This window comes from Ramlibacter montanisoli, assembly GCF_013087525.1.
GTDB lineage: Bacteria > Pseudomonadota > Gammaproteobacteria > Burkholderiales > Burkholderiaceae_C > Ramlibacter > Ramlibacter montanisoli.
Window position 1 is genome coordinate 1,171,828 of record NZ_JABFCS010000001.1, and the last position, 115,343, is coordinate 1,287,170.

The 115,343-nt window shown below is 69.2% G+C and carries 89 protein-coding genes, 1 tRNA gene and 24 pseudogenes (2 of these 114 only partly in view); 68 read left to right on the forward strand and 46 right to left on the reverse strand.

Annotated elements, in window-relative coordinates:
- From HK415_RS23805 to HK415_RS06100, 10 genes and pseudogenes are all read left to right on the forward strand, one after another.
- Positions 1-1,088: the 3' portion of a cadherin-like domain-containing protein gene (locus HK415_RS23805; RefSeq protein ID WP_309246596.1), read on the forward strand. Its footprint begins 304 nt before the window's first position; 1,088 of the gene's 1,392 nt are visible here — the last part of the coding sequence; the start codon falls outside the window, past its left edge; the stop codon is at positions 1,086-1,088.
- Complete coding sequence (locus HK415_RS06060; protein WP_171556290.1) at positions 1,034-1,591, forward strand: hypothetical protein; 558 nt, start codon at positions 1,034-1,036, stop codon at positions 1,589-1,591. The genes HK415_RS23805 and HK415_RS06060 overlap by 55 nt, the downstream gene beginning before the upstream one ends.
- Positions 1,588-2,163, forward strand: coding sequence for a hypothetical protein (locus tag HK415_RS06065; RefSeq protein ID WP_171557340.1), 576 nt, complete (start codon positions 1,588-1,590; stop codon positions 2,161-2,163). Before HK415_RS06060 ends, HK415_RS06065 begins: the two co-directional genes overlap by 4 nt.
- Complete coding sequence (locus HK415_RS06070; protein ID WP_171557343.1) at positions 2,097-4,052, forward strand: ATP-binding protein; 1,956 nt, start codon at positions 2,097-2,099, stop codon at positions 4,050-4,052. The genes HK415_RS06065 and HK415_RS06070 overlap by 67 nt, the downstream gene beginning before the upstream one ends.
- A gap of 86 nt (positions 4,053-4,138) precedes the next feature.
- A complete protein-coding gene (locus tag HK415_RS06075) occupies positions 4,139-5,206 on the forward strand; it encodes a response regulator (RefSeq protein WP_171557351.1) in 1,068 nt (355 codons plus the stop codon).
- Complete coding sequence (locus HK415_RS06080; protein WP_171557354.1) at positions 5,182-5,997, forward strand: EAL domain-containing protein; 816 nt, start codon at positions 5,182-5,184, stop codon at positions 5,995-5,997. Before HK415_RS06075 ends, HK415_RS06080 begins: the two co-directional genes overlap by 25 nt.
- Positions 5,998-6,105: 108 nt before the next feature.
- A pseudogene (locus tag HK415_RS06085) lies at positions 6,106-7,936 on the forward strand (FAD-dependent oxidoreductase).
- A complete protein-coding gene (locus tag HK415_RS06090; protein ID WP_171557356.1) occupies positions 7,933-9,756 on the forward strand; it encodes a 2-oxoacid:acceptor oxidoreductase subunit alpha in 1,824 nt (607 codons plus the stop codon). The pseudogene HK415_RS06085 and the gene HK415_RS06090 overlap by 4 nt, the downstream one beginning before the upstream one ends.
- A 55-nt stretch (positions 9,757-9,811) precedes the next feature.
- Positions 9,812-10,867: a 2-oxoacid:ferredoxin oxidoreductase subunit beta gene (locus HK415_RS06095; RefSeq protein WP_171557358.1), complete on the forward strand. Its 1,056-nt coding sequence runs from the start codon at positions 9,812-9,814 to the stop codon at positions 10,865-10,867.
- 60 nt (positions 10,868-10,927) lie between these two features.
- Positions 10,928-11,368 (forward strand): CBS domain-containing protein, encoded by a 441-nt coding sequence (locus HK415_RS06100; RefSeq protein WP_171557361.1) that lies wholly within the window; start codon positions 10,928-10,930, stop codon positions 11,366-11,368.
- On the opposite strand, the gene rsxB is transcribed toward HK415_RS06100, so the two are convergent.
- From rsxB to HK415_RS06130, 6 genes are all read right to left on the reverse strand, one after another.
- Positions 11,365-12,021 carry an electron transport complex subunit RsxB gene (gene rsxB, locus HK415_RS06105; RefSeq protein WP_171557363.1) on the reverse strand — a complete coding sequence of 219 codons (657 nt, stop codon included), beginning with the start codon at positions 12,019-12,021 and terminating at the stop codon, positions 11,365-11,367. The genes HK415_RS06100 and rsxB overlap by 4 nt on opposite strands.
- Positions 12,018-13,391, reverse strand: a complete 1,374-nt coding sequence (locus tag HK415_RS06110; RefSeq protein ID WP_171557366.1) for a polyhydroxyalkanoate depolymerase — start codon at positions 13,389-13,391, stop codon at positions 12,018-12,020. The genes rsxB and HK415_RS06110 overlap by 4 nt, the downstream gene beginning before the upstream one ends.
- A 159-nt stretch (positions 13,392-13,550) precedes the next feature.
- Positions 13,551-15,269 (reverse strand): NAD(P)/FAD-dependent oxidoreductase, encoded by a 1,719-nt coding sequence (locus HK415_RS06115; RefSeq protein ID WP_171557368.1) that lies wholly within the window; start codon positions 15,267-15,269, stop codon positions 13,551-13,553.
- Positions 15,270-15,331: 62 nt separating this feature from the next.
- Positions 15,332-15,499, reverse strand: a complete 168-nt coding sequence (locus HK415_RS06120) for a hypothetical protein (RefSeq protein ID WP_171557371.1) — start codon at positions 15,497-15,499, stop codon at positions 15,332-15,334.
- A 45-nt stretch (positions 15,500-15,544) separates the two neighbouring features.
- The gene (locus HK415_RS06125) at positions 15,545-16,855 is read right to left on the reverse strand and encodes a BaiN/RdsA family NAD(P)/FAD-dependent oxidoreductase (protein WP_309246597.1); all 1,311 of its coding nucleotides are present in this window, start codon (positions 16,853-16,855) and stop codon (positions 15,545-15,547) included.
- A gap of 28 nt (positions 16,856-16,883) precedes the next feature.
- Positions 16,884-18,083 carry an amino acid aminotransferase gene (locus tag HK415_RS06130; RefSeq protein WP_171557375.1) on the reverse strand — a complete coding sequence of 400 codons (1,200 nt, stop codon included), beginning with the start codon at positions 18,081-18,083 and terminating at the stop codon, positions 16,884-16,886.
- 92 nt (positions 18,084-18,175) lie between these two features.
- Here HK415_RS06130 and uvrB point away from each other — a divergent pair.
- From uvrB to fdx, 9 genes and pseudogenes are all read left to right on the forward strand, one after another.
- Positions 18,176-20,285 (forward strand): annotated as a pseudogene (gene uvrB, locus HK415_RS06135) (excinuclease ABC subunit UvrB).
- 23 nt (positions 20,286-20,308) lie between these two features.
- Positions 20,309-20,764 (forward strand): annotated as a pseudogene (locus HK415_RS06140) (low molecular weight protein-tyrosine-phosphatase); the annotation flags it as partial.
- A 222-nt stretch (positions 20,765-20,986) separates the two neighbouring features.
- Positions 20,987-21,523: a Fe-S cluster assembly transcriptional regulator IscR gene (iscR, locus tag HK415_RS06145; protein ID WP_171557380.1), complete on the forward strand. Its 537-nt coding sequence runs from the start codon at positions 20,987-20,989 to the stop codon at positions 21,521-21,523.
- A gap of 25 nt (positions 21,524-21,548) precedes the next feature.
- Positions 21,549-22,767, forward strand: a pseudogene (locus tag HK415_RS06150) (IscS subfamily cysteine desulfurase).
- A 25-nt stretch (positions 22,768-22,792) separates the two neighbouring features.
- Positions 22,793-23,177: pseudogene (gene iscU / locus HK415_RS06155) on the forward strand (Fe-S cluster assembly scaffold IscU).
- A gap of 5 nt (positions 23,178-23,182) precedes the next feature.
- On the forward strand, positions 23,183-23,506 hold the full coding sequence (gene iscA, locus HK415_RS06160) for an iron-sulfur cluster assembly protein IscA (RefSeq protein ID WP_171557383.1): 324 nt from the start codon (positions 23,183-23,185) through the stop codon (positions 23,504-23,506).
- A gap of 2 nt (positions 23,507-23,508) precedes the next feature.
- Positions 23,509-24,027 carry a Fe-S protein assembly co-chaperone HscB gene (gene hscB / locus HK415_RS06165; protein WP_171557386.1) on the forward strand — a complete coding sequence of 173 codons (519 nt, stop codon included), beginning with the start codon at positions 23,509-23,511 and terminating at the stop codon, positions 24,025-24,027.
- Positions 24,028-24,046: 19 nt separating this feature from the next.
- The gene (hscA, locus tag HK415_RS06170) at positions 24,047-25,903 is read left to right on the forward strand and encodes a Fe-S protein assembly chaperone HscA (protein ID WP_171557389.1); all 1,857 of its coding nucleotides are present in this window, start codon (positions 24,047-24,049) and stop codon (positions 25,901-25,903) included.
- An 8-nt stretch (positions 25,904-25,911) separates the two neighbouring features.
- Entirely contained in the window at positions 25,912-26,250 is a 339-nt protein-coding gene (gene fdx / locus HK415_RS06175; protein ID WP_171557391.1) for an ISC system 2Fe-2S type ferredoxin, read from the forward strand.
- A gap of 116 nt (positions 26,251-26,366) precedes the next feature.
- Here the strand turns inward: fdx and HK415_RS06180 are convergent, their stop codons facing one another.
- The 13 genes and pseudogenes from HK415_RS06180 to HK415_RS06240 all read right to left on the reverse strand — a co-directional run bounded on the left by HK415_RS06180 (position 26,367) and on the right by HK415_RS06240 (position 39,052).
- Complete coding sequence (locus HK415_RS06180; protein WP_171557394.1) at positions 26,367-27,224, reverse strand: isocitrate lyase/PEP mutase family protein; 858 nt, start codon at positions 27,222-27,224, stop codon at positions 26,367-26,369.
- Positions 27,221-28,575 (reverse strand): annotated as a pseudogene (locus HK415_RS06185) (FAD-dependent oxidoreductase). The gene HK415_RS06180 and the pseudogene HK415_RS06185 overlap by 4 nt, the downstream one beginning before the upstream one ends.
- A gap of 48 nt (positions 28,576-28,623) precedes the next feature.
- Positions 28,624-30,054, reverse strand: a complete 1,431-nt coding sequence (locus tag HK415_RS26175; RefSeq protein ID WP_216369743.1) for a dihydroorotase — start codon at positions 30,052-30,054, stop codon at positions 28,624-28,626.
- Positions 30,051-30,550, reverse strand: a pseudogene (locus tag HK415_RS06195) (LeuD/DmdB family oxidoreductase small subunit). Before HK415_RS06195 ends, HK415_RS26175 begins: the two are co-directional and overlap by 4 nt.
- A pseudogene (locus tag HK415_RS06200) lies at positions 30,540-31,809 on the reverse strand (3-isopropylmalate dehydratase large subunit). The pseudogenes HK415_RS06195 and HK415_RS06200 overlap by 11 nt, the downstream one beginning before the upstream one ends.
- Positions 31,806-32,777 (reverse strand): tripartite tricarboxylate transporter substrate binding protein, encoded by a 972-nt coding sequence (locus HK415_RS06205; protein WP_171557396.1) that lies wholly within the window; start codon positions 32,775-32,777, stop codon positions 31,806-31,808. The pseudogene HK415_RS06200 and the gene HK415_RS06205 overlap by 4 nt, the downstream one beginning before the upstream one ends.
- Positions 32,778-32,780: 3 nt before the next feature.
- Complete coding sequence (locus HK415_RS06210) at positions 32,781-33,494, reverse strand: ABC transporter ATP-binding protein (RefSeq protein WP_171557398.1); 714 nt, start codon at positions 33,492-33,494, stop codon at positions 32,781-32,783.
- Positions 33,491-34,252 (reverse strand): ABC transporter ATP-binding protein, encoded by a 762-nt coding sequence (locus HK415_RS06215; protein WP_171557401.1) that lies wholly within the window; start codon positions 34,250-34,252, stop codon positions 33,491-33,493. Before HK415_RS06215 ends, HK415_RS06210 begins: the two co-directional genes overlap by 4 nt.
- Positions 34,245-35,259: pseudogene (locus tag HK415_RS06220) on the reverse strand (branched-chain amino acid ABC transporter permease). Before HK415_RS06220 ends, HK415_RS06215 begins: the two are co-directional and overlap by 8 nt.
- Positions 35,256-36,128: a branched-chain amino acid ABC transporter permease gene (locus HK415_RS06225; RefSeq protein ID WP_171557403.1), complete on the reverse strand. Its 873-nt coding sequence runs from the start codon at positions 36,126-36,128 to the stop codon at positions 35,256-35,258. The pseudogene HK415_RS06220 and the gene HK415_RS06225 overlap by 4 nt, the downstream one beginning before the upstream one ends.
- 22 nt (positions 36,129-36,150) lie before the next feature.
- The gene (locus tag HK415_RS06230) at positions 36,151-37,353 is read right to left on the reverse strand and encodes an ABC transporter substrate-binding protein (RefSeq protein ID WP_171563201.1); all 1,203 of its coding nucleotides are present in this window, start codon (positions 37,351-37,353) and stop codon (positions 36,151-36,153) included.
- Positions 37,354-37,386: 33 nt separating this feature from the next.
- Positions 37,387-38,190: a GntR family transcriptional regulator gene (locus HK415_RS06235; RefSeq protein ID WP_171563203.1), complete on the reverse strand. Its 804-nt coding sequence runs from the start codon at positions 38,188-38,190 to the stop codon at positions 37,387-37,389.
- Between the two features lie 106 nt (positions 38,191-38,296).
- Positions 38,297-39,052: an SDR family NAD(P)-dependent oxidoreductase gene (locus HK415_RS06240; RefSeq protein ID WP_171557406.1), complete on the reverse strand. Its 756-nt coding sequence runs from the start codon at positions 39,050-39,052 to the stop codon at positions 38,297-38,299.
- A gap of 22 nt (positions 39,053-39,074) precedes the next feature.
- Here HK415_RS06240 and dnaQ point away from each other — a divergent pair, with 22 nt between their 5' ends.
- Both dnaQ and HK415_RS06250 read left to right on the forward strand, forming a co-directional pair.
- Positions 39,075-39,791 carry a DNA polymerase III subunit epsilon gene (dnaQ, locus tag HK415_RS06245; RefSeq protein ID WP_171557409.1) on the forward strand — a complete coding sequence of 239 codons (717 nt, stop codon included), beginning with the start codon at positions 39,075-39,077 and terminating at the stop codon, positions 39,789-39,791.
- 23 nt (positions 39,792-39,814) lie between these two features.
- Positions 39,815-39,889, forward strand: a tRNA-Val gene (locus HK415_RS06250).
- A gap of 266 nt (positions 39,890-40,155) precedes the next feature.
- Here HK415_RS06250 and HK415_RS27515 read toward each other — a convergent pair.
- Positions 40,156-40,943 (reverse strand): annotated as a pseudogene (locus tag HK415_RS27515) (SGNH hydrolase domain-containing protein).
- Positions 40,856-42,130, reverse strand: a complete 1,275-nt coding sequence (locus HK415_RS06255) for an acyltransferase family protein (RefSeq protein WP_171557411.1) — start codon at positions 42,128-42,130, stop codon at positions 40,856-40,858. The pseudogene HK415_RS27515 and the gene HK415_RS06255 overlap by 88 nt, the downstream one beginning before the upstream one ends.
- Between HK415_RS06255 and HK415_RS06260 the strand changes: the two genes are divergently transcribed.
- Entirely contained in the window at positions 42,102-42,617 is a 516-nt protein-coding gene (locus HK415_RS06260; protein ID WP_253261787.1) for a deaminase, read from the forward strand. The two genes, HK415_RS06255 and HK415_RS06260, sit on opposite strands and share 29 nt — an antisense overlap.
- Positions 42,618-42,733: 116 nt before the next feature.
- On the opposite strand, the gene HK415_RS06265 is transcribed toward HK415_RS06260, so the two are convergent.
- The 3 genes from HK415_RS06265 to HK415_RS26885 form a co-directional block, all read right to left on the reverse strand.
- Positions 42,734-43,597, reverse strand: a complete 864-nt coding sequence (locus HK415_RS06265) for a lysozyme family protein (protein ID WP_171557414.1) — start codon at positions 43,595-43,597, stop codon at positions 42,734-42,736.
- Positions 43,598-43,756: 159 nt separating this feature from the next.
- Entirely contained in the window at positions 43,757-44,182 is a 426-nt protein-coding gene (locus HK415_RS06270; RefSeq protein ID WP_171557416.1) for a hypothetical protein, read from the reverse strand.
- Between the two features lie 99 nt (positions 44,183-44,281).
- On the reverse strand, positions 44,282-45,520 hold the full coding sequence (locus tag HK415_RS26885) for a D-alanyl-D-alanine carboxypeptidase family protein (RefSeq protein ID WP_171557418.1): 1,239 nt from the start codon (positions 45,518-45,520) through the stop codon (positions 44,282-44,284).
- Positions 45,521-45,848: 328 nt separating this feature from the next.
- Here HK415_RS26885 and HK415_RS06280 point away from each other — a divergent pair, with 328 nt between their 5' ends.
- From HK415_RS06280 to HK415_RS06295, 4 genes are all read left to right on the forward strand, one after another.
- Positions 45,849-47,021, forward strand: coding sequence for an MFS transporter (locus HK415_RS06280; protein ID WP_171557420.1), 1,173 nt, complete (start codon positions 45,849-45,851; stop codon positions 47,019-47,021).
- A 153-nt stretch (positions 47,022-47,174) separates the two neighbouring features.
- A complete protein-coding gene (locus HK415_RS06285) occupies positions 47,175-48,113 on the forward strand; it encodes a uroporphyrinogen decarboxylase family protein (RefSeq protein WP_216369745.1) in 939 nt (312 codons plus the stop codon).
- 39 nt (positions 48,114-48,152) lie between these two features.
- Entirely contained in the window at positions 48,153-49,004 is an 852-nt protein-coding gene (locus tag HK415_RS06290; protein ID WP_171557421.1) for an N-formylglutamate amidohydrolase, read from the forward strand.
- Positions 49,004-50,125 carry an NAD(P)/FAD-dependent oxidoreductase gene (locus HK415_RS06295; RefSeq protein WP_171557422.1) on the forward strand — a complete coding sequence of 374 codons (1,122 nt, stop codon included), beginning with the start codon at positions 49,004-49,006 and terminating at the stop codon, positions 50,123-50,125. The genes HK415_RS06290 and HK415_RS06295 overlap by 1 nt, the downstream gene beginning before the upstream one ends.
- Here HK415_RS06295 and HK415_RS06300 read toward each other — a convergent pair.
- Entirely contained in the window at positions 50,085-51,149 is a 1,065-nt protein-coding gene (locus tag HK415_RS06300) for a quinone-dependent dihydroorotate dehydrogenase (protein WP_171557423.1), read from the reverse strand. The two genes, HK415_RS06295 and HK415_RS06300, sit on opposite strands and share 41 nt — an antisense overlap.
- Before the next feature lie 41 nt (positions 51,150-51,190).
- On the opposite strand from HK415_RS06300, the gene rpiA reads away from it, so the two are divergent.
- The gene (gene rpiA / locus HK415_RS06305) at positions 51,191-51,862 is read left to right on the forward strand and encodes a ribose-5-phosphate isomerase RpiA (protein ID WP_171557425.1); all 672 of its coding nucleotides are present in this window, start codon (positions 51,191-51,193) and stop codon (positions 51,860-51,862) included.
- 4 nt (positions 51,863-51,866) lie between these two features.
- On the opposite strand, the gene HK415_RS06310 is transcribed toward rpiA, so the two are convergent.
- From HK415_RS06310 to HK415_RS06330, 5 genes and pseudogenes are all read right to left on the reverse strand, one after another.
- A complete protein-coding gene (locus HK415_RS06310) occupies positions 51,867-52,535 on the reverse strand; it encodes a glutaredoxin domain-containing protein (protein ID WP_171557427.1) in 669 nt (222 codons plus the stop codon).
- 36 nt (positions 52,536-52,571) lie between these two features.
- Positions 52,572-54,591 (reverse strand): annotated as a pseudogene (locus HK415_RS06315) (M3 family metallopeptidase).
- Between the two features lie 70 nt (positions 54,592-54,661).
- Positions 54,662-55,513 carry a bifunctional methylenetetrahydrofolate dehydrogenase/methenyltetrahydrofolate cyclohydrolase gene (locus HK415_RS06320; RefSeq protein ID WP_171557429.1) on the reverse strand — a complete coding sequence of 284 codons (852 nt, stop codon included), beginning with the start codon at positions 55,511-55,513 and terminating at the stop codon, positions 54,662-54,664.
- 58 nt (positions 55,514-55,571) lie between these two features.
- A complete protein-coding gene (locus HK415_RS06325; RefSeq protein WP_171557431.1) occupies positions 55,572-56,198 on the reverse strand; it encodes a response regulator transcription factor in 627 nt (208 codons plus the stop codon).
- Positions 56,195-58,723, reverse strand: coding sequence for a PAS domain-containing sensor histidine kinase (locus HK415_RS06330; RefSeq protein ID WP_309246809.1), 2,529 nt, complete (start codon positions 58,721-58,723; stop codon positions 56,195-56,197). Before HK415_RS06330 ends, HK415_RS06325 begins: the two co-directional genes overlap by 4 nt.
- 205 nt (positions 58,724-58,928) lie before the next feature.
- Here HK415_RS06330 and aceE point away from each other — a divergent pair, with 205 nt between their 5' ends.
- The 4 genes and pseudogenes from aceE (at position 58,929) to lpdA (HK415_RS06350) (ending at position 65,828) form a co-directional block, all read left to right on the forward strand.
- Positions 58,929-61,634 (forward strand): pyruvate dehydrogenase (acetyl-transferring), homodimeric type, encoded by a 2,706-nt coding sequence (gene aceE / locus HK415_RS06335; RefSeq protein WP_171557436.1) that lies wholly within the window; start codon positions 58,929-58,931, stop codon positions 61,632-61,634.
- Between the two features lie 62 nt (positions 61,635-61,696).
- Positions 61,697-63,382 carry a dihydrolipoyllysine-residue acetyltransferase gene (aceF, locus tag HK415_RS06340; protein ID WP_171557439.1) on the forward strand — a complete coding sequence of 562 codons (1,686 nt, stop codon included), beginning with the start codon at positions 61,697-61,699 and terminating at the stop codon, positions 63,380-63,382.
- Between the two features lie 12 nt (positions 63,383-63,394).
- Entirely contained in the window at positions 63,395-63,994 is a 600-nt protein-coding gene (locus HK415_RS06345) for an Ntn hydrolase family protein (RefSeq protein ID WP_171557441.1), read from the forward strand.
- A pseudogene (gene lpdA, locus HK415_RS06350) lies at positions 63,995-65,828 on the forward strand (dihydrolipoyl dehydrogenase).
- A 1-nt stretch (position 65,829) separates the two neighbouring features.
- On the opposite strand, the gene soxA reads toward lpdA (HK415_RS06350), so the two are convergent.
- The 8 genes from soxA to HK415_RS06385 all read right to left on the reverse strand — a co-directional run bounded on the left by soxA (position 65,830) and on the right by HK415_RS06385 (position 71,242).
- Entirely contained in the window at positions 65,830-66,600 is a 771-nt protein-coding gene (gene soxA / locus HK415_RS06355) for a sulfur oxidation c-type cytochrome SoxA (RefSeq protein WP_171563205.1), read from the reverse strand.
- Entirely contained in the window at positions 66,600-66,920 is a 321-nt protein-coding gene (soxZ, locus tag HK415_RS06360; protein WP_171557444.1) for a thiosulfate oxidation carrier complex protein SoxZ, read from the reverse strand. The genes soxA and soxZ overlap by 1 nt, the downstream gene beginning before the upstream one ends.
- Complete coding sequence (locus HK415_RS06365; RefSeq protein WP_171557446.1) at positions 66,920-67,387, reverse strand: SoxY-related AACIE arm protein; 468 nt, start codon at positions 67,385-67,387, stop codon at positions 66,920-66,922. The genes soxZ and HK415_RS06365 overlap by 1 nt, the downstream gene beginning before the upstream one ends.
- Positions 67,388-67,397: 10 nt before the next feature.
- The gene (gene soxX, locus HK415_RS06370) at positions 67,398-67,817 is read right to left on the reverse strand and encodes a sulfur oxidation c-type cytochrome SoxX (protein WP_309246598.1); all 420 of its coding nucleotides are present in this window, start codon (positions 67,815-67,817) and stop codon (positions 67,398-67,400) included.
- Positions 67,818-67,868: 51 nt separating this feature from the next.
- A complete protein-coding gene (locus tag HK415_RS24640) occupies positions 67,869-68,084 on the reverse strand; it encodes a hypothetical protein (protein WP_253261789.1) in 216 nt (71 codons plus the stop codon).
- A complete protein-coding gene (locus HK415_RS06375) occupies positions 68,042-70,057 on the reverse strand; it encodes a xanthine dehydrogenase family protein molybdopterin-binding subunit (RefSeq protein WP_253261790.1) in 2,016 nt (671 codons plus the stop codon). Before HK415_RS06375 ends, HK415_RS24640 begins: the two co-directional genes overlap by 43 nt.
- Positions 70,054-70,413: a (2Fe-2S)-binding protein gene (locus HK415_RS06380; protein WP_309246599.1), complete on the reverse strand. Its 360-nt coding sequence runs from the start codon at positions 70,411-70,413 to the stop codon at positions 70,054-70,056. The genes HK415_RS06375 and HK415_RS06380 overlap by 4 nt, the downstream gene beginning before the upstream one ends.
- A gap of 235 nt (positions 70,414-70,648) precedes the next feature.
- Complete coding sequence (locus HK415_RS06385) at positions 70,649-71,242, reverse strand: C40 family peptidase (protein WP_171557452.1); 594 nt, start codon at positions 71,240-71,242, stop codon at positions 70,649-70,651.
- Positions 71,243-71,380: 138 nt separating this feature from the next.
- On the opposite strand from HK415_RS06385, the pseudogene HK415_RS06390 reads away from it, so the two are divergent.
- Positions 71,381-72,522, forward strand: a pseudogene (locus tag HK415_RS06390) (PQQ-dependent sugar dehydrogenase).
- A gap of 3 nt (positions 72,523-72,525) precedes the next feature.
- On the opposite strand, the gene HK415_RS06395 reads toward HK415_RS06390, so the two are convergent.
- Genes HK415_RS06395 through HK415_RS06405 form a run of 3 tightly spaced genes read right to left on the reverse strand, consistent with a single transcriptional unit; the run spans position 72,526 to position 75,324 of the window.
- A complete protein-coding gene (locus tag HK415_RS06395; RefSeq protein ID WP_171557453.1) occupies positions 72,526-73,185 on the reverse strand; it encodes a response regulator in 660 nt (219 codons plus the stop codon).
- A gap of 20 nt (positions 73,186-73,205) precedes the next feature.
- Positions 73,206-74,300: a hybrid sensor histidine kinase/response regulator gene (locus HK415_RS06400; RefSeq protein WP_171557455.1), complete on the reverse strand. Its 1,095-nt coding sequence runs from the start codon at positions 74,298-74,300 to the stop codon at positions 73,206-73,208.
- A gap of 58 nt (positions 74,301-74,358) precedes the next feature.
- Positions 74,359-75,324, reverse strand: coding sequence for an ATP-grasp domain-containing protein (locus HK415_RS06405; protein WP_171557457.1), 966 nt, complete (start codon positions 75,322-75,324; stop codon positions 74,359-74,361).
- A 49-nt stretch (positions 75,325-75,373) separates the two neighbouring features.
- On the opposite strand from HK415_RS06405, the pseudogene HK415_RS06410 reads away from it, so the two are divergent.
- From HK415_RS06410 to HK415_RS06440, 7 genes and pseudogenes are all read left to right on the forward strand, one after another.
- Positions 75,374-75,978, forward strand: a pseudogene (locus tag HK415_RS06410) (isochorismatase family protein).
- An 80-nt stretch (positions 75,979-76,058) separates the two neighbouring features.
- Positions 76,059-77,945, forward strand: a complete 1,887-nt coding sequence (locus HK415_RS06415) for a propionate--CoA ligase (protein WP_171557466.1) — start codon at positions 76,059-76,061, stop codon at positions 77,943-77,945.
- Positions 77,946-78,194: 249 nt separating this feature from the next.
- On the forward strand, positions 78,195-81,065 hold the full coding sequence (locus tag HK415_RS06420; protein ID WP_171557468.1) for a 2-oxoglutarate dehydrogenase E1 component: 2,871 nt from the start codon (positions 78,195-78,197) through the stop codon (positions 81,063-81,065).
- A 106-nt stretch (positions 81,066-81,171) separates the two neighbouring features.
- A complete protein-coding gene (gene odhB, locus HK415_RS06425; protein ID WP_171557471.1) occupies positions 81,172-82,440 on the forward strand; it encodes a 2-oxoglutarate dehydrogenase complex dihydrolipoyllysine-residue succinyltransferase in 1,269 nt (422 codons plus the stop codon).
- Between the two features lie 9 nt (positions 82,441-82,449).
- Positions 82,450-83,877: a dihydrolipoyl dehydrogenase gene (gene lpdA, locus HK415_RS06430; protein WP_171557473.1), complete on the forward strand. Its 1,428-nt coding sequence runs from the start codon at positions 82,450-82,452 to the stop codon at positions 83,875-83,877.
- 3 nt (positions 83,878-83,880) lie between these two features.
- Complete coding sequence (gene zapE, locus HK415_RS06435) at positions 83,881-84,993, forward strand: cell division protein ZapE (protein ID WP_171557476.1); 1,113 nt, start codon at positions 83,881-83,883, stop codon at positions 84,991-84,993.
- Positions 84,990-85,634 (forward strand): hypothetical protein, encoded by a 645-nt coding sequence (locus HK415_RS06440; protein ID WP_171557478.1) that lies wholly within the window; start codon positions 84,990-84,992, stop codon positions 85,632-85,634. The genes zapE and HK415_RS06440 overlap by 4 nt, the downstream gene beginning before the upstream one ends.
- Before the next feature lie 16 nt (positions 85,635-85,650).
- Here the strand turns inward: HK415_RS06440 and HK415_RS06445 are convergent, their stop codons facing one another.
- Positions 85,651-86,421: a PP2C family protein-serine/threonine phosphatase gene (locus tag HK415_RS06445; protein WP_171557480.1), complete on the reverse strand. Its 771-nt coding sequence runs from the start codon at positions 86,419-86,421 to the stop codon at positions 85,651-85,653.
- 95 nt (positions 86,422-86,516) lie between these two features.
- Between HK415_RS06445 and HK415_RS06450 the strand changes: the two genes are divergently transcribed.
- Both HK415_RS06450 and yoaA read left to right on the forward strand, forming a co-directional pair.
- A complete protein-coding gene (locus HK415_RS06450; RefSeq protein ID WP_171563206.1) occupies positions 86,517-86,720 on the forward strand; it encodes a YdcH family protein in 204 nt (67 codons plus the stop codon).
- 77 nt (positions 86,721-86,797) lie between these two features.
- Positions 86,798-88,806 (forward strand): annotated as a pseudogene (yoaA, locus tag HK415_RS06455) (DNA repair helicase YoaA).
- 53 nt (positions 88,807-88,859) lie between these two features.
- Here the strand turns inward: yoaA and HK415_RS06460 are convergent.
- The gene (locus HK415_RS06460; RefSeq protein ID WP_171557483.1) at positions 88,860-89,666 is read right to left on the reverse strand and encodes an outer membrane protein assembly factor BamD; all 807 of its coding nucleotides are present in this window, start codon (positions 89,664-89,666) and stop codon (positions 88,860-88,862) included.
- Positions 89,667-89,732: 66 nt separating this feature from the next.
- Between HK415_RS06460 and HK415_RS06465 the strand changes: the two are divergent.
- The 24 genes and pseudogenes from HK415_RS06465 to HK415_RS06570 all read left to right on the forward strand — a co-directional run.
- A pseudogene (locus tag HK415_RS06465) lies at positions 89,733-90,686 on the forward strand (RluA family pseudouridine synthase); the annotation flags it as partial.
- A 167-nt stretch (positions 90,687-90,853) separates the two neighbouring features.
- Positions 90,854-91,549, forward strand: a complete 696-nt coding sequence (scpB, locus tag HK415_RS06470) for an SMC-Scp complex subunit ScpB (protein ID WP_171557488.1) — start codon at positions 90,854-90,856, stop codon at positions 91,547-91,549.
- Positions 91,550-91,831: 282 nt separating this feature from the next.
- Positions 91,832-92,899 carry a pseudouridine synthase gene (locus HK415_RS06475; RefSeq protein ID WP_373684533.1) on the forward strand — a complete coding sequence of 356 codons (1,068 nt, stop codon included), beginning with the start codon at positions 91,832-91,834 and terminating at the stop codon, positions 92,897-92,899.
- Positions 92,896-93,054, forward strand: a complete 159-nt coding sequence (locus HK415_RS26890; RefSeq protein ID WP_373684534.1) for a hypothetical protein — start codon at positions 92,896-92,898, stop codon at positions 93,052-93,054. The genes HK415_RS06475 and HK415_RS26890 overlap by 4 nt, the downstream gene beginning before the upstream one ends.
- Positions 93,055-93,160: 106 nt before the next feature.
- Positions 93,161-93,586 (forward strand): nucleoside-diphosphate kinase, encoded by a 426-nt coding sequence (gene ndk / locus HK415_RS06480; protein ID WP_171557491.1) that lies wholly within the window; start codon positions 93,161-93,163, stop codon positions 93,584-93,586.
- Between the two features lie 12 nt (positions 93,587-93,598).
- A pseudogene (gene rlmN, locus HK415_RS06485) lies at positions 93,599-94,743 on the forward strand (dual-specificity RNA methyltransferase RlmN).
- A 6-nt stretch (positions 94,744-94,749) separates the two neighbouring features.
- Positions 94,750-95,574: a type IV pilus biogenesis/stability protein PilW gene (gene pilW, locus HK415_RS06490; RefSeq protein WP_253261791.1), complete on the forward strand. Its 825-nt coding sequence runs from the start codon at positions 94,750-94,752 to the stop codon at positions 95,572-95,574.
- Positions 95,575-95,577: 3 nt separating this feature from the next.
- A complete protein-coding gene (locus tag HK415_RS06495) occupies positions 95,578-96,522 on the forward strand; it encodes a helix-turn-helix domain-containing protein (protein ID WP_309246600.1) in 945 nt (314 codons plus the stop codon).
- A complete protein-coding gene (locus HK415_RS27520) occupies positions 96,522-97,034 on the forward strand; it encodes a flavodoxin-dependent (E)-4-hydroxy-3-methylbut-2-enyl-diphosphate synthase (protein ID WP_507236457.1) in 513 nt (170 codons plus the stop codon). Before HK415_RS06495 ends, HK415_RS27520 begins: the two co-directional genes overlap by 1 nt.
- Positions 97,034-97,792: a flavodoxin-dependent (E)-4-hydroxy-3-methylbut-2-enyl-diphosphate synthase gene (locus tag HK415_RS27525; RefSeq protein ID WP_507236458.1), complete on the forward strand. Its 759-nt coding sequence runs from the start codon at positions 97,034-97,036 to the stop codon at positions 97,790-97,792. The genes HK415_RS27520 and HK415_RS27525 overlap by 1 nt, the downstream gene beginning before the upstream one ends.
- 5 nt (positions 97,793-97,797) lie before the next feature.
- Positions 97,798-99,158, forward strand: a pseudogene (gene hisS / locus HK415_RS06505) (histidine--tRNA ligase).
- Between the two features lie 12 nt (positions 99,159-99,170).
- Positions 99,171-99,845 carry a YfgM family protein gene (locus HK415_RS06510; RefSeq protein WP_171557493.1) on the forward strand — a complete coding sequence of 225 codons (675 nt, stop codon included), beginning with the start codon at positions 99,171-99,173 and terminating at the stop codon, positions 99,843-99,845.
- A pseudogene (bamB, locus tag HK415_RS06515) lies at positions 99,842-100,998 on the forward strand (outer membrane protein assembly factor BamB). The gene HK415_RS06510 and the pseudogene bamB overlap by 4 nt, the downstream one beginning before the upstream one ends.
- A gap of 11 nt (positions 100,999-101,009) precedes the next feature.
- Positions 101,010-102,346: pseudogene (der, locus tag HK415_RS06520) on the forward strand (ribosome biogenesis GTPase Der).
- 132 nt (positions 102,347-102,478) lie between these two features.
- Positions 102,479-102,727 (forward strand): RNA chaperone Hfq, encoded by a 249-nt coding sequence (gene hfq, locus HK415_RS06525; protein WP_417715653.1) that lies wholly within the window; start codon positions 102,479-102,481, stop codon positions 102,725-102,727.
- 64 nt (positions 102,728-102,791) lie between these two features.
- Positions 102,792-103,977: pseudogene (hflX, locus tag HK415_RS06530) on the forward strand (GTPase HflX).
- A gap of 56 nt (positions 103,978-104,033) precedes the next feature.
- Positions 104,034-105,376 (forward strand): annotated as a pseudogene (gene hflK, locus HK415_RS06535) (FtsH protease activity modulator HflK).
- A complete protein-coding gene (hflC, locus tag HK415_RS06540) occupies positions 105,376-106,302 on the forward strand; it encodes a protease modulator HflC (RefSeq protein WP_171557498.1) in 927 nt (308 codons plus the stop codon). The pseudogene hflK and the gene hflC overlap by 1 nt, the downstream one beginning before the upstream one ends.
- Positions 106,303-106,310: 8 nt before the next feature.
- The gene (locus HK415_RS06545) at positions 106,311-106,499 is read left to right on the forward strand and encodes a DUF2065 domain-containing protein (protein WP_171557500.1); all 189 of its coding nucleotides are present in this window, start codon (positions 106,311-106,313) and stop codon (positions 106,497-106,499) included.
- 144 nt (positions 106,500-106,643) lie between these two features.
- Positions 106,644-107,807 carry an ATP phosphoribosyltransferase regulatory subunit gene (locus tag HK415_RS06550; protein ID WP_171557503.1) on the forward strand — a complete coding sequence of 388 codons (1,164 nt, stop codon included), beginning with the start codon at positions 106,644-106,646 and terminating at the stop codon, positions 107,805-107,807.
- Between the two features lie 34 nt (positions 107,808-107,841).
- A pseudogene (locus HK415_RS06555) lies at positions 107,842-109,171 on the forward strand (adenylosuccinate synthase).
- Positions 109,172-109,189: 18 nt separating this feature from the next.
- Positions 109,190-109,714, forward strand: a complete 525-nt coding sequence (locus tag HK415_RS06560) for a phosphoribosyltransferase (protein ID WP_171557505.1) — start codon at positions 109,190-109,192, stop codon at positions 109,712-109,714.
- A 55-nt stretch (positions 109,715-109,769) separates the two neighbouring features.
- A complete protein-coding gene (locus HK415_RS06565; protein ID WP_171557507.1) occupies positions 109,770-110,978 on the forward strand; it encodes a PLP-dependent transferase in 1,209 nt (402 codons plus the stop codon).
- Positions 110,979-111,036: 58 nt separating this feature from the next.
- Positions 111,037-111,831 carry a DUF2189 domain-containing protein gene (locus HK415_RS06570; protein WP_171557509.1) on the forward strand — a complete coding sequence of 265 codons (795 nt, stop codon included), beginning with the start codon at positions 111,037-111,039 and terminating at the stop codon, positions 111,829-111,831.
- 77 nt (positions 111,832-111,908) lie between these two features.
- Here HK415_RS06570 and HK415_RS26180 read toward each other — a convergent pair whose 3' ends face one another.
- Genes HK415_RS26180 through HK415_RS06580 form a run of 3 tightly spaced genes read right to left on the reverse strand, consistent with a single transcriptional unit; the run spans position 111,909 to position 113,604 of the window.
- Positions 111,909-112,460, reverse strand: a complete 552-nt coding sequence (locus tag HK415_RS26180) for a hypothetical protein (protein ID WP_309246601.1) — start codon at positions 112,458-112,460, stop codon at positions 111,909-111,911.
- Entirely contained in the window at positions 112,409-112,966 is a 558-nt protein-coding gene (locus HK415_RS26185) for a rhodanese-like domain-containing protein (RefSeq protein WP_309246602.1), read from the reverse strand. Before HK415_RS26185 ends, HK415_RS26180 begins: the two co-directional genes overlap by 52 nt.
- Positions 112,963-113,604 (reverse strand): arylesterase, encoded by a 642-nt coding sequence (locus tag HK415_RS06580; protein WP_171557512.1) that lies wholly within the window; start codon positions 113,602-113,604, stop codon positions 112,963-112,965. The genes HK415_RS26185 and HK415_RS06580 overlap by 4 nt, the downstream gene beginning before the upstream one ends.
- Here HK415_RS06580 and HK415_RS06585 point away from each other — a divergent pair.
- The 3 genes and pseudogenes from HK415_RS06585 to HK415_RS06595 all read left to right on the forward strand — a co-directional run.
- Positions 113,603-114,273, forward strand: a pseudogene (locus tag HK415_RS06585) (ABC transporter ATP-binding protein). The gene HK415_RS06580 and the pseudogene HK415_RS06585 overlap by 2 nt on opposite strands.
- Positions 114,274-114,323: 50 nt before the next feature.
- Entirely contained in the window at positions 114,324-115,157 is an 834-nt protein-coding gene (locus tag HK415_RS06590; protein WP_171557514.1) for a TauD/TfdA dioxygenase family protein, read from the forward strand.
- A 22-nt stretch (positions 115,158-115,179) separates the two neighbouring features.
- On the forward strand, positions 115,180-115,343 hold the 5' portion of the coding sequence (locus tag HK415_RS06595) for a Bug family tripartite tricarboxylate transporter substrate binding protein (protein WP_171557516.1). The gene runs 817 nt beyond the window's last position; 164 of the gene's 981 nt are visible here — the first part of the coding sequence; it begins with the start codon at positions 115,180-115,182; the stop codon falls past the right edge of the window.

A 115,343-nucleotide genomic window follows, 5' to 3' on the forward strand; every position in this document is an offset into this window, starting at 1 on the left:
CCGTGCGCACGTCCGCCGCTCCTGCCGACATCGTCGTGGTGGAAGGCAGCCTGCCGTCCTCGCTGGGCCTGTCCGGCCTCGCCCATGGCGTGGGCGGTGGCAGCGACGAGGCTGCGCAGTCGCTCGCTTTCACCGTCACGGCGCTGCCCGACGCGATCGGCACCGTGGTCGTGAACGGCGCGGCGGTCAGCGTCGGCGGCAGCTACACGCTGGCCGAACTGGCGGCGATGCAGTTCGAGCCGTCCAAGCTCGTGAGCAGCGGCGCGGGCACGTTCGCCTTCTCCGTCCGGGACAGCGGCGGTGCCGCACTGGCCGGTGGGGAGACCGTGCGCATCGCGATCCAGAACCAGGCTCCGGCCCTGGCCGGCGCCAATGCCATGCCGGGCGTCGATGAAGACGAAACCACGCCGGCCGGCATGCTGGTCGCCGACCTGATCGCCGGCCAGGCGAGCGATCCGCTCGCCAGCTACGGCATCGCCGTGGTGGCGGCGGACGGCAGTGCAGGGCGCTGGGAATTCAGCCGCGACGGCGGCAGCACGTGGTCCGCGTTCGCGGGCGTGAGCGGCACGAGCGCCGAACTGCTCGCCGCCGATGCGCTGAACCGCGTCCGCTTCGTGCCGGCTCCCGACTGGAACGGCACCGCCGGCGGCCTGGAATTCCGCGCCTGGGACCTGAGCAGCGGCACGGCCGGCCTGCGCGCCGACACCACGGTCAACGGCGGAACGTCCGCCTTCAGCAGCGGCACGGCGAGCGCCAGTGTGGCCGTGGCAGCGATGGCCGAAGCGCCGCCGCCGTCGGTGCTGCCGCCCGCTCCGGTGCCCGCTCCTGCACCCGCACCGGCGCCGGCGCCCGCACCCGTGTCGGAGCTGCCCCCGAAGAGATGCCGGCCCCAGCGCCCGCGCCTGTGGTCGTTGCCCTGCCGCCGGCCGCCGGGCCGGCCCCGGCGCCGATCGTGCCGCAGCCTGCAGCGCCCGTGCCGGCAGCCGCCTCCGCGCCCACGCCGGGACGCTCCGCGGCCTCGGTCCTTCCGGCCATGGCGGATGTGCTGCTGGAAGCTCCGAACTTCTCGGCTCGCTTCGAGACGCTGACGGGATTCGCGCCGCAGAACCTGGAGGCCGTGCCCGCGACCACGCACAACTCCTTCATGGTTGCCGTGGAGCGCGAGCTGCGGCTGGCCGGCCTGACGCTGGCGGGCCATGGCGACTTCGTCGTCACCGGCTTCGCCGCCCTGGACAGCGGCCCCGGCCGGATCTCGGTGGAGCACTTCCAGCAGGCCTTGCGCTCGGGCGCCTTCATCGAGGAACTGAACCGCCTGCGCCGGCAGCTGCACGAGGACTTCGACCTCGATCGCAGCACCAGCATCACGGTCGCCGGGCTGTCGCTGGGCGTCTCCCTCGTCTACGTGCTCTGGCTGGTGCGCGGCGGCGTGCTGCTGGGAAGCTACCTGTCCGCGCTGCCCGCGTGGCGCCTGCTGGACCCGCTGCCGGTGCTGGCACGCGCAGGCGACGAGGAAGAGGACGGCGACGAGGACGACGAGACTTTCGATCCGGACCAGGCGAAGGGCGGCGACCCGCTGCGAGGTTTCACTTGAAGCTGTTCAACACCCGCACCTACATCGCGCTGGGCCTGGCCTCCATCGTCAGCACGGTGCTGCTGGCGGCTTCCTTCCTGGGACTCGTGCCGGACCGGCAGGGTGCGGTCCGCGCCGGCCGCCTCGCCCTGGCCGAGTCGGTCGCGGCGAGCAGCGCCGCCTTCCTGAGCAGCCCGGACCCGGCGCGGCTGCAGGACGTGCTGCGCTTCATCCAGAAGCGCAACGAGGGCCTGCACTCGATCGGCCTGCGCACGCGCGAAGGCCGCCTGGTCGTCGCGGTGGGCGAGCACGCTCGCAACTGGGTGTCCGTGAAGACGGGACGCGCGGTGGACGGCCAGGTGCAGGTGACGCTGTTCGCCGGCGACCAGCAGTGGGGGCAGCTGGAAATGCGCTTCGAGCCGGTGTCGCCCCCGGGCCTGGCCAGCGTGCTGCAGACCCCGCTGGTGCTGCTGCTGGCGTTCTGCGGAACGCTCTGCCTGTTCTTTTTTCCATCTACCTGCACCGCGTGCTGCGGCACCTGGACCCGGCCCAGGCGATCCCCTCGCGCGTGCGTTCCGCGCTGGACTCGCTGACCGAAGGCCTGCTGGTGATGGACCAGCACCACAACATCGTGCTGGCCAACGATGCCCTCACCCGGCTGCTCGGGAAGGACAACGCGCAGTTGATGGGAACGCCCGTCGGGGCCATCCGGTGGCTGGACGACATGGAGCGCAGCCTCGCGGGCACGCCGCCCTGGACCACGGCGCTGCGGACTGGCACGGTGCAGCGCGACCTGCAGCTCAAGTTGCGCGACGCGCAAGGCGACATCCGCAGCTTCGTCGTGAACTGCTCGCCGGTGCTGGCCACCGGCGGCAAGGCCACCGGCGTGCTGGTCAGCCTGGAAGACATCACGCTGCTGGAACAGAGCCGGGTGGAACTGCGCTCGGCCAGGGACGAGGCCGAGGCGGCCAACCGCGCCAAGAGCGAGTTCCTCGCCAACATGAGCCACGAGATCCGCACCCCGATGAACGCCATCCTCGGCTTCACGGAACTGCTGCGGCGGGGCTTCGGCAAGAGCGAGCGCGAGTCCTCCCGCTACCTGGACACCATCCACCAGAGCGGCAAGCACCTGCTTGGCCTGATCAACGACATCCTGGACCTGTCGAAGGTGGAGGCGGGCCAGCTGACGGTGGAGAAGATCGCCTGTGCGCCCCACGAGGTGATCCAGGGCGCGATGTCGGAACTCGCGATCAAGGCGCAGGAAAAGGGCATCCGCCTGTCCATGCGGCTGCTGACGCCGGTGCCGGAGCGGGCGCAGTCCGATCCCGCGCGGATCCGCCAGGTGGTGCTGAACCTCCTGAGCAACGCGGTGAAGTTCACCCAGGCCGGCGGCGTCGAGGTCGTCCTCGCGTGCAACGGCACGGCCTACACCATCGAGGTGAGCGACACCGGCATCGGCATGGACCCGGACAGGGTCGAGGAGATGTTCGATCCCTTCACCCAGGCGGACGTCTCCATCTCGCGCCGCTTCGGCGGCACCGGCCTGGGACTGGCGATCAGCCGGCGCCTGGCGCGCGCGCTGGGCGGCGAGCTCACCGCCACCAGCCAGCCCGGCGTCGGCACGACGATGATCTTCACCTTCGCCACCGGAGCGCTGGAGGGCGTGCGCCTGCTGGATGCGACCGACATCGCGGCGCCGCATGCCGGCGCCGCCGCCGCGCGCACGCGCTGGCGCATCCCCTCGGCGCGCGTGCTGGTGGTCGACGACGGCGCGGAGAACCGCGAGCTGCTGTCCCTGGTGCTCACCGAGCACGGCCTGTGGGTCGAGGAGGCGGAGAACGGGCAGGTGGCCGTGGACAAGGCGGCCGCCACGAACTTCGACCTGGTGCTGATGGACATGCAGATGCCGGTGCTCGATGGCTATGCCGCCACGCGCGAGCTGCGGCGGCGCGGCGTGCACGCGCCGATCGTGGCGCTGACCGCCCACGCGATGAAAGGCTACGAGGAGGAGGTGATGCAGGCGGGCTGCACGGCCTACCTGACCAAGCCGGTGGACATCGACGCCCTGCTGCGGCAGGTGGCGCAGCTCCTGGGCGGCACCGCCGAACAGTCCTCGGGGCAGCCGGAACCCTCCGTGTTCGGCGACCTCGCCGAGCTGCCGGAAGTCCACGCGCCGATCCGCTCTCGCTTCGCCGGCAACGCCAAGCTGGTGCCCATCGTGCGCAAGTTCGCCGGCCGCCTGCGCGAGCAGCTTGGCAATGCGCGCGAGGCATCCGACGCCGGCAACCTGGCGGAGGTGGAGCGCCTGGCCCACTGGCTGGCCGGCGCCGCCGGCACGGTGGGCTACGACGCCTTCACGGAACCGGCCCGCGAAATGGAAGCGGCCGCCAAGGCCGGCGACGCCGCCGCGGCTGACGGCGTTCTGCAACGCTTGTCACGGATGGCGGGCCAATTGGAGGTGCCGGACGTCGCCATCGGGTGATGCACGAGGCACAATGGACCAATGAATGAGAAGGACTCCGGCTCGGGCGGAGGCTATCGGGGAGCAGGGATTCGGAGCGGGACCACATGGCGACGCAGCCGACCGTGTTCGCGCCCGGCGAGGACAGGCTGACCGAAAAGGAACTGCGCGCGTTGTCGCCGCAGGACGTGCTGTGGCGCCACCGCTCGGTCGCCGGGCTCTCGGACGCGTTGATCATGATGGTCGACGACGAGATGCTCAACATCGAGATGACGCAGGCCTTCCTGGTGGAAGCCGGCTACCGGCATTTCGTGCAGACCGACCGGCCCGAGCAGGCCTTGGCCATGCTGCGCAAGCAGCTGCCCGGCGTGCTGCTGCTGGACCTGAGCATGCCCAGGGTGAGCGGCCTGGAGATCCTCTCCAGCATGCGCGACGACCCCGTGCTGCGCCACGTCCCGGTCATCGTGCTCACCAGCAGCACCGACCCCCAGACCAAGCTGAAGGCGCTGGCGATGGGGGCCATGGATTTCCTCTCCAAGCCGGTGGACCCCAGCGAGCTGGGGCTGCGCATCCGCAACACGCTGGCGGCCAGCGCCTACCGGGAGTACCTGGGCCAGCACGACTCGCTCACCGCACTGCCGAACAAGCAGCGCTATCGCAAGGAAGTGGCCGACGTGCTCGCCGCGGCGCAGAAGGACGGCTACGACGGCGCGCTGCTGCACGTGGGCGTGGATGCGCTGGGTCGCATCAACGACGCCCTGGGGCGCACCGTGGGCGACCAGCTGATGCAGCGCATCGCCAAGCGCCTGGCCAGCTGCGTGCAGACCGAGTCGGGAGGCGAACTGAGTTCCGAGCAGCACAACCCGATGCTGTACCGCTTCGACGGCGACGAGTTCGCCATCGTGGTGCCCTACATGGAAGGCGTCCACAGCGCCGCTGCCTTCATCAACAAGTTGCTGGAGGACGCGACCGTCAGCTTCCAGCGCTCCGGCGCGCCGGAGCTGTTCGTGACCTGCAGCGTGGGCGTGTCGGTGTTCCCCACCGACGGCATGGATCCGGACCTGCTGATCCGCAACGCGGGCTGGCCCTGCGCCATGCCAAGCAGGCGGGTCCGCACCGCTACGAGTTCTTCTCGCCGCGTTTCAACGAGATGGCGCAGAGCCGGCTGGACCTGAGCGCCGAACTGCGCCACGCCATCAGCCGCGACGAGATCGAGCTCCTGTACGAGCCGCGGGTGGAGCTGGCCACCGGCCGCGTGGTCGCGAGCCAGACCGTGATGCGCTGGAAGCACGCGTCCGGCCGCATCATCGAGGGCGACGAACTGATGGACCTGGCGGGCACGTCGGAGATGGATGTCGCCCTGACCGAGTGGCTGTTCGAGCAGATGCGCAAGCACGTCAAGAACTGGCGCGCGGCGGGCCTGCAGCCGGTGCCCATGGGCATCAAGGCCTCGCTGGCGAACATGCGGCCCAGCGACCTCACCCACCTGGTGAATGCCGCGATCGGCGGCGGCATGGACGCGAAGCACATCACGCTGGAACTGCAGCACGTCGGCGCGATCGACAACCTGCCTTCCCGGGAAGCGGCGGCGATGGCGACCCTGCGCAAGAAGGGCATGCGGCTGTCGCTGGACCGGTTCGGCAGCGTTGCTTCCGTGGCCCACCTGCGCAAGCTCATGTGCGACGAGATCAAGGTCGACGACTCCTTCGTGCGCGACCTGGAGAAGGACGCGGTGGTGCAGGCGATGCTGCTGGGAATGGGCGACCTGGCGCGCCGGCTGCGCCTCACCTGCGTGGCCTGCGGCGTGGACACGCCCGCGCAGCTCGCCTTCCTGAAGAAGAACGGCTGGGACCAGGGACAGGGCCGCCTTTTCGGCGAGCCGCAGTCGGGCCTGGCCTTCGCGGCCCGGTGGCTCACCCGCAGCGGCAAGCCGCAGCGCGTGCCCATGCCCGGCGAAAACATTTGAGCAGGGACAAGCTCCACGCCTAGTGGAATCCACCGGGATGCGGGCCGCGCGCGATTGGGCGTAGACTGGACCGTGGCCCACCAGGGCCATCCGAGTTCAGGAGGGCCCTTGCAGCCGACGAACATCGCCAACCCGGCGTATTTCCACAAGGTGGTGGATTGCCAGTGGGCTTGCCCCGCGCACACCCCGTCCCCGAGTACATCCGCATGATCGCGCAGGGCCGCTACGGCGACGCCTACATGGTCAACTGGGTGTCGAACGTCTTCCCCGGCATCCTTGGCCGCACCTGCGACCGGCCTTGCGAGCCTGCCTGCAGGCGCGGCCGCGTGGAGGAGAGCAACACGGGGGATCCGGAACCGGTGGCCATCTGCCGGCTCAAGCGCGTGGCCGCCGACAACAAGGACGACGTGCGCTCGCGGATGCCGCAGCGCGTGCCATCCAACGGCAGGCGCGTCGCCTGCGTGGGCGCCGGGCCCGCCTCGCTGACCGTGGCGCGCGACCTCGCACCGCTGGGCTACGAGGTGACGGTGTTCGACGGCGAGCAGCGCGCCGGCGGCTTCATCCGCACGCAGATCCCGCGCTTCCGCCTGCCGGAGGAGATCATCGACGAGGAGACCGGCTACGTGCTGGACCTCGGCGTGAAGTTCGTCGCCGGCCAGCGCATAGACTCCATGAAGGCGCTGATGGCGCAGGGCTACGACGCCATCTTCGTGGGCTGCGGCGCGCCGCGCGGCCGCGACCTGAGCTGCCGGGGCGGCGCGAGGCCGCGGCGAACATCCACATCGGCATCGACTGGCTCGCTTCGGTCTCCTTCGGCCACGTCACGCAGGTCGGCCGGCGCGTCATCGTGCTGGGCGGCGGCAACACCGCCATGGACTGCTGCCGCTCCGCGCGGCGCCTGGGCGGCGAGGAAGTGAAGGTGATCGTGCGCAGCGGCTTCGAGGAGATGAAGGCCTCGCCCTGGGAGAAGGAGGATGCCATGCACGAGGGCATCCCCATCATCAACTTCCATGTGCCCAAGGCCTTCGTGCATGAAGGCGGGAAGCTCACCGGCATGACCTTCGAGGTGGTGCGGGCCGAGTACGACGCGCAGGGCCGGCGCAACCTGGTGCCCACGGGTGAGCCGGATCCCTTCTTCCCCTGCGACGAGGTGCTGATCGCGGTGGGGCAGGAGAACGCCTTTCCCTGGATCGAGCGGGACAGCGGCATCGCCTTCGACCGCTGGGGCCTGCCCGAACTGCACAAGACGACCTTCCAGTCCACCGTGCCCAACGTCTTCTTCGGCGGCGACGCCGCGCTGGGCCCCAAGAACATCATCACGGCGGTGGCGCACGGCCACGAGGCGGCGATCTCCATCGACAAGCTGCTGCACGGCGAGGACGTGCGTGTGCGGCCCGCGCCCACCGCGAACCTGATGTCGCAGAAGATGGGCATCCACGAGTGGAGCTACCACAACGAGACCTCGCCCGACGAGCGCTATGCCGTGCCCTGGGCGGCGGCGGAAAAGGCGCTGGCCAGCATCCGGGTGGAGGTGGAACTGGGCTTCGACGCCGCGACCGCGTTCAAGGAAGCGCAGCGCTGCCTGAACTGCGACGTGCAGACCGTGTTCAACCAGACCGCCTGCATCGAGTGCGACGCCTGCATGGACATCTGCCCGATGGACTGCATCAGCTTCACCGCGGACGGCGAGGAGCCCGACCTGCGCCAGCGGCTGAAGGCGCCGGCCCTCAACCTCGCGCAGGACCTCTACGTCTCGGGCGAGCTCAAGACCGGCCGCGTGATGGTGAAGGACGAGGACGTCTGCCTGCACTGCGGCCTGTGCGCCGAGCGCTGCCCCACCGGCGCCTGGGACATGCAGAAGTTCCTGTTCAAGTCGGCGATGGCGGGGTCCGGCTGCCGCGACAAGGGTGCGCACAAGGCGCAGGAGGCGGTGGCATGAAGCGCATCACGGCAGTCAACGACTTCGTCGTCAAGTTCGCCAACGTCAATGGCTCGGGCTCGGCCTCGGCCAACGAGCTGTTCGCCAAGTCCATCCTGCGCATGGGCGTGCCGGTCAGCCCGCGCAACATCTTCCCGAGCAACATCCAGGGCCTGCCCACCTGGTACGAGGTGCGCGTCAGCGAGCAGGGCTGGCTGGGACGCCGCGGCGGGGTCGACATGATGGTGGCGATGAACCCGCAGACCTGGGAGGCCGACGTGGCGGAACTCTCGCCCGGCGGCTACCTCTTCTACGACAACACCCGGCCGCTGCCGCCGTCCGCCTTCCGCGACGACGTGCACGTGATCGGAATGCCGCTCACCGAGATCTGCAACGCGGTCTATTCGGACCCGCGGCAGCGCCAGCTGTTCAAGAACATCGTCTACGTCGGCGCCCTGTCGGTGCTGCTGGAGATCGACCCGGCGGAGATCGAGAAGCTGTTCGGCGAACAGTACAAGGGCAAGGAGAAGCTGCTGGCCTCCAACGTCCAGGCCCTGCAGCTCGGGCGCGAGTTCGCGCAGGAGCACCTGGACGCGCCGCTGGGCATCCGCGTCAAGCGCGCCGACCGCGTGGGCGACCGCATCTTCGTGGACGGCAACAGCGCCGCGGCGCTGGGCTGCGTGTACGGCGGCGCCACCGTCGCGGCCTGGTACCCGATCACGCCTTCGTCCTCGGTGGCCGAGGCCTTCCAGCGCTATTGCGGCAAGTTCCGGGTCGACCCGGACACCGGCCAGAACCGCTACGCGATCGTGCAGGCGGAAGACGAGATCGCCTCGATCGGCATGGTGGTGGGGGCAGGGTGGAACGGCGCGCGGGCCTTCACCGCAACCTCCGGCCCGGGCGTCTCGCTGATGACCGAGTTCATCGGCCTCGCGTACTTCGCGGAGATCCCGGTCACGATCATCAACGTGCAGCGCGGCGGCCCGTCCACCGGCATGCCGACGCGCACCCAGCAGGCCGACATCCTGTCCTGCGCCTACGCCTCGCACGGCGACACCAAGCACGTGCTGCTGCTGCCCGAGGACCCGCACGAGTGCTTCGAGCACGCGGCCCAGGCGCTGGACCTGGCCGACCGCCTGCAGACGCCGGTGTTCGTGATGACCGACCTGGACATCGGCATGAACCAGCGCCTGTGCGAGCCCTTCGGCTGGCGCGAAGGCGGGGCCTACGACCGCGGCAAGGTGATGAGCGCCGAGGAGCTGGAGGCCGGCAAGGACTTCGGCCGCTACAAGGACGTGGACGGCGACGGCATCCCCTGGCGCACGCTGCCCGGCACGCACCCCACGCGTGGCTCCTACTTCACGCGCGGCACCACCCGCGATCCCTACGCGCGCTACTCCGAGCGCGGCCCGGACTACATGTACAACATGGAACGGCTGCTGCGCAAGATCCGCACGGCCGCCACGCTGGTGCCGCAGCCGGTCGTGCGCCGTGCCGCCGGCGAGGCGCGCCTGGGCGTCATCTACTTCGGTTCGACCAGTCCCGCGATGCAGGAGGCGCTGGACGTGCTGGCCGCCGAGGGCATCGAGCTCGACGCCATGCGCCTGCGCGCCTTCCCCTTCCCGGACAGCGTGCCCGAGTTCATCGCCAGCCACGACCAGGTGTTCGTGGTGGAGCAGAACCGCGACGCGCAGATGCGCACGCTGCTGGTCAACGAGCTGGAGGTCGATCCGGCCCGGCTGGTCAAGGTGCTGCACTACGACGGCACGCCGATCACGGCGCGCTTCATCACCGGCGCCATCACCGCGCACGTGCAAGAGCTCGGGGAGAAAGTGGCATGAGCCGCCGGGCCGCTCCCAAGGCGAATACCGCAGTGCGTAGCACGGAGGTTTCCGAATGACCTATATCGCCAAGCCGGCGCTGCACCATCCGACGCTGGAGAAGAACCGCGTCGGCTATACGCGGCGCGACTACGAAGGCAAGATCTCCACGCTGTGCGCGGGCTGCGGACACGACTCCATCTCCGCGGCCATCATCCAGGCCTGCTGGGAACTGGACATCGAGCCGCACCGCGTGGCCAAGCTCTCCGGAATAGGCTGCAGTTCCAAGACGCCCGACTACTTCCTGGGCGCCTCGCACGGCTTCAACACGGTGCACGGCCGCATGCCTTCGGTGCTGACCGGCGCCAACCTCGCCAACCGCGACCTGCTGTACCTGGGCGTGTCCGGCGATGGCGATTCGGCGTCCATCGGGCTGGGCCAGTTCGCGCACGCCATGCGGCGCGGCGTGCGCATGGCCTATATCGTCGAGAACAACGGCGTCTACGGCCTCACCAAGGGGCAGTTCTCCGCCACCGCCGACAGCGGCTCGAAGAGCAAGAAGGGCGTGGTCAACAGCGACAGTCCGGTGGACCTGGTGGCCATGGCGCTGCAGCTGGGCGCCACCTACGTCGGCCGCAGCTTCTCCGGCAACAAGGAGCAGCTGGTGCCGCTGATCAAGGGCGCGATGGCGCATGGCGGCGCCGCCTTCATCGACGTGATCAGCCCGTGCGTGGCCTTCAACAACCACCCGGGCAGCACCAAGAGTTACGACTACGTGCGCGAGCACAACGAGGCGGTCAGCCGCATCGACTTCATCACGGCGCGCGAGGAGATCACGGCGCAGGCCGCGCCCGGCGAGGTGGTGGACGTGCGCCAGCACGACGGCTCGCTGTTGCGCCTGCGCAGCCTGCATCCGGATTACGATGCAACGGACCGCTATGCGGCCATGGCCTTCATGCAGGAGCACCAGGCGCGCGGCGAAGTGGTCACGGGCCTGCTCTACGTGGATCCGCTGGCCACCGACCTGCACACGGCGCTGAACACGACGGCCAGGCCGCTCAACACGCTGGAAGCCGGGGACCTGTGTCCCGGCGTGAAGCTGCTGGACAGGATCAACGCATCGCTGCGCTAGCACGGGCAGCGACCCAGGGGCACAGGGAGGCCGCCGTTTCACCTCGAAAGGAGGTCGCACATGGCTGAACGCACCGTTTTCCAGTCCGTGCCCAGGATGCACGTCCTCAGCCTCGGGCCGCACGCCAACGTCTGGGAGGCCGCCTGCGCCATGACGCGCGCCAACTGCGGCAGCGTGCTGGTGATGGAACCGCCCGATCGGCTGCTGGGCATCGTCACCGAGCGCGACCTGATGACGCGCGTGCTGGCGAAGGCCCTGGATCCCAAGCAGACCTCGCTGGTGCAGATCATGACGCCGCACCCGCAGTGCGTGGCGCCCGAGACCAAGGTGTCGGACGCCGTGCTGATCATGATCGAGCGCGGCTTCCGCCACCTGCCCATCGTCGCGGCCGATCGCAAGATCCTGGGCGTGTTCTCGATCCGCGACGCGCTGCCGCGCGAGATCGGCACCGCGCTGAGCGAGGCCGAGTTCAACGAGCAGGTGAACGACGCGCTGGGTTAACCCGGACCGCGCCTGGCCCGGGCGCGGGCGAGCGCCGCCTCGATCACCGCCTTCTTGCGCGCCAGTTCCACGCCTTCGGCGCCGTGCGTCAGCGCGGGCAGGTCGGCAAGCTTCTCGCGCGCCTTGCGTTCCATGCGCTCGTCGTGCTCCGCCGCCTCGCGCAGCTTGCGCGCCCGGCGCGCCTCGTAGCGCTGCAGCGCCTCGGCGGCCTGCGCCTGCGACCATGCATTCCAGCCGGTACGTTCGCCGGTGACGTTCTCCAGGGAGATGCAGTCGACCGGGCACACCGGCACGCACAGCTCGCAGCCGGTGCAATACGGCTCGATCACCGTGTGCATGCGCTTGTTGCCGCCCAGGATGGCGTCCGTGGGACACACGTCCAGGCACAGCGTGCAGCCGATGCACCAGGCCTCGTCGATCACGGCGACCGTGCGCGGCGCCTCGACCCCGAGCTCGGGGTCCAGCGGGATGGGGCGGCGGCCGGTGAGTTCGGCCAGGCGCAGGATGCCCTGGGCGCCGCCGGGCGGGCAGCGGTTGATGTCGGCCTCGCCGGCGGCCATGGCCTCGGCGTAGCCGGCGCAGTCGGGATAGCCGCAGCGCGTGCACTGCGTCTGGGGCAGGGCGGCGTGCAGGCGCGCCGCCTGCGGCTTCACTTGCGGCGGGCGCGTGCCGGCGTGGTGGCTCGCGCCGTTGCAGGACTCTTGCGGGCGGCGGCCACGGCCTTGCTGCGTCCCGCGCTCTTGCGGGCGGCGGCCACCGGCTCGTTGAACTGCAGGATGAAGTCGCGCACCTGCGGGTACACCACTTCGCGCCAGCGGCGGCCGCTGAAGATGCCGTAGTGGCCCGCGCCCTTGACTTCCAGGTGCTTCTGGCGCGCCTTGGGCACGTTGAAGCACAGGCCGTGCGCGGCCTCGGTCTGGCCGGAGCCGGAGATGTCGTCCAGCTCGCCTTCGATCGTGAAGTGCGCGGTGGTCTTGATGTCCTCGGGCCGCACGCGCTCCAGCACGCCGTCCGGGCTCATCACGTCCCAGGTGCCGTTGACCAGGCCGAACTCCTGGAACACGATGCGGATGGTGTCCAGGTAGTAGTCGGCGTCCATGTCGAGGACCGCGTTGTACTCGTCGTAGAACTGGCGGTGGGCCTCGGCGCTGGCGTCGTCGCCGGCGATCAGGTGCTTGAAGTAGTCGTAGTGGCTGGACAGGTGGCGGTCCGGGTTCATCGCCACGAAGCCGGAGTGCTGCAGGAAGCCGGGATACACGCGGCGGCCGGCGCCCGGGAAGCTGGTGGGCACGCGGTAGATCACGTTGGCCTCGAACCACTCGAAGCTCTTGTTCATCGCCAGGTTGTTCACCGCGGTCGGCGACTTGCGCGCGTCGATCGGGCCGCCCATCATGGTCATCGTCAGCGGCGTCGGTTCGCCGCGGCTGGCCATCAGCGACACCGCAGCGAGCACCGGCACCGTCGGCTGGCACACGCTGATCACGTGGCAGTTGCCGTACTCGGACTGCAGGTGGCGGATGAACTCCTGCACGTAGTTCACGTAGGTGTCGAGGTGGAACGGGCCCTGTTCCAGCGGCACCATGCGGGCATTGCGCCAGTCGGTGATGTAGACCTTGTGGTCCTTCAGCATCGCGCGCACGGTGTCGCGCAGCAGGGTGGCGTAGTGGCCCGAAAGCGGCGACACGATCAGCACCGCCGGCTGTTCCTTCAGCCTGTTGAGCGTGGCGGTGTCGTCGGAGAACCGCTTGAAGCGGCGCAGCTCGCAGAAGGGCTTGTCGATCTCGACGCGCTCGTGGATCGCCACTTCGACGCCGTCGACGTCGACCGTCTTGATGCCGAATTCGGGCTTCTCGTAGTCCTTGCCCAGGCGGTAGATCAGGTCGTAGCTCGCCGCCATGCGCTGGGCGAGGGGATGCTGGCCGAAGGGCGAAAGCGGGTTGCTGTAGAGCTTGGACGCCGCCTGCGCGAAATCGGCGAAGGGCTCCATCAGGGAGCGCTGCGCTTCATAGATCTGGTAGAGCATCGGGAGTCCTGGTTGTTGCAGTGCAATATACCAGCCGCCGAGCAAGGCTGCACGAGGTAGAACTACGGATGAGTCACCTCGGAGCCCCGGCCGTCAGGTTTGCCGGGGGCTGGTGTAGGAATGATGCAAGGAATGGGCGCAAAAGGGTGTCGCGGCCGCTCAGATCGCCTGCAGGACCGAGGGACCGATGGCGTGCGCGGAGGGCGGGGTGTCGCCCGCGATGCCCAGGACCGAGCGCGCCACCGCCTCGGCGACCTCGATCCCGTCCACTCCCGCGGACATGATGCCGCCGGCATAGCCGGCGCCTTCCCCTGCGGGGTAGAGGCCGCGCACGTTCAGGCTTTCGTACTGCCGGTTGCGGGTGATGCGCAGCGGCGAGGAGGTGCGCGTCTCCACCCCGGTCAGCACGGCATCGCGCATCGCGAAGCCGGCGATCTGCCGCTCGAAGGCCGGGATCGCCTCGCGGATGGCGTCCAGCACGTAGGGCGGCAGGCTTTCGCGGCCCGGCTGCGCCAGGTCGGTCATGCGCACGCCCGGCTTGTACGAGGGCAGCACGGTGCCCAGCTCGCGGCTGCGCTGCTTCTTCACGAAATCGCCCACCAGCTGGCCGGGCGCCACGTAGCCGCCTTCGCCCAGCTCGTAGGCGCGCGACTCCCACAGGCGCTGGAAGCGCATGCCGTCCAGCGGGCTGACCGGGCCTTCCGACAGGCCGTCCTGCCGGTAGTCCTGCGGCGAGATGCCGACCACGATGCCGGCGTTGGCGTTGCGCTCGTTGCGCGAATACTGGCTCATGCCGTTGGTGACCACGCGTTCGGGCTCGGAGGTGGCGGCCACCACGGTGCCGCCCGGGCACATGCAGAAGCTGTAGACGCTGCGGCCGTTCTTCGCGTGGTGCACCAGCTTGTAGTCGGCCGCGCCCAGGATGGGGTTGCCGGCATTCGGGCCGAAGCGCGCGCGGTCGATCACGCCCTGCGGATGCTCGATGCGAAAGCCCACCGAGAAGGGCTTGGCCTCCATGAACACGCCGCGCCCGTGCAGCATGGTGAAGGTGTCGCGCGCACTGTGGCCTAGCGCCAGCACCGCATGGTCGGCGCGCAGCTGCTCGCCGGAGGCCAGCGTCACGCCGCGCAGCCGCAGGCCGTCGCCGTCGGGCTCGAGCTGCACGTCGGTCACCTGCTGGCCGAAGCGGATCTCGCCGCCCAGCGACTCGATCTCGGCGCGCATCTTCTCCACCATGCTCACCAGGCGGAAGGTGCCGATGTGCGGCTTGCTGACGAACAGGATCTCGTCGGGCGCACCCGCCTTCACGAACTCGGTCAGCACCTTGCGCGTGAGGTGGCGCGGGTCGCTGATCTGGCTCCAGAGCTTGCCGTCGCTGAAGGTGCCGGCACCGCCTTCGCCGAACTGCACGTTGGAGTCCGGGTTCAGCACGCCCTGGCGCCACAGGCCCCAGGTGTCCTTGGTGCGCTGGCGCACTTCCTTGCCGCGTTCCAGCACGATCGGGCGCAGGCCCATCTGCGCCAGCAGCAGCGCGGCGAAGATGCCGCAGGGACCGAAGCCGATCACCAGCGGCCGCGGCCTGTCCTGCGCGCGGAAATCCGCCGGCGCATGGCCGACGAAGCGGTAGCGGGTGTCGGGCGCGGGCTTCACGTGCGGGTCGCCCGCCTTGGCCGCCAGCACCGCGGCCTCGTCGCGCACTTCGCAGTCGACCGTGTAGATCAGGACGATCGCCGTCTTCTTGCGCGCGTCGTAGGCACGGCGGAACACCGAGAGGGACAGCAGGTCGGCGTCGGCGATGCCCAGGCGGCGCAGCACCGCGGGACGCAGCGCGTCCCCGGCGTGGTCCAGCGGCAAGCGGAGTTCGGTGATCCTGAGCATGGGGTGGCCTGAATGCAAAACGCCGCCCTGGGGCGGCGGATTGCGCGCAGCGCGGAAGCGGGTCAGCCGCCCTTGCGCGGGCGCTTGCCGGGGTTCTTCTTGCTGCGGGTGTGGGAGCCGCGCTCGAGGCTGACCTTCTGGCCGTGGCCCGTGGTGTTGGTGCGGCCGCTCGGGGCCTTCGCCTTGGGGGTGGCCTTGCGGTCTGCTTCGGTGACGATCTTGTTGCCCATGACGGCTCCGTTGAATCTTGTGGGTTGAAGGGAACGAACCCGCGATTATCCCTCAGGTGGCTTCGCCGCCGCCGCGAGCCATTCCAGCACGCCCTGCGCGGCGGCGCGGCCGGTCGCCATGCAGGCGGTCAGCAGGTAGCCGCCGGTGGGCGCTTCCCAGTCCAGCATCTCGCCGGCGCAGAAGACGCCGGGCAGGGCGCGCAGCATGCCGCGCGCGTCCAGGGCCTCGAAGCGCACCCCGCCGGCGGTGCTGATCGCCTCGTCGATGGGACGAGGGCGCAGCAGCGTGATCGGCAGGGCCTTCAAGGCACGGGCCAGCTCCGCCGGGTCGGCCAGCTTCGCGGGGGTCAGCATCTCGTGCAGCAGCGCCATCTTGACGCCCTGGATGCCCAGGCGGCTCTTCAGATGGGTGGACAGGCTGCGCGGGCCGCGGGGCCGGCGCGTTTCCTCCAGCACCTGCGCGGCGTCGTGCTGTGGCAGCAGGTCGACCAGGAGGGTGGCTCCGCCGCTGGCCGTGATCTCGTCGCGCAGCATGGCGCTCAAGGCGTAGACGAGGCTGCCCTCGACGCCGGTGTCGGTGATCACGAACTCGCCGCGCTGCCACCCGTAGGCTGGGGTGACGCCAGGAACCCCAGCGATGCGCGACGCGCTGGGGTTCGCTTCGCTCACCGCCAGCCTACCGGGGGCCACGGCTGCGGCGACTGTCTTCAGCGGCTGGCCTGCGAAGCGCTCGCGCAGGTAATCGCTCCAGCCGGCTCGACCCGGCGCGGTCGGGGCCACGTCGAAGCCGCAGTTGGAAGGCTGCAGCGGCGCGACTTCCACGCCGCGCTCCTGCAGCCAGGGCAGCCAGGCGCCGTCGGAGCCCAGGCGCGACCAGCTCGCGCCGCCCAGGGCCAGCAGGGTGGCGTCGGCATGGTGCGTGACCTCGCCGCCCGGCGTGACGAAACGCAGCGCGCCATCCTCCGTCCAGCCGGTCCAGCGATGCCGCGGATGCACCCGCACCCCGGCGGCGCGCAGCCGGTGCAGCCAGGCGCGCAGCAGCGGCGCCGCCTTCATGTCGGTGGGGAAGACGCGGCCGGAGGTGCCGACGAAGGTTGCGATGCCCAGGCCGGCGGCCCAGGCGCGCACCGCCTCGCCATCGAAGGCGCTGACCGCGTCGTGCAGTGCGCTCTCGCGCTCCCCATAGCGCGTGAGCAGCTTGGCCGTGGGTTCCGAATGCGTGAGGTTCAGGCCGCCGCGGCCGGCCAGCAGGAACTTGCGTCCCACCGTGGCCATGGCGTCGAACAGGTCGACCTGCGCGCCGCCCGCGGCCAGCACTTCGGCGGCCATCAGGCCGGCCGGTCCGCCGCCGATCACGGCGACGCGGCCGGCCGCCGCCGCGTCCTTAGCGGACGACGGTGGCAATGGACTCGGCGACGTAGTCGATGTTCTTGCTGTTCAAGGCGGCCACGCAGATGCGGCCGCTCTCGATGCCGTACACGCCGAACTCGTTGCGCAGGCGGACCATCTGCTCCTTGGTCAGGCCCGAGTAGCTGAACATGCCGACCTGCTGCGTGATGAAGCCGAAGTCGCGCTGCACGCCTTTTTCCTTGAGCTTGCCCACCAGCGCGCCGCGCATTTCCTTGATGCGCACGCGCATCGCGGCCAGTTCCTTTTCCCACAGCGCGCGCAGTTCCGGCGTGTTGAGGATGGTGGCCGCCACCTGGCCGCCGTGCGTGGGCGGGTTGCTGTAGTTGGTGCGGATGACGATCTTCAGCTGCGACAGCACGCGCGTGGCCTCGTCCTTGTTCTGGCACAGCACGGACAGGGCGCCGACGCGCTCGCCGTACAGGCTCAGGCTCTTGGAGAAGGAGGTGGACACCAGGAAGTCCTCGCCGGAGGCGAGGAACTTGGCGACCGCGATGCCGTCCTCGGCGATGCCCTGGCCAAAGCCCTGGTAGGCCATGTCGAGGAAGGCCACCAGCTTGCGCGCCTTGACCGCCGCGACCACCTGGTCCCACTGGGCGGCCGTGAGGTCGTAGCCGGTCGGGTTGTGGCAGCAGGCATGCAGCACGACGATGGTGCCGGCGGGCGCGGTGTTCAGCGCCGTCAGCATGCCGTCCATGTCGATGCCGCGCTTGTCGGCGTCGTAGTAAGGGTAGTTCTCGACCGTGAAGCCCGCGTCGCGGAAGATGCCGCGGTGGTTTTCCCAGCTCGGGTCGCTGATCAGCACCTTGGCGGTGGGGTTCAGCTTCTTCAGGAAGTCGGCGCCGATCTTCAGGCCGCCGGTGCCGCCCAGGGCCTGCACGGTGGCGACGCGGCCGCTCTTGACGGCTTCCGAATCGGCCCCAAATACCAGGGCCTTGATCGCGGCGTCATAGGCCGCGATGCCATCGATCGGCAGGTAGCCGCGGGCCGCGTGGGCGGCCATCATCTTTTCCTCGGCCTTCTGCACGCACTCCAGCAGCGGCAGCTTGCCGTTGTCGTCGTAATACACCCCCACGCCGAGGTTCACCTTTTTCGGGTTCGGATCGGCAACGAACTGCTCGGTCAGCCCGAGGATCGGGTCGCGGGGCGCCATTTCGACGGCGTTGAAGAGAGACATGGGGTTCCTTGGATGCGGTGGCACGAACGCCCGGCCTGTTGTACGCTGGCCGGCTGCCCGCAATTTTAATGGGTCGACCAGATACACACCGAATGAGCGCAATACCCGAGGCAACGCAGGCCCAGCAGGACGAGAAAAAGGGCCAGTTCATCAGCTTCCCCGGCTCCCCGTTCGAGCTCTTCATGCCCTATCCGCCGGCCGGCGACCAGCCGCAGGCGATCGAGAAGCTGGTGGAAGGCGTCAACGACGGCGAGGTGTTCCAGACCCTGCTGGGCGTGACCGGCTCCGGCAAGACCTTCACCATGGCCAACGTGATCGCCCGCCTGGGCCGGCCGGCGATCGTGTTCGCGCCCAACAAGACCCTGGCCGCGCAGCTCTATAGCGAATTCCGCGAGTTCTTCCCGAAGAACGCCGTGGAGTACTTCGTGAGCTACTACGACTACTACCAGCCGGAAGCCTACGTCCCCCAGCGCGACCTGTTCATCGAGAAGGACAGCTCGATCAACGAGCACATCGAGCAGATGCGGCTGTCGGCCACCAAGAGCGTGCTGGAGCGGCGCGACACGGTGATCGTGGCGACGGTGTCGGCGATCCGGCATCGGCGCCCCCGAGGACTACACGCAGATGCGCTTCATCGTGCGGGTGGGCGACAAGATCGGCCAGCGCGACGTGATCGGCCAGCTCATTCGCATGCAGTACAACCGCAACGAGCAGGACTTCTCGCGCGGGACCTTCCGCGTGCGCGGCGACACCATCGACATCTTCCCGGCGGAACACTCGGAGCTGGCGATCCGCATCGAGCTGTTCGACGACGAGATCGAGACGCTGCAGCTGTTCGACCCGCTGACCGGCCGCATCCGCCAGAAGGTTCCGCGCTTTACGGTCTATCCCTCCAGCCACTACGTGACGCCGCGCGAGAAGGTCGTGTCGGCCGTGGAGTCGATCAAGCTGGAGCTGAGGGACCGGCTGGACCACTTCGTCAAGCAGGGCAAGCTGGTCGAGGCGCAGCGCCTGGAGCAGCGCACCCGCTTCGACCTGGAGATGCTGTCCGAGCTGGGGCACTGCAAGGGCATCGAGAACTACACGCGCCACCTTTCGGGCGCGCCGCCCGGGGCGCCGCCGTCCACGCTGACGGACTACCTGCCCAAGGACTCGCTGATGTTCCTGGACGAGAGCCACCAGATGATCGGCCAGCTCAATGGCATGTACGCCGGCGACCGCGCCCGCAAGGAAACGCTGGTGGAGTACGGCTTCCGCCTGCCTTCGGCCATGGACAACCGGCCGCTGAAGTTCGAGGAGTTCGAGACGCGCATGCGGCAGGTGATCTTCGTGTCGGCCACCCCCGCCGACTACGAGAAGACCCATGCCGGCCAGGTGGTGGAGCAACTGGTGCGCCCCACCGGCCTGATCGACCCGGTGGTGGAAGTGCGTCCCGCCACCCACCAGGTGGACGACGTGCTGCAGGAGATCCGCCTGCGGGTGGAGAAGAACGAGCGCGTGCTGATCACCACGCTGACCAAGCGGATGGCGGAGCAGCTCACCGACTACCTCAGCGACAACGGCGTGAAGGTGCGCTACCTGCACAGCGACGTGGACACCGTGGAGCGGGTGGAGATCCTGCGCGACCTGCGGCTGGGCCAGTTCGACGTGCTGGTGGGCATCAACCTGCTGCGCGAAGGCCTGGACATCCCGGAGGTGTCGCTGGTGGCCATCCTGGACGCGGACAAGGAAGGCTTCCTGCGCGCCGAGCGCTCGCTGATCCAGACCATCGGCCGGGCCGCGCGCAACCTGAACGGCCGCGCGATCCTGTACGCGGACCGGATGACCGACTCGATGAAGAAGGCCATCGACGAAACCGAGCGGCGGCGCGAGAAGCAGGTCGCACACAACCTGGCGCACGGCATCACGCCGCGCAGCATCCAGAAGCAGGTGCGCGACCTGATCGACGGCGTCTACAGCGAGAAGGCGAGCAAGGAGCAGGAGAAGCAGGAACTGCAGCGCGCGATGGTGGAGGACATGTCCGAGAAGGACATCTCCAAGCGCATCAAGCAGCTGGAAAAGCAGATGCTGGAGCACGCCCGCAACCTGGAGTTCGAGAAGGCCGCCCGCGTGCGCGACCAGCTCGCGCTGCTCAAGGAACAGGCCTTCGGCGCCGTCGTGCACGACAACGTGGTGCCCATCGACACGGCCAAGAAGAAATGAGGAAGTACGCCGTCCTGATGGTCTGCATGGGCAACATCTGCCGCAGCCCCACGGCGGAGGGCGTCTTTCGCCACCTCGTGCAGCGCGAGGGGCTGGCGGACCGCATCCACATCGACTCCGCCGGCACCCACGACTACCACGTGGGCTCCCCGCCGGACGAGCGCAGCAGCCACCATGCCTCCCGGCGCGGCTACGACCTGTCGGCGCTGCGGGCGCGCCAGGTGAAACCCTCGGACTTCGAGCGATTCGACCTGATCCTTGCGATGGATCACGAGAACCTGGCCTTGCTGGAGGAAGACTGTCCGCCGCAGCACCGTCCCAAGCTCAGGCGCCTGATGGAGTTCGCGCCGGCCGGTCTCGGCGAGGTGGTCGCGGATCCCTACTACGGCGGCACCAAGGGCTTCGAGACCGTCCTGGACCACGTGGAGGCCGCCTGCGAGGGACTGCTGCGGCACGTGAGGGCGGAGCTGGCCGGCTGACGGGCTTGCTGCACTGCAGAAAGACCTGAGTACCCGAGCTGGGTGACGGGGCTTCTGGTATACTTGACGGAAACAGTCAGGAAACCCAAGAGAGAGTCAACGGAGCCGGGCGTCGTGCCCGGCCAGAGGGCCGGCCCCAAGCCGGAGCATGGGTGGAGACGGCCTGGCGTGGCGGGTGCCGCGCGAGGTAAAGGCAAGCAAGCCAGCAACAAGGAGCTAGCGATGCGTCTCACGACCAAAGGCCGCTTTGCGGTCACCGCGATGATCGACCTGGCACTGCGCCAGAACAATGGTCCCGTCACCCTGGCGGCGATCAGCCAGCGCCAGCAGATCTCGCTGTCCTACCTGGAGCAGCTGTTCGGCAAGCTGCGCCGGCACGAACTCGTGGAATCCACCCGGGGCCCGGGCGGCGGCTACACGCTCGGCCGCAAGGCGACCGAGATCACCGTGGCCGACATCATCGTGTCGGTGGACGAGCCGATCGACGCCACCCAGTGCGCCGGCAAGGAAAACTGCCAGGGCGACGGCGGCCGCTGCATGACGCACGAGCTGTGGTCCGCGCTCAACCAGCGCATGGTGGAGTTCCTGGATTCCGTCACGCTGCAGAAGCTGGTGGACGACCAGCTGGCCAAGGGCATGCAGATCGAGGACAAGCCGGCGCCCAAGCGCGCGATCTCCAGCCAGCCGGTGGTCAAGCCCATCCGCGTCAACGCGCCGAACTCGGTGTTCGCGCTCGGCAATTCCCTGGTCAAGCAATAAGAACGAATCCGACGGTGTGACAACGATGGACATGACGCCCCACTTCCCGATCTACATGGACTACGGCGCCACCACGCCGGTCGACCCGCGCGTGGTCGACGCCATGATCCCCTGGTTGCGCGAGCACTTCGGCAACCCGGCTTCCCGCAGCCATGCCTGGGGCTGGGAGGCGGAGGAAGCGGTCGAGAAGGCGCGCCAGCAGGTCGCCGACCTGATCGGTGCCGATCCGCGCGAGATCGTCTGGACTTCGGGAGCGACGGAATCGAACAACCTCGCCATCAAGGGCGCGGCGCACTTCTACCAGTCCAAGGGCAAGCACCTGATCACGGTGAAGACCGAGCACAAGGCCGTGCTCGACACCATGCGGGAGCTGGAGCGCCAGGGCTTCGAGGTGACTTACCTCGACGTGCAGGAAGACGGCATGCTGGACCTGGACAAGTTCAAGGCGGCGATCCGCCCGGACACCATCCTGGCCTCGGTCATGTTCGTGAACAACGAGATCGGCGTGGTGCAGGACATCCCGACGCTGGGCGCCATCTGCCGCGAGAAGGGCGTGCTGTTCCACGTGGACGCGGCGCAGGCCACCGGCAAGGTCGAGATCGACCTGAAGAAGCTGCCCGTGGACCTGATGAGCCTGGCCTCGCACAAGACCCGGCCCCAAGGGCATCGGTGCCCTGTACGTTCGCCGCAAGCCGCGCGTGCGCCTGGAAGCGCAGATGCACGGCGGCGGCCACGAGCGCGGCATGCGCTCGGGCACGCTGCCCACGCACCAGATCGTGGGCATGGGCGAGGCCTTCCGCCTCGCCAGGGAAGAGATGCAGAAGGACGTGGCGCACGCGCGCAAGCTGCAGCAGCGCCTGCTGGACGGACTGAAGGACATCGAGCAGGTGTTCATCAACGGGAACACGGAGCACCGCGTTCCGCACAACCTCAACATGAGCTTCAACTTCGTCGAGGGCGAGTCGCTGATCATGGGCATCAAGGGCCTGGCGGTGTCTTCGGGCTCGGCCTGCACCTCCGCTTCGCTGGAACCCAGCTACGTGCTGCGCGCCCTGGGCCGCAGCGACGAGCTGGCGCACAGCAGCCTGCGCATGACCATCGGCCGCTTCACGACCGAAGAGGAAATCGATTACGCCGTGACGACGATCCGCGAGAACGTCACCAAGCTGCGGGAGCTGAGCCCCTTGTGGGAGATGTACCAGGACGGCATCGACATCAGCACCATCCAGTGGACGGCCCACTAAGAAACACGGAATCAGGAGTACCAACATGGCTTATTCCCAGAAAGTCGTCGAGCATTACGAGAACCCGCGCAACGTCGGCTCCTTCGAAAAAGGTGACGAGAGCGTGGGCACCGGCATGGTGGGCGCGCCGGCCTGCGGCGACGTGATGCTTGCAGATCAAGGTGAACCCGCAGACGGGCGTGATCGAGGACGCGCGCTTCAAGACCTACGGCTGCGGCTCCGCCATCGCCTCCAGCTCGCTCGTGACCGAGTGGGTCAAGGGCAAGACGCTGGACCAGGCAGCTTCGATCAAGAACGCGCAGATCGCCGAGGAACTGGCGCTGCCGCCGGTGAAGATCCACTGCTCCATCCTCGCCGAGGACGCCATCAAGGCGGCCGTCGAGGACTACAAGAAGAAACACGCGAACTGAAGGCGATGGCAGTGTCCCTGACCCAAGCCGCGGCGCGGCACGTGACACGCTACCTTGCCAAACGGGGCAAGGGCGTGGGCGTGCGCCTCGGCGTCAAGACCACCGGCTGTTCCGGCCTGGCCTACAAGCTGGAGTACGTGGACGAAGTGGCTCCCGAGGACGTGGTCTTCGAGAACCACGGCGTCAAGCTGCTGGTGGACCCCAAGAGCCTGGCCTACATCGACGGCACGGAACTCGATTTCGTGCGCGAGGGCCTGAACGAGGGCTTCCGCTTCAACAACCCCAACGAGCGGGACCGCTGCGGCTGCGGAGAGAGTTTCCGCGTCTGAAGGTGAAGCTCCACTCCAGCGACTTCGAGCTGTTCGGCCTGCCGCAGCGCTTCGCCCAGGAGCGTTCGGCGATCGATTCACGCTGGAAGGACCTGCAGCGGGAAGCCCACCCCGACCGCTTCGCCGGCCAGGGCGCCAGCGCGCAGCGCGCGGCCCTGCAGTGGTCGGTGCGCATCAACGAAGCCTACCAGCGCCTGAAGGACCCGCTCAAGCGTGCCAGCTACCTGTGCGAGCGGCTGGGCGCCCCCATCGACGCCGAGAACAACACCGCCATGCCGCCGGAGTTCCTGATGGAGCAGATGGAATGGCGGGAAGCGCTGGACGAGGCCTCCAGCGAGGAAGCGCTGCAGGAGCTGTCGGAGCGGGTGCTGCAGCGCCGGCGCGAGATGCTGGCCGACATCCAGCAGCTGCTGGACCTCGAAGGCGATGCGCCGGCGGCGGCTCAGCGCGTGAGAGCCCTCATGTTCATCGAGCGCTTTGCCGGGGACGTGGAGTCCCGGCTCGCGCAACTGGGACAATAGCGGGCTCCCAAGAATTGCCATGTCCCTGCTGCAGATCTCCGAACCGGGCGCCTCGCCCGACCCCCACCAGCGCCGCATCGCCGTCGGCATCGACCTGGGCACCACGCATTCGCTGGTGGCCTCGGTGCGCAACGGCGTGGCCGAATGCCTGCCCGATGCGCAAGGGCGCGTGATCCTGCCTTCCGTCGTGCGTTACCTCGGTGACGGCCGCCGCCAGATCGGCTTCGACGCGCACGCCGCGCAGGCCGAGGACCCCGAGAACACCATCGCCTCGGCCAAGCGCTTCATGGGCCGCGGCCTGGCGGACATCGCCGGCCGCGAGAAACTGCCCTACCGCTTCGCCGACCATCCCGGCATGGTCACGCTGCACACGCGCGAAGGCGAGAAGTCGCCGGTGGAAGTGAGCGCGGAGATCCTGGCCACGCTGCGCTACCGGGCCGAGGACACTTTCAACGAAGACCTCTACGGCGCGGTGATCACCGTGCCCGCCTACTTCGACGAGGCCCAGCGCCAGGCGACCAAGGACGCCGCGCAGCTGGCCGGCCTGAACGTCTTGCGGCTGATCAACGAGCCGACGGCGGCGGCCATCGCCTACGGCCTGGACAACGCCAGCGAAGGCGTCTACGCGGTCTACGACCTGGGCGGCGGCACCTTCGACATCTCCATCCTGCGCCTGTCGCAGGGCGTGTTCGAGGTGGTGTCCACCGGCGGCGATTCCGCCCTGGGCGGCGACGACTATGACCGGGCGCTGGCCGACTGGCTGCTGCGGCAGGCGAAGGCTTCGCCGGAGACGGCCTCCGAGAAGGCCGCCATCAAGATGCTGGCGCGCCAGGTGAAGGAGCAGCTGTCCGAGCAGGACGCCGTGACGGCGACCGTCGCCGTGGGCGGCCGGCGCGTGGACGTGCGGGTCGCGCGCAAGGACTTCGAGCTGGAAACCGGCGACCTGACCGCCCGCACCATGGGTGCGGTGCGCGCGCTGCGCGACGCCAAGCTCACCAAGGACGAAGTGCAGGGCGTGGTGCTGGTGGGCGGCTCCACCCGCATGCCGCAGGTGCGCCAGGCCGTGGCCGATTTCTTCGGCAAGCCGCCGCTGACCAATTTGAATCCCGACGAGGTGGTTGCCCTGGGCGCCGCCATCCAGGCCAACCAGCTGGCCGGCAACAACCCGCAGGGCGAGCTGCTGCTGCTGGACGTGATCCCGCTGTCGCTGGGCATCGAGACCATGGGCGGGCTGGTGGAGCGCATCGTGCCGCGCAACGAGACCATCCCGACGGCCAAGGCGCAGGACTTCACCACCTTCAAGGACGGCCAGACCGCGATGGCGATCCACGTGGTGCAGGGCGAGCGCGACCTGGTCGCCGACTGCCGCAGCCTGGCGCGCTTCGAGCTGCGCGGCATCCCGCCGATGGCGGCCGGGGCCGCCCGCATCCGCGTCACCTTCACGGTGGACGCCGACGGCCTGCTGGACGTGTCGGCGCGCGAGCAGGGCAGCGGCGTCGAGGCGCACATCGTCGTCAAGCCCTCCTACGGCCTGTCCGACGAGCAGATCGCCACCATGCTGCGCGAGAGCTTCACCACCGCCGAGGCCGACATGAAGGTGCGGGCGCTGACCGAAGCGCGGGTGGACGCCGAGCGCATGATCATCGCCACCGTGAGCGCGCTGGACGCCGACGGTGACCTGCTGTTGCCCGAGGAGCGCCGCGAGATCGAGGCGCTGATGGCCACGCTGCGCGAGACCGCGAAGAACAGCGAAGACGCCGCCGTGGTCGAAGCCGCCGTGAAGGCGCTGGCCCAGGGCACGGAAGCCTTCGCGGCACAGCGGATGAACGAGGGCATCCGCAAGGCCCTTGCAGGCAAGAACCTCGAGGCGATCTAGTCCCTACCATGCCCACGATAAAGATCCTGCCCCATCCCGAATACTGCCCCGAGGGGGCCGAGGTGAAGGCGCCCGCGGGCACGTCCATCTGCGAGGCCCTGCTGGACAACGGCATCGAGATCGAGCACGCCTGCGACATGAGCTGCGCCTGCACGACCTGCCACTGCATCGTGCGCAAGGGCTTCCAGTCGCTCAACGAGATGGACGAGAACGAGGAAGACCTGCTGGACCGGGCCTGGGGCCTGGAGCCGAACTCGCGGCTGTCCTGCCAGGCGATCCTGGCGCAGGAAGACCTGGTGGTGGAGATCCCGAAGTATTCGATCAACCACGCCAAAGAGAAGCATTGAGGACGGAGCGCTGGGGTTCGGCTGCGCCTCACCGCCAGCCTACGGGCGGCAACGGCATCGTGGTGTCATGTAGGCTGGGGTAAGCGCGAAGCCGCACCCCAGCGATGCGCGACGCGCTACTCGTACTTCTTCCCCGCCGCCAGCAACTCCGGCGTCCCGATCACGGCGTTCAGCCCGTCGAAATCCAGCATCTCCCCGCGCATCGCCGCCGTCGTGCCGTCCTGCCTGAGCGTGCCGTAATAGCGCGCCAGCGTGTGCGCCACCGCCCGCGCCGTGCCGCCAGGGAAGATGACGATGCGGAATCCGATCCGCCCCAGCTCCTGCGCATCCAGCACCGGCGTCTTGCCGCCTTCCACCATGTTGGCCAGCAGCGGAATCCGCGACGCGAAGCGATCGCAGGCGGCGCGCATCTGCTCGGGGCTGCGCAGCGCCTCGATGAACAGCGCGTCCACTCCGCACTCCAGGTAGCGCTCGGCGCGCTCCAGCGCCGCGTCCAGCCCTTCGATGGCGAGCGCATCGGTGCGGGCGAGGATCAGCGTCTCGCTGCTGCGCCGCGCATCCAGGGCCGCCCGCAGCTTGCCGCACATCTCGTTCACTCCCACCACCGCCTTGCCATCGAGGTGGCCGCAGCGCTTGGGAAAGCCCTGGTCCTCCAGCTGGATCATGGCCGCGCCGGCCCTCTCGAACTCGCGCACCGTGCGCTGGACGTTCAGCGCATTGCCGAAGCCGGTGTCGCCATCGACGATCACCGGCAGCCGCACGCGGTCCGTGATGTGCGCCAGCGTCTGGGCGACCTCGGTGGCGGTCGTCAGGCCGACGTCGGAGCGGCCCAGGCGCGTGTAGGCGATCGAGGCGCCGGACAGGTAGAGCGCCTCGAAGCCGGCCTGTTCCGCCAGCAGGGCGCTGAGCGCGTCGTACACGCCCGGCGCCAGCAGGGGCTGCGGCCGGGCCAGCAAGGTCTTCAGGGAGGTCATGGCTGCTTTCCTGGCCGCAGTTGCGCGGCCGCGGTGCCGGCGGCGATCCAGCCGCCGGCGATCGCGCTCAAGAGGCCGTTGCCGGAGAGATAGCCCCAGACCGCGTTGCCGCTGACGCCGCGCGCGGCGCCGCCGGCGGCCAGCAGGTTGGGGAACAGGGAGCCGTCGCCGCGGCGCACGCGGCAGCGCGCGTCGATGTCGAGGCCGCCTTGCGTGTGGAACAGGGCGCCGGTGACGCGCACGGCGTGGAAGGGCGGGCCGAAGCGCTCGATCTCCGGCGCCAGCGCGGAAGGCGCGCAGCCGATGATCGCGGCCAGCACATCACGGTCCGCGGCCGTGCGCAGCGCGCCCGCTGCCTCCGCCTCGCGGAAGTCCGGGAACTCGCGCGCCAGCGCCAGCTGCGCATCGCCGAACACGTTCCAGGCCGTGCCCCGGGCTGCGCCAGCACGTCCACGGCCGCTTCCGAGTAGCCCTGCTTCTCGTCGTGAAAGCGTTCGCCGCGCGCATTGAGTTGCACGCCGCCTTCCATCATCACGGCCCAGGTCATCAAGGCGCCCTGCGGCACCACCCAGGAGCCGTGCCCCTGGTAGCCGCCGAGGTCGGCGAGCGCCGCGCCCAGCGCCTGGCCCCAGAGGATGGCGCTGCCGTCGTTGCCGGCGTGGCCCGCGAAGGTCGCGTCGCGCATTTCCGGCAGCAGGTCGCGCACGAGCTGTGCGTTGCCGCCGAAGCCGTTGCAGGCCAGCAGCAGCGTGTCGCAGGCGATGTGCTCCAGCGCGCCGCCGGGACGCGCGATGCCGACGCCGAGGATGCGATCCTGAGTATCGGCCCAGAGTTCGGTCACGTGCGCGGAGGGCAGCACGTCCACGCCGGCCCGCGTCGCCGCATCCAGCAGCGCGGCGACCAGCGCGGCGCCGGTGCGCTGCGGCAGCGTGTGCATGCGGTGCACGCGATGACCCGGGTAGAGGAAGTTGTCCAGCACCTCGAAATGCAAGCCGTGGTCCGCCAGCCGGTCCAGCGCCGGCGCGGCGGCTTCCGCATAGGCGCGCACCAGGTGCAGTGCCCCGGTCGCCTTGTTCTTGCGGACGATGTCCTCCGCGAACACCTCCACGCTGTCGGAGATGCCTTGCGCCGCCTGGGCCCGCGTGCCGGCCGCCGGGATGAAGCCGGAGGACAGGGCGGTGGAGCCGCTGGGCGTCGCATCGCGCTCCAGCACCACGCACTCCACGCCGGCATCGGCCAGCGCGATCGCCGCCACCAGGCCGCAGGCGCCGCCGCCGACGATGGCCACCGGCACGCGCACCGGCGCCTCCAGGCGCTCGGCGCGGACGATGCGGGGAGCAGCAGCGGTCATGCGTTCAGGTGGTGGGGCGGAACAGGTACTGCCCGCGCGGCTGGCCGATCACCCCGCGGTCCTGCGCGTAGATCTGCTCGCCGCGCAGGTAGGTGGCTTCCACCCGCGCCGACAGCTCAGGCCCTCGAAAGGCGTGTAGCCCTGCGTGGAGGGCGAGTCCTTGGCGTGGATGGTCCAGGTCCTGGCCGGATCGACCAGCGCCAGGTCGGCGTCGTAGCCCTCGGCGATGTCGCCCTTGCGGTTCAGGCCGAAGCGCTGCGCCGGCGTCCAGCTGGTCACGCGCGCCATGTGGTTGTAGTCCATGCCGCGCCGCGTCCCTTCGCTCACCAGCGAGGGCAGCAGGTACTCGGTGCCGCCGAAGCCGCTCTTGGCCATCCAGATGTTGCCGAAGTAGTGCTTGGGCACCTTGGTCTCGTGGCGGCAGCAGGCGTGGTCGGACACCACCCAGTCCAGCTCGCCGGCCAGCAGCGCCTGCCAGAGAAATTCCACGTCGGCGCGCGGGCGGATCGGCGGGTTCACCTTCGCCAGTTCGGCCGCCGGCGAATGGATGTCCAGCATCAGGTGGCCGATGGTCACCTCGCGCTTGAAGTCGATGTGCGGGAAGGCGTCGGCCATCAGCAGCGCCGCCTGCACCGCCTTGCGCGAGCTCAGGTGCAGCAGGTTGATGTTGGGCAGGGCGGTCTCGTTGGCCAGGTAGCTGGCGATGAACACGGCCAGGCCTTCCGAGTGCTGCGGCCGCGAGGCGCTGTAGGCGGCCAGTCCGGAGAGCGAGGAGTCCTTCTCCACCAGTTTGGTGTAGGCGGTCATGATTTCCGCCGTTTCGCAGTGCAGCGACAGCGAGATCTGGTGCGCGCGCTCGGGCATGCGCTCGCGCGCCGCCTGGATGCCGCGCATGATGAATTCGAAGTGCGCGAAGTCGTAGCGCTCGTCCTCGCCGATCATCAGGAACTGGCGCTGCGAGTCGCTGGCGCCGTGCAGGCCGTGCGAGCCGTAGAACATGAAGATCTTGAAGCTGGAGACGCCGTGCTTCTCGATCAGCATCGGGATCTCCTCGATGTGCGTGCGGTCCATCGGCGCCAGGTGGTAGCCGTAGTCGACGTGGAAGCGGTTCTTCGAAATCTCCAGCACCTCGGGATAGAAGTCCGCGTAGGGCCCGCCCTTGTTCAGGTAGTACTGGCCGGTGCGGAAGTAGTTCAGGCTGGAGGTGACGCCGCCCATGGCCGCCGCCTTCGATTCCGTCACCGCGTCCTCGCCCAGCGGCGAGTAGATGCCGGAGTGCATGTGCGCGTCCACCACGCCGGGGAAGGCCAGCAGGCCGCGGCCGTCCTGCACCTGCCTGGCCTGCGTAGGATCGATGCCGGGTGCCACCCGAGCGAACTTGCCGTCGCGGATGGCGATGTCCCCGGCATGCACGGCGTTGCCCTGCGGGCGGACCACGCGCACGTTCTTGATCAGGAGGTCGTAGAGGGGAGCGTTCACGGTGTCGTCCTCGCCTGGAAGCGTTGTTGCAGCTGGGGCAGCAGGCCACCCGCCTCGACCATGTCGAGCAGGAAGCCGGGGATGGGGTCGGCCTGCAGCACCTGGTTGCCCGGGCGCGTGACGGTGCCGGCGCGGGCATCGAAGGCGATGCGCTCACCTTCGTGGATCACGTCGCAGCCGGGGCAGGTGAGCAGCAGCAACCCCAGGTTGAAGGCGTTGCGGAAGAACAGGCCCGAGTAGGAAGGCGCGATCACCGCGGCGATGCCCAGGTGACGCAGCGCGCCGGCCGCCTGTTCGCGCGAGGAACCGATGCCGAAGTTGCGGCCGGCCACCAGCACGTCGCCGGGCCGCACGCCGGCGGCGAAGGGGGCAGCAGCGACTCGAGGCAATGCTGCGCGATGACGTCCACGCCGTGCTGCATCCAGGCGCCCGGCGCCAAGGCGTCGGTGTCGACGTCGGGCCCGACCCGCCACACGCGGTGCAGTTCAGCGCCCATCGAGCACCTCGCGCGGATCGATGATGCGGCCCGCCACCGCGGACGCGGCGACGGTGTACGCCGAGGCGAGGTACACCTTGGTGGTCGGCGGGCCCATGCGGCCCCGGAAGTTGCGCGCCGTGCTGGAGATCACCGTCTCGCCGGCCGCGAAGCTGTCGCCGTAGCCGGCGCAGACGCCGCAGGCGCTGGGCAGCAACTGCGCGCCGGCGTCCTCCAGCACCTTCATCGTGCCTTCGCGCTGGGCGGCATCGCGGTCAGAGTGGCTGGCCGGCGCCACCAGCAGGCGCACGCCGGCCGCCACGCGCTTGCCGCGCAGGACGCGGGCGGCGAAGCGCAGGTCCTCCAGCTTGGCGCCAGTGCAGGCGCCGATGTAGGCGGCCTGGACCGCCGTGCTGCGGAAGTCGGAGGCGTCGGCGACGTTCGCGGGGCTGAAGGGGCTGCCACCTGCGGCGCCAGCGCGCTGCCTTCGAAGCGGTGCTCCTCGGTGATGCTGCCCTGGTCGGAGAACCAGGGCGTGATCTCCACCGGGCCGCTGCCGTGCGCCTCCAGCCACTCGCGGGTGACGTCGTCCGGCGCGATCAGGCCGACCTGCGCGCCGAGTTCGGCGCTCATGTTCCGAGGGTCATCCTCTCCTCCATCGGCAGCGCGCGCACGGCCTCGCCGGCGAACTCCACCGCCTGGTAGCCGCCGCCGTTCATGCCGAAGCGGCCGATCATCGCCAGCATCATGTCCTTGGCGGTCACGGCGCGGCCCAGGCGCCCGTACCAGCGCATCCGGATGGTGCGCGGCACCTGCACCCAGATCTCGCCCGTGGTCACCACGCCCAGCATCTCGGTGCTGCCGATGCCGAACATGTAGGCGCCGAAGGCCCCGCCAGTGGGCGAGTGCGAGTCGCCGCCGACGCAGAACATGCCGGGCCGGATGTGCCCGTGCTGCGGCACCACCACGTGGCAGATGCCGATCGAGTCGTACACGTGCGGCAGCTGCTGGTCGCGGGCCCAGTCGCGGGCGATGCGCACGATGCGGCGCGCGTCCTCGTTGCGCTCCGGCACGTAGTGGTCCATCACCAGCACGACACGCGACTTGTCCCAGATCTGCGCGCCCAGCTGTTCCAGCATCGGCTGCAGGCGGCGCGGCCCGGACGAGTCGTGGAACATCGCGAGGTCCACCTTGCAGGTGACGATCTCGCCGACGCGCACCTCCTGCCGCCCCGCGGCGCGGGCGATGAGTTTCTGCGCGAGCGACTGGGCGGGGGTCATTCCGGCTTGGCTCCCGAGTACTTCACCACCTTCGCCCAGCGTCCGATCTCCTCGTGCACGAAGCGCGCAAATTCCTCCGGCGCGTTGCCGACCGGCGTCGCGCCCTCGGTCTCGATGCGCCTCTTCACGTCCGGCGAGGCAATGGCCTGGCGGGCCGCGTCGCTCAGGCGCCTGACCAGCTCGGGCGGCGTGCGCGCGGGCGCGAACAGCCCGAACCAGGCACTGGACTGGTAGCCGGGCAGCACTTCGGCGATCGCCGGCACGTCCGGGAAGGCGGCGAGGCGGCGTGGGCTGGTGACGCCCAGTGCCTTGAGCTTGCCGGCGCGCACGTGCGCCTGTGCGTTGCCCACGTTGGCGAACATCAGTTCCACCTGGCCGGCCAGCACGTCCTGGATGGCGGGTGCGGTGCCCTTGTAGGGGATGTTGACGATGTAGGTCCCCGACATCATCTTGAAGGCTTCGCCCGCCAGGTGCACCGAGGAGCCGAGCGCGCCGATGGCGAAGTTCAGCTTGCCCGGCTTGGCCTTGGCCAGTGCGACCAGCTCGCGCAGGCTGTTGGCCGGCAGCGAGGGATGCGCCACCAGCAGCGCCGGCGTGGTGGACACCATGGTCAGCGGCGTGAAGTCCTTCTCCGGGTCGAAGGGCAGCGAGGGATACAGGCTGGCGTTGATCGCATGGCTGGTGAAGCTCATGAGCAGCGTGTTGCCGTCCGGTGGCGCCTTGGCCACCAGGTCGGCGGCGATGTTGCCGCCGGCGCCGGGGCGGTTCTCCACCACGACCACGCGGCCCAGCGCGCGACCGAGTTCGGTTGCCAGCGCGCGCGCCATGGTGTCGGTGGTGCCGCCGGCCGGCGCGACGACCAGGATGCGCACGGGCGCCTGCGTGCCTTGGGCACGCGCACCGCCGGCCGCGGCGAGGAGGGCCGCGGCGATCAGCCGGCGGCGGGAGAGGAAAGAGTCGAGTTCCATGTTTCAGACACCGAGGTAGGCCTGCCGCAGGCGATCGGTTGCCAGCAGTTCGGCGGCCGTGCCGGAGAACTGGATCGCGCCGTTCTCCATCACGTAGGCGCGCTGCGCGATCTCCAGCGACTGGGCGACGTTCTGTTCCACGAGGAGGATGGCGAGGCCCTGCGCATGCAGGCGGCCGACCAGGCCGAACAGTTCCTCCACCAGCAGCGGCGAGAGTCCCAGCGAAGGCTCGTCCAGGATCAGCAGGCGCGGCTCGCCCATCAGGCCGCGGCCGATCGCCAGCATCTGCTGCTCGCCGCCGCTCATGGTGCCGGCCAGCTGCGTGACGCGTTCCTTCAGGCGCGGGAAGATCCCGAACACGCGCTCCAGATTGGCGGCCCGGTTGGCGCGCGCGCGCGTGAAGGAACCCAGTTCCAGGTTCTCCAGCACCGACAGGTTGGGGAAGATGCGCCGGCCTTCCGGCACGTGGATCAGTCCCGCCGCCACCACGTCGCGGTAGTGGGCGCGCGTGATGTCGCGCCCGTCGAAGCGCACGCTGCCCGCGCGCGCCGGCAGCAGTGCGCTGACGGTCTGGTTGAAGGTGCTCTTGCCGGCGCCGTTGCTTCCCAGCAGGGCGACGATCTCGCCGGCGCCCACGTCCAGGTCGACGCCGCGCAGCACTTCGACCGCGCCGTAGCCGCTGCGCAGTCCCCGCACGGAAAGCAGCGTTTGACTCATGCGGCCTCCGCTTTCGCGATGCGGCCGAGGCGTTCGGCGGTGCCGTGCCCCAGGTAGGCTTCGATCACGCGCGGATCGCGCGTCACTTCGCCGGGCGTGCCCGAAGCGATCAGCTGCCCCTGCGCCAGCACCCACACGTGCGAGGCCAGGTGCATCACGGCCTGCATCACGTGCTCGATCATCAGCACCGTGACACCGCCGGCGGCGATGTCGCGCACCACGGGGACCATCTCGGCCACCTCCTGGGGGTTCAGGCCGGCCAGAACTTCGTCCAGCAGCAGCAGGCGCGGCCGTGTCGCCAGGGTGCGCGCCAGCTCCAGCCGCTTGCGGCCGGCGACGGTGAGTTCGCCGGCGGGCTGGTCCAGCTGCGCAAACAGACCCACCCGCCGCGCCACGGCCTCGGCCTGGGCGAGCGCATCGCTGCGTCCCGCGCAATGCAGGTGGGCACCGACCGCGATGTTCTCGCGCACGGTCTGCGCCGCGAAGGGCTGCACGATCTGGAAGGTGCGCGTCATGCCGCGCCGCGCGTTCAGGTGCGGCGGCTGGCCGGTGATGTCGGTGCCGTCGAAGGCGATGCGGCCGGCGTCGGGCTTCAGGAAGCCGGCCATCAGCGCGAACAGCGTGGTCTTGCCGGCGCCGTTGGGCCCGATCAGCGCGCTCAGGCTGCCGGCCGCCACGTCCAGCGACACGGACTGCACCGCGGCCAGGCCGCCGAAGGACTTGGAGACGCCGTCCAGGCGCAGCAGCGGCTCAGCCACCGTGGGCCTCCCGCGGTTCGGGCGCGGCAACCGGCGGGTTGCGTGTCCAGAGCCTGCGCACCGACAGGCCGATGCCCAGCACGCCGCGCGGCGCGAACATCACGATGGCGATCAGCACCGCGCCGTAGATGATCATGTTGATGCCGGGCAGGGCGCCGAACAGGCCGCGCGTGAGCTCGGCCAGCAGGTGCAGCGCCAGCGCGCCCAGCACCGGGCCCCACAGCGTTCCCAGCCCGCCCACGATCGCGGCCACCAGCGCCTCCACCGAGGTGTGCGGCCCGTAGGCGATGCCCGGGTCGATGTATTGGAAGACCTGCACGTAGAAGGCGCCGGCCGCGCCCATGAAGGCGCCCGACAGGCCGATGGCGCCGAGCTTGACGCGGAAGGGGTCGACGCCGATGGCCCGTGCGGCATCCTCGTTGTCGCGCACCGCCTGCAGCCAGGCGCCGAAGCGCGAGTGGCGCAGCCAGGTGGTGGCCAGCAGGCCCAGCGTCACCAGCCCCAGCACCAGCCAGACATAGCCGCGCCGGTCGCCGAACTGCATGTTGGCCGCGCCTTCGCGCAGCGGCACCATCAGGCCGACGCCGGCTCCCGTGAAGGGCACCGACAGCGACAGGATGCGGAACACCTCCGCGAAGGCCAGCGTCACCAGCGCGAAGTAGGAGCCCTTGAGGCCGTAGCGGAAGGACAGGGCGCCGAAGAACAGGCCGACGAGGGCAGCGGCCACGACCGCCAGCACCAGCGCCGGCCAGGGATTGATCCCGCCCTGCAAGCTGTGCGATCGCCTGCACGTACGCGCCGGTGCCGAAGAACAGGGCGTGGCCAAAGGAGAACTGCCCGCCGTAGCCCCCCAGCAGGTTCCAGGACTGCGCCATCAGGCAGCCGTAGAGGGCCATCATGGTGAAGTTCAGGACGACTCCTGAGCGCGAAGTCGCCGCCAGCACCGCCACCGCCAGCACGAAGACGGCGATCTGCAGCAGGTCGCGCCTCGGGGAGAGCGTGCTCATGCCTTGGCCCCGAACAGGCCCTGCGGCCGGAACAGCAGCACGGCGATGAACAACAGGAAGATGCCGATCTGCCCCAGCGATTCGCCGAACCACAGGCCCCCGAGCGACTCCACCACGCCGATCAGCAGCCCGCCCAGCAAGGCGCCGGCGAAGCTCCCCATGCCGCCCAGGACGACGATGGTGAAGGCCACCAGCACGAAGCCGTTGCCCACCTGCGGATTCACGTAGTACGCGGGCAGCAGGAAGCAGGCGGCCGCCCCCAGGCAGGCCAGGCCGATGCCGAAGCTCATGGCGTAGACGTGGTCCACGTCGATGCCGACCAGCCGCGCGCCGTGCTTCTCGCGCGCCACCGCGCGGATGGCGCGGCCCAGGTCGGTCCGGCGCACGATCCACAGCAGCACCGCGGAGGTCACCAGCGCGCCCCCGAAAGCCACCAGCTTGGTCACCGAAATCATCGCTGGGCCGATCGCCACCGTCGCCAGCGTGTAGGGCGTCTCGATCGTGCGCGTGTCCGACTTGAAGGCGAGCAGGGCGATGTTCTCCAGCACGATCGCCAGGCCCAGCGTCACCAGCAGGATGTTCTCGTCGCGGCCGTGGCTGGCGCGGTTGACGATGCAGCGCTGCAGCGCGTAGCCGGCCACGAACATCACGGCCCCCATGGGCAGCAGCGCCAGGTAGGGATCGAGGCCGAAGGCCTGCTTGAGGAAATAGACGCCGTACAGCGCCATCATCAGCGCCGCGCCGTGGGCGAAATTGATGATGTGCAGAACGCCGTAGATCAGCGTCAGGCCTAGCGCCACCAGCGCGTACACCGCGCCGGTGGTCAGGCCGTTCAGGACCGCCGGGAACAGGATGCCGAAGTCGAACATGCCGCGTCCCGGGAGTGCGAGCTCAGGCCTTGAGCGGGAAGACCGGCTCGGCCTGCCGGTACTCGCGCGGCACGATCACCTTGATGTCGTTGCCCGAGACCTGCGTCATCAGCGGCTGCGCGCCGGTGTTCTGGCCGTTCACGAACTTGGTCGGGCCGTAGGGGAGGAAGTGGTCCGAGAAAGTGCTGGTCTCCAGCGCGTTGATGATCGCGGCGCGGTCCGTGGACTTGGCGCGTTCCAGCGCGTCGGCCAGCAGGCGCGTCGCCGTATAGGTCAGGAACACCTCGTAGCTGTAGAAGATGTTCTTGGCCTCGGTGCGCTTCTTCAGGTCGAAGCTGCGCTTGTCCCTGGGGTTGAACCAGTGGTTGCAGTCGATGATGCCGTCGGCCGCCTGCGGGAATTCCTTGACGAACTTGTAGCTGGAGGCCGCGCCGCCCAGCACCGAGTAGATCGCCTTGGGCGTCACCTTCTGCTGCTGCATGGTGCGCACCAGCAGCGCGTACTCGTTGTAGTAGTTGGCCGGGATGACGATGTCCGGGTTCAGCGCCTTCATCCGCAGCACGATGTTGTTGAAGTCGCGCGTCGGGTTGGCGTGCTTGACGACTTCCTTGACCTCGTAGCCGTAGCCGGGCAGTTCGCGCGCCAGCAGGTTGGCCGTGCCGGTGCCGAACAGCGATTCCTCGTGGATGATCATCACCGTCTTGGCCGGCTTGCCCGCCGCGGTGTTCAGCACGTGCAGGTTGGCCAGCGCGATGTCGGCGCACTTCTTGTAGCCGGGCGAGAAGCGGAAGGTGTTCTTCAGGCCGCGCTCGACGATCTGGTCGGCCACGCCGACGTCCACCACGTGCGGCAGGTTGTACTTGGCGGCGGCCTGCGTGGTCGCCAGGCAGATCGCCGAGGCATAGGCGCCGACCACCGCACTGACGCCGGCCTCGTTCATCTTCTCGATTTCCGCCGTGCCCGCCGCCGGCGTGGACTGCGCGTCGCCCAGCAGCGCCTCGAGCTTCGCGCCGCCCAGCGAGCGGATGCCGCCGGCCTTGTTGATGTCCTCGATGGCCATCAGCGCGCCTTCGCGGCATTGCTGCCCGGAATAGGCCAGCGCACCCGTCACCGGGTGCAGCACGCCGACGCGGATGGCGCGCGGCTGCGCGCCGCCCACCAGCGGGAAGGCCAGGGCCGAGGCGGCGGCGCCCGCGTGGGCGATGAAGCGGCGGCGGTTCGACAGGGTGCACTCATCGTTCGTTCTCCTGGGTTTTCTTCAGTGGAACTGCGCGGACAACTCGCTGCTGACCCACACCTTGGCGGCTATGTCGCCGACGCGGGACAGCTGCATCTGGTATTCGTAGCGATCCGGCCGGTACAGGCCGTGCAGCCACTGCACAGGCCGGCCCAGTTCGTCGTGGATCAGGCGGCGCACCGCCAGCAGGGCCGAACCGACGGCCACGCCCAGGTGGGCGGCGACCTGGCCGTCGGCCAGGCGGGCGGAGATGGTCTGGCGGGCGCCGCCCACGCGCACGCCGGATTCCTCCAGCAGCACCAGGATCGGCTTCTTCGCCAGCTCACGCTTGCCGAAGCTGCGGGCGAGCTCGCCCGGAACCCAGGTGGTGATGTGCGACAGCGGTCCTTCGCTGGTGGAGCGCACGCGCACGGCTTTCTGCACCGGGTCTCCGGGGGCGACCTGCAGGGCCTGCGCGACCTCGGTGGTGGCACCGACCACGCTGACTTCGATCACGCGCACGGTGGTGTTCAGGCTGGTGCTGACCAGGTTTTCCAGCAGGCCGGTGAGGCGCGTGGTCTTGGTGCGCGGCTGGGCGGCCCGGGGCCGCTGCGCGTCCACGGCGGCCGGGGCCACCGGCCGCGTGCCGCGTCCCCGCTCGCGCGCGATCAGCCCCTCGCCCGCCAGCTCCTGCAGCGCGCGGCGCACCGTCACGCGCGCCACCCCGAACTGCCGCATCAGCGCGAGTTCACCGGGCAGGCCCCCGGCGAAGCGGCCCTCGTGCAACTGCTCGCGCAGCACGAGGTAGACCTGGTGGTACTTGGGCAGGGGCAGGGCGTCCGCCATGGCGCGCATGGTCGAACCGTTCTATTGTCCTGTCAATGGGACATTTGATGGGACAACTGCATTCCCGTCATCCCCGCGGAGGCGGGGACCCAAGGCGTTCCCCCGCTCAGGCCGCCGAGTAGCCGCCGTCCACCGGAATCGCGGCCCCCGTCACGAACGCGCTCGCCCCACTCGACAGGAACACCGCGATGCCCGCCAGGTCCTGCGGCGTGCCCCAGCGCCCCGCCGGCGTGCGGGCCAGCACGCGCTCGTTCAGGCCCGACACCTGGTTGCGTGCGCCGACGGTCAGTTCCGTGTCGATCCAGCCGGGGAGCACTGCATTCACCTGGATGCCGTCACCGGCCCACGCGAGGGCGAGCGATTTCGTCAGCTGCACGATGCCGCCCTTGCTGGCGCAATAGGCTGGCGCATAGGGCGCCCCGAAGGTCGAGAGGATCGAACCGATGTTGATGATCTTGCCGCTGCCGGCCGCCTTCATCAGCGGGAAGGCGGCGCGGGCGCAGAGGAAGGCGCTGGTCAGGTTCACGTCCATGACCCGGTTCCAGTCGTCCAGGCTGAAGTCCTGCGGCGGCTTGCGGATGGTGCTGCCCGCGTTGTTGACCAGGATGTCGAGGCGGCCATGCCGTGCCTGCACGTCCGCGAACAGGCGCTGCACTTCCCGCTCCTGCGCCACGTCGCAGGCCAGCGCCTCCGCGCGGATCCCCAGCGACTGCAGTTCGCGCAACGCCGCTGCGGATTTTTCCGCGTTGCGGCCGACGATGATCACGGTGGCGCCGGCCTGCCCGATCCCCCGTGCCATCCCGAGGCCGATGCCGCCGTTGCCCCCGGTGACGAGGGCGATCTTGTCGGTCAGGTCGAACATGCGCTCAAGCATAATCCGGCCGATGCGCCAGATCGTCCTCGACACCGAAACCACGGGTTTGTCCGCAGAAGCGGGAGACCGGATCATCGAGATCGGCTGCGTGGAGCTGGTCGCGCGCAAGCTCACCGGCAACAACAAGCACTGGTACCTGAACCCGGAGCGCGACTCGCACGAGGACGCGCTGAAGGTCCACGGCATCAGCAACGAGTTCCTGCGCGACAAGCCCAAGTTCGGCGCGATCGCCGACGAACTGATGGAGTACGTCGCCGGCGCCGAGATCATCATCCACAACGCCGCCTTCGACATCGGCTTCCTGAACAAGGAACTCGACCTGCTGGGCCGCCGGCCCTTCCCGGGGCACGTGGCCAAGGTGACGGACACGCTGGCGATGGCCAAGGAGATGTATCCCGGCAAGCGCAACAGCCTGGACGCGCTGTGCGACCGCCTGGGCGTGGACAACTCGGGGCGCACGCTGCACGGCGCGCTGCTGGACGCGGAACTGCTGGCGGACGTCTACATCAACCTCACGCGCGGCCAGGACGCGCTGCTGATCGACGAGGCGGATGCGCACGCGGTCGGGGCGATCCTCACGCGGGTGGACCTGCGCCAGTTCACGCTGCCCGTGCTGCTGGCGAACGACCAGGAGGCGGCCGCCCACGAGGAGGTCCTCAAGCAGTTGGACAAGGCCTCCGGCGGCAAGACAGTCTGGCGTCAGATCCCCATTTTGCCTGTGGCATAATTGCGGGCTTCCCGACAGGGGACGGGTGATTAGCTCAGCGGTAGAGCACTGCCTTCACACGGCAGGGGTCACATGTTCGATCCATGTATCACCCACCATCTAAATCACGGCACTTGCGCGACCCTTAGGGGTCGCTTCTCTTTCTAGCATCGCTGGTGCATTCGCTCGCCCAAAGGTCCGGTCTATTCCCTCCGGCAACTGCCCGGTTTCCTGGCAGGTGTAGGGGCATTGCGTCGTTACCAACGCCGAATGGATGAGCCTGAGGGATGAGACGCTCGCTTTGGCGGTGATCTGCACACACCCTGATCGCACCGATTCGCAGCGGCACTTCTAAGGGCTCGTGCCCGCGGGCATCTCCATTTGTTCATGAGCCCAGCGTGTGCTCGTGCACGTTCTTGAAGGGGTAGAGCATGGAGATCCCAGCGCTAGACGGCTTGCGCGGGGTTGCCGCACGGAGTGCGCTAATCAACGCTGGCACTGCGAAACTGACCGCGGATCGGGCAAGATGGTGTCCGTCCATATACAGCGGCCTGCCATCGCGCTCAATCGCGCAGGATCCACCTGAGCAAAGATCCCGCCACAATGACACGCGAGGCCGGCCTTCCACCGCAGCGAAGTACGCCGCATTGTGGCGCAGGTACTCGTGGACACTGTAAGTTGTAGGCGCTGAGCGCCCATACGCCGCGCGCTGCGCCAACATGCGTGGCACAGAACTAGAGCTCCCGGCAACGGATCGACGACGAGTGAAAAGGCAGACCTCTTAAGACCGCGAGCGATCACCTCTTGGGCAGACCCCGGTAGTCCGTCCGTGACGTTCGGGTAGCCGCTCCAGTACCCGACTAGGATGATGCGAAGATCGCGCGAAGCGGCAAGTTGTGCGACAGCCATTGCGAACGGTTCGCACTCGCGGTAGTGGCCGGGACGCCGAACACCTTGCAACGGGACGCACCCGTCACGGGTCGCCAGAAAAGCAGATTGGCCCAACTGCCGCAGCGCCGCGTCAAACGCTGACTGCATCGCGAATCCGTGCGAGTCGCCCCATAGGATCCACTGCGGTGCCTGACTCACCTCTCCGATGAGGCAAAGTTGCCCGGCTGCGGCTTGCGCGGCAGTCCTGTTGTCGCAATGCTGCAAGTCAGGGTCCATGTCCATCGACGCTGCTTCAAGGGCAGCGACTTGCGGCGGGAAACGACTGGGCAATCCCCCAACGTTACCGCGCCGACTAATACACCGAGCGCGCCAGCGACCACCGAAAAGCGGGCGATGGAACTTACCCTTCGACGCGTTCGAACAGGCTCCTCCACAAATATGTATGTCAACGTTGACAGGGCCACAGTAAGTCCCGCTAGTAAAAAGATGGATGCAGCATCAGGTTCACCCCACAGGTACCGATAGAAGACGATTACTGGCCAGTGCCACAAGTACAGCGAAAACGATATGCGCCCGATGAAGACGGCCGCACCCCATCGCAGGGGCGAGGCTGCCTGCATGCCTCCCGCGTGCAGCAGCAACGCAGCGCCGGCACATGGCAAAAGCGCCGCAAAGCCTGGGAACGGGGTAGCCTCTGAGTATCCGAATACCGCGATGCCGATAAGAAGGAAACCAGCAGCGGCTTCCCACGATCGCGCTGCCGGAAGTCGCGCCATGGCCAAGCAAGCGCCGAGCATGAGCTCCCACGCCCGGAATGGACACCAATAGAAGGCCAGAGCGGGTGATCGGGTCACGAACCATGCGTCGGCGATAAAGGACAATGTCGCCGCCATGCCCACCACCACAAGCGACCGCCGCGCCTTTATCGCGAACATCAAGAACAATGGGAACAGAATGTAGAACTGTTCCTCCACGCCAAGCGACCATGTGTGCAGCAGCGGCTTGAGTGCAGCTGGCTCATCAAAGTACCCGACTTCCGACCAGAAGTGGAAGTTGGAGGCGAAGACGAGCGTGGCGATCATGGAACGACCATAGGCCGCGAGGTCCAGTGGCATGAGCAGTACCGATGCAGCCGCGGTGGTGGCAGCCAGCACCACCATGAGAGCCGGCAAGATGCGGCGTGCGCGGCGCTCGTAGAAGCGCAGAAGGTGTGAGTCGGAGAGGAGGCGCTGCGTGATCAAGAACCCGGAGATCACGAAAAAGATGTCTACGCCAACGTAACCGCCACCAAAGCCTGGGACTCCCAGATGGAACAGCACAATCGGCAACACCGCGAGGGCGCGTAAGCCGTCAATGTCGGGGCGATGACCTACCGCCGAATGTCCCAATTGTGGATTTGGGTCCAATGTTTGCTCCCCTCGGGCGGGATCATACGAGCAGATGTTCAGCCAGAACTTCCAGCCGAGCATTGCCCGGCGCGATGCGGCTGCAACAGGCCCGCTTGACCACGATCACTTCCGGCACCAGCATGCAACGATGCCCCTCCCGCACCTGCACCGTCGCCGCCTGCTCGTGCTTTCCGCCAGCTTGGCCGCGCCCTGGTTTCGCACCGACGCCGCGCCGCCCCAGCGGCGCTGGTACGAAGCCGCCGAGGCGATGCGGCGCCTGGCGCTGAGTCAGGGCGACCAGCCCTATGGCGCCGTCGTCGTGCAGGGGGACCGCATCGTCGGCCAGGGACCCAGCCGCGTGCTGCAGCGACAGGATCTCGATGCCCATGCCGAGCGCGAAGCGATCCGCGATGCCCGCGAGCGTGTCGGCCCGGACGTGCTCCGTGGCGCCGTGCTCTATTCGACCTCGCGACCCTGTGCCTTGTGCGAGGCGGCTGCCGCGCAGGCCGGCCTGGCCCGGATGATCCATGGAGCGGACCTGACCGATGCTGGCGCCCCCGCCCGGTGACCTGAGCGGCGGCGAGGATCGGTCAGCGGCGACGATGCGAAGGGGTCGGCGAGCAGGGCTGCGGCAGCATGAAGAACGCCACCCGGAGGTGGCGTTGTCGCCGGCGCCTAGGGGCTTCAGATGTCGAACCGCTGCGCCAGCTGCGAGGCTTCGGCAGCACCGGCTCGCACGTTGCGGATGTGGCGCTGGGTCTCGACCGGCAGCTGGGTGGTGTTGAAGCCATCCCACTTGTTGCGGCCCTTGATGGACAGGTTGTAGTACACCGACACGCCTTCGCGGATCTTCTGCGCGCGGTCCTCGGGGCTGAGCTTCAGGTGCGCGATCTTGTCTTCGGCCCACTCGGCGCCGTGCTTCATGTTCACGGCGGCGGCGAACACGGCCTGCACCGGGTCGTTGGGGTCCTTGAGGCCCAGGCCACGGGCGGTGCGCGGCTCGAACTGCGCGAGGCCGATGCTTTCCACGCCGTTCCGTCCCATGCCCGTGCGCGGGATCCAGTCGGTCTCGGCGTCGATCACGCCATACACGTCCTGGAAGGACAGGCCCACCTTGTGCAGGCCGGCACGCTCGGCGGCAGCCTGGGCCAGCAGGAGGCGCGATTCCTCGTCCAGCGTCTGGACGGGCTTGCCCGCGTAACGCACGGTCTGGAACTTGATCTGCGCGCGCACGGCTTCCTGGGACGCGAACTTGACCGCGGCGGCGGCCACCGGCGTCGCCATGCGGATCGCAGGCGCCGCGGCGGGAGCGGCCTTGCTGACGGCGGCCACTGCAGCGGCAGCGGTCGCGGTCGCGGCGGCGCTGGTGCGCGCCACTGCAGCGGCAGCCGAGGTTGCCTTCGCGGCGGCAGGCGCTGCGATGGAGGCTTCGATCCGGGCCGCGCCGGACACGGAAGGAACCATCTGGCTCGTCAGGCCCGCAAGGGCGCCGAGGATGGCGACCGTGGAGATGGCGCGGAAGGTGGTGGCTTTCGTGAACTGCTGCATGTGTCTCTGTCTGCTGACTCGCTTGTAGGAGGTCTCTTATGGACCTGTAGGAAGCGGGTAAGTTCGAAGCTCAGGCAGGCAGAATTCCGCCGATTCGGCCCTGAATCGGCCCTTGGGACGTAACAACGGGGGGGGAGGGTGGCTCTGCGGCAGGAAGTCCTAGCCCTCGCCCAGCGCGGTGGCGAGGGGCGCGAACCGGTCGGCACCCACGGCGTCCCGGATCCGGGCGGAGACGGCCACCAGCTCTTCGTAGCAGGTGGCTGCCTCGACCGCGATGTTCAGGGGCGCCCCGCGCAGGCCCAGGCTGGCGGTCAGCCGGGCGGCGATGGGGTAGGCAGCGGCATAGCGGTCCTGGGCACCCAGGGCGGGACGCTGCGGGCTCACCGTCGCGGCAGGTACTGCGTTCGTGACGAGCTGCAGTTCGAACAGCCTCTCGATGTCATCCGGCGTGGCGCCAGACTGCAGGACTTCGGGCAGGCCACGCTTGCCGTCGATGAGGATCAGCGCCGTGCGCTGGCGCGGCGTGAGGGCCATGGACCGGTCCTTGAGGACCTGGTGGGCGGCCGCGGTCTTGGCTGGGATCACTGGCTTTCCTCCTGGCGGGCTGCAAACCGCTCAAGCCAGGCCAGTGTCGGGCACGCGACGGCGCGCCCGAATCGGGAGTGTCCCTTTAAGCGAAATCCTTCAACTCTTCTGTTCGTCCTTGCCGGACGCGAAGGTCTGGCGCACGCGGCCGTCCTTGCGGGTGTCTTCCTTCTTGCCGTCCTTCTTGCGGTCGGCGGCAAGCTGGGTCTTGGAACCCTTCTTGCCGGCGGAAGCCTCGGACTTCGCATCCTTCTTCTTGCCCTTGGCGGAGGCCACTTCCGACTTGTCGGCGTCGTCCCTGCGGTCCTTCTTGCCCGCGGTGGTCTTCTTGCCACCGTCCTTCTTCGCCGCGGCGGTCTTCGTGCCACCGTCCTTCTTCGCCACGGCCTTGTCCTTCTTCCTGTCCTCGTCGTCCGCCTTCTTGCGAGCGGCCACCTTGCGCACGGGCTTGTCGTCGTCCTTCGCTTCGGCCACCGCGGGGTCCGGCAGGCCCCACTGCGCGACCAGCCAGCGGCGCATGCGTTCCGCGTCCGCCAGGCGCGCGCCGTTGGTGTCCGCATCCAGCAGGACCATGATCAGGTTCTGCCCGCCCACCTTGGTCAGCATGGTCAGGCAGCGGCCTGCCTCGACGATGTAGCCGGTCTTCTGCACCTCGATGTCCCAGCCGGCCCTGTGGCTGCGGACCAGCCGATTGGAATTGTTGTACTGCAGCGTCCGCTTGCCGAGGTCGGCGACGTGCGAAGGCGTGGTGGAGAACTGGGCCAGCTGCTCGTCGCGGCCCACGTGGCTCACCAGCACGGCGACATCGCGCGCGGTGGACTGGTTGCGATTGGACAGGCCGGTAGGATCGACGTACACGGTGTTCTTCATCCCCAGCTGGGCCGCCTTGGCGTTCATCGCCGCCACCATCTTCTCCAGGCCGCCGGGGTAGGCGCGGCCGAGGGCATGCGCCGCGCGGTTCTCGCTGGACATCAGGGCCAGCCGCAGCGCTTCCTCGCGCGTGAGCGTCGTGCCCACCCGCAGGCGCGAACGGCTGTGGCGTTCGGTGTCAACGTCTTCCTCGGTGATGGTCAGCGTTTCGTCCATCGGCTGCTTCGCCTCGGCCACCACCAGCGCGGTCATGAGCTTGGTGAGCGATGCGATCGGCAGCACCGCCTGGTCGTTCTTGCGCACCAGCACCTCGCCGCTGTCCTGGTTCACCAGCAGCGCGACGCTGGAGTTCAGGCGCAGCGGGTCTGGGGTGTGGTGCAGGCCCGCGGCTCGGGCATAGGACAGCGTCGGGCCGGTGGGAGAAGCGGAAGCCGGGCCACGGTCGGTCTCGGATTCCTCGGCGGGCACGACTTCGGTTCCGGGGGCGCCGGCGGCGTTGCCTCTTCCGCGGCGGGCGCTTCCGGCGCAGGAGCCGTCGCAACGGTCGCCTCCGGCACGGTGGCATGCCGGTTCTTGTAGGCCAGCGGCACCAGCGCGCCCGCGGCCACGAGGGCGGCGAGCAGCACGGCGAGGCCGAGTCTTCTTTTCTTGGCTTGGGTGGCAGCGGGCATGTGTACGTGTCCTTGCGGGCTCACTCTACCCACGCATCCCCTGCGCCACGGGTGGAAAGGGACGAAGCTTGTGTAGTCCGCAGGCGATGCCCCGCGCGCGGTGGCGTTAACATCGACGGCTTCCCATGCGCGGGCGCGGTCCCGTCCTTCACATTCCTGCTTCCGCTTCACCCCTGCGGCTGATCCTGCTGCTGGCCATCGGCCATGCCAGCTTCGGCGGCGCGCGACTCGCCATCTCGCTGCAGGCTCTGCACCTGCAAGCCTCTGCGCTGACCGTCGGCCTCCTGATGAGCCTGCTGATGCTGGTGCCGACCTTCGTGGCCGTGCACGTGGGGCGCTGGGTCGACCGCGCCGGCTACGTGCGGCCCACGGTGCTGGCCCTCTGCGGGCTGGTGGCCGGCGAGCTCGCGGCGGCCCTGCTGCCCTCGCTGCCGGGCCTGGCCGTGGCCAGCGTGGTCGTGGGCAGTTCCTTCATGCTGGGGCACGTGGCCGTGAACAACGCCATCGGCCACATCGCCGGCGCGGCGGGCCGCACGCGTGCTTTCGGCTTCATGGCCGTCGGCTTCTCGCTCTCGGCGCTGGCGGGACCGATGCTGGCCGGCGCGGCGATCGACTGGGTCGGCTACCGCTGGGCGTTCCTGCTGCTGGCACTGCTGCCGGTGCTCGCGGGGGTGCTGCTGTGGCGCGCGCCGGCGATGCCGCGCCGCGCCCCGGCCCCGCCGGTGCACGCGCGCGGCGTCACCGACCTGTTGCGGCTGCCGCCCCTGCGCGCCGTGCTGGTGGTCAGCGCGATGATCTCGGCCGGCTGGGACCTGTTCACCTTCCTGGTCCCGCTGCATGGTGCCCGCAGCGGCCTGTCCGCCACCGCCATCGGCCTGGTCGCGGGGGCCTTCGGCGTGGGCAGCGCGTCCGTACGGGTGGCGCTGCCGTGGATCGCCCGCCGCGTGCCGGAGTGGAAGCTGCTGGGTTCGGCGCTGGCGCTGTCGGGCCTGGGCTACTTCGTATTCCCCTTCTGCGTGACGGTCGGCACGATGCTGCCGCTGGCGCTCGCGCTGGGTATCGTGCTCGGATGCGGCCAGCCGGTCGTCATGAGCCTGCTGCACGTGACGGCGCCGCCCGAGCGCACCGGCGAGGCCGTGGGCCTGCGCGCGGCGATCACCAGCCTGGGGCAGACGGTGCTGCCGCTGGCGTTCGGGGCCTTCGGCACGGCACTGGGCATGCTGCCGATGTTCTGGGCGGCAGCGGCCCTGCTCGGTGTCGGCGGCGGCTACGCGGCCCGGCGCGAACGCGTCCACTAGCCGCAACCCCATTGCGCGGGCGCAGGTGCTGTGCCAGATTGCCGGCTCCACCCGAGGAGACTGCATGCTGTTCCCCACCACCATCGTCGGCAGCTACCCGCAGCCCGAATGGCTGATCGACCGCGCCAAGCTGGCCGGCCGCTTCCCCCACGCGTGCGCGCACGGGAACTGTGGCGGCTGCCCGAGCCTTACCTGTCGCAGGCGCAGGACGACGCCACGCTGCTGGCGATCCGCGCGCAGGAGGACGCGGGGCTGGACATCGTCTCCGACGGCGAGATCCGCCGCGAGAGCTACTCCAACCGCTTCGCCACCGCGCTCGAGGGCGTGGACCTCGACAACCCCGGCACGGCGCTGGACCGCTCCGGCCACCCGAACCCGGTGCCCCGCATCACCGGGCGCATCCGCCGCATGCGGCCGGTGGAAGTCGACGACCTGAAGTTCCTCAAGGCCCACACGAAGCGCATGACCAAGATCACCGTGCCGGGCCCATTCACCATGCTGCAGCAGGCGCAGAACGATTTCTACAAGAGCGAGGAAGAGGCGGCCATGGACTATGCCGCTGCCGTCAACGCGGAGATCCAGGACCTGTTCGCCGCCGGCGCCGACGTGGTGCAGGTGGACGAGCCCTACATGCAGGCGCGGCCCGAGAAGGCGCGCCAGTACGGGCTGCAGGCGCTCAACCGCGCGCTGGAGGGCGTGCAGGGCACGACCTGCGTGCACATCTGCTTCGGCTACGCCGCGGTCATCCACGCACGGCCCAGCGGCTACTCCTTCCTGCCGGAGCTGGCCGGCTGCAAGTGCCGGCAGGTGTCGATCGAGACCGCGCAGTCGAACCTCGACACGCGCGTGCTGCGCGAGCTGGGCGGCAAGCAGGTGCTGGTGGGCTGCCTGGACCTCAACGACATGCAGGTGGAAACGCCGCAGGTGGTGGCCGACCGCATCCGCCGCGCGCTGGAGCACGTGAAGCCCGAGCAGGTGATCCTGGCACCCGACTGCGGCATGAAGTACCTGCCGCGCGAGGTGGCCCAGGGCAAGCTGGAGGCCATGGTGCAGGCGGCCAAGCAGCTGCGGCAGGAACACGCAGCAGCCTGAGGAAGCGGCGGGGCTTCGTTTCTCGGGGAGAATGCGGGCATGCAAACGCTCGTCCGCATCATTCCGGGCAGCGCGCCCCTGGTGCTCGATTCGCCGCACAGCGGCGTGGACTATCCCGAGGATTTCCGCCCCGCCTGCGAGCTCGACGTGCTGCGGCGCGCCGAGGACACCCACGTCGAGAAGCTCTACGACTTCGCCCCAGCGCTGGGGGTCGCCTGGATCGAGGCCCTGTTCCCGCGCAGCTACCTGGACGCCAACCGCAACCTCACCGAGCTGGACGTCACGCTGCTCGAAGACGAGTGGACCGACCCGCTGGAGACCGATCCGGTGGTGCTGTCGAAGGTGCGCCTGGGCAAGGGCCTGGTCTGGCGCTGCACCGACGAAGGCATCCCGATCTACGACCGCAAGCTCACCGCCGACGAAGTGCGCTGGCGCATCGAACGCTGCTGGCGTCCCTACCACGAGGCGGTGGCCGCAGCGATTGCGAACGCGCAGGCGCGCCACGGCTACAGCATCCACCTGAACTGCCACTCGATGCCGGCGGTGGCCGCCGCCAACGCCACGGAGTTCCCCGGCCTGGTGCACGCCGACTTCGTGATCGGCGACCGCGACGGCAGCACCGCCTCGCCGGCGTTGTCGCGCATGGTCTGCGAGTTCCTGCGCGGCTTCGGCTACGACGTCGAATACAACCACCCCTACAAGGGCGTGGAGCTGGTGCGCCGCTACGGCGATCCGGCCGGCAACCGGCACAGCATCCAGGTCGAACTCAATCGCAAGCTGTACATGGACGAGGCCACGCTGCAGCCGCACGCAGGCTTCGAGCAGCTGCGCGGCCACCTGCGCCTGCTGGTGCAGCGGCTGCTGGAAACGGATCCGCGAAAGCTCGCCTGATGGAGCGCGTGCAGGCGGTGGTGATCGGCGCCGGCGTCGTCGGCCTCGCGGTTGGGCGGGCGCTCGCGCAGGCCGGGCAGGAGACCATCGTCGCCGAGGCGCAGGCCGGCATCGGGCAGGGCGTGAGCTCGCGCAACAGCGAGGTGATCCACGCCGGCCTGTACTACGCGCCCGGCTCGCTCAAGGCGCGCCTGTGCGTGCGCGGCAAGGACCTGCTGTATGCGCTGTGCGCCTCGCACGGCGTGGACCACAGGCGCTGCGGCAAGCTGACGGTCGCCAACAGCGAGGACGAGGTGCAGGCCCTGCGCGGGCTGCAGGACCGCGCCGCGGCCAACGGCGTGCCGGCGGAGTTCCTGGACGCGGCGGCCGCGAAGGCGATGGAACCGGCGCTGCGCTGCATCGCCGCCCTGCTGTCACCGACGACGGGCATCGTCGACAGCCACGGGCTGATGCTGGCGCTGCAGGGCGACCTGGAACGGGCCGGCGGGATGGTGGCGCTGGGCACGCAGGCGGTGTCGGCCAGCTTGTCGCCGCGTCCGGGCGAACCCCACGTGCTGCGTTTCGCCGACGGCACGGAGCTCGCCTGCGAGGTGCTGGTGAACGCGGCTTCGCTGCACGCCTGCGGGCTGGCACGGAATTTCGAAGGGCTGGACGCGCGCTTCGTGCCGCGCGAGTGGTTCGCCAAGGGCAACTACTACGCGCTGTCCGGCCGCGCGCCGTTCTCGCACCTGGTCTACCCGGCGCCCTCCGATGCGCACCTGGGCACGCACCTCACGCTGGACCTGGGCGGGCAGGCCAAGTTCGGTCCCGACATCGAGTGGCTGGACGTGAACTCGCCCGAGGAGATCGACTACCGCGTGGACCCGGCGCGTGCCGATGGCTTCTATGCCGAGGTGCGCCGCTACTGGCCCGAACTGCCGGACGGCGCGCTGTCCCCGAGCTACAGCGGCGTGCGGCCCAAGATCCATGGCCCGCACGAGAAGGCGCCCGACTTCCGCATCGACGGGCCCGCGCTGCACGGCGTGCCGGGCCTGCTGAACCTGTTCGGCGTGGAGTCGCCCGGGCTCACCAGCGCGCTGGCTATCGCGGAGCTCGCCCCCGGAATGCTGATTCGCTCCTGAGGGCGCGGGCGACCTCGTCCACCAGCCCCGGGCCCTTGTAGATCAGGCCGGTGTAGATCTGCACCACGTCGGCGCCGGCCTGCAGCTTGGACAGCGCGTCGGCGCCGCTCATCACGCCGCCCACGCCGATGATGGGAAAGCCGGCACCGAGCGCGGTGCGCAGCTGCGCGATCACCCGGTTGCTGGCCTCCAGCAGCGGCCCGCCGCTCAGGCCGCCCACTTCCTCAGCGTGCGCCAGGCCCTTCACCCGGTCGCGCGCGATCGTGGTGTTGGTGGCGACCACGCCGTCCATGCCGTGGCGGCGCAGGGTCGCCGCGATCACTTCCACCTGCGCCTGGTCGAGGTCGGGCGCGATCTTCACGAACAGCGGCACGCGCCGGCCGTGGCGCGCGGCCAGTTCGCCGCGCCGTGCCGCGATCGCCGAGAGCAGGGCGTCCAGCGCCGCGTCGCCCTGCAGCTCCCGCAGGTTCTTGGTGTTCGGGCTGGAGATGTTCACCGTCACGTAGTCGGCGTGCGGGTACACCCCTTCCAGGCAGGCGAGGTAGTCCGAGGTCGCCTGCTCGATCGGCGTGGCCGCGTTCTTGCCGATGTTCAGTCCCAGCAGGCGCCCCTGCCGGCGGAAGCGGGAGCGCTGCACGTTGGCGATGAAGGCGTCCAGCCCGTCGTTGTTGAAGCCCAGCCGGTTGATCAGCGCGTTGGCTTCCGGCAGCCGGAACATGCGCGGGCGCGGGTTGCCCGGCTGCGGCTTCGGCGTGACGGTGCCGACCTCGACGAAGCCGAAGCCCATGCCGCCCAGCCCGTCGATGCAGCGCGCGTTCTTGTCCAGCCCGGCGGCCAGGCCGACCCGGTTGGGGAACTGCAGCCCGGCCAGCGCGATCGGGTCCGGCACGAAGGCATTGCGGTAGGCCCACTGCAGGGGCGTGCCCTGCACGCGGGCCAGCGACCCGAGCGTCAGCTCGTGCGCCGTCTCGGGGTCGAGGCCGAACAGGAAAGGGCGGGCCAGGCCGTAGGGGAGGAGGGACATCCGATAATTCCGGCTTCGATTCGTAAACCGGGGATTGTCGCGTGACGCAGGATGAACTCAAGACGCTGGTGGGCCAGGCCGCACTGAAATACGTGGTGCCGGGTGAAATCGTGGGGGTCGGCACCGGCTCCACGGTCAACAAGTTCATCGAGGCGCTGGCCGGCATGAAGGACCGCGTGCCGGGCGCCGTCTCCAGCTCCAACGCCTCCACCGAGCGGCTGCGCGCCATCGGCATCCGCGTGTTCGACGCCAACGAGGTGGGCGAGCTGGCGGTCTACATCGACGGCGCCGACGAGATCGACGGCCGCGGCCACATGGTCAAGGGCGGGGGCGCGGCGCTGACGCGCGAGAAGATCGTGGCCGCGCAGTCGCGCCGCTTCGTCTGCATCGCCGACGATTCCAAGCGGGTCGAGGTGCTGGGGCGCTTTCCGCTTCCGGTGGAAGTGATCCCCATGGCCACGCAGCGCATCGTGCGCCAGTTCGCGAAGATGGGCGGCACCGCGAAGGTCCGCCTGAAGGACGGCCAGCCGCTGGTGACCGACAACGGCCAGCACATCCTCGACGTGACCGGACTGCAGATCCGCGAGCCGCTGGCCTTCGAGAGCGACGTGAACCAGTGGCCGGGCGTGGTGACGGTGGGCGTGTTCGCCCACCAGAAGGCCCAGGTCTGTCTGCTCGCCACCGCAGGCGGCGTGCAGACGCTGGAGTTCTAGGCCGTCAGAAGCGGATGCCGGCGGGGTTCTGCGGGCCCGGGTCGCTGGGCGCCGTCTCGGCAGGCTGCGGTGCCTGGGCCGCCGGCGCCCGCGCGGCGGCAGTGCCCGCGGCCGCCGGGCCGTTGGCCGGACGCGGCTGCTGCACGGCCACCAGCGGGCTCGGGTCGGGGTTGCGGTAGCTCGGAGGCAGTTGCGAGGTCTTCGGGTAACCCGCGGCGTCCAGGTACTGGCCCCATTCGGCGTCCGAGAAACCGCGGATGTGCTGGCCGCCGATGGTGGCGAAGGGCATGCTGGTGCCGCCGGACAGGCGCTGGAAGGCCTGCACGTCGTCCTGCGTGATGATGGTCCGCTCGGTGAAGGGCACGCCGCGCGACAGCAGGAAGCTGCGCGCCGAGAGGCAGGGGTTGCAGTCCGCGCCCGTGTACAGCGTGACCGGGAAGCGCTGGGCGGCCGCGCGCACTTCGGCGGGCAGGCTGGCCGTGCCCGTGCCGGCGCTGCGCGTGATCGGCACCGTCTGCGCCGGCACCGCGCGGGCGTCCACCGGGGGCCGGTCGGAGAAGGTCACCTTTCCATCGGGGCCGACGATGCGGTACACCTGTGCGTTGGCCACGACGCCCCACAAGCCGGCGCAGGCGACGAACGCGGCCAGCGCCGCGGTACGGACTGATGACATGCTCTGATCCCCCAATCTGATCTCGGTCTGATTGTGTCAGGCCATTCCCTGGTGGCGCAACAAGGCGTCCAGCGTCGGCTCCCGGCCCCGGAAGGCCTTGAAGGACTCGATCGCAGGGCGGCTGCCCCACACCTCCAGGATGGCCTGGCGGTACTTCCGGCCGGTCTGCACGCTCGGCATCCCGTCCTGCCCCGCCGTTTCCTCGAATGCGGCGTAGGCGTCGGCGCTCAGCACCTCGGCCCACTTGTAACTGTAATAGCCGGCGGCATAACCGCCCGCGAAGATGTGACTGAAGGTATGCGCCATGCGGTTGAAGGCGGGCGGGTGTAGCACGGAAACCTCATCGCGGACCTGCTGCAACAGGGGCATGAAGTCCGCCGCCGGATCGTGTTCGGAATGCAACAGCATGTCGAACAGGGCGAACTCGATCTGGCGCAGGGTGGCCAGGCCGCTCTGGAAGTTCTTGGCGGCCAGCATCTTGTCGAACAGTTTCCGGGGCAGCGGCTCGCCTGTGTCCACGTGCGCCGTCATGTGCTTCAGCACGCCCCATTCCCAGCAGAAGTTCTCCATGAACTGGCTGGGGAGTTCGACCGCGTCCCACTCCACGCCGCTGATGCCCGACACGTCGCGCTCGTTCACGCGCGTGAGCATGTGGTGCAGGCCGTGGCCGGACTCGTGGAACAGGGTGATCACGTCGTCGTGGGTGAGCAGCGGCGGCTTGCCGTCCACGCCCTCGGCGAAGTTGCACACCAGGTGCGCAATCGGTGTCTGCAGCCGGCCGTCGTCCGGGCGCAGCCAGCGCGCGCACGTCGTCCATCCAGGCGCCGCCGCGCTTGCCCGTGCGCGCCGAAGGATCAAGGTAGAACTGGCCGACCAGCTCGCCGGCGCGCTCGATGCGGTAGAACTCCACGCAGGGGTTCCAGGCCGGCGCGTAGTCCTTGCGGATCTCCACCTCGAACAGGGTCTCGACGATCTTGAACAGGCCGGCCAGCGCCTTGGGCGCCGTGAAGTACTGCTTGACCTCCTGCTCGCTGAAGGAATAGCGCGCTTCCTTCAGCTTCTCGGCGATGTACGACCAGTCCCAGGCCTGCGGGTCGGCGATGCCGAGTTCGTCGGCCGCGAAGCTGCGCATGTCCTGCACGTCCTTCAGTGCGTAGGGCCGCGCGCGGTGCGCCAGGTCGCGCAGGAACTGGATCACCTGCTTGGGCGATTCCGCCATCTTGGGCACCACCGAGACCTCGGCGAAGTTCGCATAGCCCAGGAGCTTGGCTTCTTCCTGGCGAAGCGCGAGGATCTCCCGGATCAGGCCGGTGTTGTCGAACTTCGGATCGCCTTGGTCGCTGGCGCGCGTGACGTAGGCGCGGTAGAGGCGCTCGCGCAGCGTGCGGTTGTGGCCGAACTGCATGACGGGCAGGTAGCTCGGCATCTTGAGCGTGAGCTTGTAGCCGGCCTTGCCCTCCGCTTCGGCGGCGGCGCGGGCCGCATGCACGACGTCGGGCGGAACGCCATCGAGTTCAGGCTCGGTGGCGTAGTAGGAGAAGGCATCGGTCGCGTCGAGCGCGTGCTCGCTGAACTTCTGGCTGAGCTCCGCCTGCCGTTCCTGGATCTGCGCGAAGCGCTCCTTGGCCGCGCCCTGCAGTTCGGCGCCGGACAGCGTGAAGTTGCGCAGCGCGTTCTTGTGCGCCTGGCGTTGCTCCGGAGCCAGCCCGGACGGATCCACGGCCTTGTACTTGGCGTACAGCCTCTCGTCGGAGCCCAGGCGGGTCCAGAAGTCGGTGACCCGCGGCAGCGCCTCGTTGTAGGCCGCGCGCAGCTCGGGCGTGTCGGCCACCGCATTCAGGTGCCCGACCATGCCCCAGGAACGGCTGAGGCGCTCGGTGGCCACGTCCAGCACCCGGGCCATCGCATTCCAGTCCGCGGGGAAGTCGGCTTGCGTGACCTTCACCAGCGCCTGGTCGGCCTGTGCCAGCAGTTCGTCCATTGCCGGCGCCACGTGCTCCGGGCGCACCTGGTCGAAGAGGGGGAGGTCCTTGAATTCGAGGAGGGGGTTGCTCATGCCGCCCATTTTGGGGCAGGCGGCAAGCCATCAACACCCGCGGGGCCGATGGCATTCCCTATCGGCGCGATCAGGCCGACGTGCGTTCGGCCGCTTCGATGGTGTTGACCAGCAGCATGGCGCGGGTCATGGGGCCGACGCCGCCGGGCACCGGGGTGATCCAGCCCGCGACTTCCTTCACGCCCTCGAAGTCCACGTCGCCGCAGAGCTTGCCTTCGTCGTTGCGGTTCATGCCCACGTCGATGACCACCGCGCCGGGCTTGACCATGTCGCGCGTCAGCACGTTGCGCCGGCCGACGGCGGCCACCACCACGTCGGCCTGCAGCGTCATGGCCTTCAGGTCCATCGTGCGGCTGTGGCAGATCGTCACGGTGGCGTCGCGTCCCAGCAGCATCAGGGCCATGGGCTTGCCGACGATGTTGCTGCGGCCGATCACCACGGCGTGCTTGCCCTTGAGGTCGTAGCCGATGGAGTCGAGCATCTTCAGGCAGCCGTAGGGCGTGCAGGGCCAGAACCCGGGCTGGCCCACCATCAGCGCGCCGGCGCTGGCGACGTGGAAGCCGTCGACGTCCTTGGCCGGCGAGATGGTCTCGATCACCTTGTGGGTGTCCATGTGCTTCGGCAAGGGCAGCTGCACCAGGATGCCGTGCACGCCCTTGTCCTCGTTCAGGGCGCGGATGCGGGCGAGCAGCTCGCCCTCCTGCATCGCGGCGGGATAGCGCTCCAGCGTGGCCTTCAGGCCGGTCTGCTCGCTGTCGGCGACCTTGTGCTTCACGTACACCTGGCTGGCGGGGTCCTCGCCGACCAGGATCACGGCCAGGTGGGGCTGGATGCCACGGGCACGGAGGGCTTCGGTGCGGCCGGCGACTTCGGCGCGCACGCGCTTGGCAAGGGCGTTGCCGTCGATGAGGGATGCGGTCATGGGAGCGAGGGAGGAAAAACGCGCCCGGGCGGGCGCGTCGATGCGGGAGGGATGGGGTTCAGGCTTTCGGAGGCTGTTGCCCCAGCGCGATCTTCAGCAGGTCGGCCACCGTGTTGGCGTTCAGCTTTTCCATGATGTTGGCGCGGTGCGCCTCCACGGTCTTGATGCTGATGCCCAGGTCGTCGGCGATCTGCTTGTTCAGGCGCCCGGCCACGATGCGTTCCAGCACCTGGGCCTCGCGCGAGGTCAGCTTGGACAGCAGGGCGTCGCGGCTGGCGGCGCTCTGGAATTCGGCGAAGGTGTCCTTGGCGCGTTCGAGCATGCGCTCCACCAGGCTCACCAGCTCGTCTTCCTTGAAGGGCTTCTGGATGAAGTCCATCGCGCCCTTCTTCATGGTGTTCACCGCCATGGGCACGTCGCCGTGGCCGGTGATGAAGACCACGGGCAGCGGCGACTTGCGCTCCACCAGCCGGTCCTGCAGCTCCAGGCCCGTCATGCCGCCCATGCGGATGTCCACGATCAGGCAGGCGACCTCGCGCGGGTCGTAGCGCGCGAGGAAGGATTCGGCGGAGTCGAAGCAGCGGACACGGTAGTCCTTGCCCTCGAGCAGCCACTGGAGGGAATCGCGCACCGCTTCATCGTCGTCGACGACGTAGACGGTACCCTTCTTGGGAATCAAACTCATGCTGTTGTCACCCCGGCGTCCTTGCCCACTATCGGACTTGTAGCACCGGACACCGGTATCCAGAAGGAAAACCGGCAACCGGAGACTTCACTGCCATTGTAGATGTTCTCGGCCTGCATCCGGCCGTGGTGCGACTCCACGATTGAGCGGCACAGGTTCAGGCCGATGCCCATGCCTTCGGCCTTGGTGGAGAAGAAGGCTTCGTAAAGACGGTCCATCACTTCCGGCGCCAGGCCCTGGCCCGAATCGAGCACCGAGAACTCCACCACCGGCTGTTCGTCCACCGCCTTGGGCACCACGCGCAGTTCCACGCTGCGCCGGCCCGGCGGGCGGGCGGCCGATTCGATGGCCTCGGCGGCGTTGCGCAAGAGGTTCACCAGCACCTGCTCGATCAGGATCGGGTCCACCATCAGCTGCGGCAGGCGCGCGGCGACATAGTGCGACATGCGCACGTTGCGCCGGCGCAGCTCGATGTCGGCCAGTTCCAGCGCCTCGCTGACCATCACGCTCACGTCGGAGGGCGTGCGGTTCGGCTCGCTGCGCTTCACGAAGGTGCGGATGCGCTGGATGATCTGGCCGGCGCGCTGGGCCTGGCGGGCCGTCTTGTCCAGGGCCGCCAGCACGTCGTCGTCGCTGATCTGCCTGCCGCGGATGCGCGACATGAGGCCGTTGCAGTAGTTGCTGATCGCCGTCAGCGGCTGGTTCAGTTCGTGCGCCACGCTGGAAGCCATCTCGCCCATGGTGATCAGGCGGCTGGCGGACTGCGCGCGTTCGGCCTGGGCGGCGGCCTGTTCCTCCGCGTTGCGGCGCGAGGTGATGTCGGTGGCGATCACCATCTGCGCCAGGCGCCCGTCCACCCAGTTCAGGTAGCGCGAACGCACTTCCAGCCACTTGCCCAGTTCGGGCACGAAGATCTCGGCGTTCTCGGAGGTGCCGGTCGTCAGCGGATCGGTCGGCAGGCCGACGAAGGAATCGACTTCGTCGAGGTGTTCGTCGTTCGTCCGCGGTGCTTCCGTCATGCCCGCCTGCGCCACCATCCCGAGGTGGCCGCCGGCACGGCCGCCGAACCACAGGCGGTACAGCTTGTTGGCGAACAGCAGTTCCTCGCTGCCCAGGGGCGCCACCGACACCGAGGCGTCCAGCGCTTCCAGCACGGTGGTGAAACGCTCGTGCGAGGCCTGCAGCTGCTCGCGGATGCGCGTGGGCTCGGTGATGTCGGTCATCGACGTCATCCAGCCGGTCTGGTGGCCCTTGGCATCCACCAGCGGGGACACGTACAGGCGCGCGTCGAACAGGCTGCCGTCCTTGCGCTTGACGCGCACCTGGAAGCCGCCCTGGATGGTGCGGCCCTTGAGCTCGTCGTCCAGGCGCGCGGCCAGCAGCTCGCGGTCTTCTTCCGGCCAGTAGGGGAAGGGCGGCGTGCGGCCCACCAGTTCCGCTTCGCTCCAGCCCGTCATCTGGCAGAAGGCGGCGTTCACGTAGGTGATGCGGCCGTGCATGTCCAGCGCCCGCATGCCGGTGAGCATGGAGTTCTCCATGGCGCGGCGGAAGTTGGTCTCGGCCATCAGCGCCTGCTGCGCCTGCATGCGCCGGCGCGTGTGGCGCCAGTTGGCGATCAGCATCCAGGCGGTCATCGCCGAGAGCGCGCCCACCAGCCAGAACAGGCCGCTGCCGATCACGCCCAGGCCGGTGCGATAGGCCTGCGCGCGGATGATCAGGCCGTTGCCCACGGGCGAGACCGGCACTTCGTATTCGTTCGGCTGGGCCGCCCAGGGCAGGAACTGCGTGGCGGGATTGCGCGGCGGCACCGAGGTGCCGGCCAGCACGCGCGCCTTGCCATCGAGCAGGGCCACCGCGTATTTCGCCGAGACCTCCGCCGGCACGCCGTAGCGCAGCAGGCCGTCGATGGAGTACTCGCCCAGGATGATGCCGCCGAACTTGCCTTGTTCCGCCAGCGGCACGTGCAGCTGCAGCAGGCCCGAGCTGTCGGGCCCGGCGACCGGCTGCGAGTACACCGGCTGCTGCAGGTCGCGCGCCAGGCTGTACATGGTCTCGGTCTCGCCGGGGCGCAGCACCTCGCCCTTGATGCGCACCTGCGGCACGGCGATGCTCGGGGCCGCGTAGCTGGCGGTGACGCGCCGACGCTCGTCGATCCACGTGAGCATCAGCAGTTCGGGGTACTGCGCGATCATCGATTCGGCGCGCCCCACGAACTCCTCGGCGTCCACCTCCTTGTTGGAGATGTCGCGCGCAATGCGCATCAGCTGTTCCTGCCGCTCCAGCAGGCGCAGGCGCATGCGCTGCTGCGCATATTCGACGTCGCGGCGCACCGCTTCCTGCTCGCGGTCCATCTCCTCCAGCCGCAGGTACCAGAAGGCGGACACGATGGCGGCGAGGAACAGCAGCACGGCCGCCAGCGGCGCGAGCATCGCGTAGCGGTCCTGGCGCGTGGGCGTCTGGCGGCGCCACCAGTGCCGCCACCAGTCCGGGATCGGGCCTTCGGGGGGAGCTCCGAAGCGGGGGATTCATGCATGAGTCGGGTAGTTTAGGCGCGCGCCGGTGCGGCGCGACCTCGTGTGAGCAACGTTCTGGGCCAAGGTGCCGTGCACAGCAGTTCGCATTATGAAACCAGTAAGCACCATTTGAAATCTGCGAATGTTTATGAGACACTCCCCGCCTCGCACGGGCAGCCCGTACTAAATTCACTCGCACGCTACCAGGAGACAACAAATGTCCGCACAGCCCGACCACCTGTTCGGCTCGGCCGCCAACGACGCAGACGCGCAGGAGACGCGGGAATGGGTGGAGGCCCTGGCGGCCGTCATCGCCACCGAGGGCCGCGACCGCGGGCATTTCCTGATCGAGCAGCTGCTCGAGGAGGCGCGGCAGCAGGGCATCGACCTGCCGTTCTCCGCCACCACCGGTTACGTGAACACGATCGAGCCGCAGGACGAGGAGCGCTGCCCGGGCAACCTCGAGATCGAGGAGCGCCTGCGCGCCTTCATGCGCTGGAACGCGATGGCCATGGTGGTCAAGGCCAACCGCCTGCACCCCGAGGACGGCGGCGACCTCGGCGGCCACATCAGCTCCTTCGCCTCGCTGGCGACCATGCTGGGCGCGGGCTTCAACCACTTCTGGCACGCCGAGAGCGAGAACCACGGCGGCGACTGCCTCTACATCCAGGGCCACAGCGCGCCCGGCATCTACGCCCGCGCCTTCCTGGAAGGCCGCATCACGGAAGAACAGCTGCTGAACTTCCGCCAGGAAGTGGACGGCAAGGGCCTGTCCAGCTATCCGCACCCGAAGCTGATGCCCGACTTCTGGCAGTTCCCCACGGTGTCCATGGGCCTGGGCCCGCTGATGGCGATCTACCAGGCGCGCTTCCTGAAGTACCTGCATGCGCGCGGCATCGCCAACACCGAGAACCGCAAGGTCTGGGCCTTCCTGGGCGACGGCGAGATGGACGAAGTGGAATCGCTGGGCGCCATCGGCGTGGCCGCGCGCGAGAAGCTGGACAACCTGGTGTTCGTCGTCAACTGCAATCTGCAGCGCCTGGACGGCCCGGTGCGCGGCAACGGCAAGATCATCCAGGAGCTGGAAGGCGAATTCCGCGGCGCCGGCTGGAACGTGATCAAGCTGGTGTGGGGCAGCTACTGGGACCCGCTGCTGGCGCGCGACAAGGATGGCGCGCTGCGCCAGATCATGATGCAGACGCTGGACGGCGACTACCAGGCGATGAAGGCCAACGACGGCGCCTTCGTGCGCAAGAACTTCTTCGGCCGCAACCCGAAGGCGTTGGAGATGGTCGCCAAGATGAGCGACGAGGACATCTGGCGCCTCAACCGCGGCGGCCACGACCCGCAGAAGGTCTATGCGGCCTTCCACCGCGCCGTGAACACCAAGGGCCAGCCGACGGTGCTCCTGATCAAGACCGTCAAGGGCTTCGGCATGGGCAAGGCCGGCGAGGGCAAGAACATCGCCCACCAGGCCAAGAAGCTGGGTGACGACGACATCCGCACCTTCCGCGACCGCTTCAACATCCCGATCCCGGACGAGAAGCTGGCCGACATCCCCTTCTACAAGCCGGAAGAGCACACCCCGGAGATGCAGTACCTGCACGCGCGCCGCAAGGCGCTGGGCGGCTACCTGCCCAAGCGCCGCGCCAAGGCCGACGAGCAGCTGAAGGTGCCGGGACTCGACGCCTTCAAGGCCGTGACCGACCCGACGGCCGAAGGCCGCGAGATCTCCACCACGCAGGCCTACGTGCGCTTCCTGACCGCGCTGCTGCGCGACAAGGAGCTCGGAGAGCGCGTGGTGCCGATCCTGGTGGACGAGGCCCGCACCTTCGGCATGGAAGGCCTGTTCCGCCAGATCGGCATCTACAACGTCGAAGGGCAGAAGTACACGCCGCAGGACCGCGACCAGGTCTCCTACTACAAGGAAGACCAGAAGGGCCAGATCCTGCAGGAAGGCATCAACGAGGCGGGTGGCATGGCCAGCTGGATCGCGGCGGCGACCAGCTACAGCACCAGCAACCGCGTGATGATCCCGTTCTTCATCTACTACTCGATGTTCGGGTTGCAGCGCGTGGGCGACCTGTGCTGGGCTGCCGGCGACATGCAGGCGCGCGGCTTCCTGCTGGGCGGGACCTCGGGCCGCACGACGCTCAACGGCGAGGGCCTGCAGCACGAGGACGGGCACAGCCACATCATCGCGCAGACCATTCCCAACTGCGTGAGCTACGACCCGACCTTCGCGCACGAAGTGGCGGTGATCATGCAGGACGGCCTGAAGCGCATGGTGGAGAAGCAGGAGAACGTCTTCTACTACATCACGCTGCTCAACGAGAACTACCCCATGCCCGGCCTGCAGCCCGGCACCGAGGAGCAGATCGTCAAGGGCATGTACCTGTGCAAGCCGGGCGGCGCCGGCAAGCTGCGCGTGCAGCTGATGGGCAGCGGCACCATCCTGCGCGAATCGCTGGCCGCGCAGGAGCTGCTGGCCAAGGACTGGGGCGTGCAGGCCGACGTGTGGAGCTGCCCGAGCTTCAACGAGCTGGCCCGCGACGGCCTCGATTGCGAACGCTGGAACCTGCTGCACCCCACGGCCACGCCGCGCGTGCCCTTCGTCGCGCAGCAGCTGGAAAAGCACGCCGGCCCCGTCGTGGCATCCACCGACTACATCAAGCAGTACGTCGACCAGATCCGCGCCTTCATTCCCAAGGGCCGGGCGTACAAGGTGCTGGGCACCGACGGCTTCGGCCGCAGCGACTTCCGCAGCAAGCTGCGCGAGCACTTCGAGGTGAACCGCCATTACGTGGTGGTGGCAGCGCTCAAGGCGCTGTCCGAGGAAGGCACCGTGCCGGTCGCGAAGGTGGCCGAAGCCATCCACAAGTACGGCATCAAGGCCGACAAGATCAACCCGCTGTACGCCTGACGGCCTGACAATCGGTCCCCAAGAAAGAGAAGGCCCCGGTCGGGCCGCGGAGAACAAGAAACATGGCTCTGGTCGAAGTGAAGGTCCCCGACATCGGGGACTTCTCGGAAGTCGCCGTCATCGAACTGCTGGTGAAGCCCGGCGACACGATCAAGGCGGAACAGTCCCTCGTCACCGTCGAATCCGACAAGGCTTCGATGGAGATTCCTGCCAGCCACGCGGGCGTGGTGAAGGAACTCAAGGTGAAGATCGGCGACAAGGTGAAGGAAGGGAGCGTGATTGCGTTGGTGGAGGCGGCTGGTGCTGCGTCCGGCAGCCCCTCACCCCAGCCCTCTCCCCAGAGGGGAGAGGGAGCAGCTGCCCCCGCGCCTGCATCCTCTCCCTCTCCCGCCCCGGCGGGAGAGGGCCGGGGTGAGGGTGGCCCGATCGAAGTCCGCGTCCCCGACATCGGCGACTTCAAGGACGTCGCCGTCATCGAGGTGCTGGTCAAGCCCGGCGATGCCATCAAGGTCGAGCAGTCGCTGATCACCGTCGAATCGGACAAGGCCTCGATGGAGATCCCGTCCTCGGCCGCCGGCGTGCTCAAGGAACTGAAGGTCAAGGTCGGCGACAAGGTCAACATCGGTGACCTGGTCGCGATGGTGACGGGCATGGGTGGTGGTGCCGCGAGCCCCTCACCCCAGCCCTCTCCCCAGAGGGGAGAGGGGGCAGCAGCCCCGGCGCGCGCCGAAGCACCCGTTGCGCCACAGGCAACGGGTGACCGCACGCCGCCCACCGCCGCCCTGCCGCCGCACGAACCGGCCAGCCCCAACGGCAGCCTGCCGCATGCCTCGCCCTCGGTGCGCAAGTTCGCGCGCGAGCTCGGCGTGCCGCTGGAGGAAGTCAGGGGCACCGGGCCCAAGGGCCGCATCACGCAGGAAGACGTCCAGACCTTCACCAAGTCGGTGATGTCCGGCGATGCGCGCACCAAGGCCGCGGCGGCCAAGGCGCCCGCGGGTGCTGGTGGCGGCGAGGCCCTGGGCCTGATCCCCTGGCCGAAGGTCGACTTCGCGAAGTTCGGTCCCGTCGAGCGCAAGGAGCGGCCGCGCATCAAGAAGATCAGCGCCGCGAACCTGCACCGCAACTGGGTGATGATCCCGCACGTCACCAACCACGACGACGCGGACATCACCGAGCTGGAAGCCTTCCGCGTGCAGATGAACAAGGAAAACGAGAAGGCCGGCATCAAGCTGACCATGCTCGGCTTCCTGATGAAGGCCTGCGTGGCCGCGCTGAAGAAATTCCCCGACTTCAACAGCTCGCTCGACGGCGAGGAGCTGGTGCTCAAGAGCTACTACCACATCGGATTCGCGGCGGACACGCCGAACGGCCTGATGGTCCCGGTGATCAAGGACGCGGACAAGAAGGGCGTGGTGCAGATCGCGCAGGAAACGGCAGAGCTGGCGAAGAAGGCGCGCGAGGGCAAGCTGAGCCCTGCCGAGATGTCGGGCGCCACTTTCACCATTTCTTCGCTCGGCGGGATCGGTGGCCGGTACTTCACCCCGATCATCAATGCGCCGGAAGTCGCTATCCTAGGCGTCTGCAAAAGCCAGACCGAGCCGGTCTGGGATGGCAAGCAGTTCCAGCCACGGCTGATGCTGCCGCTGTCGCTCTCATGGGATCACCGGGTCATCGATGGAGCGTCGGCAGCGCGCTTCAACGCCTACCTGGGACAGATCCTGGCGGACTTCCGTCGCGTGCTCCTCTAACAAAAAGAATCGATGACAACTGTAGTGGTGGTGAAGAAAGCCGGACAGATCGCGATCGCGGCCGACACCCTGGTCACCTTCGGCGACACCCGCCTCGCGCACCGTTTCGAGGACAACACCAAGATCTTCAAGGTCGAGACCGACGACGGGCCCAGCTACATCGGCATGGCCGGCACGGTGGCGCACTTCCCGGTGCTGCGCAAGGCGATGGGCTCGATGCCGCGCGAGATCCTCAGGCTGGGCAGCAAGGACGAGGTGTTCGACACCTTCACCAAGCTGCATCCCTACCTCAAGGACAACTTCTTCCTGCAGACGAAGGAAGAGGACAGCGACCCCTACGAGTCCAGCCAGTTCAGCGTGGTGATCGCCAACGCGAGCGGCATCTACGGCCTCTACAGCTACCGCGAGGTCTTCGAGTTCAAGGAGTTCTGGGGCATCGGCTCGGGCCGCAGCTTCGCGCTGGGCGCGATGCACGCGGCCTACGCCAAGGCCAAGACCGCGCGTGAAGTCGCGGAAGCGGGCATCGCCGCCGGTTGCGAGTTCGATCGCAACTCCGAGCTGCCCTGCGACATCTTCACTGTCAAGACCAAAGACGCGAAAGAGGCCAAGTAAATGGCGCAGACGGAAGTGAAGGTCCCCGACATCGGGGACTTCGAGAGCGTGTCCGTGATCGAGGTGCTGGTGAAGGCCGGCGACACGATCAAGGCCGAGCAATCCCTGGTGACGGTGGAGAGCGACAAGGCGTCGATGGAGATCCCGTCGTCGCACGCGGGGGTCGTGAAGGAAGTGAGGGTGAAGGTCGGGGACAAGGTGGCGGAGGGGTCGGTGCTGGCGGTGGTGGAGACCACGGGCGCTGCGGCTTCTTCTTCTTCCCCTCCCCCTCCGGGGGAGGGCAGGGTGGGGGCGCCGGGTGCCAGCACCGCAGCGGCTTCGCCGCCGCCCCCACCCCAACCCTCCCCGGAGGGGGAGGGAGCAAGACAAGTCCCGCTCCCCCGGCTCCTACTCCGGCGGCGTCGACCTCGAATGCGAGATGCTGGTCCTCGGCTCCGGCCCGGGCGGCTACTCCGCGGCCTTCCGGGCCGCCGACCTGGGCATGAAGACAGTGATCGTCGAGCGCTACGCCACCCTTGGCGGCGTCTGCCTGAACGTGGGCTGCATCCCCTCGAAGGCGCTGCTGCACGTGGCCGCCGTGATGGACGAGGTGAGCCACATGGACACGCTCGGCATCTCCTTCGGCAAGCCGACGGTGGACCGCGCCAAGCTCAAGGCGCACAAGGACAAGGTGGTGGGCAAGCTCACCGGCGGCTTGAATGCCATGGCGAAGATGCGCAAGGTCACCATCGTGCGCGGCATCGGCAGCTTCCTCGACGCGAACCACCTGGAAGTGCAGGAAACCACCGGCACCGGCTCGGAAACCACCGGCAAGAAACAGGTGATCCGCTTCCGCAACGCGATCATCGCCGCCGGCTCGCAGGCCGTGCAATTGCCCTTCATGCCCAAGGATCCGCGCGTGGTGGACTCCACCGGCGCGCTGGAACTGGCGACCGCACCCAAGCGCATGCTGATCCTCGGCGGCGGCATCATCGGCCTGGAGATGGGCACGGTGTATTCGACGCTGGGTGCGCGCCTGGACGTGGTGGAAATGCTCGATGGCCTGATGCAGGGCGCGGACCGCGACCTGGTGCGCGTGTGGCAGAAGATGAACACGCCGCGCTTCGACAACATCATGCTGAAGACGAAGACCGTGGGCGCCGAGGCGACCAGGGACGGCATCCTGGTGCGCTTCGAAGGCGAGCAGGCGCCCAAGGAACCGCAGGTCTACGACCTGGTGCTGCAGGCCGTGGGCCGCAGCCCGAACGGCAAGAAGATCGGCGCGGAGAGGGCAGGCGTGAACGTCACCGACCGCGGCTTCATCCCGGTCGACATCCAGATGCGCACCAACGTGCCCCACATCTTCGCCATCGGCGACATCGTGGGCCAGCCCATGCTGGCGCACAAGGCGGTGCACGAGGCGCACGTCGCGGCCGAAGCGGCGGCGGGCGAGAAGAGCACCTTCAATGCGCGGGTGATCCCCAGCGTCGCCTACACCGACCCCGAGGTCGCGTGGGTGGGCTTGACGGAGGACGAGGCGAAGAAGCAGGGTGTCGCCATCAAGAAGGGCCACTTCCCGTGGACGGCGTCCGGCCGGGCCATCGCCAACACGCGCGACGAGGGCTTCACCAAGCTGCTGTTCGATGCGGAAACGCACCGCATCGTCGGCGGCGGCATCGTCGGCACGCACGCCGGCGACATGATCGGCGAGATCGCGCTGGCCATCGAGATGGGCGCCGACGAAGTCGACATCGGCAAGACGATCCATCCGCACCCCACGCTGGGCGAAAGCATCGGCATGGCCGCGGAGATCGCGCACGGCACCTGCACGGACGTCCCGCCGCAGAAGAAGTGATTCAGGGACGCACGGCGGGCGTCTCCAGCTTCATCCCCGCTGCCCGCGCCGCCAGGTACAGCTCCAGCTCCGTCATCTCCACGCTTCCATGCGCGAACGGCTCCGCGCGCACGCCGGTCATGCAGCCGCGCAAGCGCCGGCCCAGCGACCCCATCGCCTGCCATTCCAGCCGGTAGATCGGGTAGCCGGTCGCGTGGCCTTGCGGGATCAGCGCGGAGGCTAGCCTGCCGCCGGCGCGCTCGTCGTGGCATTGCGCGCACGAGAGCTCCAGCTGGCCGATGCGTTGACGGTACAGCGCCTCGCCCCGTGCGAGGTGCGGCCTCAGGCGCGCATCGTCCGGCACGCTGATCGGCAGCCCGCGCGACTGCAGTCCCACGAAGCCCTCCAGTGCCAGCAGGTCGGCGTGTTCGGCAGGCAGCGCGCGCTGCCCCTGGTGCCGCTCGCGGCAGGCATTGATGCGGGTGGACAGGTTCACCGGACGCCGCAGCGCCTCGTCCCAGGCCGGATAGCGCGCGGCGACCCCGCGCATCGCGGACGGTTCGCCGTGGCAGCCGGCGCAGGACTTCGCGGAGGAAGAGGGCGCCCGCCGCCACAGCTGCTCGCCTTCCTGCACCCACAGCATCGCCGGATTCATGCTGTCGTCGCGCTGCATGGCCTGCGTCGACGGCCCCATGTCCTCGAAGCCGGAGCGGCGCGGATCGGGTCCCGCGGCAAACGCCGGCAGCAGGAACAGCAGGACAGCGGTCGCGGCGCCACGCCGCGGCAGGCGCATCACGTGACCTGCAGGGTGCGCCGCTCGACCTGCGCGAAGCCGTTGTCGCCCTGCCATTCGAACTCCAGCGTGCCGCTGTCGCCGGCCAGCAGGTGGAAGGACAGGTAGGGATTGGCCGCGATCGCGGGGAACAGATCGGCGCTGAACACCACCTCGCCGTTGTAGCGGCAGCTGAAGCGCCGGATGATGTCGCGCGGCAGCACGCGGCCGTCGGCGCCAGGCCGGTAGCCGGTCTCCATCGGGTGGGCGATGGTCACCCGCAGTTCCACCACTTCCCCCTTGCGCGCGCTGGCCGGCGCCTGGATCAGGGTGCGCGCCATCAGCTTTCCCCTTCGATGCAGGCGGCCAGCACCACGACCACGTCGACGGTGTCCGACCAGACGCTGCCGTCGCTCAGGCGCGCCAGCGCGGTGAGCTTCTGGCTGGTGGCCAGGCGGATGCGTGTCGAGACCTCGGCCTTGCCCGCGCGTGGGCCGAGGGTGAAGCGGCCCACGTCCTTCTGCGGGTTCTTCTCGTTGTAGATCGCGATCTCGCTCACGTGGTCGGCGGCGCTCATCGGGCTGTCCACCGTCACCCGCAGCGGCACCACGTTGCCGTTGTCCACCAGGGTCGCGATCTCGAGCTTCACGCGCCCCCGGCGTACGGGCTGGCCGCCGGCGAACTGCGACACTGCGGCGGCCATGGCGGCCGCGTCCTGTGCGGAGGCGGGACGCACCAGCACCTGCGCCGCCAGGCCGGCACCAGCCTGCAGGAGCAGGCGCCGGCGGGAGGACGGTCGGGTCGTCATGGCATCCAGCCTACCGCAGTGTCGCCAGCCATGCGACGACGTCCTCGACCTGCTGGGCGTCGAGGATGGGCTTTCCCGCCCATTGCGCGCCGATGCGCGAGGGGTTGCCCCTGCTGTGGAAGGCGGGCATGAAGCTGGACGGATTCACCCGCCGCGGATCCACCACCCGCAGCCGCAGCTGCGCTTCGCTGTAGCGCGCGCCGACACCCGCCAGGTTGGGCGCCAGGTCGCCCTGGAAGCGCTCCTCGGGCACCGGTGCCGCGTGGCACAGCAGGCACAGGCCCTGCTGGCGGCTGGCGACGATGGCGCGGCCGCGCTGCGGGTCGCCGCGCGCGCCGGCCAGGGGTTGGGGGATGCCGTCGCCTTGCACGGTGTAGGGGACGATGTCCGCAAAGGCTGCGCAGGAGAACACGAGCGCGAGCGCCCCCACCCCGGCCCTCCCCGGAGGGGGGAGGGAGAAGGACAGCCGTGGGGACATCCTTCAGGCGCGCTTGAGGCTCTGGTTCTTCAGCGGCAGGTCGCGGATGCGCTTGCCGGTGGCCGCGAAGATCGCGTTGAGCACCGCCGGCGCCGCCACCGCGATCGTCGGTTCGCCGACGCCGCCCCAGAAACCGCCCGAGGGCATGACGATGGTCTCCACCTTCGGCATGTGCTTCATGTGCACCACCGGGTAGGTGTCGAAGTTCGCCTGCTCCATGTGGCCGTCCTTGAGCGTGCATTCGCCGAACAGCGCGGCCGACAGGCCGTAGGCGAAGGAGCCCTCCACCTGTGCCTCGGGATCTGCTGCGGGTTCACGGCATGGCCGGGGTCGGTGGCCGCGACGATGCGGTGGATCTTCAGCTCGCCCTCGTTGCTCACCGAGACCTCGGCGCAGGCCGCGACGTAGCTGCCGAAGCCCATGGTCTGCGCCAGGCCGCGATAGACCTTCTGCCCGCTCACGTCGGGCGCCGGCCGGCCCCAGCCCGCGCGCTCGGCCACCGCGTTGAGCACGCCCAGGTGCTTCGGGTGGTTGGCCATCAGCTTGCGGCGCAGCGCCAGCGGGTCCTGGTGGGTGGCATGGGCGACCTCGTCGATGAAGGACTCCAGGTAGATCGCGTTCTGGTTCAGGTTCACGCCGCGCCAGAAGCCCGGCGGCACCGGCGGGTTGCGCATCGCGTGGTCCACCAGCAGGTTGGGGAAGCTGTAGCCGATCGACGCTTCCGGCCCGGGCGCGTTCAGGCCCTGGAACACCACGGGGTCCAGCCCGTTGCGGATGTTCTGCGGAAACACGCCGGCCAGGATGGACTGGCCGGAGATGCGCATGTGCAGCGCGGTGATGTTGCCCTGCGCGTCCAGCCCCGCGCGCAGCTTGCACTGCGTGACCGGGTGGAAGCGGCCGTGCAGCATGTCCTCCTCGCGCGACCACAGCAGCTTCACCGGCGTGCCGGGCATCTGCCTGGCGATCTCCACCGCCTGCCGCACCCAGTCGTGCACGGCGCCGCGCCGGCCGAAGCCGCCGCCCAGCAGCAGCTTGTAGACCTCGCACTTCTCCGCCGGCAGGCCCGAGGCTTCGGACGCCGCGGCCAGTGCCGCTTCGCCGTTCTGCGTCGGCGTCCACACCTCGCAGCGCTCCGGCGTGTAGCGCGCCGTGGCGTTCATCGGCTCCATGGTCGCGTGGTTCTGGTGCGGGTAGGAGTACACCGCCTCGATCACGCGCGCCGCCGAGCCCAGTGCCGCCTTGGCGTCGCCGTTCTGGTTGCCGACGACCGCGTCGTTGGCGTCCAGCCCCGCCTTGAGCATGGCGGCGACGCTGGCGCTCGATTCCTTGACGTTGGGGCCCAGGTCCCATTCGATCGGCAGCGCATCGAGTGCCGTCTTGGCGTGCCACCAGGTGTCGGCCACCACGGCCACGGCGCTGTCGCCGACCCGCACGATCCGCTTCACGCCGGGCCGGTTGCGGATCGCCGCTTCGTTGACGCTCTTCACCTTGCCGCCGAACACCGGGCAGTCCTTGATCGCGGCGTTCAGCATGCCGGGCAGCTTGAGGTCGGCGCCGTAGACCTGCTGGCCCGTGACCTTTTCCACCGTGTCCAGGCGCGCGAGGCGCTTGCCCACCAGCTTCCAGTCCTTGGGGTCCTTCAGGGCCACGTCGGCCGGCGGCTGCAGCTGCGCGGCCGCGGGAGCGAGCCGGCCATAGGTGAGCGTGCGGCCGGTGGGCACGTGCGTGACCACGCTGTTGGCCGCGCGCAGCTCGGACACCGGCACCTTCCACTCGTTGGCCGCGGCCTGCACCAGCATCATGCGGGCCGTGGCGCCGCCCTTGCGCACGTAGTCATGGGACTCGCGGATGCCGCGGCTGCCGCCGGTGGAGAAGTTGCCCCACACGCGCTTGCGCGCGAGGTTCTGGGCCGGCGTCGGGTATTCGGTGGTGACCTTGGCCCAGTTGCACTCCAGTTCCTCGGCGACCAGCTGCGCCAGGCCGGTCAGCGTGCCCTGGCCCATCTCGGAGCGGGCGATGCGGATCACGACCGTGTCGTCCGGCCGGACCACCACCCACGCGTTCACCTCGGGCGCCGCGGCCTGCGCCTCGGCGCTGCCCGCGAAGGGCACGTGGAAGCCGACCACCAGGCCGGCGGAAGCTGCGGCCTTCAGGAAGCCGCGGCGGTCCAGGGAGTGGGCGTCGGTGCTCATGTCGTGCTCCCGTCGGTGTGCTGGATGGAGAGGCCGGCGCTCTTGAGTTCGCCGCGCGCCACGGCGTGGATGGCCGCCCGGATGCGGTTGTAGGTGCCGCAACGGCAGATGTTGCCCATGGCCTCGTCGATGTCCGTGTCGGTGGGGCGCGGCTTGGCCTTCAGCAGGGCCGCCGCCGCCATCACCTGGCCGGACTGGCAGTAGCCGCACTGCGGCACGTCCAGCGCCACCCAGGCGCGCTGCACCGGATGCGAGCCGTTGGGCGACAGGCCTTCGATGGTGACGATCTTCTCGCTGGCGCCGATGCTGGAGATCGGCCGCACGCAGCTGCGGGTGGGCACGCCGTCGATGTGCACGGTGCAGGCACCGCAGGCGGCGATGCCGCAGCCGTACTTGGTGCCGGTCAGGCCGAGCTGCTCGCGCAGCGCCCAGAGCAGGGGGTGTCACCTTCCGCATCGATGTCGCGTACCGCGCCGTTGACGTTGAGTCTGGCCATGCCGCTCTCCTGGTTGTGGCGGGCGCATGGTACGGGGCGGGGATGCCTTTGCATCCTCGCGTATTCACTATGGGAATCTCTCTTACGCGGGGAATTTATTGCGGCACGGACGAGGCCTGCGCGGCCGGCATCGGCAGGTTCACGCGGCGGGCACCGTCGAAGCGCGTGGACCAGTAGGGCACGCCCATGTCTTCCACCCGCACCTGTGCACCAGGCTTGGGCGAATGGATGAACTTGTTGTCGCCGACGTAGATGCCGACGTGGCTGAAGGTGCGCTTGAGCGTGTTGAAGAACACCAGGTCGCCCGGCTGCAGTTCCTTGCGGTCGATCTTTTGCGTGGCTGCGGCCTGTTCGTTGGCGCGGCGCGGCAGGATCAGCCCGACCGTCTGCTCGTACATGGCCTTGACGAAGCCGCTGCAGTCGAAGCCCGTTTCCACCGAACTGCCGCCACGGCGGTAGGGCACGCCGAGGAAGCCCATGGCGGTGACCACGAGGTCGGAGGCCCGGTGCGCGACACGCGAGGCGCCCTCGTGCACGCGCTCGCCCACGTTGACCCGCACTTCCTCCAGCCGGTCGACCAGGCGCTTTTCCGCCATGAAACGGCCGACGTCGTCCTCGGCGGAGGCCGGAGGCGCGGCCTGGGCGCCGGTGGCGGCGGCAAGCAGGAGGAGGCTGAGCCAGCGGGTCATGGGCGCGGAGATTAGCCTCCGGCCGAGCCAGCCGTCAAGCGAACAGTTCATTCCAAGTTCTTGATTTGTTTCGAAGATTTGCTGCCGGGCGGGGCCGGCTCCCCACGGGGAGGGCGGCTGGGGAACAATGCGTCCACCATGCGCAGCAACTTCCCAACGATCTCCTGCCTGCGGCTCTGGGGCCGGCTGGCAGCTTCCTGCACCGCGGCCATTCTCGCAGCTTCGCTGGCGCCGCTGGCCGCCGCCCAGCAGGTGCGCGCCCAGACGGTGGCCACCGGGCTGGAACACCCCTGGGGCGTGGCCTTCCTGCCGCAGGGCCGCTTCCTGGTGACGGAGCGCCCCGGCCGCATGCGGGTCATCAGTGCGCAAGGCGCGCTGGGCGCGCCTTTGGCCGGCGTGCCGGAGGTTGCGGCGCGCGGGCAGGGGGGGCTGCTCGACGTGGTGGCCGACTCGGCTTTTGCGACGAATCGAACAATCTATTTCTGTTTCTCCGAGCCGGGCAGTGGCGGCAACAGCACGGCATTGGCGCGCGCGCGCCTGTCCACGGACGAGCGCCGGCTGGAAGAAGTGCGGGTGATCTTCAGCCAGAAGCCCAAGGTGGCCAGTTCGTTGCACTTCGGCTGCCGCATCGTGGAGGCGCGCGACGGCAACCTGTTCCTGACGCTGGGCGACCGCTTCCAGCGCAAGGACGACGCCCAGACGCTGGACACGCACCACGGCAAGATCGTCCGCGTGCAGAAGGACGGCGGCGTTCCGCGCGACAACCCCTTCGTGGGCCGGGGCAGCGCCTTGCCGGAGATCTGGAGCTACGGGCACCGCAATGCGCAGGGCGCGGCGCTGGCGCCCGACGGTACGCTATGGATGCACGAGCACGGCCCGCAGGGTGGCGACGAGATCAACCAGCCGCAGGCCGGGCGCAACCACGGCTGGCCGGTGGTCACCTTCGGCGAGAACTACGGGGGCGGCCGCATCGGCGACGGCATCACCCAGAAGCAGGGCATGGAGCAGCCGCTGCACTACTGGGTGCCCTCGATCGCGCCGTCCGGCATGGCCTTCCTGACCAGCGACCGCTACGGCGAGGACTGGAAGGGCAGCCTGTTCGTCGGCTCGCTGAAGTTCGCCTACCTGGCGCGCCTGCAGCTGGCCGGCGGCAAGATGGCGCGGGAAGAGAAGCTGCTGGAGGGGTGGGGCGGGTGCGCGACGTGCGGCAGGGGCCGGACGGCTTCCTGTACCTGCTGACGGACGAGGGGAATGCGAAGCTGGTGCGCGTGGTCCGATAGGGCTCAGGCCTTGACCAGGCCCTTGCGCACTGCATACCGGGTCAGGCTCGCGATGTCGTTCAGGCGCAGCCGCTCCATGATCCGCGCCCGGTGCACGTCCACCGTCTTGGGGCTCAGCCCCAGCTCGAAAGCGATTTCCTTGGCCGACTTGCCCTGCGCGATCAAGGTCAGGATCTCGACCTGCCGGGTCGTCAGCTCGTCGTCCACGGTCGGCTCGGAAGGCTGCAGCAGCCGCTGCGCGACCGCGGCGCTGAAGTAGCTGCCGGTGGCCATCACGCTGCGCAGCGCCTGTTCCAGCTCGAACGGGGGCGCGTCCTTCATCAGGTAGCCGCAGGCGCCGTTGGCGACCGCGCGCTTGACGAAGTCCACCGTGTCGTACATCGACAGCACGATCACCTTCACGTCCGGGAAGCGCGTGTGCATCTCGGCGATGGCGGTGATGCCGTCCATGCCCGGCATGGAGATGTCGGTCATCACCACGTCCGGCTTCACCGATTCCAGCAGCTGCAGCAGTTCGTTGCCGTTGCGCGCCTCGGCGATCACCTGCACCCCGTCCACGGTGGACAGCAGCGCCTTGATGCCGGAGCGCACGAGGTCGTGGTCGTCGGCCAGCACCACCTGGATCGGCAGGGGATTGTTCGCGTTCTTGTGCATCATCATCATGGTGGGGCTCCCTCTCGTCATCACAGCACTGCGCGGATCGCCACGCCGCTGCCTTCGCGCGTGCGGATGTGCAGCCGTCCGCCCGCCAGTTCCGTCCTCTCGATCATGCCGTACAACCCGATGTTTCTTTCACTCTGATGGCCGTTCAGGACGGCCGCCTTGTCGAAACCGATGCCGTCGTCCACCATCAGCACGCTGATGCGGCCCCGCGGCAGGAAGCGCAGCCGCACCCGCACGCGCGAGGCCTTGGCGTGGCGCACGGTGTTGGTCAGGGCCTCCTGCACCAGGCGCACGGCGACCGCGGCGTTCTCCTCCAGCACCTTGGGCTCCTGGCCCCGGGTGGTGACCTCCCAGCGCAGGCCGGCCGGCTCGGCGATCCGCTGCATCGCCGATTGCACCGCCGGCACCAGCCCCAGCAGGTCGAGCTGCGCCGGCCGGAGGGAGAAGGACAGGGTCTTGAGCTGCTGCAGCGCGCCGTTGGCCAGTTCGGCCGCCGTCTCGCTGTGCTTGTTCGCCACGCCCGGCTCGGGGGTGCGCTTGGCCGCGTGCAGGTGGATCACCACGGCGGTCAGCGTCTGCCCCAGCTGGTCGTGCAGTTCGCGCGAGATGTGGGAGCGTTCGCGCTCCTGCGCGAGCACGAAGCGGGCGGACAGCTCCTTCAGGCGCGCGTAGGCGGCCTGCAGTTCCGCGTCCACGCGTTCCTTCTCCTGGGCGCGCCGGCGTTCCTCGAGCACGCGGCCGATGATCTGCGGCAGCGTGCCCAGCTTGTCCTTGGTCAGGTAGTCCTTGGCGCCGCAGCGCAGCACGTGCACCGCCGCTTCCTCGCCGATGGCGCGCGTCAGCACGATCAGGGGAACCGTGCAGCGGCGGGTGACCAGGATCTGCAGCGCCGCATAGGGCGAGAAGCGGGGCAGGTTGAAGTCGCACAGGATGACGTCCCAGTCGCCTTCGAGGGCGGCGACGAAACTGCTCGCGTTGTCCACGCGGTGCAGCTCGTAGCGGCGGGACGGGTCCGCCCGTTCCAGCGCCAGGCCCATGAGCTCGACGTCGTCCGGGTTGTCCTCGACGCACAGCAGCCGGATGGGTTGGGAGTCTTGGACAGCGCGGCTGGACATGAGGGGGTGCGCGGGAAGTGTACCGTCGCGCTGGATGGCCCCCACTTAGGCAAGTTCCCTATCGCCCGCGCGCGATCTCGCGCTCGAGGTAGTCGACGACGCGCTCGAACGGATCGAAGCCGAAGGCTTCGGCCACCGAAGGCCGCAGGTTGGAGTTGGCGTTGATGTCGTAGAAGACCCGGCGCCCGTCGGTGGTGTCCAGGTATTCGATGCCGCCGACATCCAGGCCGACCGCCTGGACGATGCGCCTGGCGGTGGCCACGGCCTCCGGCGGGACCTCGGGGTAAGGGTGGAACTCCACCGGCGGCGCGGCCACGGGCTCGTGGGCGGGCAGCTCGCACATCCCTGCGCCGTCGTCGGGATTGCACACCGGCGAGGGGCACAGGTTGAAGCGCCCGTGGGTCTTCACGCGCATGGCGTAGAGCAGCTCGCCGCCCACGAATTCGAGGCGCACGATCCCTTGCTCGGGATCGTGCGGCAGGTACTCCTGCAGCAGGAACAGGTTGTCGGGCAGCCAGTTGGCGGGATCGCGGCGGAAGATGTCCTCCACCTCCTGCAGCGAGTCCACCACCTGGATGCGCGCGCCGCTGCCGCCCTGGTCGGGCTTGAGCACCGCGGGCCATGTGATGGCGGCGGCATGGGCGCGCAGGGCGGACGCGTCGTTGAAGGTGATGGAGCGGGGCGTCGCGATGCCCAGGCTTTCCAGCAGGCTCGCCTGCACGCTCTTGCTCAGCTCGAGCGCGAACACGTCTGCGCCGTTGAGCACGCGTGCGCCCAGGCGCTCCAGCGTGCGCATGCAGGCCAGCGCCAGCGGCACGGCCCGGGTGTTGCCGCGCAGGTAGGCGCTCGGGCTGGCCTGGTTGAAGTACAGCGGTGCGCGCGGCGCCTCCATGTTGCTGAAGGCCGCGCGCGTCACGTCGAAGGGCTCGAAACGCACGCCGCGCCGCGCCAGCGCCGCGAACAGCGGCTTCTGCCATTCCGGGTGTTCGTGCAGGCCGACGAGGTCGGGACGGGGCGAGTCCATTTCCGGGCCATCCTAGCCGCAGTCAATAATCCCCCTCGAAGGAATGCCTATGCTGCTGGACGCCGAAGAATCCCAACTGGTGCTGGTCGACTACCAGCAACGCCTGATGCCCGCCATCCACGAGGGCGAGCTGGTCCTGGCCAATGCCCTGCGGCTGGCCCGCATCGCCCAGATGCTGCAGGTGCCCCTGTGGGCGACCGAGGAGAACGCCGAAAGCCTCGGTGGCACGGTGGAGGCGCTGCAGCCGCTGGTGGCCGGCCGCGTGCTGCCCAAGATGGCCTTCGACGGCACCAGCGTGCTGCTGCCGCGGCTGAAGCCCGCGGCCAAGCCGCAGGGCGGCAATGCCCGCAGCCTGCCCAAGCACCTGCAGAAGGCGGCGCCGGCCCCGCGGCCGCGCGCGAAAGCATCGTGCTGGCCGGCTGCGAAGCGCACGTGTGCCTGATGCAGACGGCGCTGGGCCTGCTGGAGGAGGAGCTGGAAGTCTGGGTGGTGACGGACGCCTGCAGCTCGCGCAGCGAGCGCAATCGCGACGCCGCCTTCGACCGGCTCGCCGGCGCGGGCGCCGAACTGGTGACCACCGAGATGGTGGCCTTCGAGTGGCTGCGGGATGCGGGTCATCCCCGGTTCCGGGACGTGTTGACCGTCGTCAAATAGGGGCAGGGGCGCCGCCTGCGTCAGCTTCCGGCAAGTCCCGTGGCCACAATCGCGGCGGTCAAGACCTGCAGGAGACAAGCATGGGTTACGCGGAGTTCTACCGTCGCTCGATCGAGGATCGCGACGCCTTCTGGGCCGAACAGGCGAAGCTGATCGACTGGCAGACGCCCCCGGCGCAGATCTGCGACGCGAGCAACCCGCCGTTCTTCAAGTGGTTTGCCGGCGGCAAGACCAATCTGTGCCACAACGCGGTGGACCGCCACCTGGCCACGCGCGCCGACCAGGCCGCGCTGATCTTCGTCTCCAGCGAGACCAACGAGGAACGCGTCTACACCTTCCGCGAGCTGCACCACGAAGTGCAGAAGATGGCGGCGGTGCTGCAGTCGCTGGGCGTGGGCAAGGGCGACCGCGTCCTGATCTACATGCCCATGATCGCGGAAGCGGCCTTCGCCATGCTGGCCTGCGCGCGCATCGGCGCCATCCACGCGGTGGTGTTCGGCGGCTTCGCCTCGCACTCGCTGGCCTCGCGCATCGAGGACGCCACGCCCAAGGTCGTGGTCAGCGCCGACGCCGGCTCGCGCGGCGGCAAGGTGGTGCCGTACAAGCCGCTGCTGGACGAGGGCATCCGGCTGTCGGCGCACAAGCCCGACGCCGTGCTGCTGGTGGACCGCAAGCTCGCGCCCATGGAGAAGGTTGCCGGCCGCGACCAGGACTGGGCGACGCTGGCCGACAAGCACCTGCGCACCCAGGTGCCCTGCGAATGGCTGGATTCCACCGACATCAGCTACACCCTCTACACCAGCGGCACGACCGGCAAGCCCAAGGGCGTGCAGCGCGACGTCGGCGGCTACGCGGTGGCGCTGGCCGCCAGCATGAAGCACATCTTCCTGGGCAAGCCCGGTGAGACCTACTTCTCCACCAGCGACATCGGCTGGGTGGTGGGCCACAGCTACATCGTGTACGGCCCGCTCCTGTACGGCATGGCCACGATCATGTACGAAGGCCTGCCGATCCGCCCGGACGCCGGCATCTGGTGGAGCCTGGTCGAGAAGTACAAGGTGACCTCGATGTTCAGCGCGCCCACCGCGGTGCGCGTGCTGAAGAAGCAGGACCCGGCCTTCCTGAAGAAGTACGACCTGTCCAGCCTGCGCGCCCTGTTCCTGGCGGGCGAGCCGCTGGACGAGCCGACGGCCAAGTGGATTTCCGAGAGCCTGGGCCGCCCGATCATCGACAACTACTGGCAGACCGAAAGCGGCTGGCCGATCCTGACCGTGGCCAACGGCGTGGAGAAGAAGCCCAGCAAGTTCGGCAGCCCGGGCGTGCCCATGTACGGCTACGACGTGCGCCTGGTGCACGAGTCCACCGGCGAGGAACTCACCGGCCCGGACCAGAAGGGCGTGGTGGTGATCAAGGGGCCGACGCCCCCGGGCTTCATGCAGACGGTGTGGAAGGACGACGAGCGTTTCGTCAAGACCTATTGGTCCAGCATCCCGGGCCAGCAGGTGTACAGCACCTTCGACTGGGGCATCCGCGATGCGGACGGCTATTTCTACATCCTGGGCCGCACCGACGACGTGATCAACGTCGCCGGCCACCGCCTGGGCACCCGCGAGATCGAGGAGAGCATCTCCTCGCATCCCAACATCGCCGAAGTCGCCGTGGTGGGCGTGGCCGACCAGCTCAAGGGCCAGGTGGCCATGGCCTTCTGCGTCGTGAAGGACACCTCCGCGCTGACCGACGAGAAGGCGCGGCTGAAGCTCGAGGGCGAGGTGATGAAGGTGGTGGACGAGCAGTTGGGCGCCGTGGCGCGGCCGGCGCGCGTGCGCTTCGTCACCGTGCTGCCCAAGACCCGCAGCGGCAAGCTGCTGCGCCGGGCGATCCAGGCTGTGTGCGAAGGCCGCGACCCGGGCGACCTGACGACCATCGAGGACCCGACGGCGCTGCAGCAGATCAAGGACCTCGTGTAGGCGGGGACTGCACAGGACGCAAGGGGCGCGCTGCGCCCCTTTTCTTTCCCGGCCCTGACATTCATCCCCCTTGCCACAACAGCTTCTCTGATCCCGGCCAATGGCGGCGCCCGCCGTTCGATGGCACAATCCCCCCGCAACCAAGGGCCCTTCCCCACAGTCGCATCCGCCAACCGGTAAAGCCGTGTCGCGGGAGGTTTCTCAACCAGCTTCATTGTTCCCTGCAGGGGAACGGAAAGTAGCGAACCGATGAGCGAGCAGAGCTCCGTCTACACGGCCTACAACGGCAATTCCTATCTCTTCGGCGGCAACGCGCCCTATGTCGAGGAGATGTACGAAAACTACCTCGCCAATCCCGGCAGCGTCCCCGACAACTGGCGCGAGTACTTCGACGCGCTCCAGAACGTCCCCGCGGTCGACGGCTCCAATGCCAAGGACGTGCCCCACCTGCCGGTGGTCAACGCCTTCGCGCAGCGCGCCAAGCAGGGCGTCACCCGCGTGGTGGTGGCCGCCGGCGCCGACTCCGAACTCGCCCGCAAGCGCACCGCCGCGCAGCAGCTGATCGCCGCCTACCGCAACGTCGGCTGCCGCTGGGCCGACCTCGACCCGCTCAAGCGCACCGAGCGCGAGCACATCCCCGAGCTCGATCCTTCCTTCTACGGCTTCAGCGACGCCGACCAGGAAGCGGTGTTCAACACCAGCAACACCTTCTTCGGCAAGGACAGCATGTCCCTGCGCGAGCTGCTCAACGCGCTGCGCGAGACCTACTGCAGCACGATCGGCGCCGAGTACATGTACATCAGCGACCAGGGCCACAAGCGCTGGTGGCAGCAGAAGCTGGAAGCGATCCGCAGCAAGCCCAGCTTCACCGCGGAGAAGAAGCGCCACATCCTCGACCGCCTGACCGCGGCCGAAGGCCTCGAGCGCTTCCTGCACACGAAGTACGTGGGCCAGAAGCGCTTCTCGCTGGAAGGCGGCGAGAGCTTCATCGCCTCCATGGACGAACTGATCCAGCAGGCCGGCGCCAAGGGCGTGCAGGAGATCGTGATCGGCATGGCCCACCGTGGCCGCCTGAACGTGCTGGTCAACACCCTGGGCAAGATGCCCAAGGACCTGTTCGCCGAATTCGACCACAGCGCACCGGAGGAACTGCCCGCGGGTGACGTGAAGTACCACCAGGGCTTCAGCTCCGACGTCAGCACCCCCGGCGGCCCGGTGCACCTGTCGCTGGCCTTCAACCCCTCGCACCTGGAGATCGTGAACCCGGTGGTCGAGGGCTCGGTGCGCGCCCGCATGGACCGCCGCGCCGACACCCAGGGCAAGCAGGTGCTGCCGGTGCTGGTGCACGGCGACGCCGCCATCGCCGGCCAGGGCGTGGTGCAGGAGACGCTGGCGCTGGCCGAGACCCGTGGCTACTTCACGGGCGGCACGGTGCACATCGTCATCAACAACCAGATCGGCTTCACCACCTCCGACCCGCGCGACGCCCGCTCCACGCTGTACTGCACCGACATCGTCAAGATGATCGAGTGCCCGGTGCTGCACGTGAACGGCGACGACCCGGAAGCGGTCGTGCTGGCCACGCAGCTGGCCATCGAGTACCGCACCGAGTTCGGCAAGGACGTGGTGGTGGACATCGTCTGCTTCCGCAAGCTGGGCCACAACGAGCAGGACACGCCCTCGCTCACCCAGCCGCTGATGTACAAGAAGATCGCGGCCCACCCCGGCACGCGCAAGCTGTACGCCGACAAGCTGGCCGCCCAGGGCATGGGCGACACGCTGGGCGACGACATGGTCAAGGCCTACCGCGCCGCCATGGACCAGGGAAAGCACACGGTGGACCCGGTGCTGTCCAACTTCAAGAGCAAGTACGCCGTCGACTGGGCGCCCTTCCTGGGCAAGAAGTGGACCGACGCGGCCGACACCGCCATCCCGCTGGCCGAGTGGAAGCGCCTGGCCGAGCGCATCACCACCGTGCCGCAGGACTTCAGCGTGCACCCGCTGGTCAAGAAGGTGCTGGAAGACCGCGCCGCCATGGGCCGCGGCGACGTCAACATCGACTGGGGCATGGGCGAGCACATGGCCTTCGCCTCGCTGGTCGCCTCCGGCTACCCGGTGCGCCTGTCCGGCGAGGACGTGGGCCGCGGCACCTTCGTGCACCGCCACGCCGTGCTGCACGACCAGCAGCGCGAGCGCTGGGACACCGGCACCTACATCCCGCTGCAGAACGTGGCCGAGAACCAGGCGCCCTTCGTCTGCATCGACTCCATCCTGTCGGAAGAGGCGGTGCTGGGCTTCGAGTACGGCTACGCCTCCAACGACCCCAACACGCTGGTGATCTGGGAAGCGCAGTTCGGCGACTTCGCCAACGGCGCCCAGGTGGTGATCGACCAGTTCATCGCTTCCGGCGAAGTGAAGTGGGGCCGCGTCAACGGCATCACGCTGATGCTGCCGCACGGCTACGAGGGCCAGGGCCCAGAGCACAGCTCCGCGCGCCTGGAGCGCTTCATGCAGCTGTCGGCCGACACCAACATCCAGGTGTGCCAGCCGACCACGGCCAGCCAGATCTTCCACCTGCTGCGCCGCCAGATGGTGCGCAACCTGCGCAAGCCGCTGGTGATCATGACGCCCAAGTCGCTGCTGCGGAACAAGGACGCGACCTCGCCGCTGTCCGAGTTCACCAAGGGCGCCTTCCAGACGGTCATCCCCGACCAGAAGGACCTCAAGGGCGACAAGGTCAAGCGCGTGGTCGTGTGCTCGGGCAAGGTCTACTACGACCTGGCCAAGAAGCGCGAGGAGAAGGGCGCCGACGACGTCGCCATCATGCGCATCGAGCAGCTCTATCCCTTCCCGCACAAGGCCTTCGCGACGGAACTGAAGAAGTACCCGAACGCGACCGACCTCGTGTGGTGCCAGGACGAGCCGCAGAACCAGGGCGCCTGGTTCTTCATCCAGCACAACATCCACGAGAACATGAGCGAAGGCCAGAAGCTGGGTTACGCCGGCCGCGCCGCCTCCGCCTCGCCCGCCGTGGGTTACGCGCACCTGCACGCCGAGCAGCAGAAGGCTCTGGTGGATGCGGCCTTCGCGAAGCTGAAGGGCTTCGTTCTCTCCAAGTAGCGATATTCCCGGCGCCTGCGGCGCGGGAATATCTCCGCGCGGTCGACACGGACGCTGATGCGCCGGTCACCGCGCGGTGCACCGAACAGAATCAAGGAAGAATCAAATGGCTATCGTTGAAGTGAAGGTCCCGCAACTGTCCGAATCCGTTGCCGAAGCGACCCTGCTGCAGTGGAAGAAGAAGCCCGGCGAGGCCGTGGCGCAGGACGAGATCCTGATCGAGATCGAGACCGACAAGGTGGTGCTCGAAGTGCCCGCGCCCAGCGCCGGCGTGCTGGGCGAGATCGTCATGGCCGATGGCGCCACCGTCACCTCCGACCAGGTGATCGCCCGGATCGACACCGAGGCCAAGGCCGGCGCCGCGGCGCCCGCCGCCGCCAAGGCCGCCCCGGTCGCGGCCACTGCCGCTGCCGCCGCACCCGCGGTGGCTGCTGCCGGCGGCTCCAAGTCCGGCGTGGCCATGCCCGCCGCCGCCAAGATGATGGCCGACAACAGCGTGCCCGCCGGCGCCGTCGGCGGCACCGGCCGCGACGGCCGCGTGACCAAGGGCGACGTGATCAGCGCGCTGGCTTCGGGCGTCATCGCCAAGGCCGCCGCCGCTCCCATGCCCGCCGCCGCCGCGTCCGCGCGCCAGCCGCTGCAGCAGGTCTCCGCCCCCGTGGTGGACCTGGGCGACCGCCCCGAGCAGCGCGTGCCGATGTCGCGCCTGCGCGCCCGCGTCGCCGAGCGCCTGCTGCAGTCGCAGTCCACCAACGCCATCCTGACCACCTTCAACGAGGTGAACATGGCGCCGGTGATGGAGATGCGCAAGAAGTTCCAGGAGAAGTTCGAGAAGGAACACGGCGTCAAGATCGGCTTCATGTCCTTCTTCGTGAAGGCCGCCGTGCATGCGCTCAAGAAGTACCCGGTGCTCAACGCCTCGGTGGACGGCAACGACATCGTCTACCACGGCTACTTCGACATCGGCATCGCGGTGGGCTCGCCGCGCGGCCTGGTGGTGCCCATCCTGCGCAACGCCGACCAGATGTCCTTCGCCGACATCGAGAAGAAGATCGCCGAGTACGGCGCCAAGGCGCGCGACGGCAAGCTGGGCATCGAGGAGATGACCGGTGGCACCTTCTCCATCTCCAACGGCGGCGTGTTCGGCTCCATGCTGTCCACCCCCATCATCAACCCGCCGCAGTCCGCCATCCTGGGCGTGCACGCGACCAAGGACCGCGCGGTGGTGGAGAACGGCCAGATCGTGATCCGCCCGATGAACTACCTGGCCATGTCCTACGACCACCGCATCATCGACGGCCGCGAAGCCGTGCTCGGCCTGGTGGCGATGAAGGAAGCGCTGGAAGACCCGGCCCGCCTGCTGTTCGACATCTAAGAAGAAAACATGGCAAAGAACTTTGACGTCGTCGTCATCGGCGGCGGCCCCGGTGGCTACATCGCGGCGATCCGCGCGGCGCAGCTGGGTTTCAACACCGCCTGCATCGACGAGTGGAAGACCAGGGACGGCAAGCCCGCCCCGGGCGGCACCTGCACCAACGTCGGCTGCATCCCTTCGAAGGCGCTGCTGCAGTCCTCCGAGAACTACGAGGAAGCCGGCAAGCATTTCGGCGACCACGGCATCTCCATGAAGGACCTGGCGATCGACATCGGCAAGATGATCGCGCGCAAGGACGCCGTGGTGAAGCAGAACAACGACGGCATCCTCTACCTGTTCAAGAAGAACAAGGTCACCTTCTTCCACGGCCGCGGCTCGTTCGCCAAGGCGGGCGGGGAGGGCTACGAGATCCAGGTGAAGGGCGCGGCGGACGAGACCGTCACCGCCAGGCACGTGATCGTGGCGACCGGCTCCAGCGCCCGGGCGCTGCCGGGCGTGCCCTTCGACGAGGAACTGGTGCTGTCCAACGACGGCGCGCTGCGCATCGGCGCGGTGCCCAAGAAGCTGGTGCTGGTCGGCTCCGGCGTGATCGGCCTGGAGATGGGCTCGGTGTGGCGCCGCGTGGGCTCGGAAGTGACGGTGCTGGAAGCCCTGCCCACCTTCCTGGGCGCGGTCGACGAGCAGATCGCCAAGGAGGCGCACAAGGCCTTCACCAAGCAGGGCCTGAAGATCGAGCTGGGCGTGAAGGTCGGCGAGATCAAGCCGGAAGGCAAGGGCCTGTCGGTCGCCTACACCAACGCCAAGGGCGAGGCGCAGAGGCTGCAGGCCGACCGCCTGATCGTGTCGATCGGCCGGGTGCCCAACACCAAGGGCCTGAACCCCGAGGCCGTCGGCCTGAAGCTGGACGAGCGCGGCGCCATCGTGGTGGACGACGAGTGCAGGACCAACCTGCCCAACGTGTGGGCGGTCGGTGACGTCGTGCGCGGCCCGATGCTGGCGCACAAGGCGGAGGAAGAGGGCGTGGCCGTGGCCGAGCGCATCGCCGGCCAGCACGGGCACGTGAACTTCAACACCATCCCCTGGGTGATCTACACCAGCCCCGAGATCGCGTGGGTCGGCCGTACCGAGCAGCAGCTCAAGGCCGACGGCGTGCAGTACAAGGCCGGCACCTTCCCCTTCATGGCCAACGGGCGCGCCCGCGCTCTCGGCGACACGACGGGCATGGTGAAGTTCCTGGCCGACGCCAAGACCGACGAGATCCTGGGCGTGCACATCGTGGGCCCGATGGCTTCCGAGCTGATCTCGGAGGCGGTGGTCGCGATGGAGTTCAAGGCCTCCGCCGAGGACATCGCCCGCATCTGCCACGCGCACCCGTCGCTGTCGGAAGCGACCAAGGAAGCGGCGCTGGCCGTCGACAAGCGCACTCTCAACTTCTAAGAGATGCTCAAGCGCGTGGGATCCGTTCGCGCAGTCTACGAATCGGAGCTCGAGGCGCGCGGCTACGCCAGCGATCCCGCGCAGCTGCGCGGGATCGAGGCGCTGGAGCGCTGCGCCACCGAGTGGGCGGCGTACAAGGAGCAGCGCTCCAACGCCTTCAAGAAGCTGATCAACCGGCCACCCATCCCGCGCGGCGTGTACATGCACGGCGGGGTCGGCCGCGGCAAGAGCTTCCTGATGGACTGCTTCTTCCAGGCCGTGCCGGTGGTGCGCAAGACCCGCCTGCACTTCCACGAGTTCATGCGCGAGGTGCACCGGGAGCTGGCGGAACTGCAGGGCATGCAGAATCCGCTGGACGAACTGGGCGCGCGCATCGCCCGGCGCTACCGCCTCGTGTGCTTCGACGAGTTCCACGTCGCCGACATCACCGACGCGATGATCCTGCACCGGCTGCTGGATGCCCTCTTCGACAACGGCGTGGGCTTCGTCACCACCTCGAACTTCCGCCCCGACGACCTGTATCCCAACGGCCTGCACCGCGAGCGCATCCTGCCCGCCATCGCGCTGCTGAACGACAAGCTGGAAGTGATCAGCGTGGACAACGGCACCGACTACCGGCGCCGCACCATGGAGCAGGTGAAGCTCTATCACACGCCCCTGGGCGCGCAGGCGGACGCCGAGATGCACGACGCGTTCACCCGGCTGGCCGCTTCGCACGACGAGGATCCGCTGCTGCACATCGAGCACCGCGAGATCCGCGCGCGCCGCAAGGCCGGCGGGGTGATCTGGTTCGACTTCCGCACCCTGTGCGGCGGCCCGCGCTCGCAGAACGACTACCTGGAGATCGCCACCCAGTTCCACACCGTCCTGCTGAGCGACGTGCCGCGCATGTCCGCGCGCACGGCCTCGGAAGCACGCAGGTTTACCTGGCTGGTGGACGTTCTTTACGACCGGCGTGTCAAACTGATCCTGTCGGCCGAGGTCCCACCGGAAGCGTTGTACACGGAGGGGCCCCTGGCCCACGAATTCCCGCGGACGGTCTCGCGCCTGAACGAGATGCAGTCCACGGACTTCCTCGCCCTGGAACACCGCACCGTCGACACCCGCCTGACATGAAGCACCTGCTGGCCTGCACCCTGGCCCTGCTTGCCGCGCTGCCCGCGCAGGCGCAGGACGACGCCGCCGAGCGCGAACGCATCAAGGTCGAACGCGCCGCCGCAGAGGCCCGCTACGTCGAGGAGGACAAGGCCTGCCGCGCGAGGTTCGCGGTGAACGACTGCCTGGACAAGGCCACGCGCCTGCGCAACGCCCGGCTCGCCGAGCTGCGCCGGCAGGAACGCCTGCTGAACGATGCCGAGCGCAAGCGGCGCGCCGCCGAGCGCCAGAAGGATCTGGACGAGCGCAACACGCCCGAGCGGCAGAAGGAAGCGGCGGAACGGAGGGCCCGCGCCCTGGCCGAGCAACAGGGCCGCGAACAGGCCGCCGCGGAGAAGGCCGCCAAGCGCGCGGCCGACGAGGCGGAACGGGCCCAGCGCGGTCCGCGCCAGAAGGGCGCACGCGGCGCGCCCGATCCCCAGGGGACGCCGCGCGCGGAGCGCACCAAGAAGACCTTCGCGCCCACGCCCGAGGAGGCCGCGAAGAACCGCGCCGCCTACGAGAAGCGCCAGCGGGAAGCCGAACAGCACCGGGCCGAAGTGGCCGCGCGGATCGCCAGGCGGGCCAAGCCCGCGGCTTCCGGCCTGCCGGCCCCGAAGTAGGACGCGGGCCGGCCGCTCAGGCGGCCAGCGGCTCCACCTTCACGATCACCAGCGACAGGTTGTCGCCGCCGCCGTGCGCGCGCGAGCGTGCCTTGTCGATCAGGAACTCGGTGGCTTCGCGCGGGGACAGCGAGGACAGCACCGATCCGAGCTCGTCGGGATTGAAGTAGTGCCACACGCCGTCGCTGCAGGCCAGCAGCGTGTCGCCGGGGCGCAGCTGCTCGATGTAGTGGACGTCCGCCGGCGGGTCGTCCTCCGCGCCCAGGCACCCCATGAGGATGTTGGACTGCGGGTGGACGTTGGCCTCTTCCTCGGTCAGCTCGCCGCGGTCCACCAGCGTCTGCACGTAGGAGTGGTCCATGGTGCGCTTGACCAGCCGGTTGGCGTGGAAATGGTAGATGCGCGAGTCGCCGGCGTGCACCCAGTAGCACTCGCCGTTGGGGTTGATGATGAAGGCGGCGATGGTGCTGTGCGGCTCCTGCTCGGAGGAAATCGCGGTCAGCTTGATGACCAGGTGCGACTCCTGCACCATCTGGCGCAGCACCGTCGGCGGATCGTCGGCGTCGGGCGAGTAGCGCTCGAACAGCTGGCGGCAGGTCATCATCACCTGGTCGGAAGCCTTGCGGCCGCCGCTGCGCCCGCCCATGCCGTCGGCCACGACGCCGAGCACGCATCCGTTCAGGCGCGGATGCGAGATCAGCGCGATCTGGTCCTGCTGGTACTCCCGGTCCCCCTTGTGGATGCCGGTGGAGGCGGTGAGTCGGTAACCTTTGGTGGTGCTGCTCATGGGCGAGAAGGGGTGCGCTGGCGCGCGTTCGCTGGATGATTGTCTGGCAAAGACGTATTATTGTCCGGCACCCGGCGCCGCCAGAGCTTTTTACCTTGGATTCGAACCTGCACTCTCCCGAACGGCGCCTGATCGAGCTGCGCATGGAGCACGCCGACCTGAACGCGATGATCGACCGTGCCGCGCAGCAGACGCCCGTGGATGAACTCATGATGCGCCGCCTGAAGAAGCGCCGCCTCGCGCTGCGCGACCAGATCGCGCGGATGGAACTCGCCCTCGACCCCAAAGAACCCGCGTGATGACGGATTCGGCAGTTGCGTCGCCGGGCCACCACGACGAGCCCGCCGGCGTGCACGCGGGGCCGTCCGTGCCCGTGCTGGACCTCGAAGAGCTCGCGCGCGAGGCCTTCGTGCCGGGCGGCGTTCTGTCCCGCGCGGCCGATGCCTTCCGCCCCCGCGGGGGCCAGACCGAGATGGCGGTGGCCGTCGCGCGCACCATCACGCAGGGCGGCGCGCTGGTGGTGGAGGCCGGCACCGGCGTCGGCAAGACCTTCTCCTACCTCGTGCCCGCGCTGCTCAGTGGCGAGCGGGTGCTGCTGTCCACCGCCACCAAGACGCTGCAGGACCAGCTGTTCGGCCGCGACCTGCCGCGCCTGGCCGAGGCGCTGGGGCTGCCCGTGCGCATGGCGCTGCTCAAGGGCCGCGCCAGCTACCTGTGCAGCCACCGGCTGGAGCTGGCGCGCCACGACGCGAGCCTGCCCGATCGCACGGCGCTGCGGACGCTGGCGAAGATCGAGGAATGGGCGCAGGGCACGCGCACCGGCGACCTGGCCGAGATGCCGGGCCTGGACGAGCGCTCGCCCGTGCTGCCGCTGGTGACCTCCACGCGCGAGAACTGCCTCGGTTCGCAATGCCCCAAGTTCCGCGACTGCCACGTGAACAACGCGCGGCGCGAGGCGATGGCGGCCGACATCGTCGTGATCAACCACCACCTGTTCTTCGCCGACCTGGCCGTGCGCGAGTCGGGCATGGCCGAACTGCTGCCCAGCGTGCGCGTGGTGATCTTCGACGAGGCGCACCAGCTCAATGAGACCGGCGTGCAGTTCCTCGGGCGCCAGGTCGGCACCGGCCAGGTGCTGGACTTCGCGCGCGACATGCTGGGCGCCGGCCTGCAGTTCGCGCGCGGCCTGGTGGACTGGCAGCAGCTGGCCGCGGCCACGGAGCGCGCCACGCGCGACCTGCGCCTGCTGGTGGGGCGCGCGGCGTCCGGTGCGCGCCTGCGCTGGAGCACGGGCGCGCCCGAGGGTGTGGACGAAGCGAGCTGGCGGGAGGGCCTGGCCACGCTGCAGGCCGCCCTGGAGCAGGCCGCGGAAGGACTGGCGACGGTCAGCGAGATCGCACCCGACTTCGTGCGCCTGCACGAACGCGCGGCGCTGCTGGCGCAGCGCGTTCAGGCCTTCGACGGCGAACCCGAGCCTGGCAGCGTGCGCTGGCTGGACGTCGGCACGCACCTGCGGCTGGTGGAGTCGCCGCTGGACATCGCCGAGGCGGTGCAGCAGAAGATGCTGAAGTCCGGCGAGGCGCAGGAGGACGACGAGGACGCGCCGCGGCGAGCCTGGGTCTTCACCTCGGCGACGCTGGGCGACGACGCGCGCCTGTCCTGGTTCACGGAGCCCTGCGGCCTGGAGCAGGCGCAGGTGCTGCGCGTGGCGAGTCCCTTCGACTATCCCTCGCAGGCGGCGCTCTGCGTGCCGCGCAGCGCAGCCTGCCGCGCCCCAACGACCCGGCGCACAGTGGCGCCGTCGCGCGCGTGGCGGAGCAGGCGGCGCGCCGCATCGGCGGACGCACCATGGTGCTGACGACCACGCTGCGGGCGCTGCGCGCGATCGGCGAGCAGCTGCAGGCGCGTTTCCAGGGCTCCGGGGAACTCGAGGTGCTGGTGCAGGGCCAGTGGCCCAAGCGCCGGCTGATCGAGCGCTTCCGCGAAGGCGCGGGCCACGGGCGCCCGGGCTGCATCCTGGTCGCGTCCGCATCCTTCTGGGAAGGCGTGGACGTCCCGGGCGAGGCGCTGCAGCTGGTGATCATCGACAAGCTGCCCCTTCCGCCGCCGGGCGATCCGCTGGTGGAGGCGCGCGGCCAGCGCCTGGAATCGCAGGGCCGCAGTCCCTTCAACGACTACTTCGTGCCGGAAGCCGCGGTGGCGCTCAAGCAGGGCGCCGGCCGCCTGATCCGCCGCGAGACCGACCAGGGTCTGCTGGTGGTGTGCGACACGCGGCTGGTGCAGATGGGGTACGGGCGCCGCCTGCTGGCGGCACTGCCGCCGATGCGGCGGCTGGGGGACGAGGCGGAGTTCGAGGCGGCGCTGGAACGGCTGGCGGCTTCGTAGTTCGTGGTGAGCGCGCGCAGCGCCGAACCGCGACGCCGCGTGCCGGGGTCAGATCACCAGAGCTGCCACCACGGCTTCTGCCCCGCCCGGGCGCTCCCCGTCAGGTACGGGCTGCGCGGATAGTTCTTCTCCAGCACGCGCCGCGTGTCGTCGCGCAGCTGCGCCATCCCGAGCGCGTCGTACGAGCGCATCAGGATGAACAGCGCCTCTTCCAGCGCCGGCACGTCGCGGTAGTCGGACAGTGCCGACTGCGCGCGGTTGATCGCCGCCACATAGGCGCCGCGGCTGTAGTAGTAGCGGGCGACGTGCACCTCGTACTGCGCCAGCGAGTTGACGATGTAGGTCATGCGCGCGCTCGCGTCGGAGGCGTAGCGCGATTCGGGGAAGCGGGCGACCAGTTCCTTGAAGGACTCGAAGGATTCCTTGGCTGCCTTCTGGTCGCGCTCGGACAGGTCCTGCTTGGTGATGTTGGAGAACAGGCCCAGGTTGTCGTTGAAGTTGACGATGCCCTTGAGGTACAGCGCGTAGTCGAGCGCCGGGCTGGCCGGGTGCAGCTTGATGAAGCGGTCCAGCGTGGCGAGCGCCTGCGCCTGGTCGCCGGCCTTGTAGTGGGCGTAGGCGCGATCGAGCTGCGCCTGCTGCGCCAGCGGCGTGCCGGCGGCGCGGCCTTCGAGTTTCTCCAGCAGCGGGATCGCCTTTTCGTAGGCGCCGCCGCTCATCTCGTCGCGCGCTTCCGCGTGGATCTTGTTGGGGCTCCACGTCGCGGTCTTGTCGTCGTCCGTCTTGAGGCTGGAGCAGCCCGCCAGCAGGGATGCGGCGAGCACGACGGGGACCACGGATAATTTGGCTCGGACGACCATGCAACTCTCTTGACCTAAGGGCGAGCCATTATATCGACGGACCCCCTGCAACCCGCGACGGAAGACCTGCTCGATGAGCCGGGTGCCGAGGCGGAAACCCGCGCCTTCACCGTTTCGGCTGCGATGCACGGCGAGCGGCTCGACCGCGCGCTGGCCCACCTGGTGCCCGAATTTTCGCGCAGCTATCTCCAGCAGCTCATCGCCGAGGGCGCCGTGCGGCTGCGTGGTGCGGTCGCCGCCAAGCCCTCGCAGCGCGTGCGCGCCGGCGAGGCCGGCGAGGTGGAACTGCGGCCCACGCCGCAAAGCCAGGCCTTCATCCCGCAGGACATGCCGCTGTCCGTGGTGCACGAGGACGAGCACCTGCTGGTCATCGACAAACCGGCCGGCCTGGTGGTGCACCCGGCGCCGGGCAACTGGACAGGCACCTTGCTCAACGGACTGCTGGCGCGCGACGCGCAGGCGCGCATGTTGCCGCGCGCCGGCATCGTGCACCGCCTGGACAAGGACACCAGCGGGCTCATGGTGGTGGCCCGCACGCGCGCGGCCATGGACAGGCTGGTGGCGATGATCGCGGCGCGCGAGGTGGCGCGGCAGTACCTGGCGCTGGTGCACCGTCCCTGGCAGGGACCGGCCCGGCGCCGCGTGGAAGCGGCGATCGGCCGTGATCCGCGCAACCGCCTGCGCATGGCGGTGGTGGACCCCGAGCGCCACTCGGGCAAGCCCGCCGCCACCGTGTTCGAGCTGCTGGAGCAGGGCGATGCCGGCTGTGCCGTGCTGTGCACGCTGGAAACGGGGCGCACGCACCAGATCCGCGTGCACATGGCACACATCGGCCATCCCCTGGTGGCCGACCCGCTCTATGGGGGCGCTCCGGCGGCCGGCCTGGCGCGGCAGGCGCTGCACGCCTTCAAGCTCGCGTTCGCGCATCCCGTGACCGGCGTGCCGCTCGCATTCCACGCACCCCTGCCGCCGGACCTGCGTGATGCATGGTCGGCCTGGGGCCTGCGATACAATGAATCCGAATGGCTCACGAGCCAGCCCGCGGCGGCAGCCTTCGATGGCGTGTCCGCAGCGGCTACCGCCCAGGCGTCCCTTGGAGGGAAAAGCGCCCCGGCGGCGACCCCAACCAAGCCCTTGGCCCAGAACAGCGGCGCCGTGCGAGGCGCCTCTTCCATCACGACGAAACGATGAATACGGCGGATGCCAAGCGCGTCCTCGAAACCGCGCTGATCTGCACCCAGCAGCCGCTGCAGGTGCGCGAGTTGCGCGTGCTGTTCGGCGACGAACTCGGGGCGGACACGATCAAGGAACTGCTCGCGGAGCTCCAGGACGACTGGGCGCAGCGCGGCGTCGAGCTGGTGTGCGTGGCCAGCGGCTGGCGCTTCCAGAGCCGGCCCGACATGCGCGAGTACCTGGACCGGCTGCATCCCGAGAAGCCGCCGAAGTACAGCCGCGCGGCGCTGGAGACGCTCGCCATCATCGCCTACCGGCAACCGGTGACCCGCGGCGACATGGAAGACATCCGCGGCGTGACCATCAACACGCAGATCCTCAAGCAGCTGGAAGACCGCGGCTGGGTGGAAGTGATCGGCCATCGCGAGGCCGTCGGCCGCCCGGCCCTCTACGCCACCACGCGCCAGTTCCTCGACGACCTCGGGCTCGCCTCGCTCGACCAGCTGCCCGAATTGCAGAGCCCCACGCAGCACGGCGTGTTCGAGGCGCTCGCGCAATCCGCGCTGCCGCAGCCGGAACTCGCGATCGACGCCGGCGACGAGGCCCCGCCGCCCGGCCCCGGCGAGGAACAGCCCGCCGAAACACCTCCCACCGCCTCCAACGACGCCGGCATCGGCGACCACGACGCCCCGCAAGCCATCGAGACCTGAAGCAATGAACGAACCGACCGACGCGATGGCGCGTGCCCCTTCCGACGACAGCCCGGAGGCCGGCAAGCGCGAGCCCGAGGCGGAACAGGGCGCCTTGCCCACGGCGGGCGAGCCGGAAGACCCGCGCGCGCCGCGGCGCCCGGCCAGGTCCAGGGCGACGACGAGGACGAGGACGAGGACGACGCGGACGGCAACGGCAACGGGGAGCGCAGGCCGGAAGCCGCGGAACAGGGCCGCGAACCCGGCGTCACGCCGGCCGAACCGGGCGACCGCTTCGTCGACGTGATCTCCGGCCGCTTCGACGCGGAGGAGGAAGCCTCCGAGGCGTCGCCGCCCAAGCGCGTGCTGGCGCCGCAGCCGGAAACGCCCAAGCTCCACAAGGTGCTGGCGCAGGCCGGCCTGGGCTCGCGGCTGGAGATGGAGCAGCTGATCATGGAGGGGCGGATCTCGGTGAACAACGAACCCGCCCACATCGGCCAGCGCATCCAGTTCGGCGACCAGATCAAGGTCAATGGCAAGCCGATCCGCGTGCGCATCGCGCCGCCGCCGCCGCGCGTGATCGCCTACCACAAGCCGGTCGGCGAGGTCGTCACCCACGACGACCCGCAGAACCGTCCCACCGTGTTCCGCAAGCTGCCCAAGCTGCAGCAGGGCAAGTGGCAGTCGGTCGGCCGGCTGGACCTCAACACCGAAGGCCTGCTGCTGTTCACCAGTTCCGGCGAACTGGCCAACAAGCTCATGCATCCGCGCTTCGGCCTGGAGCGCGAGTACGCGGTGCGCGTGCTGGGCGCGCTGAGCAACGAGGAGCGCGAGCGCCTGCTGGACGGCGTCGAGCTCGATGACGGCCGCGCTTCCTTCGGCTCAATCGAGGAAGGCGGCGGCGAAGGCTCCAACGTCTGGTACCGCGTGACCATCCACGAAGGCCGCAACCGCGAGGTGCGCCGCCTGTTCGAGGCCGTGGGCCACGCCGTCAGCCGCCTCATCCGCATCCGCTACGGCGCCATGGTGCTGCCCCGCGGCTTGAAGCGCGGTGGCTGGATGGAGCTGGACGAGCGCGACATCGACGCCTTGTCCCGCGCCGCCGGCGCCACCGGCCTGTCCCGGCCCGAGCGCGGCCGCGAGCAGGGTGGCGAAGGCGGGGGCAAGGGCGGCGGACGCAACAAGCGCCGCAGCGGCGGCACCCGCGGCGACGGCCCGCGGCCGCAGGGTGGCCCCTCGCCGCGCCAGCCCAACCCCTGGGCAACCCCAGGCAGGGCCAGGGCCAGGGCGGCCAGGGTCGCCGCAACAAGGGCGGCGGAGGCGGAGCTGGTGGAGGCGCCGGCGGCGGCAACAACCAGCCGGACCCGATGAAGACCTCGGTCGGCTACATCGGCGCCGACAGCTTCAATCGCCAGCGCCGCGGCGGCGGCGGAGGGGGCGGCGGCATGCCGGGCGGCGGCGGTGGCCGTGGCGGCCCGCGCCGTGGTGGCGGCGGCGGTGGCGGTGGCGGCCGCGGCGGCCGCTGAGCACCCCTTCGTCACGCTCCCGACACGGCGGCCCGCTAGAATTGCGGGCTTTGCCGAACTTTTTGCCTCCGGCAAAACCCTAAAACATCAAGCCCCAGGAACCAGCATGGCCATCGAACGCACCCTTTCCATCATCAAGCCCGACGCCGTCGCCAAGAACGTGATCGGCCAGATCTACGCGCGCTTCGAAGCCGCCGGCCTGAAGATCGTCGCCGCCCGCATGGCCCACCTGTCGCGCCGCGAAGCCGAGCAGTTCTACGCCGTGCACAAGGAGCGTCCCTTCTTCAAGGACCTGGTCGACTTCATGATCTCCGGCCCGGTGATGATCCAGGTGCTGGAAGGCGAGGGCGCCATCCTGAAGAACCGCGACCTGATGGGCGCCACCGACCCCAAGAAGGCCGCCGCCGGCACCATCCGCGCCGACTTCGCCGACAGCATCGACGCCAACGCGGTGCACGGCTCCGACGCCCCCGAAACCGCCAAGGTCGAAGTCTCCTTCTTCTTCCCGGGCATGAACGTGTACCAGCGCTAACGCGCGCATGCGATGACGGCCAACCTGCTCGATTTCGACCTCGAGGGTCTGGCCACGTTCTGCGCCGAGCTGGGTGAGAAGCGCTTCCGCGCCACCCAGCTGTTCCGGTGGATCCACCAGAAGGGCGCGCGCGACTTCGGCCAGATGACGGACCTGGCCAGGTCGCTGCGGGAGAAGCTCGAGGGCAATGCCCGCATCGAGGGCCTCCCCATCCTCTCCCAGCACGAATCGTCCGACGGCACCATCAAGTGGCTGTTCGACGTGGGCGGCGGCGACGCCGTCGAATCCGTGTTCATTCCCGAGGACGACCGCGGCACCCTCTGCATCTCCTCGCAGGCGGGCTGCGCCGTCGGTTGCCGCTTCTGCTCCACCGGCCACCAGGGCTTCTCGCGCAACCTCTCCACCGGCGAGATCGTCGCGCGCTGTGGTTCGCCGAGCACTTCCTGCGCCAGCACCTGAAAACCAATGGCGAGCGCGTCATCTCCAACGTGGTGATGATGGGCATGGGGGAGCCGCTGCAGAACTACGCGGCGCTGGTGCCGGCGCTGAAGATCATGCTGGACGACCACGGCTACGGCCTGTCGCGCCGGCGCGTGACGGTCTCCACCTCCGGCGTGGTGCCGATGATCGACCGCCTGGGCGAGGACGCCCCGGTGGCGCTGGCCGTGTCCCTGCACGCGCCCAACGACGAACTGCGCGACAAGCTGGTCCCCCTGAACAAGAAGTACCCCGTCGCGGACCTGCTGGACGCCTGCAACCGCTACCTGGAACACGCGCCGCGCGACTTCATCACCTTCGAGTACTGCATGCTCGATGGCGTGAACGACCTGCCGGAGCAGGCCGTGGAACTCGCGCGCCTGCTGCAGACGCACCGCGGCCGCGGCGTGTCCTGCAAGCTGAACCTGATTCCCTTCAACCCCTTCCCGGCCTCGGGGCTGGTGCGTTCCCCGCAACAGCGCGTGCAGGCTTTCGCGAAAATCCTGAGTGATGCTGGTATCGTCACGACGGTGCGGAAGACGCGCGGCGACGACATCGACGCCGCCTGCGGCCAGCTGGCCGGCGACGTCAAGGACCGCACCCGGGTGGACCGGCGCATCGCCCAGCAACGCATGGTGATGCTCAAGCCGGTGCCCGCGGACACCAAGAAGGAGGCGTAGGGGATCATGACGAAGGCCATGGTGGCGCGCAGTCGCGCCAGGGCGGGCTGGTTCGCGGGCGCTGCGCTCGCGGCCGTGCTCACGACGCTGGTGGCGGGCTGCGCCACGCCCCAGCAGTCGGCCGGCGCCGACATGGCGACGCCCTCCGACGACAGCGAGCAGCGCCGCCGCGCCCGCATCCGGCTGGAGCTGGCTTCCGGCTACTACGAGGAAGGCAAGACCGAGGTCGCGCTCGACGAGCTGAAACAGGTGCTCGCGATCGACCCGAACTTCGCCGACGCCTACAACCTGCGCGGGCTGATCTACATGCGCCTGGGCGACAACCGCCAGGCCGAGGACAGCTTCCGCCGCGCGTTGGCGATCAACCCGCGCGACGCGGACGCTGCGCACAACTACGGCTGGCTGCAGTGCACCCAGGCGCGCTACCCGGAATCCGAGCGGGCCTTCCAGCAGGCGCTGGCCAACCCGATCTATGCCGGCCGCTCCCGCACGCTGATGGCGTTGGGCGTGTGCCAGGCGCGCGCCGGGCTGCTGGCCGATGCCGAGCGCAGCCTCTCGCGCTCCTACGAGCTCGACGCCGCCAACCCGATCACGGGCTACAACCTGGCGCGCATCCTGTACCAGAAGGGCGAGTACCAGCGCGCACAGTTCTACATCCGCCGCCTGAACAACAGCGAACTGGCCAACGCCGAGACGCTGTGGCTGGGGATCAAGGTGGAACAGCGCATGAACGACGCGCAGGCCATGGGCCAGCTGAGCGACGTGCTGCGCCGGCGCTTCCCGCAGTCGCGCGAGCGCCTCTCGCTGGACCGGAGGGCTTTCGATGAGTGAGGGGTGGTGGCGGACGATGGCGTGACCGCGGGCACGCTGCTGCGGCAGGCGCGCGAGGAGGCCGGCATGCACGTCGCGACGCTGGCCGCGATCCTGAAGGTCCCGGTGCGCAAGCTGGAGGCGCTGGAGGAAGACCGCTACGACCTGCTGTCCGATGCGGTGTTCGTGCGCGGGCTGGCTTCCAGCGTGTGCCGCACGCTCAAGATCGATCCGCAGCCGGTGCTGGAGCGCCTGCCACAGACCGCTCAGCCGCGGCTGGTGCCGGAGCGCGAACCCATCAACGAACCGTTCCGCGCCCCGAGCGACGGCCCCGGTCCCGGCCTGCTGGACCAGGTGTCCAAGCCGGTGGTGCTGACGGTCGCCGTGCTGCTGCTGGGCGCCCTGGTGCTGGTCTTCCTGCCGATGCTGCAAAGCGGCTACCAGGCGGTGGCCGACGCCAACCGCTCCTCCGACCCGGTCATGCCGCCGCCGGGCGCCGCTGCCACTGCGCCGGGCACGCCCGTGGTGGTGGAGAGCGTGCCCGCGGTCCCCAGCGTGCCGTCGCAGCCTGCGCCGGGCTCCGCCCCGGTGACCGGTGCGGCCGCGCCGGCGCCGGTCCCGGCGGCGCCGACGACGGCTGCACCCGTCGCGCCGGCAGCGGCTCCCGCAGCCACTCCCGCCGCGCCCGTGGCCGCGCCGGCCCTGCCGGCCGCATCCGGCCCGATCAACGCGCGCGGCATCGTCGTCTTCCGCACCCGGGCGCAGTCCTGGGTCCAGGTCACCGACGCCACCGGCACCACGGTGTTGCGCAAGCTGATGGAGCCGGGCGAGAGCGCCGGCGCCAGCGGCGCACTGCCGCTGTCCGTGACCATCGGCAGCGTCGAGGCCACCGAGGTGCAGGTGCGCGGCAAGCCCTACAACCTGGCGCCGGTGTCCAAGGACAACGTCGCGCGTTTCGAAGTGAAGTGATGTCCATCCCCTGCCTCCCGATCGCACCCGCGGCGCCCCTGGCGCGCCGTTCCGCCCAGGCCCGCGTGGCCTGGGGCGCGAACGTGGTCACGGTCGGCGGGGACGCACCGGTGCGGGTGCAGTCGATGACCAACACCGACACGGTGGACGCGATCGGCACCGCGATCCAGGTCAAGGAACTGGCGATTGCCGGCAGCGAGCTGGTGCGCATCACGGTCAACACGCCGGAAGCCGCGCAGCAGGTGCCCTACATCCGCGAGCAGCTCGATCGCATGGGCATAGCCGTCCCGCTGATCGGCGACTTCCACTACAACGGCCACCGGCTGCTCACCGAGTTCCCGGATTGCGCGCAGGCGCTGTCCAAGTACCGCATCAACCCCGGCAACGTGGGCAAGGGCGACAAGAAGGACCGCCAGTTCGCGCAGATGATCGAGGCGGCCCTGAAGTGGGACAAGCCGGTGCGCATCGGCGTCAACTGGGGCAGCCTGGACCAGGAACTGCTCGCGCAGTGATGGACGAGAACGCGCAGCGCGCCCAGCCCTGGGACGCGAAGCAGGTGATGTACGAGGCACTCATCACCTCCGCCATCGGCTCGGCGAAGCTGGCCGAGGAACTGGGCATGCGCCACGAGCAGGTGCTCCTGTCCTGCAAGGTCAGCGGCGTGCAGGACCTCGTCGCCGTCTACCGCGAGCTGGCGAAGCGCTGCGACTACCCGCTGCACCTGGGCCTGACCGAAGCCGGCATGGGCACCAAGGGCACGGTCGCTTCCTCGGTGGCGCTGGGCATCCTGCTGCAGGAAGGCATAGGCGACACCATCCGCGTCTCGCTCACGCCGCAGCCCGGCGAGTCGCGCACGCAGGAAGTGGTGATCGCCTCCGAAATCCTGCAGGCCCTGGGCCTGCGCAGCTTCGTGCCCAGCGTGACGGCCTGCCCGGGCTGCGGCCGCACCACCAGCACCACCTTCCAGGAACTCGCCAAGCAGATCGACGATTTCCTGCGCGCCCAGATGCCCGTGTGGCGCGCGAAGTACCCCGGCGTCGAGACGATGAAGGTGGCCGTGATGGGCTGCATCGTCAACGGCCCCGGCGAGAGCAAGCATGCCGACATCGGCATCAGCCTGCCCGGCACGGGCGAGGCCCCCGCCGCCCCCGTCTTCATCGACGGGCAGAAGGCGATGACCCTGCGCGGCGAGAACATCGCGCGCGAGTTCCACCAGATCGTCGAGAACTACATCGAGAAGCGCTTCGGCCACGTGGCCGAAACCGCCTGAGCGACATGACCACAGAGAACCAGACCGCCGCGAAGAAGGCGGAGAAGCTCGTTGCCGTCAAGGGCATGAACGACATCCTGCCGCCCTCCGTGCCGCGCACGGAGAAGCTGCCCGACTCGGCGCTGTGGCAATGGTTCGAGACCGCCGTGCGCACCGTGATGGGCCGCTACGGCTACCAGTACCTGCTGACGCCGATCGTCGAGCCCACCTCGCTGTTCGTGCGCGGCCTGGGCGAGGTGACCGACATCGTCGAGAAGGAGATGTATTCCTTCGTCGATTCCATGAACGGGGACCGCCTGACGCTGCGCCCCGAGGCCACCGCCGGCATCGTGCGCGCCATGAACGAGCACAACGCCCTCTACAACGGGCCGCTGCGCCTGTGGACGGTGGGCCCGATGTTCCGCCACGAGCGCCCGCAGAAAGGCCGCTACCGCCAGTTCCACCAGCTGGACGTCGAGGCCCTGGGCTTCGCCGGTCCCGACGTGGACGCCGAGATGATCCTGATGGCCCGCGCCCTGTGGCGCGAATTGGGCCTGGTCGAGGGCGAGCACGTGCGGCTGGAGATCAACAGCCTGGGCCAGGCCGAGGAGCGGCGCGCGCACCGCGAGGCGCTGGTGCGCTATTTCGAGCAGCACGCGGGCGTGCTGGACGAGGACGCGAAGCGCCGCCTGCACAGCAACCCGCTGCGCATCCTGGACAGCAAGAACCCGGCGCTGCAGTCGATGATCGAGGGCGCGCCCAAGCTGCTGGAGTTCCTGGGCGATGCCTCGCTGGCGCACTTCGACGCCGTGCGGGCGACGCTCGACGCGGTGGGCCTGCAGTACCGCGTCAACCCGCGCCTGGTGCGCGGCATGGACTACTACAACCTCACCGTGTTCGAGTGGGTGACCGAGCAGCTCGGCTCGCAGGGCACGGTGTGCGGCGGCGGCCGCTACGACGGCCTGATCGAGCAGCTGGGGGCAAGCCGGCGCCCGCCGTGGGCTTCGGCCTGGGCATCGAGCGCCTGCTGCTGCTGCTGCAGGAACTCAAGCTGCCGGTGCCCGACGCCGCCCCCGACGTTTACGCCGTGGTGCCCGCGGGCGCGCCGCTGCCCCAGGTCATCGCCACGCTGGAGGCGCTGCGCGCCGCCGGCGTGCGGGTGCTGCAGCATGCCGGCGGCCGCGATGGCGCGGGCAGCATGAAGTCCCAGTTCAAGCGGGCGGACGCCAGCGGCGCCCGCTTCGCGCTGGTCTTCGGGCCCGACGAACTGGCCCAGGGCATGGTCACGGTCAAGCCGCTGCGCGACGCCGGCGGCGCCCAGGAATTGCGCCCCCTGGACGCAGCGCAAGCCTGGGCCGCCACACTAAAACTACAATCCGCCGCTTGAACTGAGCACCACATGGCACGACACCTCGACCTCGAAGAACAGGAACAGCTTGACGAGCTCAAGCACTTCTGGAACCAGTACGGCAACCTCATCACGTGGTTCCTGATCGCCGTGGCCGGCGCGTTCGCCGCCTGGAACGGCTGGCAGTACTGGCAGCGCTCGCAGGCCGTGCAGGCCTCGGTGCTGTACGACGAGGTGGAACGTGCCACCGCCAGCGGCGACACCGCGCGCGTGGAGCAGGCCTTCAAGGACATCCAGGACAAGTTCGGCCGCACCACCTACGCGCAGCAGGCCGGCCTGCTGGCCGGCAAGGTGCTGGCCGACAAGGGCAAGACCGATGCCGCCCGGTCCGCCCTGCAGTGGGTGGCGGGCAGTTCCTCCGACGAGGGCTACCAGGCACTGGCGCGCCTGCGCCTGGCGGCGCTGCTGGTGGAGGCGAAGTCCTATGACGAGGCCCTGAAGCACCTGAACGCCGGCCTGCCCAAGGAGTTCGAGCCGCTGGCGGCGGACCGCCGCGGCGACATCTACAACCTGCAGGGCAGGAAGGACCTGGCCAAGCAGGAGTACCTGAAGGCCTGGCAGGGCTTCACCGCCGACACCGAATACCGCTCGCTGATCGAGGTCAAGCTGACCGCGCTGGGCGCCGAGGTGCCCACGGCCAAGCGGGCGGAAAGCGCGAAGTCATGAAGCGGCGCGTGAGCCTCGCCGCGACGCGCGCCGCCCTGGCCGGAGCCCTGCTTTCCGTGCTGGCCGGCTGCGCCTTCCTGCCCGCGGGCATGGGCGGCACGGTGGAAAAGCCGAAGCCGGCCGAACTGCAGGCCAACCCGAACCTGCTGGGCGTGCGCCCGGCCTGGAACGCGAAGCTCGGCAAGGTCGATTTCCCGCTGGTGGTGGCCGTCAGCGGCAACGTCGCCGCGATCGCTGCCAGCGACGGCACGGTGGTCGGCCTGGAGGCCAGCACCGGCCGCGAGCAGTGGCGCGGCAGCGCCGGCGGGCCGCTGGCCGCCGGCGTCGGCTTCGACGGCAGCACCGCCGCCGTGGTCACGCGTGGCAACGAGGTCGTGGCCTTCGCCAGCGGCCGGGAAGTGTGGCGCCAGAAGCTGCACGCCCTGTCGTACACCGCCCCGCTGGTGGCGGGCGCGCGGGTGTTCGTGCTGGCCGCCGACCGTTCCGTCACCGCCTACGACGGCGGCACCGGCCGGCGCCTGTGGTCGCAGCAGCGCACCGGCGACCCGCTGGTGCTGCGCCAGGCCGGGGTGATCCTGGCCGTGGGCGACACGCTGGTCGTGGGGCAGGGCGGCCGCCTCGTGGGCCTGAACCCCTGAACGGCACGGTGCGCTGGGAATCGACCCTGGCCAGCGCGCGCGGCATCAACGACGTCGAGCGCCTGGTGGACCTGGTGGGCCGCGTCAGCCGGGTCGGTGACTCGGTGTGCGCCCGTGCCTTCCAGGCGGCCGTCGGCTGCGTCGATGCCGGCCGCGGCCAGCTGCAATGGACGCAGCGCGCCGATGGCGTCGATGGCGTGCACGGCGACGCCGCCAACGTGTTCGGCACCGAGCGCGACGGCAAGGTCGCGTCCTGGCGGCGCGACAACGGCCAGCGCGCCTGGACCACCGACCGCCTGCTGCATCGCGGCGTCGGCAGCCCGCTGGCGCTGGGCCGCTCGGTCGTGGTCGGCGACGGCTTCGGCTTCCTGCACCTGCTGTCCCGCGAGGACGGCACGCTGCTCAACCGGCTGACCACCGATGGCTCCGCGATCGTCGCGGCCCCGGTGGCGGCGGGCAACACGCTGATCGCCGTGACGGCGAACGGCGGCGTGTACGCCTTCGTTCCCGAGTAAAGAAAAACAAGATGAAGCCGGTGATGGCCCTGGTCGGCCGACCCAACGTGGGCAAGTCGACGCTGTTCAACCGGCTGACCAAGTCGCGCGACGCGATCGTGGCGGACTTCGCGGGCCTCACCCGCGACCGCCACTACGGCAACGCCAAGCACGGCCGCTACGAGTTCATCGTCATCGACACCGGCGGCTTCGAGCCCACGGCGGAGAGCGGCATCTACAAGGAGATGGCCAAGCAGACCAAGCAGGCCGTCGCCGAGGCCGACGTCGTGGTGTTCGTGGTGGACGCGCGCGGCGGCCTGTCCGCGCAGGACCACGACATCGCCAACTACCTGCGCAAGCTGGGCAAGCCCACCGTGCTGGCGGCCAACAAGGCCGAGGGCATGCTGGAAGGCGTGCAGCTGTCCGAGTTCTACGAGCTGGGGCTGGGCGAGGTGAACCCGGTCTCGGCGGCGCACGGGCAGGGCATCCGCAGCCTGGTGGACGCCGCCCTCGACCCGCTGAACCTCCCGGAAGAAGACGAGGCGGCGGACGAGCAGCAAAGCGGCATCATCAAGCTGGCCGTCGCCGGCCGGCCCAACGTCGGCAAGTCCACGCTGATCAACGTCTGGCTGGGCGAGGAGCGGCTGGTCGCCTTCGACCTGCCCGGGACCACGCGCGACGCGATCTCGGTGCCCTTCGAGCGCAACGGCCAGAAGTTCGAGCTGATCGACACCGCCGGGCTGCGCCGCAAGGGCAAGGTGTTCGAGGCGATCGAGAAGTTCTCGGTGGTCAAGACGCTGCAGGCGATCGAGTCGGCCAACGTCGTGCTGCTGCTGCTGGACGCCACGCAGGGCGTGACCGACCAGGACGCCCACATCGCCGGCTACATCCTGGAGTCCGGCCGCGCGGTGGTGCTGGCGATCAACAAGTGGGACGCGGTCGACGAGTACAACCGCGAGCTGGTGCGCCGCCAGGTCGAACAGCGGCTGCCCTTCCTGAAGTTCGCCGATCTGCACTTCATCTCCGCGCAAAAGCGCCAAGGCATCGGTCCGCTGTGGAACTCGATCATCCAGGCCTACAAGTCCGCCATGGTCAAGATGACCACGCCGGTGCTCACGCGGCTGGTGCAGGAGGCGGTGCAGTTCCAGTCGCCCAAGCGCGCCGGCATGTTCCGCCCCAAGCTGCGCTACGCGCACCAGGGCGGCATGAACCCCCGGTCATCGTGGTCCACGGCAACTCGCTGGAACATGTGACCGATGCGTACAAGCGTTTCCTCGAGGGGCGCTTCCGCAAGGAGTTCAAGCTGGTGGGCACGCCCCTGCGCATCGAGATGCGCACCTCCAAGAATCCGTACGCGGACAAGGAATAAACGGGGAGGGCGGAACTTTCCGCCGCCCGCCGGTCTTGATTTCCGCCCGAACGGATGCAACTGGGCAGCCACAGCGTCCGGCTTGCTGTGGTAATGTGCAAGTTCCAACAACGCCGGAACACGGAGAATATCGTGAGCAACAAAGGGCAACTACTACAAGACCCCTTCCTGAACACCCTGCGGCGCGAGCACGTACCGGTGTCCATCTACCTGGTCAACGGCATCAAGCTGCAGGGCCAGATCGAATCCTTCGACCAGTACGTCGTCCTGCTGCGCAACACCGTGACGCAGATGGTGTACAAGCACGCGATCTCCACCATCGTCCCGGGCCGCGCCGTCAACTTCTCGCCCGCCGAGACCGGGGAAGGCGCCCCGACCTGACGCCGCCCCGGCCACCCCGCCCGCCCGCGCGGGCCCTGTCCTGTCGTCCCTCCTGGTTGCCGGTTTGACCGAATCCCCCGAACGCCCGGCCGCCGCCACCATCCTGGTGGGGGTGGACCTGGGCCTGCCCCATTTCGACGCCGAACTCGAGGAACTGGGCCTGCTCGCCCAGACTGCGGGCATGGACCCGGTCGCCCGCGTCGCCTGCAAGCGCAAGGCGCCCGACGCCGCCCTGTTCGTGGGCCGCGGCAAGGCGGACGAGATCAAGCAGCTGGCCGAGGAAACCGGCGCCAGCGAGATCCTGTTCGACCAGTCGCTCAGCCCCGCGCAGCAGCGCAACCTGGAGCGGCACATGGGCCTGCCGGTGAACGACCGGACCCTGCTGATCCTGGAGATCTTCGCCCAGCGCGCCCGCAGCCACGAGGGCAAGCTGCAGGTGGAGCTGGCGCGCCTGCAGTACCTCAGCACCCGGCTGGTGCGGCGCTGGTCGCACCTGGAGCGCCAGACCGGCGGCGCCGGCGTGCGCGGCGGCCCGGGCGAAAAGCAGATCGAACTGGACCGGCGGATGATCGACGACTCGATCAAGCGCACGCGCGAACGCCTGGTGAAGGTCAAGCGCCAGCGCGCCACCCAGCGCCGCCAGCGCGAGCGCCGCGAGACCTTCAACATCTCGCTGGTGGGCTACACCAACGCCGGCAAGTCCACCCTGTTCAACGCCCTGGTGAAGGCCCGGGCGTACGCGGCCGACCAGCTGTTCGCCACCCTGGACACCACCACCCGCCCGCCAGCTTTACCTGCAGGACAGCGAGGGCACCAGCGGCACCACCGGGCGCTCGGTCTCCCTGTCGGACACGGTCGGCTTCATCCGCGACCTGCCGCACGGCCTGATCGACGCCTTCCAGGCCACGCTGCAGGAAGCCGCGGACGCCGACCTGCTGCTGCACGTGGTGGACGCGGCCAACCCGCACCACCCGGAGCAGATCGCCGAGGTGCAGCGGGTGCTGCACGAGATCGGCGCCGCGGAGGTGCCGCAGCTGCTGGTCTTCAACAAGACCGACATGCTCGACCCGGCGCAGCGGCCGCGCAACCTCGTGGACAGCTTCGAGGTCGAGGGGGCGCAGCTGCCGCGGGTTTTCGTCAGCAGCCGGACCGGCGACGGCCTGCCCGAGCTGCGCCGCGAGCTCGTCCGCATCGTTTCCGCCACCGCGGCCGCCCAGGCGAGCGCCGGTGCAACTCCTGGCTCATCCTGAACTCAAGCTGTTTGGGCACAATGCGGCTGCCGACCACCGAAAGAGAAAACGAACGAATGAACCTTTCCTTCCGCAGCCTGAACTTTGCAGGGCTGAGAGGCCGCATCCGCGGGATGTTCAACCTGAACGATCCCCGCTGGGGGCGCGGCGGCGAAGACAAGAACGACGGCCAGCGCAACAACGATGGCAAGGGCCCGAACCAGGGCCCGCCGGACCTGGACGAGCTGTGGCGTGACTTCAACCGCAAGCTGGGCGGGCTGTTCGGCGGCCGCCGCGGCGGCGGCGGCAATGGCGGCTTCGGGGGGGCGGCGGCAACGGCGGCAACTTCCAGCCGGACCTCAAGAGCGCCGGCGTCGGCGCCGGTCTGATCGCCGTGGTCGTGGTCGTCATCTGGATGGGCACCGGCATCTTCATCGTGCAGGAAGGCCAGCAGGCGGTGATCACGCGCTTCGGCAAGTACAGCGCGACCGTCGGCGCCGGCTTCAACTGGCGCCTGCCGTACCCGATCGAGCGCCACGACACGCTGAACGTGACCCAGATCCGTTCGGTGGACGTCGGCCGCGACAACGTCATCCGCGCCACCGGCCTCAAGGAGTCGGCGATGCTGACGGAGGACGAGAACATCGTCGAGATCAAGTTCGCGGTGCAGTACCGCCTGAACGACGCGCGCGCCTGGCTGTTCGAGAGCAAGAACCCGCAGGAAGCCGTGGTGCAGGCGGCGGCCGAGACCGCGGTGCGCGAGGTGGTCGGCAAGATGCGCATGGACACGGCGCTGGCCGAGGAACGCGACCAGATCGGCCCGCGCGTGCGCGTGCTGATGCAGCAGATCCTGGACCGCTACAAGATCGGCGCCGAAGTGGTCGGCATCAACCTGCAGCAAGGCGGCGTGCGCCCGCCCGAGCAGGTACAGGCGGCCTTCGACGACGTGCTGCGCGCCGCGCAGGAGCGCGAACGGGCCAAGAACGAGGCCCAGGCCTATGCCAACGACGTGATCCCGCGCGCTGTGGGCGCGGCCTCGCGCCTGGCGCAGGAGGCGGAAGGCTACAAGGCGCGCATCGTCGCGCAGGCCCAGGGTGACGGCCAGCGCTTCAAGCTGCTGCTCACCGAATACCAGCGCGCGCCGCAGGTGACGCGCGACCGGCTCTACCTGGAAAGCATGCAGCAGATCTACAGCAACGTGACCAAGGTGATGGTGGAGACCCGCCAGGGCGGCAACAACATGCTGTTCCTGCCGCTGGACCGCATCCTGCAGCAGGTCAGCGCGGGCGGCATGGCCGCCGCGCCGGAGGCTCCCGCCGCGCCGGTGCCGTCCACCACGGCCCCGCCGGCCTCGTCATCGGCGGCCGATGCCGCCCGCAACCGCGAGAACGCCCGCGGCCGCGAAAGGGAGACCCGCTGATGAACCGCATCGGATTGATCGTCACCTCGCTGCTGGTCGCGCTCGCGCTGCTCAGCTCCATGCTGTTCGTGGTGGACCAGCGCCAGTTCGGCGTGGTCTACGCCCTGGGCCAGGTCAAGGAAGTGATCAGCGAGCCCGGCCTGAAATTCAAGCTGCCGCCCCCGCTGCAGAACGTCAGCTACATCGACAAGCGCCTGCTCACGCTGGACAGCGTCGACACCGAGCCCATGCTCACGCTGGAAAAGCAGCGCGTGGTGATCGACTGGTACGTGCGCTGGCGCATCACCGACCCGCTGGCCTACATCCGCAACGTCGGCCTGGACGAGGCCGCCGGCGCCAACCAGCTCAATCGCGTGGTGCGCAACGCCTTCCAGGAGGAGATCAACCGCCGCACCGTGCGCGAGCTGCTGTCCTCCCGGCGCGAGCAGCTGATGCAGGACGTGCGGCGCGAGGTGCTGGAAGTGGTCAAGGGCACCAAGCCCTGGGGCATCGACATCATCGACGTGCGCATCACGCGCGCCGACTACGTGGACGCGATCACCGAGTCCGTGTACCGCCGCATGGAAGCCGAACGCAAGCGCGTGGCCAACGAACTGCGCTCCACCGGCGCGGCCGAGGGCGAGAAGATCCGCGCCGACGCCGACCGCCAGCGCGAGGTGGCCGTGGCCAACGCCTACCGCGAGGCGCAGAAGGTCAAGGGCGAGGGCGACGCGCTGGCCGCCTCCACCTACGCCGAGGCCTTCGGGCGCGACCCGCAGTTCGCGCAGTTCTACCGCAGCCTGGAAGCGTACAAGGCGAGCTTCGCCAAGAAGAGCGACGTGCTGGTGGTCGACCCGTCCGGCACCGAGTTCTTCCGCGCCTTCCGCGGCGGCATGTCCGGTGGCGGCGGCGGCGCACCGGCGGCAAATTCCGCACCGCGGCGCTAAGGGCGCCCTTGGACTCCGACGTCCTCTGGGCGGCGCTGGCGCTGGTGCTGGTGTTCGAGGGGCTGTTCCCCTTCCTCTCGCCCAGCGGCTGGCGCAGCACCTTCATGCGCCTGACGCAGCTGAAGGACGGCCAGCTGCGCTTCTTCGGGCTCACGAGCATCCTCTTGGGACTGGTGACGCTCTGGCTGATTTCGTAGGCTGGTGGTGAGCAAAGCGAACCCCAGCGCTGGGGTGCCGCTTCGCTCGCACCGCCAGCCTACGACTCCCGGCGCTTGCCATCGAGCAGGCCAGCCGTAAGCCCCAGGCCGGTACAATCCCCGTTTTAACAGCCCCCGTTCCCCATGTCCGCCTGGGTCCTGCCGGATCACATCGCCGATGTGTTGCCTTCCGAGGCCCGGCACATCGAAGAACTGCGCCGCGAACTGCTGGACACCGCCCGTGGCTATGGCTACGAGCTGGTGATGCCGCCCATGCTGGAGCACCTGGAGTCGCTGCTCACGGGGACCGGCGAAGCCCTCGGCCTGCAGACCTTCAAGCTGGTGGACCAGCTGTCCGGCCGCATGCTGGGCCTGCGCGCCGACACCACGCCGCAGGTCGCCCGCATCGACGCCCACCTGCTCAATCGCCAGGGCGTGACGCGCCTTTGCTACTGCGGCCCCGTGCTGCACACCCGCCCGGACCGCCCGCACGCCACGCGCGAGCCGCTGCAGTTCGGCGCCGAGATCTACGGCCACGCCGGCCTGGAAGCCGACCTCGAGGCGCTGCTGCTGGCGCTGGACTGCCTGAAGGCCACCAAGGTCGAACCGCTCACCGTGGACATGGCCGATGCCCGCATCGTGCGCTCGCTGCTGTCCGGTGCCGCGCTGGCCCCCGGCCAGGTGGTGCAGGTGCACGCCGCGCTGGCCACCAAGGACGCCACCGAGCTGTCGACGCTCACGTGCGACTTCCCCAAGGCCACGCGCGAGGCGCTGCTGGCCCTGATCGGCCTGTATGGCGACGCCAAGGTGCTGGCCGAGGCCGCGAAGGTGCTGCCGCGCGCCGAACCGATCCGGCAGGCGCTGGAACACCTGCAGTGGCTGGCCGGCCACGTGGACGGCGCCCGCATCCGTTTCGACCTGGCCGACCTGCGCGGCTATGCCTACTACAGCGGCGTGCGCTTCGGCATCTACACGCCGGGCGCGAGCGACGCGCTGGTGCGCGGCGGCCGCTACGACGAGGTCGGCGCCGTGTTCGGCCGCAACCGGCCCGCCGTCGGCTTCAGCCTGGACGTGCGCGAACTGGTCGGCGTGGCCGCCAGGCGCCAGCTGAAGGCGGCCATCCGCGCGCCCTGGCTGGACACCGGCGCCGGCGCCGGCGAGCTGCGCACGGCGATCGCCGCCCTGCGCCGCGAAGGCGAGACGGTCGTGTGCGTGCTGCCCGGCCACGAGAGCGAAGTGGACGAGTTCCTTTGCGACCGCGAGCTGGCGCGCGACACCGCCGGCCGCTGGGCCGTGCGCGCCCTCTGATCCCCCGAATCACTTTTTCCGCGAAGAGCAAGTCATGACGAAGACGAAGGGCCGCAATGTGGTCGTGGTCGGCACCCAGTGGGGCGACGAAGGCAAGGGCAAGCTGGTCGACTGGCTGACCGAGATGGCGCAGGGCGTCGTGCGCTTCCAGGGCGGCCACAACGCCGGCCACACGCTGGTGATCAATGGCGTGAAGACCGCGCTGCACCTGATCCCCAGCGGCATCATGCGCCCGGGCGTGAAGTGCTACATCGGCAACGGCGTGGTGCTGTCGGCGGCCAAGCTGCTGGAGGAGATCGAGGGCCTGGAGAAGGCCGGCGTGGAAGTCCGGTCGCGCCTGCGCATCAGCGAGGCCTGCCCGCTGATCCTGCCCTTCCACGCGGCGCTGGACATCGCGCGCGAGACGCGGCGGGAAGAGGGCGGCACCGAGAAGATCGGCACCACCGGCCGCGGCATCGGCCCGGCCTACGAGGACAAGATCGCCCGCCGCGCGCTGCGCGTGCAGGACCTCAAGCACCCGGCGCGCTTCGCCGAGAAGCTCAAGGAACTGCTGGACCTGCACAACTTCGTGCTGACGCAGTACCTGAAGGCCCAGCCGCTGGACTACCAGCAGGTGCTGGACGAGGCGCTGCGCCACGGCGAGATCCTGCGGCCCATGATGGCCGACGTGTCGCGCGAACTGAACGAGGCCCACATCCACGGCGACAACCTGCTGTTCGAAGGCGCGCAGGGCACGCTGCTGGACGTGGACCATGGCACCTATCCCTACGTCACCTCCAGCAACTGCGTGGCCGGCAATGCGGCTGCCGGTGCCGGTGTCGGCCCGGGCATGCTGCACTACATCCTGGGCATCACCAAGGCCTACTGCACGCGTGTCGGCGGTGGCCCCTTCCCGACGGAACTCGACTGGCAGACGCCGGGCACCGTGGGCTACCACCTGTCCACCGTCGGCGCGGAAAAGGGCGTGACCACCGGACGCTCGCGCCGCTGCGGCTGGTTCGACGCGGCGCTCCTGAAGCGCAGCGCGCAGGTCAATGGCCTCACCGGCCTGTGCATCACCAAGCTGGACGTGCTGGACGGCCTGAAGAGAGCTGCTGCTGTGCACCGGCTACGAGCTCGATGGCGAGTACACCGACATCCTGCCGCTGGGCGCCGACGAGATCTCGCGCTGCAAGCCGGTGTACGAGACCATGCCGGGCTGGAGCGATTCCACCGTGGGCGTGACCGACTACGACAAGCTGCCGGTGAACGCCCGCCTGTACCTGCAGCGCATCGAGCAGGTGACCGGCGTGCCGGTCGATATCATCTCGACCAGCCCCGATCGCGACCACACGATCATGATGCGCCACCCCTACCTGGCCTGAAACAGAGGAAGCACGGATGTGACGGAAGACGGCAAGCACCTGTACGTCAGTTACGACGAGTACCACAACCTCTGCGAGAAGCTCGCGATCCGGATCCACCAGTCCGGCTGGGAGTTCGACACCATCCTGTGCCTGGCGCGCGGCGGCATGCGCCCCGGGGACATCCTCTCGCGGATCTTCGACAAGCCGCTGGCGATCATGTCGACCAGCTCGTACCGGGCCGAAGCGGGCACGGTGCAAGGCCACCTGGACATCGCCCACTACATCACCACCCCCAAGGGCGAGATCGCCGGCAAGGTGCTGCTGGTGGACGACCTGGCGGACTCGGGCCTGACGCTGCACAAGGTGGTGGACATGCTGCGCAGCAAGTACACCAAGGTGACCGAGCTGCGCACCGCGGTGCTGTGGACCAAGGGCATCAGCAAGTTCACGCCGGACTACTCCGTGGAATTCCTGCCCACGAACCCGTGGATCCACCAGCCCTTCGAGAGCTACGACAGCATGCGGCCGGAAAAGCTGCTGCTGGAGAAGTGGAAGGTGTAAGGGCGGGCATCCCAGCCTGCGTGGGGACTGACGGGGTGCGAGCTACCATCGCACCATGAGCAAGCCGGTCACCGACCTCATCCACCACCCCTACGTTCCGCCCGCGGGCTTCCACGCGCCGCAGCCGGGCGTCTTCAAGGCCTCGACCGTCATCTTCGCCAACGTCGCCGCCATGCGCGCGCGCGACTGGAAGCACAAGAACGGCTACACCTACGGCCTGCACGGCACGCCGACGACCTTCCTGCTGGAGGAGCGCATCGCGGCGCTGGAAGGCGGCACGCAGTGCATCCTGGTGCCCAGCGGGCTGGCGGCCATCGCCAACGTCGGCATGGCGTTGCTCAAGGCCGGCGACGAGGTGCTGCTGCCGGACAACGTGTACGGGCCCAGCCGCGCGCTCGCCGATGGCGAGTTCGCCGCCTGGGGCATCACGCACCAGCTGTACGACCCGCTCAAGCCGCAGGACCTCGAGGCCCGCATCGGCCCGAAGACCAGGCTGGTGTGGGTGGAAGCACCCGGGTCCGTGACCATGGAATTCCCCGACCTGGCCGCGCTGGTGCGCATCTGCCGCGCCAGGGGCGTGACCTGCGCCCTCGACAACACCTGGGGCGCCGGCCTGGCCTTCCGGGGCTTCGACCTCGTTCCCGGCGAAGGACTGGGCGTGGACATCTCCGTCCAGGCGCTCACCAAGTATCCGAGCGGCGGCGGCGACGTCCTCATGGGCAGCATCGTCACGCGCGACGAGAAGCTGCACCAGCGCATCAAGCTCACGCACATGCGCGTCGGCTGGGGCGTGGGCGGCAACGACGCGGAAGCCGTGCTGCGTTCGCTGCCCAGCGTGGCGCTGCGCTACCGCGCGCACGACGCCGCAGCGCGCCAGCTTGCGCAGTGGCTGGCGACGCGCCCGGAAGTGGCGCAAGTGCTGCATCCCGCGCTGCCCGGCTCGCCGGGGCACGCGCACTGGCAAGCGCTGTGCGGAGAACAGGGGCTGGCCGCCGGCCTGTTCTCCATCGTCTTCGACCCGCGCTTCGCCACGCAGCAGGTGGATGCCTTCTGCGACGCGCTCGCGCTGTTCAAGCTCGGCTACTCCTGGGGCGGCCCCCTGAGCCTGGTGGTGCCCTACGACATCCCCGCCATGCGCAGCGCGCAGCTGGCGACCTGGCCGCACAAGGGCGTGCTGGTGCGCTTTTCCGTCGGGCTGGAGGACGCCCAGGACCTGCAGGCCGACATCGCGCAGGCATTGGAAGCGCTGCAACGCCCCGGGTGATCCCGGATGGGCCGCGCGGGGGCGCGCGGCTACCCTGGGGCAGGAGGGCCCCCGCCGCATGGACAAGCCGATCGCCGACAGCGCCGAAGCACCCGCCCGGCCGGCACCGCCGAAGCCGCAGGTGCGCCCGATCGCGCTGGCCGCGCCGCTGCGCTGGCTGGCACGCGGCGCCCGCGACCTGGTCGCCAGCCCGGGGATCGCCGCCTTCTACGGCATCTGCTTCTGGGCGATGGCCGCGACGCTGGGCGCGGTGTTCCGCCACAAGCCCGAATACACGATGACGATCGTGTCGGGTTGCCTGCTGGTGGGGCCCTTCCTGGCGATGGGCCTGTACGAGGCCAGCCGGCAGCGCGAGCAGGGCGGCGCGGCCAGCCTGTCCGAGTCGCTGACCTGCTGGGACCGCCACCTGGGCAGCATGGGGTTGCTGGTGCTGGTCCTCACGGTGCTGGAGCTGCTGTGGGGCCGCGCCTCGCTGGTGGTGTTCGCCGTGTTCTTCGACACCGGCATGCCGTCGACGGCGAGCGTGCTGGCCGCCGTGTTCAACCCGCGCAACTGGCAGTTCCTGGCGGTGTACCTCGTGGTCGGCGGCGTGTTCGCGGCCCTGGTGTTCTGCACCACGGTGGTGGCCATCCCGATGATCCTGGACCGCGACACCGATGCGGTGACGGCGGCGCTCACCAGCTTCCGCGTGGTGGCGGAGAACACGCTGGCGATGCTGTTCTGGGGCGCGCTGGTGGTGGTGCTGACGCTGCTGGCGCTGTGGCCCTGGGCGCTGGGGGTGCTGGTGGTCGGGCCGTGGCTGGGGCATGCGACCTGGCATGCGTACCGGGATTCGGTGGGGTGGGAGGCGTGACGCGATGGTGGGGTGCCCCGCGGGCAGCCCACCCTACGGCCTGGTAGGTTGGGCTGCCCGCAGGGCACCCCAACACCTCACGCCGCCGAAACCAGCTCCTTCGCCAACGCCGCCATCGCCTCCGGCGTCCTGTCCCTGGGCGCGACCACCCGTGCCTGCGCGAAGCCCTTGAAATTGCGCGCGGTCGAACTCGCGTAGCCCGGGTCGTAGTGCTTCAGCAGCAGCTCGCGCACCACCGGCTCGATGTCCCCCGCGCGCACCTGCGCCTGCCAGGTTTCCACCTGTTCGCGCCCGCGCAATTGCACCAGCGCGTCCAGCCGCTGGCAGAAGAAGCCCGGGTCCGTGCGGAAGAAGGAATAGTCCTCCAGCAGCAGCCGCACGCGCTCCTCGTCAGCCAGGTCCAGCCGCAGGCATTCGCTGGCCCGCATGGCGGCGATCAGCGACTCCGGCACGGCCACGTTGCCGACCTTCTTGCTCTCGCTTTCCACGTACACCGGCAGCGCGGGATCGAAGCTGCGCAGCTTGTCCCACACCAGCGTGTCGAAGCGTTTCTGCGTCGGCTGCGGCTGGCCGGGGATCAGCCCCAGCACCGAGCTGCGGTGGCTGGCCAGCGCCTCCAGGTCCAGCACCTGCGCGCCGGCGGCCTCAGGGCCTGCAGCAGGCGGGTCTTGCCCGATCCCGTGGGGCCGCACACCACGCGGTAGGACAGCCGCTGCGCCAGCTCCGGCAGCTGCGCCAGGATGGCCGTGCGGAAGGCCTTGTAGCCGCCTTCGACCAGGCCGACGCGAAAGCCGATCTGACCCAGCACCAGCGCCAGCGAGTTGCTGCGCTGGCCGCCGCGCCAGCAGTACACCAGCGGGTGCCAGCCCTTGGGCTTGTCCATGATGTCGCGAGCGATGTGGCGCGCGATGTTGGCCGCCACCAGCGCCGCGCCGCGCTTGCGCGCCTCGAAGGGGCTGACCTGCTTGTACAGCGTGCCGACTTCCCGCCGCTCCTCGTCGTCCAGCGAGGGCCAGTTGACCGCGCCGGGCAGGCGGTCCTCCGCATACTCGGATTCGCTGCGGGCATCGATCACCGCGTCGTAGCTGGCGAGCTGCTTCAAGGCCGCCGCCGCCGGCACCACCATGACGCTCATTTCAGCAGCTTCTTCAGTTCGGGCCAGACGTTGTCCAGCATGCGCGGATGCGCTTCCTGGCGCGGATGGATGCCGTCGGCCTGGAACATGGCGCGCGCATCGCCGCCGTCGGCCAGGCCCTCCAGCAGGAAAGGAACCAGGCCCGTCTTGTATTGCTTCGCGACCTTCGCGAACAGCGCGCTGAAGCGCTTCGTGTAGTCGCTGCCGTAGTTCGGCGGCACCTGCATGCCCACCAGCAGCACGCGCGCGCCGGCCTTCTGCGCCGCCTGCGTCATCCAGGCCAGGTTGTCTTCGGTGCCGGAAAGCGGCAGGCCGCGCAGGGCATCATTGCCTCCCAGCTCGATGATCACGTGCGTGGGCTTGTGCTGCGCCAGCAGGGGCGCCAGGCGGGAACGCCCGCCCGACGTGGTGTCGCCGCTGATGCTGGCGTTGACCACCTTCGCGGCAATTCTCTCCTTCGCCAGCCTGTGTTCCAGCAGGGCCACCCACCCGGTTCCCCGCTTCAGGCCATACTCCGCGCTCAGCGAATCGCCCACCACCAGGATGACCGGCGTGCCGGCGGCCTTCACGGCCGCGGCCGCGCCGCCCGCCAGGAGGGCGGCGATAAAGTCACGGCGCCGCCACGTCAACAACTGCATGCCAGATCCCATCATCTCCGTCGAACACGTCTTCAAGTCCGTCACCGATTCCACCGGGACGCTCGACATTCTCCGCGATATCGATTTCTCGCTGGCGGCGAGGGAAACCGCCGCCATCGTCGGCGCCTCTGGCTCCGGCAAGAGCACGCTGCTGTCGATCATCGCCGGCCTGGACACGCCCACCCGCGGCACCGTCAAGCTGGGCGGCGAGGACCTGTTCGCCCACGACGAGGACGCCCGGGCGAGCTGCGCGCGCGCAAGGTGGGTTTCGTGTTCCAGAGCTTCCAGCTCCTGGGCAACCTGAACGCGCTGGAGAACGTGATGCTGCCGCTGGAGCTGGCGGGCCGCAAGGACGCGCGCAAGGCGGCCTCCGACATGCTGGGACGGGTCGGCCTGTCCGAGCGGCTCGGCCATTACCCCAAGGTGCTCTCCGGCGGCGAGCAGCAGCGCGTGGCGCTGGCACGCGCCTTCGTGGTGCAGCCGGCGGTGCTGCTGGCCGACGAGCCCACCGGCAGCCTGGACTTCGCGACCGGCGAAACCGTGATGGAGCTGATGTTCGACCTCAACCGGGAGCAGGGCACGACCCTGGTGCTGGTGACCCACGACCGCGCGATCGCAGAGCGCTGCGAACGCCGCATCACGATCGAGGCCGGGCGCATCGCCGCCTGAGGGATTCCCGCATCCCGGCGGCGCCCGTCGGCCGCTAGCATGGCCGCACCATGCCGCAGTTGCAGATCAAGCGCATCGCCGGGGCGCTGGGAGCGGAGATCCACGGGATCGACCTCGCCGCCGGCCTCACCGAAACCCAGGCGGCGCAGGTGCGCCAGGCCCTGCTGGAACACCAGGTCATCTTCTTCCGGGACCAGAACCTGGACTCGGCGCAGTACCTGCGCTTCGCCCAGGCCATGGGCGAGCCGATCGAATATCCCTTCGTCAAGGGACTGGACGGCTACCCGGTGATCATCGAGGTGAAGAAGCTCGAACACGAGCGCAGCAATTTCGGCGGCATCTGGCATTCCGACACCACCTACCTGCAGCAGCCGCCCATGGGCTCGATGCTGCTGGCGCGCGAGGTGCCGCCCTTCGGCGGCGACACGCTGTTCGCCAGCCAGTACGCGGCCTACGAGGGCCTGTCCGAAGGCATGCGCAGGCTGCTGGATCCGCTGGTGGCCGTCAACAGCTCCGCCAAGGCCGACGTGTCGAAGACGCGCGAGGACCGCATCGCCAGCGACGGCCGCGCCGACGCGAAGAAGGACTATGTGTCCGAGCACCCGGTGGTGCGCACGCATCCGGAAACGGGCCGCAAGGCGCTGTACGTCAACGTCGCCCACACGCTGCGCTTCGCGGGCATGACGGAGGAGGAGAGCACGCCGCTGCTGCAGTACCTGTTCCGGCACCAGGTGCGGCCGGAGTTCACCTGCCGCTTCGCCTGGCAGCCCGGCTCGCTCGCGTTCTGGGACAACCGCTGCGTGCAGCACAACCCGGTCAACGACTACCACGGCTTTCGCCGCCTGATGCACCGCATCACCCTGGCCGGCGACACGCCGCGCTGATCCCTTCACCCGAGGTCCCACCATGCCCACCCGCTCCCGTTTCCTGCTCGCGCTCGGCGCTGCCCTGGCCGCTTTTTCCTTTGCTGGCAGCGCCTGGGCGCAGGCCTTTCCCAGCAAGCCGGTGAAGATCGTCGTGCCGCAGACCCCGGGCGGCGCGTCGGACGCGCTGGCGCGCATCGTGGGGCA

Bases quoted from the DNA above. Each gene is read 5' to 3' on its own strand.
- HK415_RS06060 (WP_171556290.1), top strand. From the start codon at position 1,034: ATGGCGGATGTGCTGCTGGAAGCTCCGAACTTCTCGGCTCGCTTCGAG.
- HK415_RS06075 (WP_171557351.1), top strand. From the start codon at position 4,139: ATGGCGACGCAGCCGACCGTGTTCGCGCCCGGCGAGGACAGGCTGACC.
- HK415_RS06080 (WP_171557354.1), top strand. From the start codon at position 5,182: ATGGCGCAGAGCCGGCTGGACCTGAGCGCCGAACTGCGCCACGCCATC.
- HK415_RS06090 (WP_171557356.1), top strand. From the start codon at position 7,933: ATGAAGCGCATCACGGCAGTCAACGACTTCGTCGTCAAGTTCGCCAAC.
- HK415_RS06095 (WP_171557358.1), top strand. From the start codon at position 9,812: ATGACCTATATCGCCAAGCCGGCGCTGCACCATCCGACGCTGGAGAAG.
- HK415_RS06100 (WP_171557361.1), top strand. From the start codon at position 10,928: ATGGCTGAACGCACCGTTTTCCAGTCCGTGCCCAGGATGCACGTCCTC.
- HK415_RS06110 (WP_171557366.1), bottom strand. From the start codon at position 13,391: ATGCTCTACCAGATCTATGAAGCGCAGCGCTCCCTGATGGAGCCCTTC.
- HK415_RS06115 (WP_171557368.1), bottom strand. From the start codon at position 15,269: ATGCTCAGGATCACCGAACTCCGCTTGCCGCTGGACCACGCCGGGGAC.
- HK415_RS06120 (WP_171557371.1), bottom strand. From the start codon at position 15,499: ATGGGCAACAAGATCGTCACCGAAGCAGACCGCAAGGCCACCCCCAAG.
- HK415_RS06130 (WP_171557375.1), bottom strand. From the start codon at position 18,083: ATGTCTCTCTTCAACGCCGTCGAAATGGCGCCCCGCGACCCGATCCTC.
- iscR (WP_171557380.1), top strand. From the start codon at position 20,987: ATGCGTCTCACGACCAAAGGCCGCTTTGCGGTCACCGCGATGATCGAC.
- iscA (WP_171557383.1), top strand. From the start codon at position 23,183: ATGGCAGTGTCCCTGACCCAAGCCGCGGCGCGGCACGTGACACGCTAC.
- hscA (WP_171557389.1), top strand. From the start codon at position 24,047: ATGTCCCTGCTGCAGATCTCCGAACCGGGCGCCTCGCCCGACCCCCAC.
- fdx (WP_171557391.1), top strand. From the start codon at position 25,912: ATGCCCACGATAAAGATCCTGCCCCATCCCGAATACTGCCCCGAGGGG.
- HK415_RS06180 (WP_171557394.1), bottom strand. From the start codon at position 27,224: ATGACCTCCCTGAAGACCTTGCTGGCCCGGCCGCAGCCCCTGCTGGCG.
- HK415_RS06205 (WP_171557396.1), bottom strand. From the start codon at position 32,777: ATGGAACTCGACTCTTTCCTCTCCCGCCGCCGGCTGATCGCCGCGGCC.
- HK415_RS06210 (WP_171557398.1), bottom strand. From the start codon at position 33,494: ATGAGTCAAACGCTGCTTTCCGTGCGGGGACTGCGCAGCGGCTACGGC.
- HK415_RS06225 (WP_171557403.1), bottom strand. From the start codon at position 36,128: ATGTTCGACTTCGGCATCCTGTTCCCGGCGGTCCTGAACGGCCTGACC.
- HK415_RS06235 (WP_171563203.1), bottom strand. From the start codon at position 38,190: ATGGCGGACGCCCTGCCCCTGCCCAAGTACCACCAGGTCTACCTCGTG.
- HK415_RS06240 (WP_171557406.1), bottom strand. From the start codon at position 39,052: ATGTTCGACCTGACCGACAAGATCGCCCTCGTCACCGGGGGCAACGGC.
- dnaQ (WP_171557409.1), top strand. From the start codon at position 39,075: ATGCGCCAGATCGTCCTCGACACCGAAACCACGGGTTTGTCCGCAGAA.
- HK415_RS06260 (WP_253261787.1), top strand. From the start codon at position 42,102: ATGTTCAGCCAGAACTTCCAGCCGAGCATTGCCCGGCGCGATGCGGCT.
- HK415_RS06255 (WP_171557411.1), bottom strand. From the start codon at position 42,130: ATGCTCGGCTGGAAGTTCTGGCTGAACATCTGCTCGTATGATCCCGCC.
- HK415_RS06265 (WP_171557414.1), bottom strand. From the start codon at position 43,597: ATGCAGCAGTTCACGAAAGCCACCACCTTCCGCGCCATCTCCACGGTC.
- HK415_RS06280 (WP_171557420.1), top strand. From the start codon at position 45,849: ATGCGCGGGCGCGGTCCCGTCCTTCACATTCCTGCTTCCGCTTCACCC.
- HK415_RS06290 (WP_171557421.1), top strand. From the start codon at position 48,153: ATGCAAACGCTCGTCCGCATCATTCCGGGCAGCGCGCCCCTGGTGCTC.
- HK415_RS06295 (WP_171557422.1), top strand. From the start codon at position 49,004: ATGGAGCGCGTGCAGGCGGTGGTGATCGGCGCCGGCGTCGTCGGCCTC.
- HK415_RS06300 (WP_171557423.1), bottom strand. From the start codon at position 51,149: ATGTCCCTCCTCCCCTACGGCCTGGCCCGCCCTTTCCTGTTCGGCCTC.
- HK415_RS06310 (WP_171557427.1), bottom strand. From the start codon at position 52,535: ATGTCATCAGTCCGTACCGCGGCGCTGGCCGCGTTCGTCGCCTGCGCC.
- HK415_RS06320 (WP_171557429.1), bottom strand. From the start codon at position 55,513: ATGACCGCATCCCTCATCGACGGCAACGCCCTTGCCAAGCGCGTGCGC.
- HK415_RS06325 (WP_171557431.1), bottom strand. From the start codon at position 56,198: ATGAGTTTGATTCCCAAGAAGGGTACCGTCTACGTCGTCGACGACGAT.
- aceE (WP_171557436.1), top strand. From the start codon at position 58,929: ATGTCCGCACAGCCCGACCACCTGTTCGGCTCGGCCGCCAACGACGCA.
- aceF (WP_171557439.1), top strand. From the start codon at position 61,697: ATGGCTCTGGTCGAAGTGAAGGTCCCCGACATCGGGGACTTCTCGGAA.
- HK415_RS06345 (WP_171557441.1), top strand. From the start codon at position 63,395: ATGACAACTGTAGTGGTGGTGAAGAAAGCCGGACAGATCGCGATCGCG.
- soxA (WP_171563205.1), bottom strand. From the start codon at position 66,600: ATGCGCCTGCCGCGGCGTGGCGCCGCGACCGCTGTCCTGCTGTTCCTG.
- soxZ (WP_171557444.1), bottom strand. From the start codon at position 66,920: ATGGCGCGCACCCTGATCCAGGCGCCGGCCAGCGCGCGCAAGGGGGAA.
- HK415_RS06365 (WP_171557446.1), bottom strand. From the start codon at position 67,387: ATGACGACCCGACCGTCCTCCCGCCGGCGCCTGCTCCTGCAGGCTGGT.
- HK415_RS24640 (WP_253261789.1), bottom strand. From the start codon at position 68,084: ATGGAGCAGGCGAACTTCGACACCTACCCGGTGGTGCACATGAAGCAC.
- HK415_RS06375 (WP_253261790.1), bottom strand. From the start codon at position 70,057: ATGAGCACCGACGCCCACTCCCTGGACCGCCGCGGCTTCCTGAAGGCC.
- HK415_RS06385 (WP_171557452.1), bottom strand. From the start codon at position 71,242: ATGACCCGCTGGCTCAGCCTCCTCCTGCTTGCCGCCGCCACCGGCGCC.
- HK415_RS06395 (WP_171557453.1), bottom strand. From the start codon at position 73,185: ATGATGATGATGCACAAGAACGCGAACAATCCCCTGCCGATCCAGGTG.
- HK415_RS06400 (WP_171557455.1), bottom strand. From the start codon at position 74,300: ATGTCCAGCCGCGCTGTCCAAGACTCCCAACCCATCCGGCTGCTGTGC.
- HK415_RS06405 (WP_171557457.1), bottom strand. From the start codon at position 75,324: ATGGACTCGCCCCGTCCCGACCTCGTCGGCCTGCACGAACACCCGGAA.
- HK415_RS06415 (WP_171557466.1), top strand. From the start codon at position 76,059: ATGGGTTACGCGGAGTTCTACCGTCGCTCGATCGAGGATCGCGACGCC.
- HK415_RS06420 (WP_171557468.1), top strand. From the start codon at position 78,195: ATGAGCGAGCAGAGCTCCGTCTACACGGCCTACAACGGCAATTCCTAT.
- odhB (WP_171557471.1), top strand. From the start codon at position 81,172: ATGGCTATCGTTGAAGTGAAGGTCCCGCAACTGTCCGAATCCGTTGCC.
- lpdA (WP_171557473.1), top strand. From the start codon at position 82,450: ATGGCAAAGAACTTTGACGTCGTCGTCATCGGCGGCGGCCCCGGTGGC.
- zapE (WP_171557476.1), top strand. From the start codon at position 83,881: ATGCTCAAGCGCGTGGGATCCGTTCGCGCAGTCTACGAATCGGAGCTC.
- HK415_RS06440 (WP_171557478.1), top strand. From the start codon at position 84,990: ATGAAGCACCTGCTGGCCTGCACCCTGGCCCTGCTTGCCGCGCTGCCC.
- HK415_RS06445 (WP_171557480.1), bottom strand. From the start codon at position 86,421: ATGAGCAGCACCACCAAAGGTTACCGACTCACCGCCTCCACCGGCATC.
- HK415_RS06460 (WP_171557483.1), bottom strand. From the start codon at position 89,666: ATGGTCGTCCGAGCCAAATTATCCGTGGTCCCCGTCGTGCTCGCCGCA.
- scpB (WP_171557488.1), top strand. From the start codon at position 90,854: ATGAATACGGCGGATGCCAAGCGCGTCCTCGAAACCGCGCTGATCTGC.
- HK415_RS26890 (WP_373684534.1), top strand. From the start codon at position 92,896: ATGAAGACCTCGGTCGGCTACATCGGCGCCGACAGCTTCAATCGCCAG.
- ndk (WP_171557491.1), top strand. From the start codon at position 93,161: ATGGCCATCGAACGCACCCTTTCCATCATCAAGCCCGACGCCGTCGCC.
- pilW (WP_253261791.1), top strand. From the start codon at position 94,750: ATGACGAAGGCCATGGTGGCGCGCAGTCGCGCCAGGGCGGGCTGGTTC.
- HK415_RS27520 (WP_507236457.1), top strand. From the start codon at position 96,522: ATGTCCATCCCCTGCCTCCCGATCGCACCCGCGGCGCCCCTGGCGCGC.
- HK415_RS27525 (WP_507236458.1), top strand. From the start codon at position 97,034: ATGGACGAGAACGCGCAGCGCGCCCAGCCCTGGGACGCGAAGCAGGTG.
- HK415_RS06510 (WP_171557493.1), top strand. From the start codon at position 99,171: ATGGCACGACACCTCGACCTCGAAGAACAGGAACAGCTTGACGAGCTC.
- hflC (WP_171557498.1), top strand. From the start codon at position 105,376: ATGAACCGCATCGGATTGATCGTCACCTCGCTGCTGGTCGCGCTCGCG.
- HK415_RS06550 (WP_171557503.1), top strand. From the start codon at position 106,644: ATGTCCGCCTGGGTCCTGCCGGATCACATCGCCGATGTGTTGCCTTCC.
- HK415_RS06565 (WP_171557507.1), top strand. From the start codon at position 109,770: ATGAGCAAGCCGGTCACCGACCTCATCCACCACCCCTACGTTCCGCCC.
- HK415_RS06570 (WP_171557509.1), top strand. From the start codon at position 111,037: ATGGACAAGCCGATCGCCGACAGCGCCGAAGCACCCGCCCGGCCGGCA.
- HK415_RS26185 (WP_309246602.1), bottom strand. From the start codon at position 112,966: ATGAGCGTCATGGTGGTGCCGGCGGCGGCGGCCTTGAAGCAGCTCGCC.
- HK415_RS06580 (WP_171557512.1), bottom strand. From the start codon at position 113,604: ATGCAGTTGTTGACGTGGCGGCGCCGTGACTTTATCGCCGCCCTCCTG.
- HK415_RS06590 (WP_171557514.1), top strand. From the start codon at position 114,324: ATGCCGCAGTTGCAGATCAAGCGCATCGCCGGGGCGCTGGGAGCGGAG.